This window comes from Pseudoalteromonas maricaloris (genome assembly GCF_024746855.1).
GTDB classification, from domain to species: domain Bacteria; phylum Pseudomonadota; class Gammaproteobacteria; order Enterobacterales; family Alteromonadaceae; genus Pseudoalteromonas; species Pseudoalteromonas maricaloris.
In genome coordinates this window covers 475,172-590,514 of record NZ_CP024625.1, presented here as the reverse complement: position 1 = coordinate 590,514, position 115,343 = coordinate 475,172, and the positions used below count along the sequence as shown (strand labels likewise).

Annotated in this window: 85 protein-coding genes, 6 tRNA genes and 1 riboswitch (2 of these 92 running past the window's edge); of the genes, 30 read left to right on the top strand and 61 right to left on the bottom strand. The window is 45.0% G+C overall.

Annotated features, from left to right (window positions below):
• The 3 genes from CTT31_RS02375 to CTT31_RS02365 all read left to right on the top strand — a co-directional run.
• Nucleotides 1-517 carry the 3' portion of an HD domain-containing protein gene (locus tag CTT31_RS02375; protein ID WP_260491898.1) on the top strand. It extends 32 nt beyond the left edge of the window, so 517 of the gene's 549 nt are visible here — the last part of the coding sequence; its start codon lies beyond the left edge, outside the window; it ends in the stop codon at nt 515-517.
• A gap of 92 nt (nt 518-609) precedes the next feature.
• Nucleotides 610-1,302, top strand: a complete 693-nt coding sequence (locus CTT31_RS02370; protein ID WP_260491896.1) for a GntR family transcriptional regulator — start codon at nt 610-612, stop codon at nt 1,300-1,302.
• Between the two features lie 284 nt (nt 1,303-1,586).
• Nucleotides 1,587-2,075 (top strand): hypothetical protein, encoded by a 489-nt coding sequence (locus CTT31_RS02365; RefSeq protein WP_260491895.1) that lies wholly within the window; start codon nt 1,587-1,589, stop codon nt 2,073-2,075.
• Nucleotides 2,076-2,462: 387 nt separating this feature from the next.
• On the opposite strand, the gene phnW is transcribed toward CTT31_RS02365, so the two are convergent.
• The 3 genes from phnW to CTT31_RS02350 form a co-directional block, all read right to left on the bottom strand.
• Nucleotides 2,463-3,569 carry a 2-aminoethylphosphonate--pyruvate transaminase gene (gene phnW, locus CTT31_RS02360; protein WP_260491893.1) on the bottom strand — a complete coding sequence of 369 codons (1,107 nt, stop codon included), beginning with the start codon at nt 3,567-3,569 and terminating at the stop codon, nt 2,463-2,465.
• Nucleotides 3,570-3,761: 192 nt separating this feature from the next.
• Nucleotides 3,762-4,778, bottom strand: a complete 1,017-nt coding sequence (gene galE, locus CTT31_RS02355) for a UDP-glucose 4-epimerase GalE (RefSeq protein WP_260491892.1) — start codon at nt 4,776-4,778, stop codon at nt 3,762-3,764.
• Nucleotides 4,779-4,838: 60 nt separating this feature from the next.
• On the bottom strand, nt 4,839-5,723 hold the full coding sequence (locus CTT31_RS02350) for a TolB-like translocation protein (protein ID WP_260491891.1): 885 nt from the start codon (nt 5,721-5,723) through the stop codon (nt 4,839-4,841).
• Nucleotides 5,724-5,858: 135 nt separating this feature from the next.
• On the opposite strand from CTT31_RS02350, the gene CTT31_RS02345 reads away from it, so the two are divergent.
• The 3 genes from CTT31_RS02345 to yjjG all read left to right on the top strand — a co-directional run bounded on the left by CTT31_RS02345 (nt 5,859) and on the right by yjjG (nt 8,066).
• Nucleotides 5,859-6,758 (top strand): phosphoribulokinase, encoded by a 900-nt coding sequence (locus CTT31_RS02345; RefSeq protein WP_010368692.1) that lies wholly within the window; start codon nt 5,859-5,861, stop codon nt 6,756-6,758.
• A gap of 97 nt (nt 6,759-6,855) precedes the next feature.
• Nucleotides 6,856-7,389 carry an inosine/xanthosine triphosphatase gene (gene yjjX, locus CTT31_RS02340; protein WP_010605825.1) on the top strand — a complete coding sequence of 178 codons (534 nt, stop codon included), beginning with the start codon at nt 6,856-6,858 and terminating at the stop codon, nt 7,387-7,389.
• A complete protein-coding gene (gene yjjG, locus CTT31_RS02335) occupies nt 7,389-8,066 on the top strand; it encodes a pyrimidine 5'-nucleotidase (protein WP_260491890.1) in 678 nt (225 codons plus the stop codon). The genes yjjX and yjjG overlap by 1 nt, the downstream gene beginning before the upstream one ends.
• Before the next feature lie 335 nt (nt 8,067-8,401).
• On the opposite strand, the gene rlmB is transcribed toward yjjG, so the two are convergent.
• The 5 genes from rlmB to CTT31_RS02310 form a co-directional block, all read right to left on the bottom strand.
• On the bottom strand, nt 8,402-9,142 hold the full coding sequence (gene rlmB / locus CTT31_RS02330; protein ID WP_010368698.1) for a 23S rRNA (guanosine(2251)-2'-O)-methyltransferase RlmB: 741 nt from the start codon (nt 9,140-9,142) through the stop codon (nt 8,402-8,404).
• A 22-nt stretch (nt 9,143-9,164) separates the two neighbouring features.
• The gene (gene rnr, locus CTT31_RS02325) at nt 9,165-11,654 is read right to left on the bottom strand and encodes a ribonuclease R (RefSeq protein WP_260491889.1); all 2,490 of its coding nucleotides are present in this window, start codon (nt 11,652-11,654) and stop codon (nt 9,165-9,167) included.
• A 79-nt stretch (nt 11,655-11,733) separates the two neighbouring features.
• Nucleotides 11,734-13,920: an ATP-binding protein gene (locus tag CTT31_RS02320; protein WP_260491888.1), complete on the bottom strand. Its 2,187-nt coding sequence runs from the start codon at nt 13,918-13,920 to the stop codon at nt 11,734-11,736.
• A 106-nt stretch (nt 13,921-14,026) separates the two neighbouring features.
• Nucleotides 14,027-14,629, bottom strand: a complete 603-nt coding sequence (locus CTT31_RS02315; RefSeq protein ID WP_010605828.1) for a response regulator transcription factor — start codon at nt 14,627-14,629, stop codon at nt 14,027-14,029.
• Nucleotides 14,626-15,606, bottom strand: a complete 981-nt coding sequence (locus CTT31_RS02310) for a sensor histidine kinase (RefSeq protein WP_260491887.1) — start codon at nt 15,604-15,606, stop codon at nt 14,626-14,628. The genes CTT31_RS02315 and CTT31_RS02310 overlap by 4 nt, the downstream gene beginning before the upstream one ends.
• A gap of 246 nt (nt 15,607-15,852) precedes the next feature.
• Between CTT31_RS02310 and CTT31_RS02305 the strand changes: the two genes are divergently transcribed.
• The 3 genes from CTT31_RS02305 to CTT31_RS02295 all read left to right on the top strand — a co-directional run bounded on the left by CTT31_RS02305 (nt 15,853) and on the right by CTT31_RS02295 (nt 18,743).
• The gene (locus tag CTT31_RS02305; RefSeq protein WP_045987952.1) at nt 15,853-16,716 is read left to right on the top strand and encodes a DMT family transporter; all 864 of its coding nucleotides are present in this window, start codon (nt 15,853-15,855) and stop codon (nt 16,714-16,716) included.
• Nucleotides 16,713-17,435 (top strand): glycerophosphodiester phosphodiesterase, encoded by a 723-nt coding sequence (locus tag CTT31_RS02300; RefSeq protein WP_260491886.1) that lies wholly within the window; start codon nt 16,713-16,715, stop codon nt 17,433-17,435. Before CTT31_RS02305 ends, CTT31_RS02300 begins: the two co-directional genes overlap by 4 nt.
• 93 nt (nt 17,436-17,528) lie before the next feature.
• On the top strand, nt 17,529-18,743 hold the full coding sequence (locus CTT31_RS02295) for a methyl-accepting chemotaxis protein (RefSeq protein ID WP_260491885.1): 1,215 nt from the start codon (nt 17,529-17,531) through the stop codon (nt 18,741-18,743).
• Here the strand turns inward: CTT31_RS02295 and epmA are convergent.
• Together epmA and efp are read right to left on the bottom strand one after the other, a co-directional pair.
• Nucleotides 18,740-19,714 (bottom strand): elongation factor P--(R)-beta-lysine ligase, encoded by a 975-nt coding sequence (gene epmA / locus CTT31_RS02290; RefSeq protein ID WP_260491884.1) that lies wholly within the window; start codon nt 19,712-19,714, stop codon nt 18,740-18,742. The genes CTT31_RS02295 and epmA overlap by 4 nt on opposite strands.
• 67 nt (nt 19,715-19,781) lie before the next feature.
• The gene (gene efp, locus CTT31_RS02285) at nt 19,782-20,348 is read right to left on the bottom strand and encodes an elongation factor P (RefSeq protein WP_017217199.1); all 567 of its coding nucleotides are present in this window, start codon (nt 20,346-20,348) and stop codon (nt 19,782-19,784) included.
• Between the two features lie 42 nt (nt 20,349-20,390).
• Here efp and epmB point away from each other — a divergent pair, with 42 nt between their 5' ends.
• Nucleotides 20,391-21,407, top strand: a complete 1,017-nt coding sequence (gene epmB / locus CTT31_RS02280; RefSeq protein ID WP_211859144.1) for an EF-P beta-lysylation protein EpmB — start codon at nt 20,391-20,393, stop codon at nt 21,405-21,407.
• Nucleotides 21,408-21,500: 93 nt separating this feature from the next.
• Here the strand turns inward: epmB and CTT31_RS02275 are convergent, their stop codons facing one another.
• Nucleotides 21,501-21,710 carry a hypothetical protein gene (locus CTT31_RS02275; protein WP_010368721.1) on the bottom strand — a complete coding sequence of 70 codons (210 nt, stop codon included), beginning with the start codon at nt 21,708-21,710 and terminating at the stop codon, nt 21,501-21,503.
• A 185-nt stretch (nt 21,711-21,895) separates the two neighbouring features.
• Here CTT31_RS02275 and CTT31_RS02270 point away from each other — a divergent pair, with 185 nt between their 5' ends.
• Nucleotides 21,896-22,189: a hypothetical protein gene (locus CTT31_RS02270; protein ID WP_010605837.1), complete on the top strand. Its 294-nt coding sequence runs from the start codon at nt 21,896-21,898 to the stop codon at nt 22,187-22,189.
• Between the two features lie 69 nt (nt 22,190-22,258).
• On the opposite strand, the gene CTT31_RS02265 is transcribed toward CTT31_RS02270, so the two are convergent.
• The 5 genes from CTT31_RS02265 to CTT31_RS02245 form a co-directional block, all read right to left on the bottom strand.
• Nucleotides 22,259-22,768 (bottom strand): DUF3016 domain-containing protein, encoded by a 510-nt coding sequence (locus tag CTT31_RS02265; RefSeq protein ID WP_260491883.1) that lies wholly within the window; start codon nt 22,766-22,768, stop codon nt 22,259-22,261.
• A 243-nt stretch (nt 22,769-23,011) separates the two neighbouring features.
• The gene (locus CTT31_RS02260; protein WP_260491882.1) at nt 23,012-23,290 is read right to left on the bottom strand and encodes a hypothetical protein; all 279 of its coding nucleotides are present in this window, start codon (nt 23,288-23,290) and stop codon (nt 23,012-23,014) included.
• Nucleotides 23,291-23,446: 156 nt separating this feature from the next.
• A complete protein-coding gene (groL, locus tag CTT31_RS02255; RefSeq protein ID WP_017217202.1) occupies nt 23,447-25,093 on the bottom strand; it encodes a chaperonin GroEL in 1,647 nt (548 codons plus the stop codon).
• Nucleotides 25,094-25,143: 50 nt separating this feature from the next.
• A complete protein-coding gene (locus tag CTT31_RS02250; RefSeq protein ID WP_010368755.1) occupies nt 25,144-25,431 on the bottom strand; it encodes a co-chaperone GroES in 288 nt (95 codons plus the stop codon).
• Nucleotides 25,432-25,587: 156 nt separating this feature from the next.
• Nucleotides 25,588-26,100 (bottom strand): FxsA family protein, encoded by a 513-nt coding sequence (locus CTT31_RS02245; RefSeq protein WP_211859142.1) that lies wholly within the window; start codon nt 26,098-26,100, stop codon nt 25,588-25,590.
• A 129-nt stretch (nt 26,101-26,229) separates the two neighbouring features.
• Here CTT31_RS02245 and cutA point away from each other — a divergent pair, with 129 nt between their 5' ends.
• From cutA to CTT31_RS02215, 6 genes are all read left to right on the top strand, one after another.
• Nucleotides 26,230-26,550 (top strand): divalent-cation tolerance protein CutA, encoded by a 321-nt coding sequence (cutA, locus tag CTT31_RS02240; protein WP_039494127.1) that lies wholly within the window; start codon nt 26,230-26,232, stop codon nt 26,548-26,550.
• A complete protein-coding gene (locus CTT31_RS02235) occupies nt 26,550-28,499 on the top strand; it encodes a protein-disulfide reductase DsbD (protein WP_260491880.1) in 1,950 nt (649 codons plus the stop codon). Before cutA ends, CTT31_RS02235 begins: the two co-directional genes overlap by 1 nt.
• A 195-nt stretch (nt 28,500-28,694) precedes the next feature.
• On the top strand, nt 28,695-29,156 hold the full coding sequence (aroQ, locus tag CTT31_RS02230; protein WP_010368763.1) for a type II 3-dehydroquinate dehydratase: 462 nt from the start codon (nt 28,695-28,697) through the stop codon (nt 29,154-29,156).
• Nucleotides 29,157-29,175: 19 nt separating this feature from the next.
• Nucleotides 29,176-29,637 (top strand): acetyl-CoA carboxylase biotin carboxyl carrier protein, encoded by a 462-nt coding sequence (accB, locus tag CTT31_RS02225; protein ID WP_130126957.1) that lies wholly within the window; start codon nt 29,176-29,178, stop codon nt 29,635-29,637.
• 20 nt (nt 29,638-29,657) lie between these two features.
• Complete coding sequence (gene accC / locus CTT31_RS02220) at nt 29,658-31,004, top strand: acetyl-CoA carboxylase biotin carboxylase subunit (protein ID WP_045987969.1); 1,347 nt, start codon at nt 29,658-29,660, stop codon at nt 31,002-31,004.
• 638 nt (nt 31,005-31,642) lie between these two features.
• Nucleotides 31,643-31,719, top strand: a tRNA-Ile gene (locus CTT31_RS02215).
• A gap of 88 nt (nt 31,720-31,807) precedes the next feature.
• Here the strand turns inward: CTT31_RS02215 and CTT31_RS02210 are convergent.
• The 3 genes from CTT31_RS02210 to CTT31_RS02200 all read right to left on the bottom strand — a co-directional run bounded on the left by CTT31_RS02210 (nt 31,808) and on the right by CTT31_RS02200 (nt 34,934).
• Nucleotides 31,808-33,343 (bottom strand): hypothetical protein, encoded by a 1,536-nt coding sequence (locus CTT31_RS02210; RefSeq protein WP_260491879.1) that lies wholly within the window; start codon nt 33,341-33,343, stop codon nt 31,808-31,810.
• Between the two features lie 269 nt (nt 33,344-33,612).
• Complete coding sequence (mobV, locus tag CTT31_RS02205; protein ID WP_260491878.1) at nt 33,613-34,464, bottom strand: MobV family relaxase; 852 nt, start codon at nt 34,462-34,464, stop codon at nt 33,613-33,615.
• On the bottom strand, nt 34,452-34,934 hold the full coding sequence (locus tag CTT31_RS02200; RefSeq protein ID WP_260491877.1) for a hypothetical protein: 483 nt from the start codon (nt 34,932-34,934) through the stop codon (nt 34,452-34,454). Before CTT31_RS02200 ends, mobV begins: the two co-directional genes overlap by 13 nt.
• A gap of 463 nt (nt 34,935-35,397) precedes the next feature.
• Here CTT31_RS02200 and CTT31_RS02195 point away from each other — a divergent pair, with 463 nt between their 5' ends.
• The 4 genes from CTT31_RS02195 (at nt 35,398) to CTT31_RS02180 (ending at nt 40,130) form a co-directional block, all read left to right on the top strand.
• Nucleotides 35,398-36,504, top strand: a complete 1,107-nt coding sequence (locus CTT31_RS02195) for an SAVED domain-containing protein (protein WP_260491876.1) — start codon at nt 35,398-35,400, stop codon at nt 36,502-36,504.
• Nucleotides 36,505-36,701: 197 nt separating this feature from the next.
• Nucleotides 36,702-37,940 carry a nucleotidyltransferase domain-containing protein gene (locus CTT31_RS02190; protein WP_260491875.1) on the top strand — a complete coding sequence of 413 codons (1,239 nt, stop codon included), beginning with the start codon at nt 36,702-36,704 and terminating at the stop codon, nt 37,938-37,940.
• Entirely contained in the window at nt 37,940-39,688 is a 1,749-nt protein-coding gene (locus CTT31_RS02185) for a ThiF family adenylyltransferase (protein WP_260491874.1), read from the top strand. Before CTT31_RS02190 ends, CTT31_RS02185 begins: the two co-directional genes overlap by 1 nt.
• A complete protein-coding gene (locus tag CTT31_RS02180; RefSeq protein ID WP_260491873.1) occupies nt 39,666-40,130 on the top strand; it encodes a Mov34/MPN/PAD-1 family protein in 465 nt (154 codons plus the stop codon). Before CTT31_RS02185 ends, CTT31_RS02180 begins: the two co-directional genes overlap by 23 nt.
• 420 nt (nt 40,131-40,550) lie before the next feature.
• Here the strand turns inward: CTT31_RS02180 and CTT31_RS02175 are convergent, their stop codons facing one another.
• Nucleotides 40,551-40,985: a replication/maintenance protein RepL gene (locus CTT31_RS02175; RefSeq protein ID WP_260491872.1), complete on the bottom strand. Its 435-nt coding sequence runs from the start codon at nt 40,983-40,985 to the stop codon at nt 40,551-40,553.
• Nucleotides 40,986-41,222: 237 nt separating this feature from the next.
• Nucleotides 41,223-42,389: a tyrosine-type recombinase/integrase gene (locus CTT31_RS02170; RefSeq protein WP_260491871.1), complete on the bottom strand. Its 1,167-nt coding sequence runs from the start codon at nt 42,387-42,389 to the stop codon at nt 41,223-41,225.
• A 534-nt stretch (nt 42,390-42,923) separates the two neighbouring features.
• Here CTT31_RS02170 and CTT31_RS02165 point away from each other — a divergent pair.
• The gene (locus tag CTT31_RS02165; RefSeq protein WP_260491870.1) at nt 42,924-43,670 is read left to right on the top strand and encodes a hypothetical protein; all 747 of its coding nucleotides are present in this window, start codon (nt 42,924-42,926) and stop codon (nt 43,668-43,670) included.
• A 43-nt stretch (nt 43,671-43,713) separates the two neighbouring features.
• Here the strand turns inward: CTT31_RS02165 and CTT31_RS02160 are convergent, their stop codons facing one another.
• The 12 genes from CTT31_RS02160 to ggt all read right to left on the bottom strand — a co-directional run bounded on the left by CTT31_RS02160 (nt 43,714) and on the right by ggt (nt 87,648).
• A complete protein-coding gene (locus CTT31_RS02160) occupies nt 43,714-44,775 on the bottom strand; it encodes a DUF6765 family protein (RefSeq protein ID WP_260491869.1) in 1,062 nt (353 codons plus the stop codon).
• Between the two features lie 69 nt (nt 44,776-44,844).
• Nucleotides 44,845-45,924, bottom strand: coding sequence for a prohibitin family protein (locus CTT31_RS02155; protein WP_260491868.1), 1,080 nt, complete (start codon nt 45,922-45,924; stop codon nt 44,845-44,847).
• On the bottom strand, nt 45,921-47,582 hold the full coding sequence (locus tag CTT31_RS02150; protein WP_260491867.1) for a cyclic peptide export ABC transporter: 1,662 nt from the start codon (nt 47,580-47,582) through the stop codon (nt 45,921-45,923). Before CTT31_RS02150 ends, CTT31_RS02155 begins: the two co-directional genes overlap by 4 nt.
• Nucleotides 47,583-47,737: 155 nt before the next feature.
• On the bottom strand, nt 47,738-47,914 hold the full coding sequence (locus CTT31_RS02145) for a hypothetical protein (protein ID WP_017217212.1): 177 nt from the start codon (nt 47,912-47,914) through the stop codon (nt 47,738-47,740).
• A gap of 80 nt (nt 47,915-47,994) precedes the next feature.
• Complete coding sequence (locus CTT31_RS02140) at nt 47,995-48,555, bottom strand: YcjF family protein (RefSeq protein ID WP_010607109.1); 561 nt, start codon at nt 48,553-48,555, stop codon at nt 47,995-47,997.
• A 266-nt stretch (nt 48,556-48,821) separates the two neighbouring features.
• Nucleotides 48,822-50,198: a serine hydrolase domain-containing protein gene (locus tag CTT31_RS02135; RefSeq protein ID WP_260491866.1), complete on the bottom strand. Its 1,377-nt coding sequence runs from the start codon at nt 50,196-50,198 to the stop codon at nt 48,822-48,824.
• A gap of 81 nt (nt 50,199-50,279) precedes the next feature.
• A complete protein-coding gene (locus CTT31_RS02130; RefSeq protein WP_211859136.1) occupies nt 50,280-51,248 on the bottom strand; it encodes a TauD/TfdA family dioxygenase in 969 nt (322 codons plus the stop codon).
• Between the two features lie 32 nt (nt 51,249-51,280).
• The gene (locus CTT31_RS02125; RefSeq protein WP_260492393.1) at nt 51,281-63,349 is read right to left on the bottom strand and encodes a non-ribosomal peptide synthetase; all 12,069 of its coding nucleotides are present in this window, start codon (nt 63,347-63,349) and stop codon (nt 51,281-51,283) included.
• Entirely contained in the window at nt 63,349-73,176 is a 9,828-nt protein-coding gene (locus CTT31_RS02120) for a non-ribosomal peptide synthetase (RefSeq protein WP_260491865.1), read from the bottom strand. The genes CTT31_RS02125 and CTT31_RS02120 overlap by 1 nt, the downstream gene beginning before the upstream one ends.
• Entirely contained in the window at nt 73,176-83,102 is a 9,927-nt protein-coding gene (locus CTT31_RS02115; protein ID WP_260491864.1) for a non-ribosomal peptide synthetase/type I polyketide synthase, read from the bottom strand. The genes CTT31_RS02120 and CTT31_RS02115 overlap by 1 nt, the downstream gene beginning before the upstream one ends.
• 723 nt (nt 83,103-83,825) lie before the next feature.
• Entirely contained in the window at nt 83,826-85,841 is a 2,016-nt protein-coding gene (locus CTT31_RS02110) for an amidohydrolase family protein (RefSeq protein WP_130126961.1), read from the bottom strand.
• Nucleotides 85,842-85,953: 112 nt separating this feature from the next.
• Nucleotides 85,954-87,648, bottom strand: coding sequence for a gamma-glutamyltransferase (gene ggt / locus CTT31_RS02105; protein ID WP_260491863.1), 1,695 nt, complete (start codon nt 87,646-87,648; stop codon nt 85,954-85,956).
• Between the two features lie 310 nt (nt 87,649-87,958).
• Between ggt and CTT31_RS02100 the strand changes: the two genes are divergently transcribed.
• The 5 genes from CTT31_RS02100 (at nt 87,959) to CTT31_RS02080 (ending at nt 91,987) form a co-directional block, all read left to right on the top strand.
• Nucleotides 87,959-89,614: a diguanylate cyclase domain-containing protein gene (locus CTT31_RS02100; protein ID WP_260491862.1), complete on the top strand. Its 1,656-nt coding sequence runs from the start codon at nt 87,959-87,961 to the stop codon at nt 89,612-89,614.
• Nucleotides 89,611-90,420 (top strand): putative bifunctional diguanylate cyclase/phosphodiesterase, encoded by an 810-nt coding sequence (locus CTT31_RS02095; RefSeq protein WP_260491860.1) that lies wholly within the window; start codon nt 89,611-89,613, stop codon nt 90,418-90,420. The genes CTT31_RS02100 and CTT31_RS02095 overlap by 4 nt, the downstream gene beginning before the upstream one ends.
• A gap of 126 nt (nt 90,421-90,546) precedes the next feature.
• On the top strand, nt 90,547-90,981 hold the full coding sequence (zur, locus tag CTT31_RS02090) for a zinc uptake transcriptional repressor Zur (RefSeq protein WP_039494096.1): 435 nt from the start codon (nt 90,547-90,549) through the stop codon (nt 90,979-90,981).
• An 80-nt stretch (nt 90,982-91,061) separates the two neighbouring features.
• Entirely contained in the window at nt 91,062-91,532 is a 471-nt protein-coding gene (locus CTT31_RS02085) for a chemotaxis protein CheX (protein ID WP_010607100.1), read from the top strand.
• A 23-nt stretch (nt 91,533-91,555) separates the two neighbouring features.
• The gene (locus tag CTT31_RS02080) at nt 91,556-91,987 is read left to right on the top strand and encodes a secondary thiamine-phosphate synthase enzyme YjbQ (RefSeq protein ID WP_211859132.1); all 432 of its coding nucleotides are present in this window, start codon (nt 91,556-91,558) and stop codon (nt 91,985-91,987) included.
• Nucleotides 91,988-91,998: 11 nt separating this feature from the next.
• Here the strand turns inward: CTT31_RS02080 and alr are convergent, their stop codons facing one another.
• The 20 genes from alr to orn all read right to left on the bottom strand — a co-directional run bounded on the left by alr (nt 91,999) and on the right by orn (nt 104,222).
• On the bottom strand, nt 91,999-93,081 hold the full coding sequence (gene alr / locus CTT31_RS02075) for an alanine racemase (RefSeq protein WP_045987983.1): 1,083 nt from the start codon (nt 93,079-93,081) through the stop codon (nt 91,999-92,001).
• Between the two features lie 19 nt (nt 93,082-93,100).
• Entirely contained in the window at nt 93,101-94,480 is a 1,380-nt protein-coding gene (gene dnaB, locus CTT31_RS02070) for a replicative DNA helicase (RefSeq protein WP_017217222.1), read from the bottom strand.
• Between the two features lie 124 nt (nt 94,481-94,604).
• On the bottom strand, nt 94,605-95,543 hold the full coding sequence (locus CTT31_RS02065; RefSeq protein WP_260491859.1) for a DUF4097 family beta strand repeat-containing protein: 939 nt from the start codon (nt 95,541-95,543) through the stop codon (nt 94,605-94,607).
• A 10-nt stretch (nt 95,544-95,553) separates the two neighbouring features.
• Entirely contained in the window at nt 95,554-96,033 is a 480-nt protein-coding gene (locus CTT31_RS02060) for a hypothetical protein (RefSeq protein WP_045987985.1), read from the bottom strand.
• Entirely contained in the window at nt 96,026-96,577 is a 552-nt protein-coding gene (locus tag CTT31_RS02055) for an RNA polymerase sigma factor (RefSeq protein ID WP_010368802.1), read from the bottom strand. The genes CTT31_RS02060 and CTT31_RS02055 overlap by 8 nt, the downstream gene beginning before the upstream one ends.
• Before the next feature lie 208 nt (nt 96,578-96,785).
• On the bottom strand, nt 96,786-98,528 hold the full coding sequence (locus CTT31_RS02050) for a polymer-forming cytoskeletal protein (protein ID WP_260491858.1): 1,743 nt from the start codon (nt 98,526-98,528) through the stop codon (nt 96,786-96,788).
• A gap of 4 nt (nt 98,529-98,532) precedes the next feature.
• Nucleotides 98,533-99,021 (bottom strand): PilW family protein, encoded by a 489-nt coding sequence (locus tag CTT31_RS02045; protein WP_211859129.1) that lies wholly within the window; start codon nt 99,019-99,021, stop codon nt 98,533-98,535.
• Nucleotides 99,018-99,440: a type IV pilus modification PilV family protein gene (locus CTT31_RS02040; protein ID WP_211859128.1), complete on the bottom strand. Its 423-nt coding sequence runs from the start codon at nt 99,438-99,440 to the stop codon at nt 99,018-99,020. Before CTT31_RS02040 ends, CTT31_RS02045 begins: the two co-directional genes overlap by 4 nt.
• Nucleotides 99,431-99,889 carry a GspH/FimT family pseudopilin gene (locus CTT31_RS02035; RefSeq protein WP_260491857.1) on the bottom strand — a complete coding sequence of 153 codons (459 nt, stop codon included), beginning with the start codon at nt 99,887-99,889 and terminating at the stop codon, nt 99,431-99,433. The genes CTT31_RS02040 and CTT31_RS02035 overlap by 10 nt, the downstream gene beginning before the upstream one ends.
• The gene (locus CTT31_RS02030; protein ID WP_211859126.1) at nt 99,873-100,286 is read right to left on the bottom strand and encodes a type IV pilin protein; all 414 of its coding nucleotides are present in this window, start codon (nt 100,284-100,286) and stop codon (nt 99,873-99,875) included. The genes CTT31_RS02035 and CTT31_RS02030 overlap by 17 nt, the downstream gene beginning before the upstream one ends.
• A gap of 414 nt (nt 100,287-100,700) precedes the next feature.
• Complete coding sequence (gene rplI, locus CTT31_RS02025; protein WP_010368808.1) at nt 100,701-101,153, bottom strand: 50S ribosomal protein L9; 453 nt, start codon at nt 101,151-101,153, stop codon at nt 100,701-100,703.
• A gap of 35 nt (nt 101,154-101,188) precedes the next feature.
• Complete coding sequence (rpsR, locus tag CTT31_RS02020; protein WP_002962753.1) at nt 101,189-101,416, bottom strand: 30S ribosomal protein S18; 228 nt, start codon at nt 101,414-101,416, stop codon at nt 101,189-101,191.
• Between the two features lie 11 nt (nt 101,417-101,427).
• The gene (gene priB, locus CTT31_RS02015; RefSeq protein ID WP_010368809.1) at nt 101,428-101,757 is read right to left on the bottom strand and encodes a primosomal replication protein N; all 330 of its coding nucleotides are present in this window, start codon (nt 101,755-101,757) and stop codon (nt 101,428-101,430) included.
• A gap of 38 nt (nt 101,758-101,795) precedes the next feature.
• Nucleotides 101,796-102,137, bottom strand: coding sequence for a 30S ribosomal protein S6 (rpsF, locus tag CTT31_RS02010; RefSeq protein ID WP_010368810.1), 342 nt, complete (start codon nt 102,135-102,137; stop codon nt 101,796-101,798).
• Nucleotides 102,138-102,343: 206 nt separating this feature from the next.
• Nucleotides 102,344-102,419: transfer RNA gene (locus CTT31_RS02005), tRNA-Gly, on the bottom strand.
• Nucleotides 102,420-102,612: 193 nt separating this feature from the next.
• A tRNA-Gly gene (locus tag CTT31_RS02000) sits at nt 102,613-102,688 on the bottom strand.
• A 116-nt stretch (nt 102,689-102,804) separates the two neighbouring features.
• Nucleotides 102,805-102,880: transfer RNA gene (locus CTT31_RS01995), tRNA-Gly, on the bottom strand.
• Between the two features lie 206 nt (nt 102,881-103,086).
• A tRNA-Gly gene (locus CTT31_RS01990) sits at nt 103,087-103,162 on the bottom strand.
• Nucleotides 103,163-103,277: 115 nt separating this feature from the next.
• Nucleotides 103,278-103,353: transfer RNA gene (locus tag CTT31_RS01985), tRNA-Gly, on the bottom strand.
• A 323-nt stretch (nt 103,354-103,676) separates the two neighbouring features.
• The gene (orn, locus tag CTT31_RS01980; RefSeq protein WP_010607090.1) at nt 103,677-104,222 is read right to left on the bottom strand and encodes an oligoribonuclease; all 546 of its coding nucleotides are present in this window, start codon (nt 104,220-104,222) and stop codon (nt 103,677-103,679) included.
• 161 nt (nt 104,223-104,383) lie between these two features.
• Here orn and rsgA point away from each other — a divergent pair, with 161 nt between their 5' ends.
• Together rsgA and asd are read left to right on the top strand one after the other, a co-directional pair.
• On the top strand, nt 104,384-105,436 hold the full coding sequence (gene rsgA / locus CTT31_RS01975; RefSeq protein ID WP_010368812.1) for a small ribosomal subunit biogenesis GTPase RsgA: 1,053 nt from the start codon (nt 104,384-104,386) through the stop codon (nt 105,434-105,436).
• A 99-nt stretch (nt 105,437-105,535) separates the two neighbouring features.
• Entirely contained in the window at nt 105,536-106,402 is an 867-nt protein-coding gene (gene asd, locus CTT31_RS01970; protein ID WP_045965938.1) for an archaetidylserine decarboxylase, read from the top strand.
• 23 nt (nt 106,403-106,425) lie between these two features.
• On the opposite strand, the gene CTT31_RS01965 is transcribed toward asd, so the two are convergent.
• From CTT31_RS01965 to CTT31_RS01930, 8 genes are all read right to left on the bottom strand, one after another.
• Nucleotides 106,426-107,175, bottom strand: a complete 750-nt coding sequence (locus tag CTT31_RS01965) for a HesA/MoeB/ThiF family protein (protein WP_260491856.1) — start codon at nt 107,173-107,175, stop codon at nt 106,426-106,428.
• Complete coding sequence (gene thiE / locus CTT31_RS01960; RefSeq protein WP_260491855.1) at nt 107,168-108,691, bottom strand: thiamine phosphate synthase; 1,524 nt, start codon at nt 108,689-108,691, stop codon at nt 107,168-107,170. The genes CTT31_RS01965 and thiE overlap by 8 nt, the downstream gene beginning before the upstream one ends.
• Nucleotides 108,692-108,725: 34 nt before the next feature.
• Entirely contained in the window at nt 108,726-109,523 is a 798-nt protein-coding gene (locus tag CTT31_RS01955) for a thiazole synthase (protein ID WP_069020549.1), read from the bottom strand.
• Nucleotides 109,524-109,525: 2 nt separating this feature from the next.
• Nucleotides 109,526-109,723, bottom strand: coding sequence for a sulfur carrier protein ThiS (thiS, locus tag CTT31_RS01950; RefSeq protein WP_010368823.1), 198 nt, complete (start codon nt 109,721-109,723; stop codon nt 109,526-109,528).
• Nucleotides 109,720-110,733: an FAD-dependent oxidoreductase gene (locus CTT31_RS01945; protein WP_260491854.1), complete on the bottom strand. Its 1,014-nt coding sequence runs from the start codon at nt 110,731-110,733 to the stop codon at nt 109,720-109,722. The genes thiS and CTT31_RS01945 overlap by 4 nt, the downstream gene beginning before the upstream one ends.
• Nucleotides 110,734-110,954: 221 nt before the next feature.
• The gene (thiC, locus tag CTT31_RS01940; protein ID WP_260491853.1) at nt 110,955-112,907 is read right to left on the bottom strand and encodes a phosphomethylpyrimidine synthase ThiC; all 1,953 of its coding nucleotides are present in this window, start codon (nt 112,905-112,907) and stop codon (nt 110,955-110,957) included.
• Nucleotides 112,908-113,025: 118 nt separating this feature from the next.
• Nucleotides 113,026-113,155, bottom strand: a riboswitch (TPP riboswitch).
• A 68-nt stretch (nt 113,156-113,223) separates the two neighbouring features.
• Complete coding sequence (locus CTT31_RS01935) at nt 113,224-113,643, bottom strand: META domain-containing protein (RefSeq protein ID WP_211859121.1); 420 nt, start codon at nt 113,641-113,643, stop codon at nt 113,224-113,226.
• A 104-nt stretch (nt 113,644-113,747) separates the two neighbouring features.
• Nucleotides 113,748-114,155: an acyl-CoA thioesterase gene (locus CTT31_RS01930; protein WP_211859120.1), complete on the bottom strand. Its 408-nt coding sequence runs from the start codon at nt 114,153-114,155 to the stop codon at nt 113,748-113,750.
• 111 nt (nt 114,156-114,266) lie between these two features.
• Between CTT31_RS01930 and CTT31_RS01925 the strand changes: the two genes are divergently transcribed.
• Nucleotides 114,267-115,343, top strand: the 5' portion of a protein-coding gene (locus CTT31_RS01925; RefSeq protein WP_260491852.1) for a TonB-dependent receptor. 1,002 nt of this gene lie beyond the right edge of the window; the window shows 1,077 of its 2,079 coding nt (coding positions 1-1,077); its start codon is at nt 114,267-114,269; the stop codon falls past the right edge of the window.

Genomic DNA, 115,343 nt, shown 5'->3' with positions numbered 1-115,343 from the left:
CGAGCAATATGGTCACGCCACCTATGACGAGGCATGTAGCCAAATTTACCATGCCGAGCAATGCGCTACCCTCGCGAAAGAAAATGGTTATGATCAAGCGACCCAAATCGCTGCATTTTTACATGATATTGGCCATTTTGTTGCTCAGTCTCAGCATAACCCTGACTTTACCCCGCAGGGATATAGCAATCATGGCGATTTAGGGGCGGATCATTTAACCCAGCTTGGCTTTGACCGCGCGGTGACAATACTGGTGCGCAAACACGTAGATGCGAAACGCTATCTGGTCAGTATGGATGAGAAGTATTACCAAACGCTCTCTCCTGCCAGCCAATTAACGCTAACAAGACAAGGCGGAAAGATGAGCAGCGAAGAACTTGCGGCATTCTCCAAGCTGCCTGAATTGGACGCCATTATCGCGCTGCGTCGCTTTGATGATTTAGGGAAAGATCCGAGTTTAGCCGTTTTGCCGAGTAGCTATTGGTTTAGCCAAATAGAAGCCTACTTGGCGAATTAGGCCAATCTGAGTTTACAAGTCTCAAATTATAAATATTTATCCTGTCATAAAACGATAGTAAGCTTGTCACAAAAGGTTTTATCGACTCAATTATGCTGCTTTATCAACGTATTCGAAACCATATCCAAACGCTGCTAGCCGCTGGCAGCATGACGCCCGGTGCCAAATTGCCTTCAGAGCGTGCGCTGCAAGAAACATTTAGCTCAACACGGATCACCGTCCGTGAAGCCCTAGCACGACTAGAAGCCGAAGGGCTTATCTTTAGCCAAAAGCGTCGCGGCTGGTTTGTCACCCCGGAAAAGCTCAAATGGCATCCAGCTAAAAAAGTGAACTTTAACCACCTTGCCATTGAACAAGGCTTTACACCAACAACTCAAGTAGTGGCAATTAATGCCCCTTCCACAGAGCCTGAGTTTAGCCACTCTCATTTTAACGGCCAGCCTGTATATGAACTAACTCGAGTACGCGCGTTAGATGGTCGCGCAATAATGATGGAACAGATCTATTGTGCAGCCGAACGTTTTGCCGACTTGCACAACCAACCGCTGGATGGCTCTATCACGGAAGTGATGTCGACTCACTACCAAGTTGACGTCAGCTTTGAACAGTGTGTAATAAGCGTCACCGTACTACCCGATGATGTTGCCGACAAATTAGAAAAGAACAGCGGCGCACCTTGCTTAAAGGTACTGCGCGCCCGCTATGACGCCGAGCAAGCATTAGTGGATTACAATATTGAATATTGGCTCCATGACGCCATAGAAATGATTGTTGAAGGCGTGTAACCCTTATACCCGTAGGTCGTGCTTTAGCACGACAACCTGTCCTATTACTGCGGTTGTCCTATTTTAGAAATAGCGCTAAGTTTAAATTTGGTACTCCCACATTTGACAACTGCAAGGAACATCAAGATGGCTAATTTTAATGAGCGACTTAAAGGCCTAGATCTAAGTCGAATAACACAGTTACACTTTCGCCACAATGATGTTTAAATGTGGGGGTTTGATTGATAAAGTCAGTTGCGAATAACCCTCAATAGAAGACAAAATTGGAAATACGGAATTAGCTAATGAAAAAAGTGCATGAATGGATCATGGCTCCTCACATGATAGAAACGTCCTATGCATACCTCTTATCGTCCAAATTGATGTGGCAACACAATATAACTGTTTCAATTGTTCACGCAGCACTATCGTTAGAAATATTGTTTAAAAGCTTTCATGCTGAAGTATCCGGTAATGAAGGGCAAATAAACGAAAAATATAAATTAAAAACTGATGGCACCCTAAAAGGTAAAGACAAACATGATTTATTGAGCCTCTATGATTCACTACCAACAGATATCAAGCGCTTGTTTGAAAGTGACTTTACTAGAGATATGCTTACAAAATACCGCAAAGTTTTTGTGGATAGTAGATATGTTTATGAGAGGGATGCTATTTCTGGGGGGTCAGATGCACTGGCATCAATTGCTGATATGTTGATCAGGAAAACTGTTGAAATATATAGACAGCGTGGGTGCGATGATATATGGATAACTCAATACCCTAATGTTTAATTTATATTGGAATACGTACCATTGCTTACGCAGTATTTACTACGTACACCAGAGACTTTCCAGCTTCTGTTAGCACAGCGATGATTTGTGATTTGGTAAAACGTGATTTTTCTTAGTTTGCCTCCAGCTTTAATGAGTGCAGAATCACTTTATGGGGAGGTGACAGTCCAGATTAGGCCATCGTTAACACAATTGAAGATTTGCTACTCATTTATTTAGTTAAAGGGGTATAACCCCCCTTAACCCATCGCCGCGTAAAGCGGCCCCTACTCTGATGGTTTACCAGTATTTTGCTTTCGCGATTGAAGATTCGCTACTCATTTATTTAGCTAAGGGGTGTAACCCCCTTAACCCATCGCCGCGTAAAGCGTCTTCTACTCTGACGGTTTACCAGTATTTTGCTTGTGCGATAGCTTTAAGTAGTCCGCTAATGTCTGCGGCATACACTTCGCCAATATTACCAATTCGAAAGCAATCTGCGTTTGATACTTTGCCGGGGTAAATCACATATCCTTTTTGCTTCAATGCTTCATAAAAGCGCTTAAACTCATAGCTTTCGTCACTTGGTGAATAAAAAGAAGTGATAATAGGTGAATGCATGACTTCTGGTAGCAAGGCTTCAAAACCAAGGGCTTTCATGCCGCTAACGAGCTGTTTTTGATTTTCGCTGTAACGCTTAAATCGCGCAGAAGCGCCCCCCTCTTGCGCCAATTCTTCCAGTGCTTTGGCAAAAGCCCTGACAACATGCGTTGGCGAGGTAAAACGCCATTTACCATGGTGGTTTTCCATGGTTTTCCACTGGGCGTGAAGATCCAGCGAGAGTGAACGTGCTTGTCCTTCAGAGGCAACCAGCAGCGCCGTTTTCGCGATCACAAAGCCAAAACCTGGAACACCTTGAATACACTTATTTGCTGAGCTAATGAGGATATCAATTTGCCACTCGTGCATATCCATCTCAATGCCGCCAAAACTGCTCATGGCATCAAGGATCATTACTTTATTGTGATGTTTCGCAAGCTCAGCTACGCGCTTAACCGGATTCAGCATCCCCGTTGTGGTTTCGCAGTGTACCATTGCTACGTGGGTGATCTCAGGGTGTTGCTCAAGCGCTTGTGAGATCTGCTCCAGTTGCGGCAGTTCGGTTTCAACAAAGTTGAGCGCTATTACATTAATATTTAGATAATTGGCTATCTCAATAATACGCGCACCATAAGCACCATTATTGATAACCAGTAAAGTGCCAGACTTAGGAATAAAAGTCCCAATAGCCGCCTCTACACTTGCTGTACCACTGCCCTGCATTAAGGTTGCACTGTAGTCACTGCGATACTGCGGATCTGCAACCGCTATTTCACAAAGTTGCTTGCGAATAACTTGCACTACACCTTGGTTATATTCATCATCCCAAGTGCACCAGTCTTTCAACATGGCTTCTTTCACGGTGTGGGAGGTGCTAAGTGGGCCTGGCGTCAGGAGTAAATAATCGTTGTTCATAACTTGCCTCTAAACTGGTCTATACCAGATCATTTAACCGAGTTTAGGTGACAACGGCATGACAGTTTTATGAAACTAAGATTGATGTGGTAATGATGTTCAATGAAACCTCGCCTTTACCCTAAATGGCAAAGGCGAAGAGAAGTAACAGATGTTCAGGTTATTTAACCTGAACTCAGGATAAGAAGTTAGTTAATATTTATAGCCGTTTGGATTATTGCTTTGCCAGCGCCATGTATCTTGCATCATGGCATCCAGACCACGCTCTGCATGCCAGCCTAATTCAGATTTGGCTTTTTCAGGCGCAGCGTAACAAGCGGCAATGTCGCCATCGCGACGCGGTTTAATGTCATACGGTATAGCTTTGCCCGCTGCCTTCTCAAACGCGGTAACCATCTCAAGTACCGAGTAGCCATTGCCAGTACCTAAGTTATAGATATGTGTGCCTGCTGCTACTGCGATTTTCTCAAGTGCTTTTAAATGGCCAATAGCAAGGTCAACCACGTGAATGTAATCTCTCACGCCCGTACCATCTTTAGTGTCATAGTCGTCGCCAAAGACGCCTAGACTCGCCAGTTTACCAACAGCAACCTGTGAGATGTAAGGCAGTAAGTTATTGGGAATACCATTTGGGTCTTCACCAATTAGCCCCGACTCGTGTGCACCAACCGGATTAAAGTAACGCAAAATAGCAAAGGCCCAACGCGGGTCTGATTTAGCAACATCCTGCAGCACCATTTCAACCATCAGCTTTGACGTACCATAAGGATTGGTTGTGCCACCAACAGGGAAATCTTCACGAATAGGAAGACTGGCAGGATCTCCATATACCGTAGCTGACGAGCTAAAAACTAGCTTAAAGACATTAGCATCACGCATTGCATCAAGGAGCGTCAACGTACCTTGGACGTTGTTTTGATAATACTCGATTGGCTTTTGAACCGACTCTCCTACGGCTTTTAAACCGGCAAAGTGGATCACTTCTTCAATATCATATTGCGCAAATACACTATCAAGAAATGCCTTATCAAGAATATCACCTTGATGGAATGTCGCTTCCTTTCCTACTATCTCAGCGACTCTATGTAATGAAGTCTGCTGAGAATTGCTTAGATTATCTACGACCACTACCTTTTTGCCTTGCTGTAGCAGCTCTAATACAGTGTGAGAGCCGATATAGCCTGCACCACCTGTTACGAGAATCGTCATATCTATTCCTATGGTTGTTGTCTATGCACTGCGTTTAACATGCAATTTAATATATCGCTATCAGTCTTCGCTGTGGCATACAAATGCCAGCTTGTTATCAAAAAAGCTCAAACGAGAGATTGAAGTCTGACAGTAACTTCTTAAGTTTCTTAATAAGTGAACTTTTTTAGGCGCATTTAAATCTCGGTAATAAATTTTATTATCTAGTGCATACGCCACTTTATTATCATCCAACCAGGTATAATCTTGCACTTGACTGGGAAGAGCAAAAAATCGCTGAATATGATCGCTCTCTCTGTTGTAGGTTGCGAACCACATCAAGCCATTGACTTGATAAGTAAAAGCAAACACGTCACGCGCACGGTTGTAAGACAAAGTTCGGCCAATATCTTCGGCAAGAATTTGTGGTAAATGACCGTTAATATCTGTGTACTGTAAGGTATGCGGAGCACTTTCAGTCGCACCTAAAATAAACATAATCAGATCTTGATTGCTCCCCCAAGCATGATACCCCACAGGCTCAATATGCTCAAAAACACGGCTTGGTTTTGTCGCCTGATCAAACGGATAAAACCACAATTTTTGCTTACCGGATCCCTCAACCACAATCGTCGTTAACCCTTCCCCATTCGGATGCAGTGTGGGTGAATATTCGGAGACAGGGGATTGCGTGAGGTTGGTTGTGTTTTGGCTTTGAAAGTCGTAAAAAAACAGATCCGTTTGGCTATTGCCATCAGCGCTTACTTCCGCGGTATAGTAAACCCCAGAGTCAGTCACTAGCGGTTGATTAAAATACGCGGTGTTTTCGGTAATTGGTTTAGCACTGAAATGTTCACCTAATTCAGCTAGCCAAATTTGGCTTTTGGGCATGGCTGAATAAGCCGGTAAACAGGACGCGAAAGCGAATAGACAAACTGCGAGCTTCACACGCATTGAAATGGACATGGACGTTCCTTTGATTTTTCATTGTAGTTATATCACCCCGCTATGATACCCAACACTTGCCCTCAAGCAAAGCTTGCCAAAAACTTTGCTTCGCGTAACATCGAATTAACGGATGATGAAAGCTAAGGCAGATTTATGTCAGACAAACACCCTATTATCGCCATTACTGGTAGTTCAGGCGCAGGCACTACAACAACGACAAGCGCGATAAAACACATATTCCGCAGTCTTAATACCAAAGCCGCCTATGTCGAAGGCGATAGCTTTCATCGCTACACTCGCCCTGAAATGGATAAATTGCGTCGCGAAGCGCTGCAAGAAGGTAAGCACATTAGCTACTTTGGTGAAGAAGCCAATGACTTCGGCGCATTAGAAAGCCTGTTCAAAAGCTATGGCGAAACCGGCAATGGCAAAGTCCGTCGCTACCTTCACACGTTTGACGATGCCGTGCCATTCAATCAGCTACCGGGCACTTTTACTCCTTATCAAGAACTGGAACAAAACACCGATATGCTGTTTTATGAGGGGCTGCACGGCGGTGTCGTGACCCCCGAATATGATGTGGCCAGCAACGTTGATTTATTGATTGGCATGGTGCCTATCATCAACCTTGAATGGATCCAAAAGCTCATTCGCGATACCAATGAGCGCGGCCACTCCAAAGAAGCGGTCATGACGTCAATTGTGCGCTCAATGGATGACTACATTAATCACATTACTCCCCAGTTTTCTCGCACGCATATTAACTTTCAACGTGTGCCCACCGTGGATACTTCTAACCCATTTAGTGCTAAAGACATACCATCATTAGACGAAAGCTTTGTAGTTATCCGCTTTCGTGGCATCGAAGATGTTAATTTCCCTTACTACTTACAAATGATCGAAGGCAGCTTTATGTCTCGTGTAAACACGTTAGTTGTACCGGGCGGGAAAATGGGGCTGGCAATGGAGTTAGTACTGACTCCACTTATCAAAGAATTATTAGTAAAGAAACGCGCCCTTGAGAATATGGCGCCAGTCGATTTACCGATTTAACACGCCTTATGTTTTGATTAGGAATAATAGCTTCCTTGCATCGCTCCATATCACACTTTACACTGACGCCTTTTAAAGCATCACGAGTAGTTGTTATATGGACGTGCTTACCATTTTAGTGGGGTCTAAAAACCCAGTAAAAATCAATGCTGCAAAAACCATCTTTGCGCAGTACTTTCCCAATGCAAAAATTGACTGTCAGGGTATCTCAGCGCCGAGTCTCGTTGCGGATCAGCCTTTAGGTGAACAAGCCACCCGCGAAGGCGCAGAGAATCGTGTTACTTACTTACAGCAACATCATCAAGCCGATTTTTATTGTGCCATGGAAGGAGGCGCTGCCAAATTTGAATACGGTGCAGCTACTTTCGCTTATGTCGTCATTGCGGATAACCGTCGTACGAGTGTCGGCCGTAGTTGTAATTTGCCGCTACCGGCATCGGTCTACGCGCGTCTTGAACAAGGTGAAGAGCTAGGGCATGTAATGGATGACCTGTTCAATACCACTAATATCAAGCAACAAGGCGGTGCTATCGGTTTACTAACCAACCACCTTGCCACCAGAGAAAGTAGCTACACGCAAGCCTTATTGCTCGCAATGGCGCCCTTTAATCACCCAGAGATGTATTTATAATGCCGAACTATACACATATTTTATTTGATGCGGATGAAACCTTATTTAGCTTTAATGCCAAACTTGGATTACAAACGCTGTTTACTCAATATGACGTTGTGTTCACTGACGAGGACTACGAGGAATATAACAGCTTAAATGCGCCACTTTGGGTGCAGTATCAAAATGGTGAGATTGACGCAAAAACACTTCAGGTAACGCGCTTTAGTCGCTGGGCTGAAAAACTCGATATCGCGCCTGAAACACTCAATGCGGGATTCTTGGCAGCGATGGCTGAAATTTGCCAACCGTTACCGGGAGCTAAAGCCTTGCTCGACAGCCTGAAAGGTCAATGTACTTTGGCTATTATTACCAACGGATTTGCCGCGCTTCAGCAAAAAAGATTGGAACATACAGGCCTTGTGGATCGTTTTTCTGAAGTGGTGATCTCTGAGTTGGTAGGTAAAGCCAAGCCAGACCCGAGTATTTTTGCGCATACGTTAGCGCTGTTGGGGAATCCCGACAAATCCAAAGTATTAATGGTTGGCGACACACCAGCGAGTGACATTTTAGGCGCAAACCGCTTTGGGATTGACAGCTGTTGGTTAAAGCATGATGGCAAAGTCTGCCCCGACCATATCAAGCCAACCTATACCGTAGAGTCTCTTAAAGAGTTGCAAGCGATTTTAATGGGGTAATACCCTGTACAATTGTGTGGGAGTAAACTGACCTTGCGGGTTATAAAAGCTCGCCGAATAAATCGGCTCCTACCAAAGATAGACCTGAGTGGAAGCAAGTTTACCTTGCGAGCTCTTTACGTTGATAAAGCTGCGCCGAGTAAATCGGCTCCTACCAAAAGTAGAGCTGAGTAGGAGCAAGTTTACCTTGCGAGCTCTTTACGTTGATAAAGCTGCGCCGAGTAAATCGGCTCCTACCAAAAGTAGAGCTGAGTAGGAGCAAGTTTACCTTGCGAGCTCTTTACGTTGATAAAGCTGCTGAAGATGCGCCGCAAAAGCCGGCGCTTATCAAGTGATTAAAGTGCTGAGCGCTGTCTTAACACTTCAAATAAACAAACACCAGTCGCAACCGATACATTTAAGCTAGACACGCTACCTACCATCGGGATCTTAACCAGTTCATCGCAATGCTCCCGAGTTAAACGGCGCATGCCATCGCCTTCGGCGCCCATCACAATGGCCATAGGCCCAGTCAGGTTTGCATCAAAAACAGCTGTATCGGTTTCACCTGCCGTACCCACAACCCACACACCGGCTTCTTTAATATCACGCAACGTGCGAGCAAGATTGGTTACTTGGATAAGCGGAACCGTTTCTGCAGCACCACACGCTACTTTTCTTGCAGTGCCGTTTAGCTTTGCAGACTTATCTTTTGGTACAATAACACCATGTACACCTGCTGCATCAGCACTACGTAGACATGCACCTAAGTTATGAGGATCCGTTACCCCATCAAGTACCAAGAAAAATGGTGTGGTTTCTCTTTGAATGATCTCATCAAGATCTTTTTCATTGTATGCGCGCGCCGCTTTAACATTGGCAATAATGCCCTGATGTTGCTCACCATTCGCTTTGTTATCAAGCGCTTTGCGCTGCATAAACTGCACTGAAATACCAAACTTACGGGCATCGTTTACGACTTGATTTAAACGCTGATCTTCACGTCCCTTTAGTGCATAAATTTCTAAAAAGCGCTCCGGCGCGTTATTCAAAATGGCTTCGATTGAATGAAAGCCAAAAATTAATTCGTTACTCACGTTAAAGCTCCCGCTTTATAATCTATTGCGCTTTTTTGCTACGATTTCTTTCGTTTTTACCTGGGCGTTTTGCTTTGCCCTTTGCCGCTTTGGCTTTTTTACTCGTCGATTTTTTCTTCGACTTCAGCGTGCCTGCCTTTTTCGCCTGTTTGAGCTCACCCTTAGGGGTCGTTCTTTTGCGCTTTTTGGCTTTGTCATCGCCTTTATTATCTTTATCGCGACCAGACGTTTCACCGTCACGGCGCTTAGCTCCCGGGATTTTACCCGTTTTTAGCTGCTCACGAACACTACTTGCAGTGCTTTTTGGAGATTTTCGACGCCTTGCATACCTGTCTTGCTGACCTTCTTCAGCTAAAGCTAAGTTGATGCGACGATCGTCCAAGCTAACTGAAGCAACCACAACGGTAAGTTTATCGCCAAGTCTAAACACCGTACGACTATGCTCGCCAATCAAACATTGCTTTGCACCATCAAAATGGAAGTACTCATGCCCTAAATTGCTAACATGGATCATCCCGTCAATCTGTAGGTCGTCCAACCTCACAAATAATCCAAAGTTGGTGACCGATGAGATCACACCGGTAAATTCATCGCCAACATGATCTTGCATAAATTCACATTTTAACCAATCAGCGACTTCACGAGTGGCGTCATCAGCGCGGCGCTCTGTCATCGAGCACTGCTCACCCAGTTGTTTCACTTCATCTTCATTGTAGATGTAAGCGCCACTTACTGGCTGTTGTTGCTGCTGTAAAATGCCTTTGATTGCGCGGTGTACCACCAGATCCGGATAACGGCGAATAGGTGAGGTAAAGTGTGCATAGGCTTTTAATGCCAAACCAAAGTGGCCAATATTTTCTGGCTGATATACCGCTTGCTTCATTGAGCGCAGTAACATAGTTTGGATCAATTCTTTTTCAGGGCGATCTCCCAATGACTCAAGCGCTTGGGTCAACTCCTCTGGCGACGGATCGTTAGGTAATTGGCTTTCAATACCCAAGTCTTGCAAGAATTGCCTAAATTGGCTCAATCTTTCAGGGTCTGGCTCATCATGAACACGGTACAAGCTATGGGCTTCGTGTTTTTCCAACAGCTTTGCTGCTGACACATTAGCCAAGATCATGCACTCTTCAATCAGCTTGTGGGCGTCGTTACGAACCACAGGCACGATAGAGTCAATCTTCCGATGAGCATTAAACACAAAGCGCGTTTCTAGGGTTTCAAACTCAATCGCGCCACGCTCCTGCCTTGCAGCCTTCAGCGCCATATACATGTTATGGAGCTCAGTTAGATGAGGCACAAGAGGCTGATAATCCGCTCTGAGCTTTTCGTCACCTTGTAAAATCGCATGGACTTTGGTGTAAGTAAGACGAGCATGAGAGTTCATCACGGCTTCGTAAAAACGGTAGCCAGACAAACGACCCGCTTCGGACACGGTCATTTCCGCAACCATACACAAGCGGTCTACCTTTGGATTTAATGAACATAAGCCGTTGGAGAGTACCTTAGGTAGCATTGGCACAACTTGCTCAGGAAAATACACTGAGTTACCACGCTCAATCGCTTCTTTGTCAAGCGCAGTGCCTTTACCTACATAATGAGATACATCCGCAATAGCAACCCATAAACGCCAACCTCCTGACTTTTTACGCTCGCAATATACGGCGTCATCAAAGTCACGTGCGTCTTCACCGTCAATGGTCAGTAACGGTAAATCGCGCAGGTCAACTCGGCCTTGTTTGGCTGACTCTTCAACAAACTCACCAAGATTTGCAACTTGTGCTTCTACTTCACTTGGCCACTCATGAGGAATGTCATGATTACGAAGTGCCACCTCAATTTCCATACCCGGTGCCATATGATCGCCGAGCACCTCAAGTACTTTACCCATTGCATTCATTTGTTTGCTAGGGCTTTGAGTGATCTCTACCTGCACCATTTGATTATGGCGAGCACCATTTTCTTGGCCAGGTACGATGATGATATCTTGAGTAATGCGCGGGTCTTCTGGCACCACGACTGCCATGCCAAACTCAACAAAATAACGACCGACGACTGGTGCACGCTCTTTTTCAAGTACCCGCACAATGCGCGCTTCCACCTTACCACCTGAGCCTCGGCTGCCAGCCTTCGCTAACACCCAATCGCCATGCAGCACGCGCTCCATTTGATACTTAGTGATAAACCAATCTTTGGGTTCGCCTTCGACTTCTAAAAAGCCAAAGCCGTCACGGTGTCCAACAACGCGGCCTTTAACTAGACCATCATCACTTGGAATGGTGTAACACTTAAATTTATTGAAGTGCAGTTGACCGTCTCGCTCCATTGCGCGCAAGCGGCGTTTAAGCGCAATTTGACGTTCTTCGTCTTGCACTTTTAAATCGTTACACAATTGAGAGAAAGAAGGTGGTTTGGCCGCGCTTTTAATGTGTTCTAAGATAAATTCGCGACTAGGTACTGGATTGTCGTATTTTTGCTGTTCTCTATCGAGATAGGGATCCTGTTTTGGCATTACTGTCTTGTTAAATAAGCTATGCTGTTATTTTAACCCAAAATAGCCTAATGACCTAGGCCAAGATCGATGAATCTTTTTATGCAGATAGATTAACCACTGAATTTGATACCGACTCCAGTGTTGCAATTTGGGCATGAAGTTCTAATAAACGCTCAACTGAGCGTCTAGCAACCATAGCAAGACCGTCCCAATCAACTTGCTCTTCCGAGTAACTTAGCTGCGCAGTTGCTGCTTGAACAAGCTCGGCAAAATTCACCATGCCAAGCTCCAGTGCTTCGTTTTCAATGTAGGCAAGTTTATCAACGGCTAAGTCAGTTACATTCAACTCAGTAAGCCCTTTAATTTGCGCAATTTCGTACTCAAATCGATCGGCTAAATACATCAATTTCGTCGCCAGCACACCTGAACTTTCACGGTTTGCGAGATCCATAAATCTTGATTGATCAATCAGAGTCTTACATTCCAAGCGAGACGTTGTTTTTACAGTCGCACATTCCAGTGCCGCATATAAACGGCTTGGCATGATAGGCTTAGTTAAACAGTCCTGCATGCCAGCTCGGAGGCATCGCCTTTTCAATTCAGGATCGCCATCACCCGTTAACGCGATAACCTTAACGCTGGAGGTGAAGCCAATTTCGTTGAAGCCTTCTTTAAACCACTCAAGACCATTACCATCAGGCAGTCGCATGTCTAACAGAATAATATCGAAATTGTGTTCTAATAACGCGACTTCAGCTTCTGCAAGGCACTTAGCAATAGAAAACTCACTCACCATATCGTTTAAATAGGTGCTGATCACATCAATATTCATGAGGTTATCTTCAACAACAAGCACATTGAGTGCTAGCTTCTCTGTATTAAATTCCGTGCTCTGTAACGGTGAATCACTACACTGGCAATCTAACTCAAAGCTAAACACAGTGCCATTGCCAAGCTTGCTGTCGACGTTAAGCTCAGAGTCTAGCCCTTGCAGCAGTTGCTTGCATAACGCCAATCCAAACCCCGCACTTTGCGAGATGGATTGCTCGGTATTTAATGTGACAAAGGGCTCGAAGATCTTTTCCATTTGTACTTCAGTCAGTCCTTTGCCCGTATCTTTAATTGCAAAACGGATAGTTTGCTTATCCTCAGCGCGACTTGTGCCTTCAAGGATCAACGTAATAATGCCTTTATCTGTGTACTTAATCGCGTTCGAGAGCAGATTTCTAAGTACCAGGGACAATGTATCTTGCTCGACAACATGAACGTCCTGTGGATACAGGCCTTTAACCTCGACCCTCAAGCTCAACCCTTTAGCCAATGCCAGCGGCTGTAAGAGGCGAACTAACTCTTGCGAAAGACTATAAAGCGAGACAGGCACGCGATTTTGCGCCGCATATTCCCCTTTCGCTTGCAATAATACTTGATTGGCTAAGTCTGACATCGACATCGCGGCGTGGACGATAACATCGCATAATTGAGCATGGCGATTGGGCTCACGCGGCACTTTTTTAAGTGATTCTGCATGACCAACAATGGCGTTTAGTGGTGTTCTCAGTTCATGACTTAATAACGTTAAAAACTGTCCTTTTACTTGCGCTGAGTGCTCAGCAGCAGTTTTTAACAGGCAGAGTTCTTTTTCACGACGGCTGCTACATAACAGGCATAAAGAAAAACACAACAGCAGCGGCATCGTGCTCACAGAGACAGCAAAAAACTGATTAACCCAATTTGCCGAGACAAGGCTATCTGTCACCGAGTAGCCACCAAGCATGACCAACCTAAAAGTAAACACGGCTAGTAAGCTCAAGCACGACAGGCCAAACGCCCAATGTGCTGCACTAAACTCCTTCGATAATAACTTTTGTCCTTTATTCAAAGCCCGTAGGCAATAAATCATCGCCATCGCCCAGACTAAGTAGTTGATCCCGACGCGAGCGATAAAATTAAAATCCACGTACAAAAAGTAAGTAAAACTGGGAATACCCAATGCGGCTAATACATACCAAGGCATATAGTTACTTTTCACACTAAAAAACGCATCAACACCACGAGCCAGATAAAAAAGCCCAAATGCGATAGTGAGATTGGGAATAAAAATTGAGAACGTAATAGGAAGTGTATAGGCAGCTAACAAGCCACATCCAATTGCGGTAAGCGCAATGAAAATAAGCCAATCTCGAGTGCCTGGTAGGCCTTTATTAATAAACCAGTTTACGGCCATAAAAACTGTACAGACCACAGTCGTTATTGCGGTAACTTGAATAAGTAATTTAGGATCCATTATTGCACTCAAAATTAATACATTATTATTACTTAGCGAATAGTGCAGTATATTACCGCACAGCATTATTTTGAAGTATTAACTGGATATATGCTATTACACCGAGTTACAGCCATCCTTTTTGCTTAGCAATTCTTGCTGCATCTACCCGGTTTGTCGCATGTAATTTTGCGATAGCGTCGGATAAATAATTTCTCACTGTTCCCTCACTCAAAAATAGCTGTCCTGCGATTTCAGCGGTTTTTAATCCTTCACTAGCTAAACGTAACGCTTTGCGTTCCTTATCGGTAAGTGGATCAGCATCTTCCAAAGCGTACAACGCAAGCTCTGGGTCAATAACCTTATACCCGTTCATGACCTTTTTCAGCGTTGATAGCAAGTACTCACTTGGGGCTTCTTTTAATACAAAACCATTTACCCCTAAAGTGATCGCGCGACGAATATAACCCGCCTTAGAAAAGGTCGTCATGATAACCACTTTTGTGTCTGGCATTTTTTGTTGTAAGTGCTGAGCAAGCTCAAGTCCAGTGACTTGTGGCATTTCAATATCCGTTAGCACGATATCAGGCGTTAACTTTGCTAACTTTTCCTTTGCAACTTGACCATTTTCAGCCTCGCCAACCACTTCTATCTCTCTATCTAAGCTCAATAATGCCGCGATAGCCCCTCTTACTAATGCTTGATCTTCAACAATAAAAACTTTGATCATCCTACTTCCCCTAATACTGCCTTAAAGTATCCGCCCTGTTCGGTGTGATAAAATAATTGGCCACCACATTCTTTCAATCGGGTACGGATCCCCATTAAACCATTTCCTTCTTTTATGGACTTTATAGAACCATTATCTTTAATTTCTACAAAGACATTATTGTCAGTTTGCCGCAGTATGAAACAAACCTTATCTGCATCGCTGTGGCGAATAATGTTGGTGCATATTTCTTTAGCAAAAAAGCACAAACAGGCTTCGCTTACTTTATCTAAAGTGACCGCCTGCAATTCTAGCGTTACGGCAATGCCCTTATCTTTTAGCCTTGAAGCCAAAATGTGCAGCTGAGCATCAAGCGCTAGCTGATGATAGCCGGTGACGGCTTGGCGCACTTCGCTTAGTGCTTCTCTCGCTAAGTCTGCAACCTGCTGCGCTTCTGATTGCGCTTGCTCTAATGCATTTGCAGCAGCAAATTTACTCGCCAACTCCGCTTTTAATGCTATCGAGCTGAGTGAATGGCCGAGTAAATCATGTAGGTCGCGCGCAATACGCTCTCGTTCAGCCACGGCGCCTAATCGCTTAATCTCCTCTTCACTTTGCCTCTGCAACTCTTTGTGTACTCGCTCTCGGTGTGACATCCAACCAAAAATAAAGAGTCCACATGCCACACACAGTGCAGGCATCAAGAAATAAACCGTTTGCTGGGTCGCGATAAATTTAGCCGTTAGCAATACCAACGCTATGATGACCAGCATCGCAATGATTTTATAGCGAGGCAGAAAATTAAAACCGCAGAAAAAAGCAATAAAGCCAAATAACGAACTCGTCCCGGTCGTCACCCAACTACCTGCGACACAAAGCCCTGCCATCAGCACTAAATTCATCACCAACGCATTGCCCGTTTTTGCAATACTCTGCCAATAGAGCACGACAAAACTAAGGTACACAACAACTTGCAACGCAATATTAACTGCACTCAATTGCGCCCAGTTAAATATCAATGGGAAAAAATAAAAGGTTGAAAATATAAGGGGCCCGGCATTCCAAAATGAGCGCCGCTTCTCAACTAGGGTAAATTCTGTGGTAATGGACACAAGCTTCTCTGATTCACTCTTTTTATTATTATTTACGTTTAAGCGCAGAATGTTGAGTGACAAGTGTCAACAATCTTGTCATCTCAAAGCGATTAAATGATAGACTGCTAAAAAACAGTTCTAATATTCAATATGCGCCCACAACAGTCCGCTTTACTCTCGCTTCATAGTGCCGTTTTATTATTTGGTGGAACAGCATTATTTTCAAAATTAATTTCACTCTCAGCACTGGATATCACCGTTTACCGTACCGCCGTTGCTTTCGTTGTGCTATTGCTGTTACTCAAAATACAACGGCAGCCGATAAAATTAATACACAAAAAAGATTATCTAACAGCTTTAGTTCTTGGTGTCATCGTGGGACTTCATTGGGTGACTTACTTTGCAGGCATGCAAATGGCAGGAATTGCAGTTGGGATCATTGCCTTTTTCACTTACCCCGTGATCACCGTTTTTTTAGAGCCTCTTTTCACTCGCAGCCGTGTACAGCTAAAAGATTTTATCAGTGCGAGCGCGGTGTTATTTGGTATCTATCTGTTAGTACCAGAAGCGAATCTTGGCAACCAAGTTACCTTGGGGATTATTACGGGCGTATTCTCGGGCGCACTCTTTGCGCTACGCAACTTGCTCCAAAAGCGCTTCTTTTCTCACTATAGCGGCCCACACACAATGCTTTATCAAACGCTTGTTGCATGTCTCATGCTGTTAGCATTTGTGGAGGTGCCAATTCAGCAAGTATCCACAGAAAATCTCTGGTTAATCTTGCTTGCAGGAGCAATATTTACGGCAATTCCACACGCCTTATTTGCCTCTAGCCTACGTTATTTATCTGCCACCACTGCAGGGTTAATTTCTTGTTTACAACCATTGTATGGAACGCTATTAGCTTATATTCTGTTACACGAGACGTTGACACTTACAACATTACTTGGCGGGTTGTTGGTAGTTAGTGCAGCCTGTTTTGAAACTTGGTCTATTACAAGGAAAAAAGCATGATTCAAGTCTTAGCGCACCGTGGAGCCAGTGGCAGCTATCCAGAAAATACACTTGCTGCAATAGAAGCGGCTCTCCATATTGGCGTTGATGGTATTGAGTTGGATGTGCAAAGTTGCGCGGATGATTACGCCATTATCCACGACACTTGGCTAGACAGAACCACCAACGGCGTGGGTAGAGTTAATGAACAAACTCAAGCCTACCTTGCCACGCTTGATGCCGGTAAAGGGCAATCAATTCCCACCTTGCAGCAAGTGTTCGCCACGATAGGCAAACAGACAGATATCAATTTAGAACTAAAGCATACCTTTGGCCTAGATAAATTCGTTACCTATATTGAAGAACATATCCAGCAAGGCGTGATCACCAGAGAACAGCTACTCATCTCCTCTTTTGACCATCATCAACTATTGTGGCTGAAGCAGAAATTACCTTGGGTAAGAATTGGCGCGTTAACCGCTTCTATTCCAATTCGTTATGCGCAATTTGCCGAATCGCTCCATGCCTACAGCATTCATATGGACAAAAACTTTATTAATCATGAATATGTGTTGGACGCAAAATCTCGCGGATTAAAGGTATTTGCTTATACGGTCGATAAACAACAAGATATAGATATCATGCTAGATTTCGGGGTGGATGGTATTTTCACCAACTTTCCATGCCAAACCAAAATGTATTTACAAGGCATTGGCGCCTACGCCACCCCAATTGAGTAACTGCTTGATCGCTTTAGCATTGTTATTCCATTTAGCTCATCTATACTGAGACAAATAAAGTGGCACAATGATGAGCCCAATATGAGTTTATATATGCGCATTTATAATTTTGTAGAACAGACGTTTTTCTATACCCTTTCTCGTAAAATTGTTGGCAATTTAGGCTTTTTATTCCTATTTCAGGTTATTAGCTTGGTTTGGCTATATTCTGAACTTGCTCACTCCGGTGCGAGTATGGGACTGTTCTGGCTTATCACTATTGTGATCTTTGCTGCATATGCATTTACCGTCTTCTATATGCGCTTTTTAATAGTACGACCTGTACAAGCGATGAAAGAGTCATTGGAGCGTGTTAATCGCCAAGACGGTAACCTAGATGCTAAGCTGCCACAATTCACTTATGACGAATTTAGAGATTTAAGCGAGCAGTACAACACCTTTACCACCCACCTTAGTGTCCTTTTGGAAAAAACATACGAAAGTGCCGCTGCGGCGACACAAAGCAACCGCGATATCACCAATTCCATGCAAAGTACCGCAAAGTATGGACAGCAGCAGCTGAGCCAAGGTGACACAATTATTGCAGCTTCCGATCAGGTCAGCCACAGTTTACAAAGTATTGTGCACAATACCGATCAGGTTTATCAGGCCAATACCGAAAGCTTGCATTTTGTTCGCGGTTCATCACAGTCGTTAACTAAGCTTGTCGCTGAAGTAAAACAAATCACCACGCTACTAGGTAACTTTTCATCGACGGTTTCAGGCCTGAAAGAAAATAGTGAGAATATTCGCAACATTCTAAAAATGGTTGAAGAGTTTTCCGACCAAACCAACTTGCTTGCGCTCAATGCGGCAATTGAAGCAGCTCGAGCAGGTGAAGCCGGGCGTGGCTTTGCAGTGGTTGCCGATGAAGTTCGTGCGCTGTCGGTCAAGGTCAATGCTGCCACCCGCCAGATCAGCGATTTTATCAATCAAATGAACGTGCTGGTCGGTGAAACCAATCAAGAATCAGAACAATTGATTTCTCATTCAAGCTCAGCAGAGAAAGCCATCAGTGATACCTCTCAAGGCTTTATTTCGATGAGTGATGACTTTGAACGCAATCAAGCCCAATTAGAAGAAATCGTTAGTGCGGTACACCAACTTGAAGAAACGCAAAAACATACCCATCAAGCAGTGCAACAAATTGTTGAACTGGGTCAGCAATCTAAATCACAAATTGATGGCGCGTTAGCCGAATGCCAAAGTGCTCAAAAGCTCACAGAAACCACTCAAAAAGAACTTACTCGCTTTGTTTCGCGGCGCTAAGCCCGCGAAACATCAAATGTGAGCACTTCGCTGATGCTAGCTTTGTTTAGCGCCAGCATGACTAGCCTATCTATTCCTAGTGCAACACCAGCACAATCGGGGATCCCCGCGTCAAGTGCAGCCAATAACCGCTCATCGGCCGGCACTGGGTGTAATCCCATCTCAGCTCTGAGCTGGTTATCTTGCTCAAAACGCGCTCTTTGCTCTGCTGCATCCGTCAATTCGTTAAATCCGTTGGCCAGCTCCATATTGCGATAATAGAGCTCAAAACGCCCTGCAACGCGATTGTCTTTCGGGTTAAGTTTTGCCAGCGCCGCTTGGGATGCCGGAAAGTGATAAACAAAACAAGGTTGCTGCTGACCAATTTTAGGCTCTATTTCCATGCAAAATAGCAATTGTAGTAAAGTATCTGGATTATTCTCGATAGCTGCAATATCACCATAACCGTATTTATTGGCGTGCGCTTTCAATTCCGTCAGCGACACGCTTAAAGGGTCAAATCCAAGATGGGCCTCAAAGGCTTGCTGGTAAGACATCGAATCACTAGCTGGACAGTCCAATAACATCTGCATCAACTCATCGATTTCCGCCATTAAGTCAAATTCGTCAAAGCCCGGACGATACCACTCTAACATCGTAAATTCTGGATTGTGATGACGCCCTGACTCTTCGTTACGAAAAGCCTTACATAATTGAAAAATCGCACCACTGCCTGCGGCAAGTAGTCTTTTCATCGCATACTCGGGTGACGTTTGTAAAAATAAAGGCAAACCTTGGCTGTGATTTGGGCCAACAAATCGAGTATGGAAAGTATCTAAGTGAGGGTCGGTCACTGAGGCTTGAGAAAGGCTCGGCGTGTCGACTTCCATCACATCACGAGCAGCAAAAAAGTGCCGTATCTTCGCTAAAATTGCAGCCCTTTGCCTAAGCGTGTCTATCGTTGCACTTGGCTGCCAATTGTTCACCGTCATTGTTTACTCCAAAAAAATCCCAGCAACATGCTGGGATTTATTAAACATCGTAAATTGCTTTACGCTATTATTTTACGCGGCTTACGTATTCGCCACTACGTGTATCAACTTTGATCACTTCACCAATTTGAACGAACAAAGGAACACGAACAACAGCACCTGTGCTTAGAGTTGCAGGCTTACCACCAGTACCCGCAGTGTCGCCTTTCAGGCCTGGATCTGTTTCTGTGATCTCAAGCTCAACAAAGTTAGGTGGTGTTACTGCGATTGGGTTACCATTCCACAGTGTGATAGTACAAACGTCATTTTCAACCAACCATTTTACGCTATCGCCAAGTGCTTTTTCATCAGCTGCGATCTGCTCAAATGTTTCGTTGTTCATGAAATGCCAGAACTCACCATCAGTGTATAAATACGCTAGATCAGTATCCATTACGTCTGCGCCTTCCACTGAGTCGCCAGACTTAAATGTTTTCTCTAGTACTTTACCTGAGATAAGCTTACGGATTTTAACGCGGTTAAACGCTTGTCCTTTACCAGGCTTGACCATTTCATTTTCTAAGATAGAACAAGGCTCGCCGTCCATCATAATTTTTAGGCCGCCCTTGAACTCGTTGGTGCTATAATTCGCCATCGTATCCTCTAATCTACGTATATTCGAGTAATTAACCTGCTAATGATACAAATAAATGAAGTAAATTTGCAGACTAACTGGCAAAAAGAATTAGCAAATGTTGTCACTGACCCACAAGAGCTACTCAACATCTTGGGGTTGCATGACCAATTTGATGCACGAGACTTTGCAGCTAAGCGCTTGTTTCCTATGCGAGTACCTCGCCCATTTATCGCTAAAATGCGCCAAGGAGATCGTCATGATCCCTTGCTATTACAAGTGTTACCTGTACATCAGGAATATTTAACTGAAGCGGGATTTAGTAAAGATCCACTCGAAGAACAAGACGCGCCTGTACCTGGTTTGTTACATAAGTACCGCTCTAGGGTATTACTCATGCTCAAAACTGGTTGTGCGGTCAACTGCCGCTACTGTTTTCGACGCCACTTCCCTTATCAGGATAATCAGGTCAACAAACGCACCTTAGAGCCTGTATTTGATTATTTGCGCACCCATCCTGAAATCAATGAGGTGATCTTAAGTGGCGGTGATCCGCTGATGGCCAAAGATGACATGATTGCTTGGGTGCTAGAACAATTAGAGGCTATACCACAAATCAAACGTTTGCGTATTCACAGTCGCTTACCGGTAGTGATCCCAGCGAGAATAACCGAGGAATTGTGCCTACGTTTAACAAAGAGTCATTTAAAGGTGATTTTGGTAAATCACATTAATCATGCAAATGAAATCGATGATACCTTTAAAGCCGCAATGCAAAGGCTTAAACAAGCCAATGTGACTTTGCTAAACCAAGCTGTGCTACTTAAAGGAATTAATAACGATGTTGCGGCTCAAGCTCAACTGAGTGAAGCCCTATTCGATGCAGATATACTGCCTTATTATTTGCATTTACTCGATAAGGTAGAAGGCGCTAGCCATTTTGATGTAGAAGAGCGTGAAGCCAAGGCGATAATGGCTGAGCTTTTAGAAGTGCTACCGGGATTCTTGGTCCCTAAATTGGTAAGAGAAATTGGTGGTCAGCCAAGTAAAACGCCGATTGACTTAAATTTACTAGACTAAAATAGCAAAAAATCGGTGCTAATGACCCTAGCACCGATTGCTTTGCACATATCTATCGGACATGCCGAAGACAACGTGCCATCAGACATAAGCTTACGCGTATGTATTGATGTTGTTGCCCAGCGTTGCTGTCACTGATTTAGCTGGCGTTTGTGCTGCTGCACTGCTGCCCGCAGATTCAATTAAAGCAAGCGCGGCTTGTCCATCTGCTTTCTGTTGCTTTTTTGCCAAAACGGCGCTGTATACTTCACCGCTTTGACCAGCTCCAGACATAGCAGGTAGGTTACTTCCGGAAATATTCATAAGTGATTACCTGACTTTTTGATGGATCAAATTGGTTATCGGCGTATAAATTTAAACCTTTAGGATAAATTACGAGATAAATTTCCAATTCCTTTGTACTACTTATAAAAGGGTAGATTTACACCTGACATTTGTAAATGAAACCCTTAAAATAAGCGCTTTTAGTAGGGCGATTAGGACTGACCATGCAAGCCGTTATCGAAAAACTCAATGAAAATCTCAAGATCATATACCGCCAAGCACTAGATGCGGATAAAAAACTCGATGAATTGCAGCAGCAAGGTCATGGTAAGTTTAAAGCGCTATTTACAGAAGAAGCGGGGTTTACGTTTGAAGCAAAACGCTTTAAACCTTATGTTTTAGATGTTGCAGCCGACGTTGAAGGCCTATCGACAACTGAAGAAATTGACGAGCAAAAACTCGCACTTGTTGTGAAAAAGTTACAATCCTTACTACAGCTACTGGCTACATTTAAATAGCCTACTAGTTAACCAAACACGCAGCTTAGCCGCTGCGTGTAAGCTTATCTCAAGGCTAATACCGGTTAATTAACTAACTTTTTTCATCAAGTCATCTTCAAACCAATCAGTTAAAAGACGCTTTTCATAATAAAAAGATTCGTCCATGCCTCTTTTTATTCTATCCATGAACGACATATCTTTTAAGGTCACGCTATTTTCCTCTACGATGGTTGTACCAGACTTACCTGTTAACTTGTAGCTAATTTCAAAACGGGGGAAATGGATTGGTTTAATCACCCGAATATCAGTGGTACCGTAATGAACATCACCAGCAAGGTCTATCTCATCAAAGGTAATTGCGAGCTTGTAGCCCTCGGGTAATTTAGTCGCTAATTCTTCTAGGTGTTTCTGCAGTTGCTTTTCAACCCGTTTATGAAATGAACCTCGCGTTTCATTACCAGGTCTAACATCGCGATACTCTTTAAAGTCCTTCCAAGTCACAGCGACCTCACCTGCATTGACAAACAAGGGAGTCATAAATAAAGCAAGTATTGCAATTTGTGTTTTCATCTTTGGATCTCCTTCAAACTCTACCATCACCTTACTCCTTCATTGTGCGAAGTAAAGCAAGATCACACCCTTTTACGCAGTGTGACATTTGACTACATTTACATAACCAACCTAAAGCTGTACACAAAAGTTAGTTAGCTAACTGAATGAAAAACTAAGTTCACTAATACTATTCCACCCTAGAGCAGTGCTTTCTCAAAAGCAATGTAGATTTTCGGGGCTATTAAAAACAAAGTTAAAGCACTCTTAAGGAATCACAATTGCTAGCGTTCAAGTTAGTTTATAGTTAGTAAGACCGAAATTAGGGCAAATCGTTCTCAAACGGATGTAATCAAAGCCCTCAGGATTAAGTAGAGCGCTGTATGGTGACCTGCTCGGTGCATCACCTGTAAATGCAGCAATAGACACAGACTCGTCAGATACTTGTTTCTCTTTGGTATCTTTAACCTGATTAGGTTCTGGCTTCTTTTTTACGGACGCAGCAAGCAGTTGTGTAGGTGTTGATGTATTCGTTGTTGACGTCGAATGGATATTAAAAAGAATAGTCATAAAAGCACATTTTTTACAACACATGGGCGTTTAATCAATACCCCATTTTATACCCCAAAAATGATGAAGCTTTAGCAAATTAAAGACATAAAAAAACCCTAACATCAAGATGCTAGGGTTTTTCTAAAGCGTGTTGTGCTTAGGAGATGATGTTTATCACATCATGCCGCCCATGCCACCCATTCCGCCCATGCCGCCCATATCTGGACCAGCAGCTTCTTCTTTCGGAATTTCAGCAACCATCGCTTCAGTGGTGATCATTAGACCAGCAACTGATGCTGCGAACTGAAGTGCAGAACGCGTTACTTTAGTTGGGTCTAGGATACCCATTTCGATCATGTCGCTGTATTCGCCAGTTGCAGCGTTGTAACCGTAGTTCCCTTCGCCAGCTTTAACTGCGTTAACCACAACTGATGCTTCGTCACCTGCGTTTGAAACGATTTGACGAAGTGGTGCTTCCATCGCACGAAGTGCCACTTTAATACCGTGGTTTTGGTCTTCGTTGTCACCAGTTAGCGATTCAAGCTTGCTCGCTACGCGAACTAGCGCAACACCACCACCAGGTACTACACCTTCTTCAACCGCTGCGCGAGTTGCGTGTAGTGCATCTTCTACGCGGTCTTTTTTCTCTTTCATTTCAACTTCAGTTGCTGCGCCAACTTTGATTACTGCAACACCGCCTGCAAGTTTTGCCATGCGCTCTTGTAGTTTCTCTTTGTCGTAGTCAGAAGTTGCTTCTTCGATTTGTGCTTTGATCTGAGATACGCGACCATCGATTGCTTCTTGCTCGCCAGCACCGTCGATGATAGTTGTATCATCTTTAGTGATAACCACGCGCTTAGCTGTACCTAAGTCTTCAACCGTAGCTTTCTCAAGCTCAAGGCCAATTTCTTCAGAGATAACCGTACCACCAGTTAGTGTCGCGATATCTTGTAGCATCGCTTTACGACGGTCACCAAAGCCAGGAGCTTTAACCGCAGCCACTTTCACAATACCACGCATGTTGTTTACAACCAGAGTCGCCAGCGCTTCACCTTCAAGGTCTTCAGCAATGATTAGTAGCGGCTTGCTTGTTTTAGCAACAGCTTCTAGTGTAGGAAGAAGTTCACGAATGTTAGAGATCTTCTTGTCTACAAGAAGGATATGTGGGTTATCTAGCTCAACTTGGCCTTTTTCAGCGTTGTTGATGAAGTAAGGTGATAGGTAACCACGGTCAAACTGCATACCTTCAACTACATCTAGTTCGTTCTGTAGTGATTGGCCTTCTTCTACAGTGATAACACCAGATTCGCGACCTACTTTTTCCATTGCTTCTGCAATGATGTCACCAATCTCTTTGTCAGAGTTAGCTGAAATCGTACCAACTTGTGCAATCGCTTTTGCGTCTGAACAAGGCACTGAAAGCGTTTTTAACTCTTCAACAGCAGCGATAACTGCTTTGTCGATACCACGCTTAAGGTCCATTGGGTTCATACCCGCAGCAACTGACTTAAGACCTTCGTTCACGATAGCTTGCGCAAGAACAGTTGCAGTGGTAGTACCATCACCCGCTGCGTCATTTGCTTTAGACGCAACTTCTTTAACCATTTGTGCGCCCATGTTCTCGAACTTATCTTCAAGCTCGATCTCTTTCGCAACAGATACACCGTCTTTAGTGATAGTTGGTGCACCGAATGACTTTTCTAAAACGACGTTACGGCCTTTAGGACCTAGTGTTACTTTTACTGCGTCTGCTAGTACGTTTACGCCTTTTAGCATTTTTGTACGAGCGTCACCTGCAAAACGAACTTCTTTAGCTGCCATGTTATAAATTCCTCTTAAATTCTGTTGTCGATTAAACTAAAAAGTATTAATTATTCTACGATGCCTAAGATGTTATCTTCGCGCATGATCAGGTACTCTTGACCTTCGATCTTTTCAGTTTTTTCGATGTAAGAGCCGAACAACACTGTGTCGCCAGCTTTTACTTGTAGTGCTTTAGTTTCACCATTGTCCAACACGCGGCCGTTGCCTACTGCAACTACTTCACCACGTGAAGACTTTTCAGCTGCAGAACCAGTTAACACAATGCCGCCAGCTGACTTTGTTTCTTCTTCAAGACGCTTAACAATGACGCGATCATGTAAAGGACGAATGTTCATTTATATAGTTCTCCTAACAGTTTCTGAACAATGACAGAAATAATGCTTTTTTAAGGCGGTGTTACATCCACAGGTTGTGGTTAACACACGCAATTTTAATTGCTTTCATTTATGGGGATGGGCAAATTAAAACCCAAGAGAAAAAACCAAAAAAATTTAGTCTTTTCTTTCGTATTCACCTTCAATCGTTGTTGAAGAATTTCTACCCGATTGATTTTTAAATGGATCTCTAATTTCTTCCTGCGGTTCCGCACGCTCGTCGCGTGATTGATTAGCAAACGGTGACTGACCTGAGTGCATGCCTGTTTGCACTCTTACGGTGGCATGGGCTAAAAGCGACTGCGCCAGCTTTTTTCTAACGGCTGGGGTTAACAGTAAAAAACCTAATACATCGGTCATGATCCCAGGCGTCATCAATAGCACACCGGCAATGATCACACACAAACCGGTAAATAAATCTTGTGCAGGCAATTGCCCACGAGACATCTGTTGCTGTACGTTGACATAAGCGCCAAGACCCTGCTGTTTAACCAGTCTTGCCCCTAAAATGGCGGTACCAATTACAAGCGCAATGGTAGCAAAACCGCCTATCACCTCGCTGACTTGGATCAGCAAAGCAATTTCAATAATCGGAATAGCGATAAATAAAATAAATAAGAATCTAAACATACTTTCTCCAAATCTACGAAAGATAAATATGGGTGCAAAGGTCTTAATTCAAGCGATACAAGTAAGATGCTTTAGAAAAGAGGAGCTATCCGCTAAGATGCCATTACTAACCCTAAAATGGAAATGGCAATGGGCGTAAGATATAAACTCGTCTTATCTACATGCGATTCGGTTGCAGAAGCGCGTAAGATTGCAACGCAACTTGTAACGCAAAAACTTGCAGCTTGTGTGAACCTAATCCCGGCAGTGGAATCTATTTATGTTTGGGAAGGTCAGGTTGAACATGCACAAGAGACCAAGCTGTTAATCAAGACAAAATCCGAAAAACTAGAGCAAGTGATGGCCGCTATTCGCGACTTACACAGTTATGATGTCCCAGAAATTCAAGTCGTGGACGTCACCAGCGGCAACTTAGCTTATTTCAAATGGATGGACGAGGTATTATTGTAATGCGACTCTTAGTAGTTCTTTTCTCATTGCTGATGTGGTTTCCCGCGCAAGCAAACAATGCGGTGCTAGACAGCTTACTGGCTCCTAAACAACAGACTTTTTTACCAGTAAAAGAAGCATTCAAGTTCGATTTTGACCAGCAAGGCAACACTTTGTTTGTGGGTTGGGACATCGCCGACGGCTATTACTTATATAAGAAGAATCTTCAAATTATCGCCAAACAAGCCGACATCCAAGTGCCACAGCTTGAAAAAGGGGAGATGATTGAAGATGAGTTTTTTGGTCGCACTGAAGTCTACTTTAATAACTTATCTGTTATCTCTAAGCTCAGTAATATCGAGCAAGGTGCAATCGTAAAAATACGCTATCAGGGCTGCGCCGAAGCTGGACTTTGCTACCCGCCAGAAATTGTAGAAGTGCCGTTAAGCACGATTGCGGGAGAAAAGCCAAAGACCACGCCAACCAAAGCTCCTGAAACAAAAGCACCTGAGACAAAAACAGAAGCTCAAAGCGAAAGCGCGCCTGTGGATGACGATAATTTGTCTTTCACTGAGCAGCTAATGCAGCGCAGCTTAGTTGCGAATATTTTGACGTTCTTTGGCCTTGGTATTGGCCTTGCGTTTACCCCTTGTGTATTCCCGATGTTCCCAATTTTGTCGAGCCTCATCGCCGGTCAACAAGGCCTTTCGACTAAAAAAGCCTTCAGTTTGTCTTTTGTTTATGTGCAAGGTATGGCGGTCACTTACGCTGCACTTGGGTTAGTCGTTGCGTATTTCGGTGGCCAAATTCAAGGCTACTTGCAGCATCCCGCGGTACTTATCAGCTTTAGTATATTGTTCGTCGCACTCGCGCTATCTATGTTTGGGGTTTACGAAATTCGTTTGCCTAGCGGCATGATGGATAAACTCACTCAGCTCAGTAACAAGCAAAAAGGCGGCAATTACTGGGGCGTATTCATTATGGGTGTACTATCTGGACTTATTGCATCGCCCTGCACCACGGCTCCACTTTCCGGCGCGCTATTATTTGTCGCGCAAAGCGGTGATTATGTGGTGGGCGCGGTAACACTATATGCACTTAGCTTGGGCATGGGTCTACCGCTATTACTGCTAGGTACCTCAGGTGGAAAATTACTGCCAAAAGCAGGAGGCTGGATGGATCAGGTAAAAACGCTATTTGGTTTTGTAATGCTCTTCGTACCGCTTATCCTTTTAGAGCGCATTGTAGACTTTGACATCATAGTACTAATGGCAAGTATTTTGGCTATTGCAACAGCTCTATATTTACACTTCTGGCAAAGCCAGCTTCAAGCAAGTAAAGGAAAGACGTTACTATGGACAATGGCGCTTATGTTACTGATACCGGGTTTATTTGGTGTTAAAGACGCGATTATGCCTAAACAAGAGCCAAGTTTAGAAGCCAGTCTAATACAAACTCAATTACACGTGGACGAGTTAGCCGCTGAGTTGACCGCAGTAAAACAACAGTTAGCAGAAAAGACGGCTGGGCTATCAGCAAAAGACCAACCAAAAGCTACTGAGTTACCAGCCATAAAGCAACCAAGAGTAAGTGGACTGCAAAAGTTTAGATTGATCCCTGATTTAGCTGCACTGCGAGAGGAAGTGATCAAGGCCAATGCCAAAGGCAAAGTGCCTATCGTTGATTTATACGCAGAGTGGTGTGTCGCGTGTAAAGAGTTTGAGAAATACACTTTCCCGAAACCTGAAGTACAAGCACAGTTCAAAGATTATGAGCTATTAAAGCTCGACTTGACCAAAGCCAATGACAACACCCAAGAGATCATGGAAGCATTTACGGTGTTTGGTTTACCGACTATTTTAATCTTTGATAGCCAAGGTAATGAGATGCCAGCACACCGCATCACAGGCTTCTTAGACGCAAAAGACTTTGCTGCCCACCTAGAAAAGGCCAAGCAGGACGCAAAGTAAACATTTTAGGGGCAAGCTTGTTTGTCCCTCTTCCCTTCTGATTAGACCAGTATTTTGCTGCTATTTACCTCGAACTCTCTATAATACTCCACGAAATGGAGAAATATTTGCTATTTGCTGGAATTCGGCTTAAGTTAACAAGCCATACAGTCTAAATTTTTGGCTAATGCTTTAGTTAAAGGAAGTTCGCGTAATATGTCTGCAAAATTAAAGATTTTATTAGTAAACGGCCCTAATTTAAATATGCTAGGTCGCCGTGAGCCGCACAAGTACGGCACGCAGACTCTCAACGAAATTGTTGACGCATTAACTGAATATGCAGAAGCACAGCAAGTCAGCTTGTCACACATTCAAAGTAATAGTGAAGCGCAGCTAATCGAGGCTATTCACGCTCAATATGAACAATGCGATGCGATTATCATTAATCCTGCCGCATTTACCCATACGAGCATTGCCCTTCGAGACGCTTTACTCAGTGTGGACATCCCTTTTTATGAAGTACACATCACCAATGTGTACGCCAGAGAGCCATTTCGTCACAAGTCTTATTTTTCTGATGTGGCGGAAGGCGTGATATGTGGATTAGGCGCGTTGGGCTATCGTGCTGCATTTGATGCAGCGTTAGCGCAATTGCGAAAACAAAATAACTCAAATTAACTAACAGGCGGGTCATTGTATGGATATTCGCAAGATCAAAAAACTTATCGAGCTAGTAGAAGAATCAGGTATTGCAGAGCTAGAAATCACTGAAGGTGAAGAGTCAGTACGTATCAATCGCCACAGCAGTGCACCAGTTTATGCGCAACCTCAACAATACATGGCAGCTCCAGCGGCACCTGCACCAGCAGCACCTACGGCGGCTCCTGCAGTAGAAGCAGCACCAGCAGAAAGCAGCGCACCAGCAGGTCACCAAGTTAAGTCTCCTATGGTTGGTACTTTCTACACAGCTTCTTCTCCAACAGCAGCGGCATACGTTGAAGTAGGTTCAAAAGTAAATGTTGGCGACACACTTTGTATCGTTGAAGCCATGAAGATGATGAACCAGATCGAATCAGACAAAGCTGGTGTAGTGAAAGCAATCCTAGTTGAAAACGGTGAGCCAGTAGAATTCGACCAACCGCTATTCATCATCGAATAATTACGCAGAAGGTCAACGTTATGTTAGATAAAGTAGTCATTGCAAACCGAGGTGAAATTGCACTTCGCGTATTGCGTGCCTGCAAGGAGCTAGGTATTAAGACGGTTGCTGTGCACTCAACAGCTGACCGCGACCTAAAACACGTTCTTCTTGCAGATGAAACCATTTGTATCGGAAAACCTGCGGCAAGCGAAAGTTACCTTGATATTCCTCGTATTATCGCAGCGGCAGAAGTCACTGACGCGGTTGCTATTCACCCAGGTTACGGTTTCCTTTCTGAAAATGCCGACTTTGCTGACCAAGTTGAGCAAAGTGGCTTTATCTTTATCGGTCCAAAGGGCGACACTATTCGCCTAATGGGTGATAAGGTATCGGCAATTGAAGCGATGAGAAAAGCAGGCGTACCTTGTGTGCCAGGTTCTGATGGTCCATTGACCGATGACAACGACCGCAATACGCAGATCGCTAAGCGTATTGGCTACCCAGTTATCATCAAAGCGGCAGGCGGCGGCGGTGGTCGTGGTATGCGTGTCGTTCGCAACGAAAAAGAACTTGCAAACTCTATCGCCTTAACACAACAAGAAGCGAAGCAGTTCTTCGGTAACGGCATGGTTTACATGGAAAAATTCCTAGAAAACCCACGCCACATCGAAGTACAAGTACTCGCTGACGGTCAAGGCAATGCAATCCACCTAGGTGAGCGCGACTGTTCAATGCAGCGTCGTCACCAAAAAGTAGTGGAAGAAGCACCTGCACCAGGTATCACAGCAGAAATGCGTAAGTACATTGGTGATCGCTGTACTCGTGCGTGTATCGAGATTGGTTATCGCGGCGCAGGTACGTTTGAATTCTTATACGAAAACGGCGAGTTCTACTTCATTGAAATGAACACCCGTATTCAGGTTGAGCACCCAGTAACCGAAATGGTCACTGGCGTAGACTTAATCAAAGAGCAACTTAAGATTGCTGCTGGCCAACCGCTTTCTATCACACAAGAAGACGTGGTGATCCGTGGTCACGCAATCGAGTGCCGTATTAACGCAGAAGATCCAGAGAGCTTTATCCCTTCACCGGGTAAAATCACGCGCTTCCACCCAGCTGGTGGCCTTGGGATCCGTTGGGACAGCCATATTTACGCTGATTACACAGTACCGCCACATTACGACTCAATGATCGGTAAGTTAATCACTTATGGTGAGAACCGTGATGTTGCGATCGCTCGTGCTAAAAATGCACTGAATGAACTCGTGATTGACGGGATTAAAACCAATACCCCGCTTCACAAGAAGATCTTGTCTGACGAGAACTTCCAAAACGGTGGTACGAATATCCACTACCTAGAGAAAAAACTAGGCATGCACCAATAACCTAATTCGTTCTCCTAAAAGAGGCCGGCCAAATGCCGGCTTCTTTTATCTCTGCCCTACTTCCACCAAATACTACTAAATTCAACTTATCATAAGCCAACCTTACAGCTTGCTCATCTCGTGTTTGCAGCAAAAATCCAACCCGGCTCCTAAGTGGCTCGATTTTTTTCACCGTAAAACCAGACTAATACTTACCTCGCCATTTTAATGATCCGCACAACGCAACACCCTAACCGCTACAACATTGGCTTATTATTGAGCGATCAATCCATTCGCCCCGACTTTTTCACGTTTTAATAGTGACAAGCCTGTTAAAAATTTTTATACTGCCTGCGCTTTCAGTGATTTACCTTTAAACCACTACAGCAAATAGCCCAATAGCTCAGTTGGGTAAACTTTCAAAGAAAGTTTACGTTAAGGAAGCGAAGGGATATTAGCGCAGCGACCCTGAGCGTTGAATCCGAGACCGGAACCAAGCTTCATGGACGAATATAACGCGCAAAAACACAAAATGGCCCTATAGCTCAGTTGGGCGAATCAAGACCGAAGCACCGCTTCGCAGCTTGATGAGATGGAGGCAGGACGCCGACAGGATATTGCTTCATGGATGAATTTAATGAGCACTTACAACACAAAATGGCCCTATAGCTCAGTTGGTTAGAGCGCACGACTCATAATCGTTAGGTCCCTGGTTCGAGTCCAGGTGGGGCCACCATTTTCTCCCCGCAAACCCCTTAAAATCAAGGTTTACAGCAAGATTAAGAAATTTTTTACACCTTTTTTTACACCCTGATACGTTACCATCAGCAAATTCTCTTGTCTATAAGACACTGAAACAGCGCTTTTAACTCTGGGTGTTCAGCTTCAATGTGTTCGATCATTTTATCTTTCAATTCACAAAGCGCTTCAATAGATAGTTCATCATACGCATATCCAACATCATCTGGCTGTCGCCCTAAACATTTCTCTTTCTGAGATAAAGTCGCACCCACTTTCAACACAAGTTTTTGAACAATGTCTCTAATTCGATACTGAGTAAATGCACGGATAGCATTCAGCTCTTTTTCAGATGCACCTGTAGCCTTTGCTTTGTTCAATAAATTTGCTCGAACTTGATTAAACTCTTTATCGAGCGTTCGAGCGGGTCTATTAGCATGAGTTTTACTCTCAAATAGCCAGTTTGGTTGGGAGTCTTTGCCAGCACTTAGCTGTGTACTTTGCAAACTCAACACGATATCTCGAAATCTAGCTGGGAATGGGTACCTAACAAACTTGGTTTTACTCTCGTGACTTGGAACTTCAACGTAACATTCATCGATGTTTACTCTGTGCCATTGGAGGAAGTTAGTTCGTGTTTTTCTAGTAGAGACCATCAATTGAGTTATCAGTGACAAAACTAACTGTTTCTCACCCATATCGTATGACTCTTTCAAGAACGCAGCTAACGTCGAAAGTTTTGGCGGAACTTTATCTGTGTTGTCTGCTCTTGAACGCTCACCTTTTCGTACCAGTTGCTGCACATCGATTTTCACTTTCATGTCAGCTTTTGCTTTGCTAATTGCTGCATTAATGATTTTAATGACTTCATTTCTGTCGGAGGGTTGGCGCGTGGGTACGGTTCTGTCTAAGTAATCGACTTTAAAATTTCCAGCACTATAAAGAGCAATTTTTTTAACTCCCCATTGTTCGTTAAAATAACGCTGTTGAATGCGATTAATAGCTACAATGCGCTTGCTAGATGCACTTTCCTTGTAGTATTCAAATAGATCCTTGAACGTGACTATTTGTCGATAGCTTCCATTAAGCAAATACCCCAACTCCCTCCAAGGCATTCCAGCTTCTCGCCTTTGCATAAATCGACTATGAGCGGCGATCAATAAATCAGCGTCGTCATTTGTAAACTGATGGGAAATTGGATATGAAATCAGTCGAAAATACTGACTCTTATTACTGTCCCGCAATTGTATCGTTTTCTCTTTACGTGAAATTGTCACAGACATGCCCCTATATCCGTCCAACACTTTAGGCTTCCCTGAAAAAGACTGGAGAAATTCTTTTAGCACTTCTGTGCGAGTTTTTTGAGGAACATCAGAAACTGTATCGGTGACCAAATAGCTATGCTGTCTGGAGGCAATATCAACAACATTACTTTCTGGTTTTGTTAAAACGCGCTCACTAAACTGAGCTGGAGTGACAGCCAAAATTGCTAATTCAGCAACCAGCTGATCTAGCTCCTCTTGAGTGAAACTTAAACTGAAAACGAGCTTTTTGACCGCTCTAATCTTTTGTATATCGGAAAACTCAAAATCCATGAGTCCCGATTTTCTTTCCGCGTCCATTCGCAACAATCCTTCTACAACACCTCCTTCCGTAGAGGTGATAGGGATGTTAGCGGATAATTAGAAGTTGAACGCTGGAATTGAAAAATATTTTCAATACAATCAATGTACTATATTTGTTTTTAGCTTGGCTATATTGGAGGAGTTTTTTAATCTAAAAGCAACTTTCACTGAGAAAGCTTACACAAACCCTACGCAGGATTTGTGTAACTCACTACACAATTTTGCTTCGCGAAATTATTCGTTCGGCAATTGCGTACACAATCGGCTTAGGTATTTCTGCGCCGCGAGGTGGTGGCATTACGTAGTTTTTCGTTAGTAGCAACCAGCTCCTGAATGATCCCTTTGAGCTTATTGATTTCTGAGTCGTGGATAGAATCCAGGCTATCGGAAAGCCGGTTTACGATGGCCTGCCATGAATTAAAACTGGAAGGTGCCGCCTCTGGCGCAGGTAAGGCGGCTTTAGCGCAAATTCGCTTCGATTCGTTCACTGCGCTGTAAAACTGCTTCAGCGTTGTATGAGTGGCCCTAGACCCCCTTTGACCGCGTTTGATGCCAAGCGGGGCTAGTGCGCTAGCATAACTGTCCTGCAAACGTGACAACTTGTCTCTGCCGCCGAGAATGCCCCTCGCATTTAGCCGATGAACCACTTCTCCTTTCTTATTAAATGACTTAGAAACAGGCACACATATTGCGTGAAGGTGAGCCGTTTGTTCGTCCTGATGCAGTATTGCCGTCAGGCAATTGGTTCCAAATTCCTGCAATAGCCAACCACGCGATGACCTGACCCAAGCTTTAAGGCGCTCATTCGCATTAGGCCAGTAGGTTCCATCCGCCCGCTTGAAAAAACTGGGGGAGACAGACAAAACAAACTCAATCATCAAAACCCCATTTTTACGCAGTTTAGTAATGCCGTGATGTTCTAAGTGCTTTCTAATGTCGTCACAAATCTGCTCACTGCCGATTATGACACGATTTAGATGGCTGTAACGTTTGTTCACATTTGGGCTCTCTATTGCGCGCGTCACGTGCTTCTCTATCCAAGCAGCTTGAGTAAACGTGTGGTATTTTTTTGCTCGCAAAACGGTCACATTGTTACCTTCCTCTATTAGGGTTTCCAATTTGTCCCCTCCACATTTAGGACGCGGCGAGCACGTGAGAGTAAATCATCTACAGCAGACGGGACTGTTGTGGATATTTCAGCCTCTGATGGTTCGTATCTCAGTTTGAGTGCAGCTTTTACAGAAAACCAAGCGCCAGAGCCATCAAGCCGAGTAAGTAGTGTGGCCCTGATTTCTGGTTGATGGCGCATAGCAATCAACAGCATATCCTGTGAATCTTGCAGTCGTGTTAAATCACGGCTCTCATTGCTAGTCTCTGCAACGAACGATTTTTCATTGCTCGCTGAATTTTGCTTATTTCCAAACTCCGCAATAAAGCCGTGTAGCGCTTTTAGCTGTACTGGCATCTCGTCCACTGCTTGCAAATAGATAGTTTCACCTTCGCAGATATGCAGAGCTGTATCAGAGTGTTGGGTAATTCCGGTGACGGTGATCACCACGTTGTACAGAGGTTTCGTTCCCGTTTTCATGTTTTTCATTCCATTGTTATTGCTACCTCAATGATGATATCAGTAATTATGAAATTGGATTCTTAAAACCCTAAAAAATAGGGTTGGGGATATAAAAGTCGATATTTTTAATGAAATTAAATAATATTCTCCTGAAAAATATTTCAATATATGACATAAGAACCTTAATCCTTAGAGAGCTATGTGCCAATAGCGGATTTTCATCCGTAACTCGTTTCTGCCCCAAAGTTGCTTAGACCTTTTACACATTCACACCCTGTTCATGAGCTTTTGCAATACTAAAAGTCATCCCTTCTTCTCATGCTGTTGGCTGTTAATCCCCGAGATGTAATACGGGGTGAAAGTCTGTACAAACGAATAGATAACCAAATATAAATATGCATTTATATACACACATATCAATGCGCAATAGGTACCTTATAGGTTAGAATCAATTACTTTCTAGATATAAAGGGCTTGAAGTTTGAAGTGGATAGATCAACTACTTGATTTTGGTTATGTAATTTTTCAGCGCCGACTTTCAGGTTCGCGCTATCTTATGGGCTTAGGCATAAAGCTCTTTACTCTTACGGCTATTGGCTCACTTGCATTTCAGTTTAGCAATGGTGAATACTCATTCTTCATTGATACAGCGTCTGACTCAACATATGAAATTGCGACGTTGGTAGGTGTTTATGTCTCAATAGTAATGATCGTCGTAGGATTCTTCTTTGAAGTTTACTCAATGCTATTTGGTGAGTCAGCCTCAAAGAACAGAGCAAAGAGTATCGATTTAAGAAGCTTAGATGGGGCTGCCGCTCCAACCCTGTGCAGCAGTTTTAGTTCCACAATCGAACCAGCCGGGTTACATGATAACCTTTTCATGTGGAAGTCTAGAAAGCAGACTCTTGAGGACTGGTTAAAAGAATCATGCACCAAACTTCAGAAGTTTTACGACGAATCACTTCAAAAATTAAATGGCTTTGAACCAAACAAGCCACTCGCTTTAGGAGCTATAGCGCATGTTCCGCATTGCTTTACTTTAGGTTACTTGGTTGGAAATAAGCGTTTGGTAAATTACTACTGCTGGAACCGTGACAACAAGAAGCAACACAAGGAACGATGGTTAGACTGTCGAGATGCTAGAAGTAGAGGTCAAAAATTAGAGTGCTCAGAAATTATGGAAAAGCCAGAGGTCCTAGATTCTCAGGTAACAAAGCTAGGCATTTCGATAGAAGTCTCTTTTGATAATGACTTAAAGACCTTTTTTGAAGATCTAGAGTTAGATCGCGCTATTGCTTATAGAGTTGAAAGTAGAAACGTTGGAAATATGTTCTCAGATGTAGAGCAATCAAACTTTGTTGCCTCCCTTAGAACCGAAATAAATAACACCCTTCTCAAGAAGTACCCCTACGTTACTGAAGTTCATTTGACCCTTATGGCTCAAGCCTCGCTAATCATGCGCATAGGGGCGGAGTTTAATCAAAATCATCTTAGTCAACAGATAAACGTACACCACTTCGATGGTGCTGGTTACCCTTGGTCATTACAAATAAACAAAGACCAAGAAATTAGTTATTTAATTAAGTAAGGAAACCATGTAAGACATCAAAAAATATTTACAAATTTTAAATATGGCGTTGTCAAAATGGCGGTTGAAAATTGTACATGGTTGACTCTGAGGAGTATTCTAGGTACGCAACTTTTGGCATTTACACAACATCAGCGTTCAAAAGCTGCATTATTGAAGTAACGGAATAATGTTCTTATAAAGCAGGAGAAGGTTGTATGTCTGTATCAGTTACAAAGCAAGCGGATACTTATCTAGAGGCTTTGGCCAAAGCATTAGAGATCCCACAGTCTAGATATGAACAGGCCGAGAAAAGCTATAAGTCTGTAGGGGAATGGCTTCATAGAGAGGAGTCAACGGTAAAAGATTACTCTCCTGACGTGTATGTACAAGGCTCTTTTCGTCTAGGATTAGTCATTAAACCTTTGTCAGCACAGGAAGAATACGATATTGATTGCGCGTGCTCTTTGACTTATCTCGATAAGTCGTCTCTCTCGCAACAAGATTTAAAAGTGCTCATGGGGGATGAACTAGAGTTATATCGCAAAAGCAAGGGTATCAAAAAGCCAGTCGCTGAGCAGAGGCGCTGTTGGAGGCTAGAATATGCTGACGGCGCGCAATTCCACATGGATGTCGTTCCCTGTATACCAAACGCTGAGCAACAACGCCTTTTACTAGAACAGAAGAACTTTGATACTAAATTTGCTGAGACAGCAATAGCTATAACAGATAATGAAGTACTACCTCAGTACTATCAAATTACATCAGACTGGCCGAGATCGAACCCTCGTGGATATGCTGAATGGTTTAAATTTCGAATGGGTGAGAACTTTGAAAGAAAACGCCGCGAAATACTCAAAGAAATGGAAACTAAAGGTATACAAGCCAGTATTGAAGACATCCCGAGTTATCGCGTCAGAACACCCTTGCAATCAGCGATAATGATACTTAAACGTCATCGTGACATGATGTTTGAAGATAATTCAAAAGATAAACCCATATCAATAATTCTTACAACGCTATCTGCTCATGCATATCAAGGTGAAGATAGTATAGGTTCGGCACTGCTCTCCATATTATTCAGGATGGAGGAAGGAATACATTATGATGGACATAAGTATGTAATCAACAATCCGACAGATGCCATGGAGAATTTTGCCGACAAATGGGAAACACATCCTGAACGCGCTGAAGCCTTTTTCTCCTGGCTGAGTCAGGCTCGAGAAGATTTTTATTCAGTAGGACAACAAGCTGAACACCGCCGAATGTCGGGTATCCTGGAAAGCAGAATCGGTCAGAATGTAACGAATCAAGTTTACCAAGATCTATTAAGTTTAACAAAATCTGGAGCCTCTAGTTTGTTGTCCGCTGCGACGGCAGCATCAACCGTAGCAACCCCAAGCATTGCATTTGGTGATGTTGCAAGAAAACCTAAGAAGCCGGATGGATTTGCGTGATGTGGTGGATTTTTCAAAAAGATAAGTTTTCTTTAGAAAGAGCGGCTGTATCGGAGCTTGAGTCTAAAGTAGGCTGGTTAGAGGTAGGCAAGTGGCAGGCTGATCCAGATAATGAATTGGCAATGTGTTTGACATTTCAAGTATTGCATCTAAATAGAACTTTTCACTTTAAGATGGTGTACCCGAGCGTATTCCCTGATTCACCACCAATGATCTATACAGAAGATAAAACGAGGGTCTCTTTGCATCAGTACGGGGCGAGCGGTGAACTATGTTTAGAGCATAGACCTGATAATTGGCAATCGTCAATAAGTGGCTCAGATATGATTGAAAGTGTTTACCGACTACTTTTAGAAGAGCAAGGAGAAGAAGGATATATGGCGCATGCACAATCAGCACATATACCTTCCTTAGGACGTGATACGCGCATCAAAACTTGTCGTTTTTTGCTTACTGAAGGAGACCTAAATGCGCTCAAAGCCCTCACAGAGAGAAAAACAATAAGAGCTTGGATCAGAGAGCATAAGGTGGGCGGGGTCTTCATTAGTTCTCTTTTAAAGGTGGGAGACAAAGAGAATCCTATTTGGACAAGCAATCTCAACTTACCTGACGGTAATAGAGAAGAACAAGCCTTCGTAGTACGTTTTTCTGGTGCAGAAATATCAGAACAACCAGAAGTATCTGATTTAAAAAAATTACTTGAAACATCAGAAATGCTAGAGCTGTATCATGAAGTTCTGCAAACAGATTCAATTGCAAACTTGATTATGGGGGATAAAGATAATTGGGTTTTATTGACTCTCTTTGGTTCTATCGATGAACGAAAATTAATACGTTACACGACGATTAAAATACCGGAGCACAAAAATAGATTACCTGATCAATTTTTATCATTGAGCGATAAAAAAGTAGGACTAGTTGGGTGTGGCTCTGTCGGTTCCAAAGTTGCCGCAAGTTTGTGTAGATCTGGGGTAGGAAATTTTTTGCTCATTGATGAAGACATTTTTTTTCCTGACAACATTGTTAGAAATGACTTAGATCTCAACTATGTTGGAGCTCATAAAGCACCTGCATTACAACAGCGATTACAAAACATTAACCCTAGCGTTGACACACAGATCCTTAGATTATCGTTAGGTGGACAAGAAAGCTCTAGCTCAATGTCTGGGGCGTTAGAATCACTCGGTAATTGCGATCTCATTATAGATGCTACAGCAGAGCCTTTAGCATTCAACTTGATTGCGTCTGTTTCAGTGCGCAAGAAAAAACCAATGATCTGGGTAGAAGTTTTTGGTGGTGGGATTGGCGGTCTTGTGGCAAGGTCAAGACCTGAGCTAGACCCTGTCCCGCTATCTGCGAGAGCTCAAATATATAATTGGTGTGAGGGGCAAGGTGTAGAGTTCTTGCACAGCACAAAAGCAAATGACTATAGTGCTCAAGTGGATGACGATACACCGTTAATAGCAAATGATGCTGAAGTCTCCATTATGAGTGCTCATGCTACTCAGTTCGCAACCGATATCCTAGCTCGACCTGAAGCTAGTATATTCCCTTATTCTGCGTATATCGTTGGCATGTCGTCAGAATGGCTTTTTCAACAGCCTTTTGATACTCGCCCTATCGACCTGCTACCAGAAGGCCAGTGGGGAGAAACTGCTGAACATATTGATTCAGAAGAGATTATCCAACTATTGCAAGCTTACCTTCCACCTAAGGACCAATTAGATGCAAATAGTTCTTCCGAATAGTGTTTTGAAAAAGCTTCGGCTCCATATGTTAAAGGCTGGCAAGCGTGAAATAGGTGGAATGCTTATGGGGGAAGACTTAGGCGAACAGGCCTTCCGGATCGTTGATTTTTCTGTCGATGTGAAAAGAGGGACGACTTCTAGCTTTTTCAGAGATTCTGATGAACACGATTTGGCATTGCAGAAGTTTTATGAAGAAACAGGCTCTGATTACAAACGCTTCAATTATTTAGGAGAGTGGCACACACACCCAAGTTTCTCAGTTGATCCTAGTATCAATGACATCAATGCTATGCAAGGTATAGTTAATGGCGATGAAAACGTAGATTTTGCGTTTTTATTTATTTCTAGGTTACGTTGGTTTTGGCAGTTCGAGTGTAGTGCTTACCTGTTTATTCGAGGCCATCAACCAATTCAAGTAGGGATTATTGTTGAGAAAAAATAAAGACCTATTACTTTGGTGGTTGTCGAGCTTTTATACTATTTATCACTATTAGCAAGATAGAGTTAATTTTCAGTATGTAGTGAGTAAGGGAATTTGGCCTGACACATGTAGGCTGGTCGCTTGGTTACAATACTAGAAGTAATCCGAAAAATCAGGGCTCTGTAAAGTTTATAACTCAGAAATGTCCAAAAACGAGACTGAGCTATAGACCACTTTTCGCTCTTTTATGGCAATTTGCTCTTGGATTGAAGCTAAATATGGTGAATAAATGACATTTGTTCACTTACTTGCAGACCGACTGTCATACATACAATGACATAGAAACAATCAATTTAACTTAAAAACCAATAACTTAATCCATAACGCCTTTATTAATATATTTAGGGAAGGAGGAGCGTCAGCACTCCCTCCAAAGACTTTTTAAGCTGCCTTCTTTAAATACAGTTCACGTTGCGCATCTAACTGTTTTAGCTTCCCGCGATAAAACAGAAATGGCGACATTTGGTAGACTCCTGAGTCTAATTTCCGAATAAAGTCGAGTTTTGTAAGTTGGCTGATGATGTTACGAAGTGTCCCCTCAGAAATGTCTAAATCAGTAGCAAGCTTTTTACGGCGCGCCGTCGAAATATCAATCTCACCAGTTTCAAACTCAATTTCAAGGGACAGCGCAAACAATAGCAACATTTGGTTAGATGTCAGCCCTTTGATAGCGCTTAATTGCCCCATCCACATCGAATATTGGGTGGCCTGTTTGCCGCCAACCACCCTTTCCTGCTTTTCAATTGACTCGATTAACTCGCCGGTATCTCGATCAACCCGCGTTGTAACCACTCTACTCTGAATAGTTCTAGCCATCTCAAACTCCTTTTTTAATACATGGCTCCATGCCACACCAAGATCATATCACATAATTTTTCATCATATTTTCAATGAGTTAAAATATATCACAACAAAACAAAGCCACTGTTGTGTGAATTTTTTAACTCTTTGTTTGTCAATAAATTTTATTTTTAAAATTTTTTCCATTTGCTTGCTTTATAAACAAAAGGGGGTGGTTCAGCCATTCCCCCCTACCAAAAACGTACAGGACTGTTAATCCATGAATTCAAAGGCACTCTCAATTGAATTGCGGACCTGATCCAAATTGGTTTGGGCATAAATCATCGTATTTTTTAGTGACGTATGGCACAGCGCCCGAGAAACAACACTGATATCTGCTCCAGATTGAATTTGCCAGGTGGCAAAGGTTCTGCGTAGGTCATGCGGGCGCGGTCTGATATTAGGGTTTTCGTGATACAGCTTCGCTCGAATGATGGCACTTTTCCAGATTGGATCACCACCAGTGATATATCCATATTTAGAGCTGGATGATGCAAAGACGAATTTTGAATGGCTACTAACCTGCTTTCGCCGTTCTAACAGCTCTATCACGTATTGATGTAGTGGGATTTGGTAAGTTTTGCTGGATTTTGTATTAGTCGCTGGGATCAGCCACTGACGACTGGAGAAGTCGATTTCATTCCAGCGCATGGTTTTCACATTGGACAGTCTGGCACCTGTAAATAGGGCAACTCTGTATATATCTGCAACGTCCCGATTTGATTCTGCATCTAACGCCAAAAGCAACCGCTTGGCCTCTTCTTTTGTTAAGTATCGATTCCGCTGCACCTCTGTCATTTTTTTAATGCCAACAAACGGATTGACGGTAACAGGGAGCTCTTCTTCAAACTCGATAGCATAACTAAAAGCGCTTTTTATTGCCGTTAGACATCGATTGTGAACTGAATAACCTCGGTTCTCCAATTCAAAAAAGACGGTCCGAGCAAACTTTTTTGTGAGCGTCTCAATGTACAGTTTTCCGATAATCGGCTTTAGATGCAGGTTGTAGGAAACCTCAAGCGCGTGCGTCCTCCCAGCAATAGTTCGCCGAGCTGATAATTCATTGTCCCGATATAAGTTGAATACGTCATTCACAGTCAGCCCAGATTGGCACTGGACCTGCTGAGCCGTTCTGAAATTAATATAAGCCACCGCTCGACTTCGAGCCTCATCGACACTGAGCGCATCAGCATTGCCCAATTTATGATTAATTGGCTGACCGTTTGTTTTGAATCTGACATAAAACGTTTTGGTTCCCGACGGCGTAACCACGAGTTTCAGATTGTTCAGTACAAGATCAGAAAAAGTCCTCGTTTTGTCATGCGACAACAAGCTAACTAGACGACGGTCAGTAAATTTAAATTTGGTTGAGAATTTCATTTTTTACACCTTTTTTTACATTGAAAAAAGTGTAAAAAAAGGCGAAAAAACCTTTAAAAACAGACCTCAAATCGTCCCAAAAGCCGCATTCCTGCGTACTTTAGATAACAGGTGGGGCCACCATTTTTCATACCTTACGTCTTTTGTACTCTTTTTTAACGTACTACTGAAATCAATATTCAAAAGCTTATTTGATTGCAAGCTATAAAGATATTGGCTCCTTAGCCCTAAATTTTAAAGTTGTATAGCTTCAATCCAAAAAAACGGTACAAACACAACTGTCAATCCACATAATAAAATACTGAAACCTAGTAACTAGAGCTTCAGATGACCTGCATCTCCACCCACTTGAACTCCATTCACCTAGTGCTGGCAAAACTCTAAGTATTTATATCCTTATCACGTACCACTCCAGATAGCGGTTGCAGTAATTAGATAGTTGCCAAAACCAGAAAAATCAAAAAGTTGCATGAAGTTACATTTACCTTATATTGAGACTGAATAAAAAACAAACACAACTGTAAAGGAAAGACTATGGTTACATTCAACACTCGACTGCTTGCTATGGCATTGGCTTGTAGTTCCACTTCTGTTTTGGCTACACAGGTATTTTATGATCAGGATGGTGCGGGAGATCATTCGCAGTATCAGGGCGCACCTGTTGATTTTATCTCAGCTCGTGCAGGCACAACTGAGTACTTTAATGCGCTCACGGGCGGCTTAGCGGCGGATGAGTGCCATCAATTTGAAATGGTTAATACACAAACCGGCGATTTGATTGCTCCTCTCACATTCAACGCACCCTTTATTTCTGGCCCACTGCCTGCGGAGCATAAACTGACAGAAAAGTCGGTTAAACTCAGCTGCACGTTACCCTCAGGTGAAGAGGCGATTGTTTATCACAAGATACCCAAGGCTCCCGCCGTTGTATGGCACAGTGAAATCACAGTGGCTGATTGGCAAACGCCGAGCAATGGCCCAGGGTATTTTGCGGATGTTCAATATACCGGCTTGATTAATATTAATAACAACTCGCACCAAGGCCAGTGCCGTAAAACCAACTACGTCAGTGGTAACCCAGAATTTTTCAATGAAAGACATCAAGGTGGATTTTATAGTGATGTCTTGAATGTTGTCGGTGAGGCTAAATACAGTGGTTTTTATAAAGTGCTGGTGACGGAATTAATTTGTAAAAACTCGGGTGGTACGACTCGCCTTGTCGAAACTTGGCATATAAACCAAAACTCACAATCCCGTGAGCTTTCTTCCGAGCTATTTTAAACACAAGAATAGTGCAGCCTAGCTGCACTTACTTTACTGAAGTTTAGCTCACACAAATTCCGTATTTGGGCAGAATATCATCAATGACACAGAGGCGATGCTTTTTAGCTGCATCGTGAAAATACTTCCAGTTAGAAGTTAAGAATTCACTGCGAAATGAATAGCTATCGTCGTCACCTTTAGCACGGGTTGTTCCTAGCGCTTGGTGCTTCCACGACCCCTCACCTTTGGCAATGTAAGTTAGGGTATAACTTCCAAGCCCAAATCGGTTAGCTTCGATGGCATCAAGCCACAGTTGATGACGTTCTTCACCATCATCCATATCAAATTCAGCAAAGCACTGCGCTATTTCTTGCTTTAATGACTCACTCAAGCCACTTGTAGCCTCGCCTCGATAGTCTTGATAGACCTTGCAAAGCTCATCGGCTGCGATTAGAAAATCGCTTGAATTATCTCGCACTACTTTTTCGCCCAATCCGTTGAAGTAACTCCACTGCTGATGAGGCTGATCAGGGTGAGAAAGCGCCTGCCCATGTCCTAAACTTGGAATATCATCTTGAAAAACATCAGAAAAGTATTCGCTTATTCGCTCGCGCCAAGTCTCTTCTGCTTCACCATTCAAGTCCATTATTTCAGTCACTTCATTGACTTTATGCTGTATGCCAGCAAATCCCTGGTGGCCCCAAGTATCAATAAAGACATGAGAGGTGATACCAAGGCGGTGCAGTCCATAAGGCCTATGCTTATCTGCAATACACTCAGCGACCATATCTTTTGCTACATGGGAATGTGGCTTACACACTAGCTTTTGAATAAAGGTGCCCGACGGATTTTGCCCAGCAGGTAAACCGCCATTACCCGGTAAGAAATGAAAAGGTACCCACACTTTCATGTTCTTTAAGCTGTCTAGGTTTTTATAATCGAGCATTTTATGAGCGGTTGCGATGCGCTCATAAGCTGCACCGTTATCAAACTTAATGTGACCATAGTTTGTTGCATCATCTACGTATTGTGCCGAGTGAGCAATAATTTCAGCCTCTTGGTCGGTGAATCCCGCCGCGCGTGCGACCACCCATGTCATGCCATGATGTAAATCAATTTGCATTTTTCGTTATCCTTCTCTTTTCCTTTACCGTCACAGTGTAGTCCGTGATACTGAAAATGTAACTATTCCTTACTGTGATTTAGTTGCATTAGGCGTTTGCGGCTCTTGGCTTTGTGGATCCGTAGCATTTGGGTTAACCGAGGCTGGCAAAGCAGATGTGCTGCCCTCCGTATTTAAGATCAATGGTAGGCCATCTTTACCACTGCCTATTACCACCACTTTTGCGTTATTAGATTTCGCCAGCTCTATGGTTGCTTCTATGCCGCGCCACCTTAGGTAGGTTTCAGATATCCCACCACTCACCGTTTCTTGAAAGTCGGCTATCCCCTGCGCTTCGGTTTTTTTCCGTTCTGCTTCTTTTTTGGCTACTTCTAAACGCATTTCATACTCTTGATTTAAGTACATCTGATTCACTTTGGAAATAATTGCGTTATGTACTTTATCTGGCACATCCACCTGCCGAATAAGCATATCGTCAAGGTTCACTAAGTTATGCCCTTGCATCGTACTATTCTCTTGCTCAAGAATTGTTTTTTCTTGCAGCTGTAGCTCCTTTAACACCGTGTTCAATAGCCGAGCCTGAACTTCTAGACGCTGATGACCATAGACTTGCTCCGCGGTATAGTCAGATACAATCATGCGCACCGCAGAGGCAACCTCAGGGATCACCATTTCATCTAAATAATCCTCTCCAACTAATTTATGTAGGTAGGGAATATGCTCCACTACAGGACGGTAACGTACTGTGATATCTAACTGGATCCGCAGACCCTCAGAGGTGATCGCATGTACCTGAGTAGTCGCGGTTTGGAATCGGCTCGAATAAATCGTCAATGTATCCCAAGGATAAACTAGCACCGTACCCTCATAAAATGGATGTTCTACGAACGTACCACCGCCAATGCGCTTCCACAGTACTCCAACTTGACCTGAGTCGACCTTGATAAAAATGATTTTGACCAATGCAACGGCAATAAACAGTAGAATAAGTAACGTCACACCTGCGCGAAAACGCCAAGACAAAATACGCTTATGCCACTTTGGCTTATAACGCTTTAACACCCGCATGAGCAAATTAGATAGGATCAGTGCCAGTATTAAGCCACCGGCGACGAGTAAGGCAAAATCCCCTGAAATATTAATGTTCATGATGGTACTCCATTACTTTCACTGTCGTGGTGTGCTAACAACTGACCTTCCTCCATTTTTAAGTGCACATCGGCCAAATGGAAGTAGGCGTCGTCATGGGTGATGGCAATAATGGTGTTACCGCGCGCTTTTAAGCGAGGTAGCACTTGTTCATAGAATTTTCGCCTAAAGATAGGATCTTGATCTGCCGCCCACTCATCAAAGATGTAAATGGGACGATTTTCTAAAATAGTACTCAAAAGCGCTAAGCGCTTGCGCTGACCTGACGATAGATCTATGGTGCTAAACGCCCCATTTTGAATACCCACTTTGGCACGCATCTCTAAAAAGTCCAACCATTCGTCGATTTCTTCAGTACTCAAATCACGAATACCATAGAGCTGCTGGAACAAATGAAAATCCGCAAAAACGGCTGTGAATAGGCTTCGATAAGCAAGGCGATTATCTTCCGTAACCGCTTTGCCATTCAAAAGGATTTGTCCGCTCTGTAATTCATAAAGGCCAGTCAACATCCGGATAAACGTTGTTTTACCGCTACCATTACCACCGGTAATAAAAGTGGTTTTTCCTTGCTCAAAGGTGATATCCACCGGCCCCACAGCAAACGGACGATCGCTCGATTTTTTCTGATGTTGATAAAACGCCCCCGCTAAGGTGATGGCATTGAATGAGGTTAGGCTTTCACTCGGTTCAGGTCGTTTAACCTCTTGCTCATCTTGGACATTTTTTAAATCGCGCTCCAATGCTAAGACGTTTTGCGCCGCCTCTGTTGCGGTGGTGAAAACGGGGATCCCACCAACAATACTGGTAATAGGGCCGATTAAAAATAGCGATGCGGTGGTGACTTTAATGACCACATCGGTATACACGTCAGAGAGCATAGGGACGATAAACACCATCGCGCCTGTCGCTGCGAAAAAGGTGATTTGCGACAGAATAAAGTCGGTCGCAAACAAGGTTTGGGTTTTGGTTTTTGCACGCCTTGCACGATTCGAATCACGGCGGTACTCATGTTCTAAATCTTCCGCTCTTGGCTCACTGAGCTTGACTTCTTTAAAGCCATCGAGCAAATCAGATAAGCGTTGAATAAGCTGATTTTCGCTTTCAAAAGAAATGCGCATGTTGCGCTGGATTTCATTGGCGCGTAAACGGTGAATACTGGCGCCGACCAAAATCAGTGTCGATATAACCATAAACGCCACAAAAGAGTGCCAGGCAATATAAAGAGATGTGAAAAACACCAAACTGATGGATTGACCAATGATCACAAACAGCTGCGCCGACTGAGATATGGTCTGTAACTCTTTGCTGATGGTATTAAAGATCCGCTCTTTGCCAATTATCTCTAGCGTTGACAGCTCGGTATGACGAATGCTTTCAAACAGATCAACTCTCAATTTGTCTATGGCACGCTCCACCATTTGCGCGGCTTTAGTCATCAATCTTTGCTGAGTGAAACCATATATTGCAATCGTCAGTGTAAATAGCACCAAGTAGTAAAGAATATGATTTTCTTTATTAATATCAGAGATATTAGCTGCTACGTTGTTGATAAGCGCAAGCACCAACGCGTTGGCCAAACCAGAAATGCACCCCAGTGCAATAAAGGTCCTTTTCTTTATCTGAATATGTCGGCGAATTAATTCGTACAATACCATTGTTATTATCTTTTATTGTTATTGGGCTACCGCCCGCGCATGCTACTTAGCATAGTCCCTAAAAATCAAAACTGCCTGTTGGATTTAAATAAATATTGCATTAAAACATTAAGTTATATTTATAAATCGCCCAGTTTTACCGGCAATGTAAGATCTCATTCCTCGTCATTCACCTCTGTGGGCTTGCGCTTTTGCCCAACTAGTAAAATGATCAAGCCAACAATAGGCGTAAACATCAACGAAATTAAAAAGAAGCCCACAGGTCCGGCAAAGGTGTTTCGTCCCCAATAACCAGTTAAAATGCATAACACTAAATATAAAGCGATAAGCATAATTTTCTCCAAGTTGTTGATAAATTTGGTGCGAAGAATAAACCAGCAGTTGCCTGCCGGTTTATGTCAGCCAGTATCGGTTATACTGTGGCTTTTTCCGCTGTAGCTGTTGCGTCCGCATTCCCTTTATTTGCACGATACTTAGCTGCGATGTCTGCGATATCCCCTTTCATACTTGCTAGATTCAGGTCTATCAGCGTGCCGCCATTTTCAAAGTGTCGAACAAAAGTTGCGCCTACTGCGTGTGTTGATGCCGCAGACACAACTGGCATAAATGCGATTGCGCTTAACGTGCCAAGTACAGGAACCGCCTTCAAAAAGCTGCTTAGTCCCGCGCCCCCTAAGGTTTGTGGAAAAGAGCCGCCGATCAATGCGCTTACTGTGCCACGCAGCTTGTTGTCACCATATGATTGACCATAGACTTTTGCTACTTCGCCTATCATCTTCATTTGGATCCCTGTCAACGCCACTAAATCAACCGCAGGAACGGGAATAAACCCAGAGCCAAACGACCATTTTGTGTATTTGTCGACAATCAGCTGAGCAACGGCTGCTCTGTCTTCATCAGCAACAAGTTGTGATTCCTGTTGTTCTGGAGCGTCGCTCGCCTTGTCATCCTTCGCTGTTTTTGTCACTGCCATAATTCATCCTCTATGATTTATTTAAACAGTTGTCGAACTCATCAAGCACCATATTGGCACTTGCCCTAGTACCCAAAATCAAACAAGCTGCACTTATTCAACTCTGAGCTTTACCGCCTTCATCCATGATGAAGAAGTAAACCTAAGAACAACCAAGGATTTGCACAGTGTCACAAATACAACTGAGCGAAACGTTGCCACCTACTGCAGGCGTTCTATTAATTTGTTTAACCGAGCGCGAAAGCTCGGTACTTTTCCCTACCGCGTTATGCCTGATTCAAATCTTGCTGGCATTGCTCGGTACGGTGTTTATCACTATAGAAGATAATGTTGCGGATCTCCTTGGCGATACAATCTGACTCAATCCCCTCTTTCACATAGTTGCTAAACACCATGATGCTTTGATCTCGTTCCAGTAGACGGGTAAAACTGGTCACCCATGAATAGGGGTAACTACCAGAGTACTGTAAAAATTTTTCATACATTCTGAGATTTGTATCGGCTGGGTTTTCGGGGCAATTTGCCACTTTGCCGTACTGGTTTGGGTCAACATAAGTCACAAACCAGCCATAACCATAATATTCACATTCTGTGCTACTGCCGGTATTGGAATATGGTGCAAAGGCTGCGAGCTTTTGTGCATCATTTAAAATCTGAGTGCCATACAAGCCCTGATCCCATTTGTGCATATCTTCTACGGTCGAATACAAATCTCCGGCTGAGTAAAGCACCAGCGGGTTACTGTAAGGGTTGACCAAAATGTCTTCATAGGGTGCAGGCCCGCCAGTTGCTGGTGGACGACCATTAGCAAGGGATAAATACTGGTTTTGGTTGTAGATGTAACCTGTGGTCATATTTGAATAGACACCAATCGCACTGTAAGAGCCGCTGTCCGTCATGCTAAGCGGATTTAGAATTTGCTCTTGAACGATATTGGCAAACCAATACTCACGACCGATATTGCCTTGTTTGCCAGCCGCTAACTGCTCGATGATATTACCGATAAGATAGTAGTTACAGTTGCTGTATTCATACTTACTGCCGGGCGTAAATGACGGTGTGCCACTTTGCCCCGCTTCGGCACCACAGGTGCAAAAGCGATTACTAAAATCTTCCGGACCGTTAAGGTCTAGACTCGAATTATATAAATAAGGCCGCCAACCGTAATTATCGTATACGGCTTCGTTGTCGCTGTAGTTATTGATCCCAGACGACATGGTAAGCAAATGATGTAGCGAAACATCCGCACATTGGTTATCTGGGTACCAAGGCAAGTGATCGCCAATGGTTTCCTGCCGCAAGTCCTTACCATCTAACATCTTCATTAAAATAGCGGCCGAAAACGCTTTGGTATTGGAGCCAATGCGATACTTGGACTTAACGCTGTTATCAACATCATATTGCATGTTCTGTGGTCCGCAGTTGGACTGGTACACCACTTTATCAACCGAGGTGATATAAACCGTGCCAAAGAATAGGTTGGCATCGCAATATTCTTTCACCACCGCCTCTATCATTTCTAATTGATTAGGCATAATGGTGTGATTATCTGCGACGCTCTTTTTCTGCAAACAAGAAGCCAGTGCTAAGGTGATGCAAAATAGCATCATCATTCTTAGCCGTAGTTGTATTAGCCATTTCATTTTTTCATTCCTTACATTGCCAACCACGTAACCACTAACAAATGTTGTTGCCCGACTTTCATCGGAATGAGTACCAACTAGTTATGCTGACGCGATATTTGCCATGCCAACTAGTACTTTACGAGTGCCTGTATAGGCCTCTCTGCCATGAGTAAACAGCATATTATCCAGCAGCAAAATATCGTTTCTTTGCCACGGGTAAGCGAAAGTGAGGTCTTGATAAACCTGATTGATAAGCTTGATGTCTTGGTCACTTATTTCGCTACCATCACCAAAAAAGGCGTTACGAGGTAAAAATTCGCTGCCGATACTGTCACGCATTTGTGCACTGAGTTGATTATCTAGACTCGAGCAGTGGAACAAGTGAGCTTGATTAAACCAAACCTTTTCACCACTTTTTGGATGACGCATGACCGCCGGACGCCATTGCTTGGTTTGTAGCCTTTTATCATCAAGCCAAGTAAATTCGATTTCATTTTTTCGGCAGTATTGCTCAACCTCGGCTTTACTCTCGGTCTGAAAAACCTCTTGCCAAGGTAGGTCGATATCACCGTAGTTACGCACGTACTGCACACCTAAACGCTCAAACTTGTCTCTTAATTCACCGGGAATACGACGATATACTTCACGACTGTCGGCAAGTGGTGTGCACCCACCCGTGGTTGCTGGGATCACACAAAAAAAGCCCATTCGCATCGGCCAAACATTGGAGTAAGCATTTTCGTTATGCTGCAGGATCACTTGATCGGCATGATATTCCGTGGTGGTGTAAATATTGTTGTTCAGTGCCGTTCGTGGCGAAGAGCGATAAACATACTGGCTTAAACGCTCACCAAACAAGGTCTCAAGTATGGCGCTAAACTGATTCGTGCTCACAATATTTAAGCCACGAAGCAATGCAAAACCATCTCGCTCAACCCAGTTATTCACCTCTTGAACGTGGTTTTTCACCCATGCCATGCCGCTTTGTTTAACCTCAGATAAGTCATGTATCCGAGAGTCTGCTGCAATCGTTGTCGGATCCAATTCCAAAGAAAGTGCGTGATCCATTGTTTTCCCATCCTTAAAAGTAAGTACTTTTGCTAGTGCAACACATAGTTGCGCTCAATTATGTTAACCAACTGCCCTACTTGCTCGGCTTGCAGGCAGGACAAATGATCTCCTTTGACTTCATAACAAGAGAGAGAGTGACTAAATGGTTTCCACCCCATGTCTTTATTCACAGGACGGCCTTCAAATTCTTGTGTTTGCTGTGTTTTTACAACGCAAATTGGGGTGTCGCTAAGCATAGCCGGCATCTCAATATTTGCTCGCAGTTGGGCACTAAAAGCTTGCTGAAAGTGGCGTAGATGCGCATCACTAAAATTAAATCCAGCTTGGTGTATCCAACGATTGAGATAGGCAATGCGTGCTGAAGGATCACCTTGCTTATAGGCACTGATTTCAGTATCAGAGACACTAAGGCGAAAAAACGCTATCAGATTATCCAGCATCATTTGTGCGATTTGCGCTTCCCCTAAGTTAAGCACTGGGCTGCTTGGTACAGGCGTATCAATCACAGTTACCGAGCAGCCAATTCGACCTTGTTGCTCAAGTAAAGTGGCAAGTTGATAGGCAATAAAGCTACCAAAAGAATGTCCGACCAAATGCACTTGTTCACCAAGTTCAGCGTCTACTAATACACTCAAGTAATATTCTGCGGTGCGGCCAATAGAAATTAGCGTCTCGAGTTCCTCGGCTAGCGCCTCTGGCTGCAAGCCATAAACGGGTATACGGCTATCAAGCCCATTCACCAAAGCATGAAACGCCATTAGCCAACCTCCCGCCCCCGCAATCAATACCACAGGTGTAAAACCAAGCTCGCCCTCTTGCAAACACACTAAGGTTTTACGCGATTGAGGTTTACCATCGCATTCGCCAAGACCATCTCTCAATGCTTGAACATACTGACTGAGCCCACGCACAGTCGGATGCTCAAAAAGTGCCGACAGCGGCAAATTGAGCTGTAGGTGCTGATTAATATCACCCACTAAACGCATCGCTAATAGCGAATGACCACCTAAATTAAAGAAGTTATCGTCAAGGCACACTCCATCTACCAGCAAACGACTAGTAAACTGCTGCGCTAATTGAGTTTGTAGTGGTGTGAGCCTCTCCCGCTTAGTCTCTTGCCGCTGGGATTGAAGCGGAGTGTATAATCCGGCCAGCGCTAAGAGCTGTTTGCGGTCTACTTTGCCGTTCGTTGTCAGCGGAAGTAGACTAACTGATTGAAACAACTCAGGGACCATGTAAGTGGGTAGTACTGCGCGTAATTGCGCTCGCAGAGCAGCATCACTCACTTCCGTATGCTGCGCTGGCTGCACAAATGCCACCAATTGCGCGTTGTTACTGCTATCTTCACGCACCACCACAGCGCAAGCAGCAACTTCGTCTAGCTGCTGAAGTTGCCGTTCAATCTCACCCAATTCGATGCGGTAACCGCGCACTTTAACTTGGTCATCACCACGGCCTAGATACAGCAATTCATTTGAGGCTAAGCAGCAAGCGCGATCGCCAGTTTTATAAAGTCGCTGGCCGCTATTTGGCTCAATGATAAACGCCTGCTGCGTCTTTTCTTCGTCATTCAGGTAACCTCTGGCAAGGCCAATACCCGCAATGTATAAATCCCCTTCCACACCGGTGGCCACCGCTCGAAGCTGCTCATCAAGTAAATATAAAGACAAACCAGCGACGGGCTGACCGATTGGCACGCGTGCGCCGCTGAAGTGTGTGACATCATTAAGGGTTGCAGAAATGGTTGCTTCGGTCGGGCCATAGGCGTTAATAATTCGAATACGGTCGCCATAGCGCTGCTGCCAATCGGTGAGCGCGGCAATCTGCATCTGCTCGCCACCTATGGTGATGATCCTCAGCGAGCTTGGCAAGGTGACTGAAGTCGCTGCAAGTTGATGCCAATACGCTGTTGGCAAACTCATCAATGTTAACTCGGCATCTTGGCTTAATTGCGCCAACTTGTTGGGGTCCAACATGTCGTCTGTCGGTGCCATCACCAAGGTTGCGCCACGAATTAAAGTACAAAAGACTTCTTCCGCAAACACATCAAAGCTCATGCTAGCAAATTGCAGGTAATTGTCGCTGGGCGTAATCGCATATTGCGCGGCTAATGCCTGCACATAATTAACGACACTGGCATGCTCCACCATCACCCCTTTTGGCATGCCCGTGGTGCCCGAGGTATAAATCACATAACAGAGGTCGTCAACCTGGCATGGCGCAGTAAAGCAACGACTAGGCTGCTCAGCCAAAGCGCCCTGAATACTATCTAAATCGACTTGAGGCACCACCTGCTCCGAGCTACCCTGCCAATATTCTGTTTTGGTAACCAGCATGGCTGCATTGGCATTTTGCAACAGCAAACGACGTCGAGACTCGGGTAGTGTTGGTGCAATTGGTAGATAAGCTGCGCCCAATTTGAGCACCGCAAGCATAGCCACAATAAGCTGGTAATTCGCCTCTAGACACAGGCCAATAATAACGGGGGCTGTACTCGGCTCTAGTCGTGAAGCAAGGTAATAGGCGAGCTGATTGGCGTCTTTATCCAGCTGTGAATAGCGATAACAGCGTGCCTCCCCAGAGGCGGTACTATATTCACGAATAGCAATATGCTCAGGAAATTCAGCAGCAACTTGAGCAAATAATTGCTGAATAGGTAAATTTGGCGTTTGATATTTCGCCGCTTGCGTCAGTGCAAAAGTAGGCAGAGGCAATGCCTTGCTGTACGGCGCGTGTTGGGGCTGCCAAGACAATTTCCCGAGTGTTTGCTCTGGCTGTTGTGTCGCAGCTAACATCAGCTGCTGCATCGCCGCAAGGCTTTGCTCGATAAACACTTCATCAAAGCATTGCTGCTGATAGCTCAGCGTGAGCGATAAACCGGCCCCTACGCCGACCACAAAGGTCAATGGATAGTGCGTGTTGTCAACTTCACTTAAGGTTGTTGCGATAAATGGCAGCGCAGCGCTATTTTGTAACGGATCTTGCGGATAATTTTCAAAAACATACAAGCAATCAAACAATGGACTGTCGTTTTCAATACCCGACCACTGATGAACTTGTGTCAGTGGTGTATGCGGGTGCTGCGCCAATGCCGTAAGCTGCGATTTCACCGCTTGCAGGTAATCTTTCACACGCGCATTTTGATCTATCGCGACATGGACCGCTTGCGTATTGATATACAAGCCAACGCGCTGCGCCATTCTACTAAGCGCAGGAGGTCTGCCCGCGATGGTTTGACCAAATAAGGCATACGGTTCGTTGCAGCAATTTGCCACCCAATACGCCCAGAGCCCTTGGATAAACTGATTGACGGTAAGTCCTTGTTCGCCTGTAAAGCGAGTCACGGCATCTTGCAGCGATTGCGGTAAAGTCACACTAAGTTCTTTAACACCAGCCGCTTTATTTTCAGTGTAATTTTCAGTGTGAAGTACCTTTTCGCTGAGTAATGTGGGCGCGGTAACTCCACCCAAATACTCCCGCCAAAACGCTTCGTCGCGGTCAACATGCGTAAGCAAATATTCGATATGATCGCGGAAATTATCTACCACAATGGGCCGTAACTCACCTTGGCAACGGGCTTGATAAAATGCCAATAATTCAGCAAATAATACCGGCAGCGACCAACCATCCATGATGAGATGATGATAAGTCCAAACCACCCCAACATTGCCATCTTCAAAAGCAATTAACTTCAATCGCATACAAGGCGCTTGTGAAAGCCTAAGCGGCTCGGCAAGTTCCACCGCAGCCTGTGATTTCACTATTTGCGATTGCTCTTCTGCAATGACACTGCTGTGCAGCAGTTTGAGTGGCACATCGGCATGTTTACAGACCACTTGCAGCGGCTCGCCAGCAACATCTATAAAGGCCGAGCGTAATATGCTGTGCTGTCTAATCAGTTGCTGCCAAGCGTAACTCAACGCCTCAATATCCACACAACCTTGTAGCAATAAGCTGGTTTGCTCGACATAAGGTAGCGTGCTTTGAGCGTGCGCCTCACGTGCCGTTTGACTGTGGAACCACATGCCTTGTTGCAAACCAGTTAGAGGGTAAATATCCTCAACTTCCCCTTCAACCTGCCCAAGTATGCGCTGTAACTGCCGTTCAGAAACGCCGCTGAGAAGTGCAAAGTCACTGACTGTGTAATGACGTTGAGGCTGGGATTGGCAATGCTCGATGACCTGAATTAGACTTTCGAGTATCTCTTTACTTAATCGCTCTGCTTCTTTAGATGTTAAGCGCTGGCTGTCAAACTCTAACGTTAACGCCAGTTTACCATCCACGACCGCCGCTGTTAGTTGTGCTCCAAAGTAACTGAGATTTGACTCTGCAACCAAAGTGCCCGTCAACTCCCGAGCATCTCCCAGCAAACCTTGTTGCTCAATGACTGTATCTAGCTGGCCTAAATAGTTGAAAAACAGTAAGCCTCGGGTATCAATCTCAAGCGATGAGCGAACGTTTGGCTCTGGGTGTAAATACCGCGCGGCACCATAACTACTGGCAACTTTAGCACTCCTTTCAAGCTCTGCCTTGATACTGCAAATCACATCATGCAAGCAGCTGCCATTACTAAATAACTGCATTGGATAGAGCGCCGTTAACCAGCCAATGGTTCGGCTGCTGTCCAATGCCTCCGTCAGTAACTCGCGACCATGCCCTTCTAGCATGATCACTTCACTGCCTGCACCACGCTTTTGCGCACACCAGGCAAGCGCACTGAGCAGCAATGCTTGCGCCGTTGTACCATAACTGGTGTTGGCGGATCCCAGTAGCGCACGGGTGTACGCTGCTGACAATGTGTGGCGAACTTTCGCTATGGTTGGGGTCGCGTTTGTATCCTTAAGACTCAAGAAGTGTGAGGTTTCAGCCAGTGCAGCCACCTTCTGCCATTTGCGCAAATCGCGCTTATTGGTTGCAAGTTCACGATAAAAATCGGCAAGTTCAGCCAAGTTCGCGCTTGCGGCAGGAAGCTCCAACGGCACATTGTTTATTTGCTGCTGTAGTAGCTGGCTCACATCTTCAAGTAACACACGCCAAGAGACGCCATCCACTAGCAAGTGATGTGCGCTAAACAGCAAGCGATTATTGGCTTCGCTGTCAGGCGTAACAAATAACACCGCTTTAAACAGTGGCGTGCCAGTAAACACAAAACCTTGCTGCACTTGTTCACTGAACTCACGCAGCTCAGTTTGCCAGACGTCACGCTCAAGTGTATGCGCCGTAAATACCTTTTGAATATCAATGCTATCACGTATAAATAGGGTATTTTCATCTGCAACCACCAAACGTAGCGCATCATGCTGGGCTATCAAGTACTCTATCACTTGCATGAGCTGCACTGGTGTGACGGATTTATCTACACTCACCAGCACGCTTTGATCCCAATGACAGGGTTTGGCAAATTGTTGAGCAAAGAACCAATGCTGAATTGGTAATTTATCGAGTTGACCAACTAATGGCTGCCTTGCTTTACTCATAGGCAGGTGAATATCTTGCTGGGCAAATCTTGCTGCAAGCGCCGAAACACTGGGATAGGTAAACACGTCGGTAGCACTAACTGGTAACTTGAGTGCTTTGGCTTTACTTGCGATTTGAATACTCAAAATAGAGTCGCCGCCCAAAGCAAAATAGTCATCTTCAGCGGTCATCGATGATGTATTTAATACCTGCCGATAAATCGCCAGTAACTGGGCCACGATGCTGTTAGCCTGTGGTGTGACCGCGCTTTGCTCGATTACTGTGATAGTCTGTTGAGTTTTACCAAGTGCTGCCAAGTCACGATGGTCAACCTTGCCATGCGGTGTCAAAGGTAGCCTTGCGAGCATGACAAAATGCTCTGGCACCATATAACTTGGTAGTCTTTCCTTTAGCTGGGCTTGAAGCACTTGAGGCTCAGTGTTTGCCACCACAAATGCCTGCAACTGTGGCTGCCCTGACGCGCTTGTGGTTATCTGAACCGCACATTCTTGTACGCTCGATAGCAGCCCAATTTGCTGTTCAATTTCCGCCAACTCAATACGATAACCTCGCAGTTTTACTTGTCCATCGTTACGACCCATATAGGCGATACGGCCGTTGCTAAGCTGGCGCACTAAATCTCCCGTTTTATAGGCTCGCACCGTGTGCGATGGAGAGACTTGTAGCTCAATAAAACGCTCAGCACTAAGCTGTGGTTGATGTAAATATCCTCTGGCAAGCCCCGCCCCTGTTACGTATAACTCACCGATCATCCCCGGAGGCACAGCTCGCAGTTGTGGGTCTAAAATAAATAGCTGACTATTGTCGACGGGCAAGCCGATATCTGGCACCTTTCCGTCAAACTCAACCACACCTGAAGTCGCGACCACCGAGGCTTCGGTGGGTCCATAGTTATTGACTAGGGTAAATCCGTACTCTTTTGCTTGCAGCGCACCAAGTTTATCGCCGCCAACCAATAAATAGCGCAAGCTTTGTGGATTAAACAAAGGCTCAGTGAGCAGCGTTTGAGCGATTGGCGTTGCAATAAAACTATGCGAGACTTGGTGTGTATTGAAGCAGGCTGTTAATTCTGCTGGTGACTGTAGCACCGCTTTTGTCACACACACGAGGCTCGCACCGGCACATAAATAAGGCCAAATCTCCCACGTTGCCGCGTCAAAGGCGGGGTTGGCGGTTTGACTCGCTACGCTATGATTATCCACCGCAAAAACTCGTCGGTGCCAACCACATAAATTCGCTAACCCTTGGTGGGCTATCATCACGCCTTTAGGATTACCTGTTGTGCCTGAGGTATAAATAACATAGGCCAGCTGCTCCACTTTAACTTTTGGAAACTGCTGAGGTAGTGGTATTGTCGCAAGGCGCGCTTGCACGTTGGCGTCATCAACACAAATGACATGTGAGGAGCGATATTCAGCCTCAAGGTGATTATCATCTAACTCTGCTACCTCAAAGCGAGCGGCAAACTCACACTTTGTTAAAACCAGCGCAGCGCTGCTGTCTTTAGCGATGTAATTGACTCGCGCTTGAGGGTAATGAGGGTCAACAGGTACATAACATCCACCCGCTTTTAACACAGCCAACATCGCCACAATGAGATCTGCGCTACCCGTCATCGCAACAAGCACAGGTTGTTCAGGTTGTAACCCCTCACTTAATAACAGCGCCGCCAATGCCTTGGCTCTTTCATTAAGCTCACCATAACTCAAGGTTTGATTTGAGTTTGTGTCAATTACCGCAACTCGCTCGGCCTGCGCAGGCTCTGCCATATGTCGCTCAATTTGCTCAAGCACTGACTGCTCGAAATGTTCCGGCGCTGATTTGCCTGAAATCGCATGATTCTCTAGCGGCTGCTCCTTGCAAAGTTTTATATCCGCAAGCGGGCACTCAGGTTGCGCGAGTAATTGCACTATCACGGCATTAAAACACTCTGCAATGCTAGCCACAGTTTCTCTTTCAAATAGTCCACTGTTGTATAGCCAGTGCAGTCTCAACCCTTGCCCACTTTCTGTTGCACTGAGCTCGAGATCAAACTTGGCACGCGCGTTTTCCGACGCTAAAACTTCCGTGCTGAGCCCCACAAACTCTGGCGTTTGCTGTGGCTCGGGATTAAATGCAAAACTCAACTGGAAAACACTTTGGTGACTTAGCTCTCTGCTAACACCAAGGTGGTCAATGAGCTGCTCAAAGGGAAGTGATTGGTGTTGATGTACTTGTTCTATTTGCTCTTTTTGTATATCGAGTAGTTGGCTGAAACTCTGCTGCCAATCGACCTTCACGCGAATAGGCAAGGCATTGACGAAAAAGCCAATCAACTGCTCCACTTGTGGGTGATGCCGCCCTGAAAATGGCGCACCAATCACAATATCATCCACTTGGCTAAACTTAGCGAGCACCACCGCATATGCGCTATGCAACCAAATAAACGGGGTTATTCCCAAACGCTGACAATACTGTTGCAGCCGTTGCCATGTCTCTGCGCTTAGCTGCTCAGTAAATGCTTGCGCGCTATTGTTCACAACTTGCCCACGCGGCGTATCGAGCGGTAATTGATGTAGTGGCGGCGCATCGTCAAGGTGCGCAGACCAAAATGCCATGTCTGCACTTTGCTGCGCGCCTTGGCACTGTGCTCGATGCCAATGGGCATAATCCGCGTATTGCACCTCAGGTGGCGCAATCAAGTCATGGGCAAGTTCACAGCCTTGGGTGTAATGGGCATAAAACTGTGTGAGCTCTCGCATTAATACTTCAATAGACTGAGCATCACTAGCAATATGGTGCATATTGACGATAAGACGATGATAGCCTGATGAGAATCGAACCAGAGTTGCGCGGATCATTAGATCTTTACTAAGATCAAAACCCTGCGCTTGATCGTCCCGTACCGCGCGCTGCCAAACCACATTTTGCCACAGCGGTGATGGTGTGGAGACGTCAATGAGCGTAACAAAATGCTCAGGCAAAGCCACAAGGTGCTGTTTAGGCCCATCATTAGTATTGGTGATAGCCGAATGCAACACCTGATGCCGTGACAGCACCTTTTGCCAACTTTGCTCGAATGCGCTCAGATCAAGCTTTCCTGAAAACGCCAATAACGCTTGAATTTGATATTGCTGGCTGCCCTGCTGCATTTGATCTAATGTCCACAAACGCTGCTGAGCAAAAGACAACACTACGCCATTGGTTTTATCCACCACAGCAATAGTACTTAGCTGCGCGTCTTGCTTTTCAAGTGCAGCCGCTAAACCTTGTACTGTAGGGTGCGTAAAAATCGCTTGCAGCGGTAACTCAATGTGCAGCGTCTTGCGAATATGATTTGCCAGTTTTGCAGCAAGTAGCGAGTGCCCGCCGAGTCTAAAAAAGTCGTCATAGCGACCAACTGACTCGCGCTGCAGTATCTCGGAAAAATAGCTTTCAAGTTGGGTTTCAAGCTCGCCAACTGGTGCTTCATAAGTGTTTTCGTTAAAGCTTGTATCAAGTTGCTGCAGTAGTGCTTTTTTATCTACTTTGCCATTGCTGGTCAGTGGCATGGCTGCTACCGCTTGCACTTTGGCAGGCAACATATGGTCAGGTAAATTTTGTTTTAAAAACTGCTGCATGACTAAAGTGATGTCGTCGAACTCGACCTGTTTGTGTAACACCACAAAGGCGCAGATCCAGACATTTTCTGGGTCTTGCCGATTTAACAGCACAGTGACCTCAGCCACTTCGGGATGATGGCGCAACTGGTTTTCAATTTCACCTAATTCAATGCGATAACCCCGAACCTTTACTTGGTCGTCAATTCGGCCAACATAGCTCAACTCTCCGCTGGCCATTAAGCGCACGAGATCGCCTGAGCGATATAATCGCTGCTCGGACGCTTCACTAAGTGGGTTTTGAATAAAGCGGGTCGCGTTTAATTCGTCACGTTGCCAATACCCCCGACAAACCCCCTCGCCACCTACGTACAACTCGCCCACGGCACCTTGCGGCAAGAGCCTTTGCTTGTCATCAAGCACATAGCAGCTGGTGGTCGGAATAGCACGACCTATATTACTGATGCCAAGCGTCAGATCCGCAGGCTCCAGCGCCTTAAACGTAACATGTACCGTGGTTTCGGTAATGCCATACATATTGATTAACTGACAATTTGGTAAGTGCTGTGCCCAAGGTTGTAGCTTACTTGGCTGCAACGCTTCACCACCGAAAATGACGTACCGCACTGCACATTGGCTCGCCAGCTGACTGTCATTGAGTAGCGTGGCTTGTAGCGCGTAAAACGCACTTGGCGTTTGATTTAAGACCGTAACCTGGGCATCAACCAACAACTGAGCAAAAGCTTGTGTGTCTTGCGTAGTCGCTTTATCCACAACCACAAGATGACCACCAAAGAGTAACGCGCCATACATTTCCCACACAGAGAAATCAAAGCAGAAGGAATGAAACAAGGTCCAAACATCTTGCTCATTAAAATCGAATAAGTTGGGCTCTACATGAAGTAAGCGCACCACATGACGATGCTCAATTTGTACGCCTTTTGGTCGCCCAGTGGTGCCAGAGGTATAGATCATATACGCCAAGTCTTGCGGCTCAATCTGAATAGCATCAAGCTGCTTGAGGGCTTCGCGGCTAGCCTGATGTTCTGCCTGTGACACATTAATTAGCTGATATGAAAGTTGACTAAACAGTGCCTGGGTAGCGTTGTCACAAAGTAGCCATGGGCTTTGCACATCTCCCAAAATATACTCAATGCGTTCTTGCGGGTAGTCGGGATCTACTGGCACGTAGGCAGCACCCACTCTAAGCACTGCCAGCAAGGTCACTATCATCTCAACGCTGCGTGATACACTCACCACCAACATGGTCCGTGGCGTGACGCCTTTCTGTAACAGCATTACCGCCAGCGCATTGACTCGATCGTTAAGCTCACGATAATTCAGCATAGTCGTGCTATCTTGCACGGCAGTGCGTGTGGCAAAGCGCTCGACGTAGCGCGTAAATAAACTGGTGATGGTGTCTTGCTTAGGCCAAGTTGCCGCTTGGCATTGAGCGCCCGTTATTAATGCTTGTTGCTGTTTTTGACTCAGTAACGCAAGTTCACCAACGGCGGTATGAGGGGCTGTAACACAAGCTTGAAGCAGCGTATGGAAACAATCCGCCCAATGTTTGATGGTCTCTGCTGTGTAAAGGTTGCTATCAAACTTCCAATGTAAATAAAGTGCCTGCTCATCAACTACGGCATTGAGTTCTAAGTCGCATTTTACTGCTATGCTATCCGCCTGTTGTTTTTGCACTTCTTGAACCGATAATCCCGGAAGTGTAAAAGCGCGCTCATTACGGGTTTCCAGTGTAAATAATATTTGTACTAGCGGATGGTGGCTTAAATCTCGTGGAGCGCCAACCGCTTCAACCACTTTATCAAAAGGAATATCGCGGTATTCAAACGCCGCTAGGTTGAGGGCTTTTTGTTGCTGCAACCATTGGCTAAATGGCATATCACTTTCGAGCTTTGCATGCATCACTAAGGTATTAACAAACAAACCGATTAGTGGCGTTAATTCGGGGTGATGACGGCCAAGCTCTGGCGTTCCTACAACCACCTGCTGCAATTGCGTAAGCCTTGCGATAAACAACATAAAGGTATTGAGCAGCCACATAAAGGGTGTCAGCTGGAGCGACTTCGCTTGTGTCGAGATCGCCGCAAATAACGATGCATCAAGCGCTTGGCGATATACTTTCCCCGTTAACGACTGCACAGCAGGACGGACAAAATCACAAGGCAATGACTGCAACGGCGCTAGTTCGCTAAATTGCTGTTTTAGTTGCGCCAGTGGTGCCTCGATGCGCTCTGGCGTTAGCTGTGCTCGCTGCCACAGGCTAAAATCACTATATTGTACCTGCATCGCTGCAAGTGCTGTATAAGGTGCGCCTATGTGTTTGCAATAGCCAGCTTCTATCTCTTGTGCAAGTAGCGCCATTGACGCCCCATCAGAGACAATATGGTGCATATTAAAAGCAAGGTGATGCTCATCGCCATTACTTACCACCAGCACGCGAAGCAAACAATCATGAGCCAAATCAAAAGGCTTGTTTTGGTGAGCCTCAAGGTGTGAAGTAATATAGGCTTGCCTTGTTTCCTCAGGTGCTACACTGGCATCAAGCCACTCGAACGGCGCACCAATATCATCCGTTATTTGCAGCTGGGGTTGGCCATCTTGTTCATTTTTTACAAACCTAGCGCGCAGTATTTCGTGGCGCTGCAGCACATCTTGTACAGCGCTGCGCATTGCTTGAATATTAAGCTTGCCGCGTAACAAAAACTCGGCGGGCATATAATACTGCTTGCTACCTTGCAGTTGCTCAATAAACCACAGTCCTTCCTGCGCAAAGCTCAGCGGTAAGATTTTCCCCGAGCTTGGCTGCGCGACTATTTTCGGCGATGAGTTCGCCACATCACGGCTTTGTTGCTGAAAATAGGCAATGATCTCTGATTTATATTCAACCACCTGCTGTTTTAACTGTGGAGGAAACCCAGCGGTTTGCTTAAATGCCAAGCCACCGTTTTTTTCATACAAGGTCACACCAGCTGCTAATGCTTCTGCGATTAAAGCCTCTATCTGTCTTTGTTGTTCATTCATCACAAAAACATCTCCTCAGACTGACCGTTTTCGTCTGCCGCTTTGACTGCACGATGGATCTCACACCAAGTTGCAAGTGCGCTTACGCTTGGCCGCTCGAACAATATTTTTAAGGTGATGGGCACCTCAAGCGCCTGCTCAATTAAGGCAACCGCTTGGCTTGCTGATAAAGAGTGCCCCCCTAACTCAAAGAAGTTACTGTTAATATCTCGAACTTGAGTATTGAGCACTTGAGCAAAAATTTCTGCCAGCAGCGTTTGTAGCTCAGTCATAGGAGCTAAAGGTGCTGTAAGCGCTTGCGCCTGTTGCGATTGCACCAGTTGTGCAAGCGCTCCTGTGTCTACTTTGCCGTTATTGGTGAGCGGCATAGCAGCAAGTGCATACAGCTTGTAAGGCAACATGTAACTTGGTAGGACCTCTGCTAACGAGGCTAATATCTGAGTGTGTAGCGTCTGTTCAAGCTCACAGATGCCCCCACTGTGCGATGGTGTAGTTAGCACCACACAGCCCAGTAAGTTATCTTTACTATCGTTGAGTAACACATGTGCTTGTTGCACTGCATCTAGTTGCTCAAGCTGAGCCGCAATTTCTTCAAGCTCGATGCGATAGCCACGCAGTTTAACTTGGTTGTCTCGACGACCAATAAACTGAAGCGCACTAGGGCAGCCCTGTTCATCTAGCAGCCAGCGCACTTGATCGCCCGTCTGATAATAACGCTGCGAGTTATTCATCAATGTCAATGACACAAATTTACTGGCGCTGAGCTCAGGCAGCCCAAAATACGCCTGAGCCACATTATCGCCTGCAATGTATAGCTCACCGGGCATGCCCATCGGCACAAGCTGTTGATGCTGATCCAGTACCACCAAATGAATGCCTTGAATGGCGCTGCCGATTGGCACAAAGCGCTGCGATTGCTGTGCAAAGGAAACCGCATCTTGGCCGTTACAGCGATACACACAGCACCCGACCGTTGCTTCTGTTGGGCCATATTCGTTATAAAAATGAGCCTGTGGCATCAGTGCCCCAACTTGAGCAACCACGCTGCTAGATAAGGCTTCTCCCCCTACTACAATTTGGTGCGCAGCATTGCTCGGTTGTAATCGTGCCAGCACACCTCGCAAGTGGGCTGGTGTCAGCTTAAACAGCAGCGCCTCATCACGCGCTAAACACGCACTAAGCTCTGTGATTAATTGCTCGCCATCATTCAACAATACAACTCCAAGGCCATTAACCAGCGCGCCCCATAAGCTCGTTACTGTCGCATCAAACGCTAAAGGCGTGCTGACAACACTCTCGTGTATATCGCCTTGGAGATAACTGTGACTAACGTGCTCAAGATAAAGGTGTAGATTACGATGGCTGATCACCACACCTTTGGGTCGCCCTGTGGTGCCTGAGGTATAAATTATATAAGCTGGTGCATCAATATCACTTAATGGCGCTAGCGCCTCTACAGGCTTGTTCTGCCAATGCTGTGCGGTGTCCATTAGCACCAAACGGCAGCTGAGCTCTGCGCTGCTTGGAAGTAGTGCTGAGGTGGTGATAAGGCAAGTCGCTTTACTGTCACGCAATATATAGTGCTGACGCTGACTCGGTGCATTTGGGTCAAGCGGCACATACACGGCCCCAACTTTTAAGGTTGCCAAAAGTGCCACAACTTGCTCACAGCTTGGCGCTAAGTTTATTGCGACCTGCGACCTTGCCGTTACGCCTTGTTCAATCAAGTAACGCGCTAGCTTGTTACTTTGTGACTCCAATTCGCCAAAACTTAACCGCTTGCCAACCATATCTCGGACTGCATTATGGTGCGCGCGGTGCTGAGCAAAATGCCGTATTTTATCGCTGATAAACCAAGGCGATTGGGGCTGCGCTTGCGTGATAGCCGCTAACTCGCTGAGTGCTTTAGTCTCAACTAATGGTAAGGTATTCACGCTTTGCTCAGGGCTTGTGAGCGCAGCATCAATTAAGGTTTCAAAAGCATCACTCATCGCCTGTACGCTAGTGTGCTTAAACAAGGCTTTGGCATAATTCCACTGCACTGAGATCTCACTGCCGGATTCTTGTGCATTGACTTCTAAGTCGAACTTCATTGCAGGCTTAAGATCAAGCTGTTGCTCGATTTTAAGATGAGGTAACTTGAAGTCACTTTGTTCGTTATTTTGTAGTGCAAAGAGTATTTGTAACAAAGGCGAATGCGCTAAGCTGCGCGATGGATTAATGGCGTCAACAAGCTGCTCAAAGGGTAGATTCTGATGAGCAAAAGCCGATAAGATCACCTGTTTTTGTTCATTTAGCCAGTCGTTAAATGAAGGCGACCCCACTTTGCGAGCGCGAATAGCCAAGGTATTCACAAAGCAGCCCAGTAACCCCTCTAACTCTCTCACCTCACGTCCGGCAATAGGCGAGCCAATGACAATATCCTGCGTTTGACTAAGACGAAGCATCAACAGCGAAAAGGCACTTTGCAACCACATATACAAGGTCACCCCTTGTGCTTGGCAATGCGCTTTTATCGCCTCAACTTGCGACGTTGTAAGAGTATGACGAATGCATTCACCATCAAGGGACTGAACTTGTGGTCGCTCAAAGTCCAGCGGTAATTCATGAACAACAGGACACTGCTGTAACTGAGTTTGCCAATAAGAAAGATCTGCCTGATAGCTATCTTGCTGTTGCTGCTGCCAGTAGGCAAAGTCTGCATACTGCACCGCTAGCGGTTTAGCGTATTGCTCTGGCAACGGATACGCTGGCGCTTCACTAAAGTGCCGATAAAACGCCACAAATTCTTTGGCAAGCAGCGCCATCGACCAACCATCGCTGGCAATGTGATGCATGTTAAACAAGAGTCCAAATCGGTTGTGACTAAACTGTACACAGATAACGCGCAGCATAGTGTCTTGGCATAAATCAAAAGGCTTGCTGAGCGATTGTTGCTGCAATGTTTGCCAACGTTGCTGTTGCTCTGCGTTATTCAGTCCAGACAAATCTACTAATTCCACAGGACAGGCTATTTGATCACGAACCTGTTGCACTGCACCGTGCTCACCATTTGCAGGAACGATGACCGTACGGAGTACTTCATGACGTGCAATAATTGCGCTTAACGCTTGTGTTAAAGCGTCAATATCTAAGGCACCTTCACACCAATAGCTCGCTGGCATATGGTATTGCAGACTTTGCTCGTGTAACTGATCGATTAACCACAAACGCTGCTGAGCAAAAGACAGAGGTAACGCTTGGGCTCTTGATACCGGCTCAATGGTATTGCTGTGCGCAATCATCGAACTTGCGGTTATCACTTCAGCAAACGCTACAATACTTGGCGCATCAAAGAGTTGTGGCAAGGTGATATCTCGCCGCTGCTCACTGCGCACTCGGCTGATCACTTTTATGGCAAGCAGTGAATGCCCGCCTAAGTCAAAGAAACTGTCGTTAATACTCTGTACTGGGCTCGGCAGTAGCTCACGATATAACTCAAGTAAATAACGCTGTATGTCTGTGAGCTTAGATCCATCAATTACCTCGGCGACCTCTTGGCTTTTCGCCTGTGCCTGATAGGCAAGCTGTAATGCTTGCTTGTCTACTTTTCCGCTTGCAGTCAGTGGAAGATCAGCAACGATATCCAGTGCGGCAGGTAACATGTAACTGGGCAGCAACTGCGATAAAGCTTGGCGCAACTGCACAAGTGTGAGCTTAGCATCACCATTTAAAACCACATGAGCCACTAGGCTTTCTTGTGCTTCATCAACACTTACAGCGCAGCTTTTTACTTGCACCAACGCGTCGATTTGATGGGCGATTGCCACAAGAGAAATACGGTAGCCTCGCAGTTTTACTTGTTCGTCTAACCGCCCCAAATAACAAAGGTAGTCAGCCTCTCCGCGCGCGTTCGCCTGCCACTTTGCCTTGTCGCCACTGCGATACCAACGCAAGCTTGAAGTACCAGACGCAGGCACTGCTTGCTCAACAAAGCGTGTTTGCGTCACACTCGCGAGATTAATATAGCCTTCACACACCCCATCTCCCGCGAGCCAAAGCTCTCCGGGCATGTTAGGTAAAGCCAGTTCGCCAAACTCATCAACCACCGCAAGGGTCATATTACCGATAGCATGACCAATCGGCACTTCCTCATGGCCCGCTAACAAGTGGCGCGACTCACGGCTTACAGCATAGATACTACAGCCGACTGTTGCCTCTGTTGGGCCATATTCGTTTATCCACTGGGCGTTAGGGAGCTTATCCATCAGCTTCTCAACCAAAGCTGCGCTCAGCCCCTCACCGCCAACCACAAATCGGTGGGCAATATCACTGCGAGTTTGTGCGTCACTTAATGCAAATACCGCGCGTAGGTGCGCCGGTGTTAACTTGAATAACTTGGCTTCCTTGGCTGCAAAAATCTGCGCTTGTAAGGCAGGCAACAATTCGACGCCAATGGGGAGCAATTCAAGTTCACCGCCTCGCATTAAGATAGGCACTAAGGCGGTCACCGTCGCATCAAATGCCAGCGGTGTACTGAGCACTGCCTTGGTTATGCCTCCGGATTGGGGCAGGTAGCGCTGACACGCAAAGCGCAGATAATTATTGAGGTTGCCATGACTAATCGGCACCCCTTTTGGCTGCCCCGTTGAACCTGAGGTATAAATAACATAGGCAAGTTCGGCCTCGTTATATGCTGCTGCGTCTTCATCTAGCATCAAACTGGTATCGTAAAACGCAAAGTTCCCTTCGGCTTCGAACAAATCATCAAGCAACAAAAAGTCACTCCCGGCTTCAATCAAGCGCTCGGCATCTTCACTTAGCGCCAGCGTCAATACGATGTCTGCATCATTCATGATGTAGGCTAAGGTATCGGTTGGCGTGTCATGATGAATGGGCACATAGGTATGGCGCGCTTTTAATACTGCCAGCACCGCGGCCACCATGTAACTCGAAGACGGCAGTAAAATAGCAATGCGACTTTGCTCGGCAAATGCCATTTCTAATAAGCTATTAGCAAGTTGGTTCGCGCATTTTTCTAAGGTGAGATAACTACAAGTGAACTCTTCCATGCGCACCGCAGTCTGTAGTGGAGTCTGAAGAGCCGCCTGACTAAACTGAGTCACCCATGGCTGTTGCTCTGTCACTTCTACCGCAACACTTTGCTGCTGTTTTAATAGCGCTAACTGCTGCTCAGCGGGCCACAATGACAATGCCGACAACGGGGTATTTGGCTCTGCAAGACACTGCGATAACACATAACAAAACTGCTGATGGAAACTAACCACACTCGCTGCTTGCCACAAATTGCTGTCATAAAGCCATTCAACGGTGAGTACATCCCCCTCGTCTATCACTGCAACTTCCAAATCTAGTTTGGCACCGCGTACTTTACTTTGGCACGGCGTCACTTCTAATTGTTCTAGCGTAAGGTTTTCATTTACCTGGTTATTTACCCGAAACACGATTTGATGCAGCGGGTGCTGGGCGCTTGAGCGTTCAACGTCTAGCTCATCCACTAACACATCGAAGGGAATATGTTGATGTTGCAACGCATCGTTGAGTAAGCCTTGAGTTTGCTGTAGCGCCTGCGTGAAGCTGGTGTCTTCACTCCATTCGCTCCTAAGCACTAAGGTGTTGATAAAGTTACCAATCATACTCTCAAATGCTTTAAGGTGACGTCCTGATACCGGCGTACCAACAACCACATCGCGCTGTTGAGAAAAGCGGCTTAACCACAATGAAAATAGCGTTTGCAGTAACACAAATAAGGTTTGCCCTGAACGAGTTTGATACGCTCGAAGCGCACTAACCAGCGCTGCAGGTATAGGCTCAATCACTAAGGCGCCACGCAAAGAGGTTTTTGCTTCTCTGCTACAATCTAGCGGCAATTCATGAACCTTGGGCAGACCTTGTAATTGCATACGCCAATAGTCGAGCTCCTGTTGCCATAGCGACCCCTGTTCTAGCTGTTGTTGCCACATTACATAATCAACGTAATGCACCTCTTGTAGCGCTAAGGTTTCGCCGCTGAGCGCGGCTTTGTAAGCCTGTCCTAAAGCGTCACTCAAACACGCAATAGACCAACCATCGGCAGCGATATGATGTAAGGTGATCACAAGAGTAGCCTGCATCGCCTCTTGTTGATAAAGACTGGCGCGCAGCATTAAATCACGGCTTAAATCGAAGCTGGTTGCGTAATCTTCTGCGATAGCCTGCTCTAACGCATGTACTTGTTGCTCTGCGGATTTATCTGTCCAGTCGTGCTTAACCAGGGTAAATCGAGCATCAAGGTTAATGCTTTGGAGCGGTTCTCCTTGCTCATTTTGATGGTAATTAAACGCCAAGACTGGATGTTGCTTAATCACAGCAATAAAGGCTTGCTCTAAGTCTTCAGTATTCAGCTTGCCTTGCAATTGGAATATGCCCTGTAGGTTATACTGGTTGCTGTGCCCTTGCAGTTGGTCAACAAACCACAAGCGCCGCTGTGCAAATGACAAAGGATAACTAGGCTGTGATGGCGCAGGTTGTAGACTTGGTAATGAAGATTGAGACTGAGAGTTAGCCAGCATCTCGCTTAGTTCAAATACGCTAGGATTGGCAAACAGCTGCTTTAAGCTCACTTCCACCGAGAGCTGGGCTCTTAGTTCATTGAGTAATTGCATGGCCAATAAAGAGTGACCACCGATGCTGAAAAAGCTATCGTGCAGCCCCACTTCTGGTGCGCCCGTTAAGGTTTGATAGAGTGTGATTAACTGTCGCTGTAACGCACTTGTCACCTCACTACTTTGGCTTTGAGAAGTTAATGCCAAAGACTGTAATTGTTGGCGATCTATCTTGCCATTACTCAGGGTGGGTAAGTGCTGGCAAAGCTCTATCCAGCTTGGGATCATCGGCTCAGGCAAGCGACGCTTCAAGCCTTGGCGGATCACCTCGCGCAGATTAGTTGCCGCGCATAGGCTGCCATCAACACTTACCACAAAAGCAACCAAAGCATCTTGCTTGCCGAGCTTACGCACCACGACTGCTGCCTGCGATACCTCATCAAGCGCTAACAGTGCAGCTTCTATTTCATTAAGGTCAACGCGGTAACCGCGAATTTTCGCTTGTTTGTCAATCCGACCAAGAAATTCAAGCTCACCGCTCGCATTCAGCCTAACGCTATCACCACTGCGGTAAAAACGCGTACGTTGACCGCTATTTTGCAAGACGCTTAGAAACTGAGCAGCGGTCTCTGAAGGCGCATTTATATACCCTTTGGCGAGGCTCGGCCCGCCAATATAGAGCTCTCCGGGCATGCCTGCGGGTGTTGGCTTCCCCTGTTTGTTGAGTACGCAGGTAGTAACATGTGCCAACGGCGTACCGATCGGATAACTGTGGCCGGTTAGCCTGCTGCCTGTCACTTCATGACAAACCACTCCAACACAAGCCTCCGTCGGACCATAATGGTTGAAAATACGCGCCCTTGGTGTCAGCGCACGAATGCTATCAACAAGCTGCTCACCCAATGCTTCTCCACCTAACACCCACTGCGAAATAGCGGGCTTTTGCTCAGCAAACTGAGGCAAAAGCACCGCGGCAAAAGAAGGGGTTAATTTTATCAAGTTAACTTGCTCAGCCACTAACTTGGCTGCGATTTCGGCAGGTTCTGGCGCTTGGTTTGCAAGGGTGAGTACCACAGTGCCGCCATGAGTAAGCACCGGATAGACAGCCGTTAAGCATAAGTCCGTGGCAAGTCCTGTGACCACGCCCGCTCGCGTATCTCGGTTGTAACTCAATCTCGCCGCGATGCTGCTGCAATAGTGGCTCAGCGCGCCATAGCTGATCTCAACCCCTTTGGGCACACCAGTAGAACCAGAAGTAAACAACACATACGCACTATCATCAAAACTTGGTAAATAAGTTTGCTGCGGCGCTCCTTTGTTTTGGCTCAGCTCACTATATGTAAGCACTCTGATGTCAGCTTCTCGTAGCGCTTGGAAAAGTGGCGTTTCGACACTTACCACCACCGTATTACACTCAGCTTGCGCTAGCATTTGTAGCGCTCTGGCCGCAGGCATGTTGCCATCAATAGGTAAATACGCACGGCCACTTTGCATTACGCCAAGCATAGTGACAATGTCACTCATATCGCCCGTTGTTATCAGCGCAATAATTGACGTAGCTGCGTGTAAGTTGTTGGCAATTTGCAAGCTTTGGGCATACAGCTGCTGATAAGTCAGGGTGCGTGATCCTTCAACATTGGTGCTAGGCACCACCACGGCAATCGCCTCGCCTTGGGTTTGCGCGATCTCTCTGATTGCTTGCGGCACCGGCATCGGCTGGCTAATGCTGTGATTGATATCCGCCGCCGTTGTCGGTACGTTCGTTGATTTGAGCACCAAGTCGTCAATTGGCAGCGCCTCTTTAGCACAGTAGCACTGGACGAGTGCCAAATAATCATCGGCAAATTGCTGAATAAGCGCACGGTCATAAAGCCCTGTTGTGTAAACAAAGTCACACACAAGGTATTCATCTGTATCATCAACAGATAGCGTTAAGTCAAATTTCGCAGTGCCATTATCTAGGGCAATTAACTCGGCTTCTAATTGGTTATTTACCGACACTTTACTACTTGCTACACCATTGTAGTTAAATAACACTTGAAACAAGGCGGAATGCGCGGCGGATTTGGGTAGCTCTAGCGCTTCAATGATGTCTTCCACGGCAGCGTTTTGATTACTAAGCCCTTGCAATACTTTGTATTGCAGCGCCTTAATCGCCTCACTCATGGAGTGATGGCCGTTTATCTGCATACGCAGTGGCAAGGTATTAATAAAGCAGCCAAGCATAGCTTCAAACTCGCTTTGCTGACGATTTGCAACCGGCACCCCTAAGGTAATATCGGCTTGCTCACTGTAGCGATAAAGCAAGATGTAAAACACGCCCAGCAAGGCGGTAAAATGTGTTACGCCGTCGCTGTGGCAAGTTTTATCTAGTCGTTGTATTTGTTCTGCGTTAAACGAACAACGAACCGTGTCACCTTGGTACTGCTTTTCTTTTTTTCTTGGATAGCTGGTGGGCAATTCAAACGGTGTAAATGCCTCTAACTGCTCAGTCCAATAAGCCAATTGTTGTTGATAGTCTGGGGATTGTCTTAATTGTTGCTCCCAGTGCACATAATCAACATACTGTAAATCGGGAAGCTCAACACACGCCTCCGATAGCTCATACAGCAGGGCGTTGATAAACACAATCACGCTCCAGCCGTCACTAATAATATGATGCATGTTAACGAGTAACCAGCGGCAAGCGGTGTGAGAGTTGCTTACTAAAGCCGTCACTTGCAGCAGCGACTCGTTGGCAAGATCAAACTGATACCGCACAGCCTGTTTAATCGACTCTGGTAGCTGATTGGGTAGCGCTTCTTCATCCACGGTCATCACGGCAATTTTCATCGCCTCAACAGGTTCAATTTGCTGCACGACCTTCCCTTGCACCGTGATAAATCGTGCTCTCAAAATATCGTACTTAGCTATTAAGCGGTTCAATGCTTGTTCAATGTCCGTGACTAAAAATGGCTGCGATAATTTAACTAGCCCAGCCATGTTGTATGCAGCAGTGCCACCTTCATATTTATCAATAAACCACATTCTTTGCTGTGCTGCCGAGAGCGCAGCAGATTGCTTCTGTTGCCCCTGAAGGTAGGTGATAAGCGCAGCTTTGTGCGCCTTTATCTTATCCAGAATACCCTCAGGCACCTGCCCAAGCGGTGTTCTAAGTTTTAATTTATCCTGCTGTAAATAAACATAAATCTGTTGACGGTCAAGCTCATCTAACCACTGTTTCATTGCAAAGTTTTCCATCATTACAAGTCCACCTCCGTCATAGATTTATCACTTAGCGCAGCACTCAAATCTCGGTCGCTCACGATATCACTGACTTTCTCTACCTTTGGAGTTTGGGTCTCCACCGAAATAGCATCATGAGCTTGTTTTAGCGCTTCTATACACTCGGCAAGCTCTGCAATACAGGCATGTTCAAAGATGTCGCCAATGGTCAATTTAATATTGAAAGCTTGGTTGAGTCTCGATACCAACTGCATACCAATCACCGAATTGCCGCCGCTATCCACAAAACGTGCTGTGACGCCCAACTGCTCAACAGGGAGAAGCGCTATATAATGTTGATGCAGCTGCTTTTCTGTTTCAGTGCGAGGAGCCAACGTGCATATTTCTGATACTTGCTCGGCAGCAGGCATTGGTAGTGCTTTTCGGTCGCGCTTACCATTTGGTGTCATCGGCCATTGACTTAACCAAACAAAATGCTCAGGTACCATGTAACTTGGTAACCATTCACCGAGCGCTTGGCGCAGCCGAGGCGAAGACCACTCGGTTGATAGCTCACCATCATCAATCATATAACCACACAGACATGGGCCAGTTTCTAGTGTTTGTACGCAAACATCGACTTCACTAGTATTGAGTATCCGCCCCAAATGATGGCTAATATCGCCAAGCTCTATACGATGACCATGGAGTTTAATTTGATTATCTAAGCGTCCTTTTACTTCAAAGCGGCCATCAGCTAAATGCCTCGCTTTGTCTCCCGTCTTGTATAAGCGGCGGCTAATGGAAGCTGTAAATTGATGATTGATAAAACGCTGCTCGGTCAGCTCCGCTTGATGTAAATAACCCATAGCAACACCACTGCCACCAATGTATAACTCACCCCATACGCCATCGGGTAAAGGCAACCCTTCACCATGACACTCGGTTGGGAGCACAAATAAGCTGGTATTTTGTATCGCTTTACCAATGGTTACCTCTGCGGCATTGTCGATATGTGCCACCGCCGACCAAATCGTGGTTTCGGTTGGCCCGTATAAGTTATAAACAGCTTTGCTGTGACTAAGTAACTGCGTGGCCAGTGCCTGAGGTAAAGGCTCACCGCCACTCCATACTTTTATGCCAGAAGTGCATGCTGGCGCCGCATTTAACACTAATTGCCATAGCGTTGGCGTTGCCTGCATCACCGTGATCTGCTGCTGTTCAATAAGCGCGCCAAGCACAGCAGGATCGCTAATACTTTCATCACTTGCCAGCACCACAGACGCACCAACTAGTAACGGCCCAAACAACTCTAGCAAGGCAATATCAAACGCTACCGTGGTAATGGCCAATAAGCGGTCATCTGTCACCAGCCCCGGCTCACGACACATAGACGCAAGCAAATTAGCAAATGCCCCGTGATTGACTTCAACGCCTTTGGGTAACCCCGTGGAACCAGAGGTATAAATCACGTATGTACGCTGCTGAGCTTGAATTAGTAAGCTTGGGCTGCGAGTCGAACTTTTGGCAATGTCTTCGGCATCACTATCCATACAGACTCGTTTGAAACGACCGTGATTGAATAACGCAGACTCTGCACTGCTGGCATCACACAGCACAACACTCACTTTGGCATCCTCTAAGATATGCGCGATGCGCTCATCGGGGAACGTTAAATCAAGCGGTAAAAATGCCGCTCCAGCTTTCATCACCGCCATGAGTGCTACCAACAGCTCCGCCCGGCGTGGTAATGCCACCGCCACGATACTATTGGGCGTTACCTGCTGCTTCATCAAGTAGTGAGCGAGCTGGTTAACACGCGCATCTAGCGCCTCATAACTGAGACTCACATCATCCGTTACCAGTGCCGTACGTGCACTGCAACGCGACACATTGTGCTGCCAAGTTTCAACAAAACTCGTCGCGACCTTAACCGATTTCTCTTGCTGTAGCGGTAACTCAACCAATCGATACACATCATCACTACTTTGTATCAACTCATTTTGAGCCCCTATCGGTGTGTTGCCTTGAACCTGCGACAGCAAATGGACAAACTTAGCCACGTACTGGGTCATTAATTCAGTATCAAATTTCGCAGTGTGATATTCCACTAACAGTGACCACTGTCCCGCAACACAGGTCATATTTGTCGTCAGTTCAAATTGGCCAAATTTAGCGACACTTGGCTGCATTTCAACTTCTAGTCCGTTAAAGCTCGGCAAAGTAGTAACTTTATCTAGATTAAACAGAGTACTAGGTAGAATTAGCTGTTCATCGGCAAGGCTTGCATACGGGTGGGTTTGGTGATCAAAAGCATCAAGTAAGGTATTTTGCACCCGCTGTACCAGCTCACCGATAGTACTAAGGCCTGCCATATCCACCACAATGGGTAAGATATTGGTGCAATAGCCCAGTAACGCTTGGTCGAGCAACTCAGGCTCAAACTGCGATGCCAGTCGTTGCCTATCTGATACCGGCACACCGACACTTATCACCGTCTGACCACTTAACTTGTGTAACCACAAGCAATAAAGTGCAAGCATGGTTGCAAATTGCCCACAGCGTAAAAGCTGAGCAAGGGTCTCAGTGTTTCGGATTGCACTCGATGAAATGGGTAATGTGAGCTGATTAACTTGATATGAAGCCACGCTCACCGTCGTTGATTTTGGCAGCGCAAGTGGTGTCGAACTCGCTAAGCACTGATGCCAAAAAGCTTGGTTTTTTGCAGCTTCTGGTGAATGCGAATATGCCTGCAAGCTATCAACGTAGTGACTAAAGGAGACAACTCGGCTTGCCACCTCATTTTGTTTTACATCTTGATTGTAGCGCTCAGCGATTGCTGCCAGCACCATTTGTAGTGAAAGCCCATCGCAGATCACATGATGGGCCACAACACTTAGATAGTGCTGCGCTTTGCCATCACTCAACAGCGTCACTCTACAAAGTGAGTCTTTTGCAAAGTCAAACGGTTGATAACGCAGTGCGGATAGTCGCGCGTGTAATGCTGCTTGGTCTTCTTCGTTCAATGGCTCAACATGCAACTCGGCTTGTTCCACTCGGCAATATTGCATTAAGCGGTCACTATCGACACCAAAACGCAAGATTGGGAAGTCGCGGCAGACCGCGCTAACGGCTTGCTTCAGCCGCACTAAATCGAGCTTACCTGAGAGCTTTAATATCGCTTGTAATTGATATGCACTCGCCCCTTCGCTAGAGGTCAACGCCATCGCTAATAGCTGCTGCTGGCTATGACTAAGTGGAAATGCAGCATCGTCATCACTTGGGCTCACTTCACCAAAATAACCCGCACGTTTTAAGCTAAGTACACTAGCTTCAACTGCGTTTATCACCGCTGCAATGTCTTCATCTGTATGGGCGGCGCTGAAAAAGCAGTTTCGTCCTTCCCAGATAAATACACCGCGCTCTAGCATTTCATAAAAGAACACATCAAGATTTTGCGAAAAGCGAAAACGGAATAATGATGCAAACGCTTCTATTCGAATGGGTACGTCATGGGTTTCAAAAAACGCATTGAGATGTGCTTTAAATGCCGCGGTTTTGTCGTTGATCCCTTGTTGTAACGCTGGACCTTGCGACTTAATAGCTTGCAACACCGCTTTGGCGCTCGCCATGGTCATTGGATGTTTGCAGAAAGTCCCGGCAAAGAAGGTAGTATCGGTCAAAGGGTAGGAATCATCTCCGTATTGCCAATTTCCTCCGTCAATGGCATCGAGATAGGTAGCGGCCCCCGCGACCACACCGATAGGCATACCACCACCGACGATTTTGCCGTAGGTTGCCATATCGGCCTTAACGCCGAGTAATCCTTGAACGCCACCTGGATGCGCTCTAAAGCCAGTGATCATTTCGTCAAAAATAAGGGCAATACCATGTGCTTCAGTGAGCGTACGTAGTTTACGTAAAAACGCCCAAGGCTGATTTTCAGGATGACGGCTTTGCACCGGCTCAACAATCACCGCGGCAATATGTTGTGCCTCTCGGGTAATAACCTCTAGTGCTTCATCATCACCATAAGGTAAAACAAGATTATCGGCGATTGCGCCATAACGCACTCCAGCGCACATTGCCTCTACGCCTTGCTCTGGCGACTCAGTTGCTAAAGTACCATCATAGTGACCATGGTACGCACCTGAGAACTGAACAATTTTATCGCGCTTGGTCACCGTTCTTGCCAAGCGTAGCGCCGTCATGACCGCCTCTGTACCAGAGTTACAAAACGATGCTCGCTCAAGCCCCGTCAGCTCACAGATAAGTGCCGCGACCTCGGGCGCATCAGGACTTGCAAGCCCCAGTTGCATACCCGCCTCAAGCTGTTGTGCCAGCGCAGCTTTGATAAAGCCAGGGTTGTGACCAAATAAGTTAGTACCAAAGTCCATGGTGATATCAATATAGCGATTATCATCGATATCCCAGATATATGCGCCCTCACAGCGCTTAGAGAACACCGGATAAAGTAGCTCTTTGCTCGACAGTCTAAAACCTGCCGATGCTCGGCAATCCGCAAGGCGTGCACGATATTCGCTCACTAGCGCTTTTGAACTGTGCGTTTTCGCAATGTAAGAGTCACTCAATGCAGCAAGATGTTGACGCATGGCTGGGCTGCTATTGGCACGCTGCACTTGTTTTTGCTGTGCGCCTGGTAATACAGATTGAGCTCTGCTTGGCTGGGGTTTTGATACCAAGGTTGCTGTCGAGGTGACAGCACTGCTTTCAACTTTCACGCCCTGTATATGGCGTAACTGCTGCCCCACCACAGCTTCTAACGCGGCTCTCGCTTCAGCGTTAGTCACTGTGCTTGCCGCCTGCAATTGCGCCTGATAGACAGCGATAAGCGTGTGGTTGTCAGCCTCTACTGCACTCCCTTTTGGCGTATCAGTCGTTATCGATAGAGGTGATGGCAAACTGCCAGCTTGCTGAGGACCTTGTGACGCTTTGAGATAGTCGCTATGGCTTTGAATATAGGCCACTAACTTATCGACATCGCTGAGCTCTTGATAAAATTGACGAACACTAAACTCTAAACCGAATTCCCGCTCATATACTCTAACGGCCTGCATGATCATCAACGAATCAACCCCCATTTCTAGCAAAGGGAGGTTGGTTTGGATAGCATCAGCGGGCATCGACAAGAGTCCCGCTAGGGTATTGAGCACAAAGCTGTGAATTTGTGCATCACGGTCACTCGCTTCGACCACTGCCTGTGCTTCGGGCTGTGATTGTTCAGTACCAAAAATCCAGTATGAGCTGCAATCAAATGGATATTGCGGCAAGCTCGCTCTAGCGCTCGGACGATTGCCATACACCTGTTGCCATTCGAGCGCCCCGCCTAAGTCGAGGTATGTGCCCAAACACTCGGCGAACCTCTTGCTGTCATCGCCTTTGGGGTGCAATACATGAGCATAATTGAGCGCTTTGTTATTGCTGTTTTCTTGTAGTAAGCCACTCAAAATAGGTTTGGGACCAAGCTCAATCGCGAAGCCATGCTCTAGTGACTCAAGCGCAGTTACACAGTCAACAAAGCGAACCGGTGCCATAATTTGCTCAACCCAATACTCAGCTGTTGCAATGCGTGCGGTCTCTACTTGCCCCGTCATGGACGAAACAAAAGGCAGCCGAGGCTGTTGAAATCTAACCTGTTCAGCGACTTTCCTAAAGGCGTCTAGCATGGGGTTCATCAGTGGAGAGTGGAAAGCGTTTGCCGTATGCAGAGATTTTACTTTAATTTGCTGTGCTGCAAGCATGTCACTGAGGGCAGTGATTGCTTCATCAGCACCGGAGAATACCACCCCTACCTCACCATGGAAGGCTGAGATAACCACTTGCCCCTGAATCTCGCTCAAGCAATTGCGTGCGACTCTTTCATCACATCTTGCGGCGATCATGCTGCCTTTTATCGGTAATTCATGCATTAGCTGACCACGCGCCGCTATCAACTCAACGCCATCACGAAGCGAGAACACACCCGCAATACAAGCCGCTGCATACTCACCAACGCTATGACTGAGCAGCTGAGATGGTTTTACCCCGTAATGCATCAATAAGTTTGCCACACTGTATTCAACGGCAAACAAGCTCACTTGCGTCCAACGGGTTTGTGCCAGTAGTTCACTATGCTTTTCATCGAATAACACATCCAACAGGCGTGCTCCGAAGCGCTCGCCAATCAGGCTGTCAATTTCATCTAAGTGACTGCGAAACACTGCGTGGTGTTGGTATAAAGAGTGAGCCATCAAGGGGTATTGCGAACCTTGTCCGGTGAACAAAAACGCAACTTCTGGAGCAGCATTTGCCGAAGATTGTTCAACAATAATGGGACTAATCAGTTGCGAAATCAGTGCTTCTCTACTCACACCACTAAACGTTTTATGCACACCTTTAAGCGGCACTTGCTCGGCATTTTGTGCGCAGAAGTCATCAAATGCTTGAGGAGTCAAACTCGAAAATCGTTCACTATAGTGACCAGCAAGTTTCTGCAATGCAGCTTTCGATTTAGCAGCGAGAGGCAATAGATAAAACGAAGGCGGTGTTACTTCAGCTTGCGTGTCGGGTTTAGGCGCAGGCGCTTGTGCGCAGATCACATGCGCATTAGTACCACCAAAACCAAAAGAGCTTAATCCAGCGGCTCTTATTCCCCCATGTTCTGCAGGCCATGTCTGCATGCTTTGCGGCACCATAAACGGGAGCTTTTGCCATGGAATATGTGGATTTAACACCTCACTATAACGCTGCGCAGGAATTTGCCCATGCTGTAAACACAGTAGCGTTTTGATAAGCCCTGCAATACCCGCACCGGACTCAAGGTGACCAATATTCGCTTTTACCGCACCGAGAATAACCGGATCATGGCGACTGTGGTGTTCTCCATACGTGCGGTTTAATGCTGTGATTTCGATAGGATCGCCAAGCTCCGTACCCGTGCCATGGGTTTCCACATAGTGAATATCTCCCGCCAGCATCTTGGCATTACCAAGGGCGGCATTGATCACAGCCTGTTGCGCGGCACTATTCGGCGCGGTAATGCCATTGCTGCGGCCGTCTTGATTAATTGCACTGCCTTTGAGTACACCAACAATCGGGTCGTTGTCTGCCATGGCTTGCTGTAGAGGCTTTAGCATCACCACCCCAACTCCTTCACTTCGCACATAGCCATCCGCTGCCTGTGAAAAGGTTTTGCAATGGCCGTCTGCTGCCAACATTTGTGCGTTTTCACAGGCCTTAGTCACATCATCGCTCAGAATAAGATTAACGCCCGCCACCAACGCCGCGTTCGTTTCTCCATTTCTTAGTGCTTGAATTGCATGATGAAGTGCCACCAGCGATGACGAGCACGCCGTATCAATCGCCACACTCGGGCCGGTAAAATTAAAGCTATAAGAAATACGGTTTGCTGCAATGCTCAGCGCGGTGCCCGTGCCTAAATACGCGGTACTTTTTTGCTGTTGTTGCGACAATAAAAAGTAGTCATTTTGCGATATACCAACATACACGCCAATATCGCTACCAGCGAGCGTGGCGGGTTGGTAGCCAGCGTGCTGTATGGCGTGATAAGCCGTTTGAAGCAATAATCTATGCTGTGGGTCGATATGCTTAGCTTCGAGTGGCGAGATACCGAATAATGCAGCGTCAAACTCATCGACATTCTCTAAATAGCCACCGAGTCGGTCAGCTTCAAGGTTAGGGCAAAGCTGCTGACGCTTAGGATCTGGCGTAGTGATCCCATCGCCCTGCTGGCATAACAGCTGCCAAAATGCATTGAGTCCATTTGCTGAAGGATAACGACAGGCCATGCCAATCACTGCAATATCTGTATCCGCAATATCTTCAGTTCGGCGAGAGGCTTGCGTCTTATTCGCTTGCTCAGTGGCGCCTTTCGACTCGTTAAGCTCTGTCTGCCCTACAGCTTGAGTAAGCGTACTAAACTGACTTAAATACAGGGCTAGTTCGCGAATTGAGGGATATTCGTAAAGTACCGTAGGCTCAAGATCTAGCTCGTGTACTTCCATTAATTCCCCTGAGATCCGTACCGCTTTCATCGAATCCACACCTAATGCCAAGAATGGCGCGTCGATATCCAAACTACGCGCGGGCTTATCTATTTCTTGTGCGACTAAATCTTGTAATAACCGCTGAATTTGCTGTAGTGACGACGAGGACGATGGCGCCTCAGCTTGTTGTGGCGTAGCTTCTTCACGGGCGCGCGCAATGACTTCAAAGTTATCGGCTAAATAACTGCGCTTATTCTCTTGGCGCTGAATTTTACCGCTCGATGTTTTATGAATGCGACCGGGTTTTATCAATACGATGTCATAAGGCGTAATGCCGTGGTGCTCAACGATCGCAGCGGTGATCTGCTGTAATACCTGCTCAGCATTTAACTTTCTTAGTGCAGTACGCTTTACTTGTTGCACGATAACCAAACGCTCTTCATCGCCATTGGAAGCTACCGAAAACGCCGCACCGCCATTTTGCTCTAAGCTATCGCTTGCTTCTGTAACCGTAAGTTCTATATCTTGCGGGTAGTAGTTTTTACCGCGGAAGATAAGCACGTCTTTGGCGCGTCCTGTAACGAACAATTCCCCACGCTGGATAAAGCCTAAATCACCAGTACGGAGATAAGCCCGCTCGTCAGCACCTTTAATTCTGGCATGAAACGTAGCCTCGGTTGCCGCTTGGTTATTCCAATACCCCTTTGCTACACTTGGGCCTGTTACCCAAATTTCTCCGGTTTCACCATCATTGCAGGCTTCAAAAGACTCAGGGTTAACAATCGCAATGCAATGCTCGCCCCAACTCACGCCAGAAGATACGGCGTAATAAGGCTGCTGTTCATCAGCCACATCTAACGCATAAAACGCATCTACTGTATCTTCATCTGCGACTCGTTCGGCTTTACCCTGTTGTAGCTTGGTCGCATCAATACGTAATATCCTTGGCTTTTCTAGAAGACGTCCACCAGTTGCAAATAAGGTGGTTTCTGCCATGCCGTAACAAGGTGCGATACTCTCTCTTTGTAAGCCACACACTTTAAACTTTTGATAAAAACGCTCTAATGTGCTGGCACGCACTGGTTCTGCGCCATTTAATGCCGAGCGCCAATGGGACAAATCTAAGTCTTTAAGATCTTCATCTTTGACGGTGTCCACACACAGGTCATAGGCAAAGTTTGGCGCACTTGACGTTAATGCTTTGGTTTGTGAAAGCAGTTTTAGCCAACGTAGTGGTTTTTGCAGGAAATAAGCCGGATTCATCAGTGCCGCTGTCGCACCGATGTAGATTGGGTGCATAATGCCAAAAATCAGTCCCATATCATGGAAATGAGGCAACCAACTTACAATCGAAGAGTTGCTATCGTGACCAAACGCTTCTTTCATTAACGCCTGATTATCAAGAATATTGTCGTGGGTTACCATTACGCCTTTAGGTGTGCCCGTCGAGCCTGAGGTATATTGCAAAAATGCCAGTTGCTCACCAAGGAGTTGTGCACGAGGCCACTGTTGAGTGGTCGATTTAAGTGCAATGTTATCGGTAGTAAATAGTGCTAACTGCGCTAGACTTGGCTCAGAATCAAGCAATGGCTTGGCGATTTCATTGATCTTTTCACTGGTAAGCGCACCTCTGGCACCTGCGTCTTCGATGATGGCACGCAGACGATCAACATTTTGATTCTTTTTAGGGGGATAAACCGGTACCGCAATTATCCCTGCGTATAAACAAGCAAAAAAAGCTTCAATAAATTCAAATCCAGAGTTGTACAGTAATAATGCTCTGTCACCCGGTTCAAAATATTCACTCAATGTCTCAGCAATAGAGGCTGCACGCTCATGCAGTTCTTGGTAGGTAATGGTTTTACTTGGTAATGCCTCATCGTAAAAATACTGATAGGCAATATCTTGAGATCGAGTACGCGCTAAACCCGCGAGTATAGTAACAATATTTGTATTCATGCCATCCCCATAACTTGGTTGGGATTCCTTTGGCAACAGCGCGAGCAGTATCAATTTGGCTTGCGACAGTTAACCATCAGTAACGTTGTAAAAAACCAATCAATTACTTAACCGCAACAAACACAGTACCCACTTAAGTAGGAGAACGTTTGTAGGGTATATCTATAAAGGTTAACTAACCGCTAAAACCGCGAGCCAAGTTAATCAACAGCACCTTTTGCTATTTGCTTGCAGCATACATACAACATTGCTGTAATCACTCACTGTCACTTTAACGCTTGAATATGGCAACTTTTTTACCATCCTTATACGCGAGGGTGACGACATCAAAGTCTCAAATAGAGTTATAAAAAAGACCATACTGAAGCTGGTAAATCACACACAATTTGTGTGGCTTCACATCAACGACTCATGATCTGTACTGAAAAAGGCTAGCACAAGAAACTGATAAATAAACCGCTTTATTAACAAAAAAGTAAATTTATCCATTACACAAGATTACACCGAACCATTTTTACGAATTTTTTATTAGATAGTAATAGGAAAGTCAGAACGGTTTGTTTATTTATTGAACAAACCTCTGTTTTAGAAACACTTTTGGTAAAACTCAGAAATACAATTTAGTCTGATATCGAGGTAACGAAAATAAAACCAGTGCAAGTTTTATATTTATTTGCACTGGTCTTACAGCATCAAACTATTACTTTTATAACGTACTTAATATTACTTTAGCGAAGGCGAGGTAGTGAACGGCTTCACTCCAATCGCTTGGTAAATTTCAGCAGGCTTAAACGCTTGCTCTCCTTTGATCACCAATGTCGCTTTTTGCAGTGCCGTAATATCCTTAAGTGGATCGCCGTCGATCAATACTAGATCTGCCACTTTACCCTTGGCAATTGAGCCGGTTTGATGTGCAACGCCCATCAATTTGGCACTTTCTAGCGTTGCCATATTCAGCACATCAGCCGCAGGAATGCCCGCATCAACGTAAAGCGCTAGCTCACGGATCAAGGTAAAGCCTGCAATATTATCCGTTCCAGGTACCATTGGAACACCAGCATCATAGAGCTTTTTCAGCATTTTTTGCATCGCTTCACCCGACTCTTGGTAGCTCAGTTTAAATTGTTCATCAACATGCATCTCAGCCCCTTTTAAACCGCGAGCGAATGCAATTGGCATATGCTCTGAAATAGCAGCAAATTCCGGATTGATCTTTTGATCTTCTGCCATCAATAAACTTCTAAATGTAGATACGGTAGGATCTACAACGATGCGCTTATCACTTAGTAGCTTGATGAATGCATTCATCTCTGGACTATCAAGTGATAAGCCTGAGGCTTGCTCTCCCATCAGTGAAAACCGTTTTTGTGTTCTGGTATCCACTTCTTCACCAGCAAGGAAATTAAGGAACAGCATATTAATGTGCTGAATCTCATCGTAGCCATTTGCAATGGCTTGCTCTGCCGTCATAAACGCAGGCACGTGACCGCTAAGTCTCAATCCACGGCTATGCGCACGCTCAGAAATAGGCTTTACCCAGTTCGGATCGATAGAAGAATATAGCTTTACTTGAACATAGCCATTATCAGCAAAGAAATCGACCGTCTCGAGCGCTTCTTCCAATGACTTCACACTTAAGCCCGCTGAGTTTTCGCTGTATTTATCCATAAAGCCAGCACGGTACACTCGAGAGCCCAGCACCTGATTGGTGTTAAAGAGCGCTTCAATTTCCATAATATTGTCGTGCTCGTTACCCATGTCCCTAACGCTGGTAACACCGTTCGCAATATTTAAAATACCGTTCTCTTTTGATAAATGACCGTGCATATCCCAAAGCCCAGGGATCAAGGTTTTCCCTTTTCCATCAAGGCTAACCACGCCATTTTGCTTTTTAATATGTTTAGCGATTTCGACAATCTTGCCATCTTTAATCAATACATCATGGTTTTTCAGCAGTTTTTTCTGCTCACCATCAAAGACAGCAACATTTTCAATAAGTAATGCAGGGACATCATGTGTCAGCTTGCTTGCGAGGTTTTCTAAATGCTGCTGTTCGGCTTGTTTTTGGATAGCCTCAAGTTCTTCGAACTGTGCTTTGGTGTAGCCGTCGCGCAAGACATACATTGGCCCCCAACTTTGTGCGAAGTAGTTACCATCGTCGTCATACCATGCAAAATTAGGAGTAAGACTAAGGCCACTCGTTACTAATAGATGAACGGTTTGCTCCCCTAATTTCATCGTTTTCATTTTTTCGATAAGCATTTTACCTTGAGGGTAAACATCTAATTCGTATTTATTATTTTTTAGAACATAACGCATCGTCGCGTTATCTAGTGCAAGGTGGTTATTAGACGGTACGTAGAAATCGAGTGTCGCATCAGCCTTAATGCCTGATTCATTGACACTTTTCCACTGCGCAATGCCTCTGTTATAGCTAAACGTTTCGTCAATTGTGGAGCCAAAAGCAGAACGTCCTTTAAGACTAAAATTGATGGGTAGTCCTTTTTCATTCAACTTTAAGGTTTCATCAATTAAGATCCGACGATTGTTCCAGCCAAACTCAATTTTGGCTTTATAGTTTTGCTCGTCGATTTTTTCTTGGGTTAGCGTGCCTGCTAAGCCCTTTTCTGAGTAAACATTATTGGTAATGGTGTCAGCAAATACCACCCAACTTTGGGTAGTTAAAAGCGCCGCAACGAGTGTCGACAAGGCACTTCGCTTTGTTATTATTTTTGTCATGTTCTTGTTCCTTACATTTCCGTTTAACAACAATGATATTACATCAAGATAACAAAAAGCGAAGCGCTTTAACTGTTACAATTCGTGTTGATTTCACCACTCAATCAGGCTTTTAGTAACCTGCTGCTTGGCCATCTTTCCTTGTTTCGGATGCACCATAGTACACTCCAGTTTTACCATCTCGCATAATCGCTTGATAACCGCCATAGGGACCAACTGCTTCTTGTAATTTATGACCCTTTTTTATCAGCTCTCTACGGGTTTCCATGGAAAAACCAGACTCGAGACTAACATACCCTCCATCAGTCATGATTTCACCGGTTGGTTGCGATGAACCACTATGCAAAATTCGAGGTGCATCGCCCGCTTCTTGTAGATTCATACCAAAATCAATCATGTTAATGAGGATCTGCGCATGCATTTGTGGTTGAGTCGCGCCTCCCATCACGCCATAACTCATCCATGGTTTACCATCTTTAGTGACAAAGGCAGGAATAATGGTGTGAAAAGGTCTTTTTCCCGGCGCATAACCGTTGTAATGATTTTTATCTAACGCAAACAGCTCGCCTCTATTTTGTAATACAAAGCCAAGCTTAGCTGGAGTCATACCTGAGCCCATACCACGGAAATTACTTTGGATCAGCGACACCATATTCCCTTCTTTATCGGCAGTCGTAAGATAAATGGTATCCCCTTCTACAGGCCCTGCATGATCGCGTTTAGCTGCTTTATTTGGATCAATCAATGCACGCCTTTTGTCAGCATATGCTTGCGAAATAAGCGTCGCGACGGGTATCTCATTAAAGTCTGGATCGGCGTAGTATTTTGCCCTATCTGCAAAGGCAAGTTTTTTTGCTTCAACAAAGGTGTGAATATACTCTGGGCTGTCGAATCCCATTGTCTTGATATCATAGCCCTCTAAAATATTGAGAATTTGCTGGGCGGCAATGCCCTGACCATTAGGAGGTAGTTCCCATAACGTGTAGCCGCGATAATCAGCACTTACGGGGTCAACCCACTCACTGTGGTGCTCAGCCAAGTCTTGGTAACTTAAGTATCCACCATTGGCTTTCATGTAACGGTCAATTTCTTTAGCAATTTCGCCTTTATAAAAGGCATCGCGGCCTTTTTCTGCAAGTAACTCATAGGTATTAGCGAGTGCCGGATTCTTAAATATCTCTCCTTTTTTAGGCATTTCCCCCTCTGGCATAAACACTTCTTTAAATCCGGAATATTGCTCACGGGCCGACACCGAGCGCTGCATATAATAAGCAATCAACTCAGAAACTGGAAAGCCGCTTCTAGCGTAGTCGATACTGGGCTGAAGTAACTGTTTCATTGGCAGTTTGCCAAATTTGTTGTGCAGTTCAAACCAACCATCGACCGCACCGGGTACAGAAACGGGAAGCGGCCCATAGCTTGGAATTGTATCGCCTTGCTGCTGTAATTTTGCTAGCGAAAGGCTTTTTGGTGAGCGCCCAGAAGCATTGAGACCAAATAACTTTTGTTGCTTCGCGTCCCACACAATCGCAAATAAGTCGCCACCAATACCGCAACCTGTAGGCTCAACTAAGCCAAGCATGGCATTGGCTGCAATTGCAGCATCTATGGCGCTTCCGCCTTGCTTCAATACCTCTATTGCGACTTGGGTTGCCAGTGGTTGAGAAGTTGCCGCCATGCCCTGAGTTGCAATCACCTCAGAGCGGCTAGCAAAAGCTTTTCCGGTGATCCTGTCATAAGCGAGAGCCGCTGAGCTTACTGATGCACAAAGCATACTAACCAGCGTGCATTTAACTACCTTATTCATTATTTTCTCTTTTGTTGTTTTCTTTTTAACCAATATAAAAAGCCAAATTGCTTACAGCAATTCATTTGCGGTCAAAGCGAAAGAAAACGAGATTGGACCTAATGCGAAAACTCAACAATCCATTGCCATAGCACTCGCTCTACCACGAGAATATTCGCCCAAATTTGATACAGGTTTTTGCAGCTGGACTACACTAGTGATGGATCACTCTGCAGAAAAAAGTAAACGCGTAAGAGCAAGAACCACAGCCTGGGTAATGGCATTGAAATGAAAATCCTAATCGGGATCGGGGTAATTGAATTGGTTATTTATGAGTAATCGGGTTATTTCTATAAATTTAAAACAAACGCTGACTTGGGGCACGGTACTCTGTGGCTTGGTGATCTCGTCTCTTATTATCTCCATTTCATATGTTAGTCAACGAGACATGCTGCTCGAAAGCTATGAGACTAAACTAAGACAAAATTTAACTCATTTAGGTAAACACCTTTTTACTGAGTTTGTGGAGGGCAACAATAATCAAGTTAGCCTGACTCTCGAGGATTATTATTCTGACAGTAAATATAAAGCACTCTTCCTTATTCAAGGAGAAACGCTCATCAACGAAACCCAACACTCAGCGATTGGACTACAAGTATTTAATCAAGTTATCAGTCAGGCGCAAGCGACAGCAACACTACGCACACTTGACCTCACTGTAGCATTTGACCCAAATCAGCAGCACTTTCTCGCAGCCATTCCCATTTCACCTAAAGTGCCCGTCGCTGAGTCCGCTGATGTAGTTAGGCTGGTTGCTATTTATGACGTAAGCACCGTTTTTCTTTCGTTAAAGCAACAATTGATAACGAAGGCGAGTATTTTAGCGGTGTTTTTGATACTCATCATTATTGCGCTACTAAGCTTTACCCATTACTTCATTCATAAACCAATCAAAAGACTGATCCAAGTAGGCGATGCATTATCCACAAAGTCTTTGAGCAGTAGAGCCGACATCGTGGGACATGGCGAGCTTGGAGTCCTTGCTAAGCAATTCAATGTCATGGCACAAACGTTAGAGAAAAACTGGCAACAACAATTACAAAGCACTCAGGAATTACAGCGCCGTCACGCTCTTATTAATAGTGTTTTTGAGGCTTTACCGGATATTTTCTTTATAATCAATACGGACGGTACCATCTTAGAATGCCATACCGGAAAATCAGACGACTTGTATATGTCGCCAGAGCAATTTATCAACAAGAAAATGGCGGAGGTACTGCCCTCCCACGCAGCTAAACAATTTAGCCAAGCCATCAAGTCTGCCAATCAGCGCCACCAATTAACCCAAATAGAATATCCACTGACAATTGCTGATCAAGCAAAGCTATTCGAAGCTCGGTTATCTCCTATTCCAGGAACAGATCAACTAGTAATCGCAGTGCGCGATATCACCGAGAAAAAGCGTCAAGAAGAAGTCATTTTACATCACGCTTTTTATGATTCATTGACCGATTTACCAAATCGCTTTTTAGCGATGGAGCGGCTAGCACAGCAACTGTTTGATGCGGAACGCAACGATGAGCTTGCGGTAGTGTTTTTTATTGATTTAGATGATTTTAAAAGGATCAATGATTCACTCGGTCACGAAACGGGGGATCAAATTCTCATCGCTTCAGGAGAAAGGCTCAAGCAATCGCTACGTGAGCGAGATACCGTGTCACGGCTTAGTGGTGATGAGTTTATTGTGTTGATGGGAGGGTTTAAGCACACTGCAGACATTACCTCTGTTGCCGATATGCTCATCAAACTTTTTCACCATCCCATTATTGTCGACGATAAAGATTTTAATATTTCAGTCAGTATAGGCGTTGCTATCTATCCTTTAGACGCGAACTCCCCCAAGAATTACTTAGCTGCGCTGATACCGCGATGTACAATGCCAAAAGTAATGGTCGCAACAACTACTGTCTATTTAATCAAAAGATGAGTCAACAGTTATCTCGACGCATTGAAATTGAGGAAGCACTGCGCGTAGCACTGAATGAAAACGAGTTAGAAGTGTTTTACCAACCGCAATTTTATATTGAAGACAGTGATGTATTTGGCGCGGAAGCTTTACTCCGCTGGCACAGTAAAACACTGGGTAATGTCTCTCCTGCGGAGTTCATTCCCGTCGCAGAACAAAGCGGTTTGATCATCGACATCGGATTGTTTGTACTCTCAACTGCTATTAACCAAGCACACCAATGGCAGCAACACTTAGACTTCGACATCCGTATCGCAATCAATTTATCACCTAGGCAGTTTAAAGATCCTAACCTATTGAAACAGATAGAGCTATTAGTAAAAGACATCCCGATTGCCAATCGCTTTATCGAGTTGGAGATCACTGAAGGCGTACTGATCTCAGGACAGGCACAGGTAAAACAGACCTTAACCCAATTACATCAGTTAGGGTTTAAATTATCTTTGGATGATTTTGGTACGGGCTATTCGTCACTGAATTACCTCCGTCATTACCCCTTCGATTTACTCAAAATCGACCGCAGTTTTATCAGCGATATGCTCGCCACTCACGAGTCTAAAGCGTTAGTTAAAACCATTATTGCCATGGCGCATAATTTATCGATGAAGGTAGTCGCCGAAGGCGTGGAGACGCTGGAGCAATTGCATTTATTGCAGCAGCTGGAATGTGATTTTGGTCAAGGATATCTGATCAGCAAGCCGCTTTCTGCTGCACAGTTTGAAACCTTTTTCCATACTAAGATCGAACCAGTTAAGCGCTCTTCTTAGCAAGAAAAATAAAGTGTAAAAGCAACATCGCGCCCGAATATCCACTTGAGATAATAAATCAGGGTAAACACAAGACTAATAAAAATAATATGTTAGTATTGCAAGGCAGTGTAAGGATTTTGAATCATGAATATAGAGTTACTAGTTAGCAAAGCCAAGCAAGTATGTGACAACCGTGGTGCACGATTTACTCCTATTAGAGAAAAAGTATTTAGACTACTCGCCTCTAAACAAGGTGGCGTTGGCGCATACGACTTACTTGAAGAGCTCAAGTTGACGGAAGCGGCTGCAAAACCCGCTACCGTATATCGTGCCTTAGACTTTCTTTCTGAGTTGGGTTTTATCCATAAAATTGAAAGTACGAATGCGTTTATGCTTTGCCACCACTTCGACCACACACATCCAGTGCAGTTACTGATCTGTGATAGTTGCGGTAACGTTCAAGAGTTACACTCAAACACGATTTCGCATGAACTGAACAACCTAGCTGCTGAGACTGGATTTGTAGTTACAGAGCAAACCATCGAGGCTCATGGCCGTTGCGAAAAATGTAAAGATTAAGTGCAGTGAGCAAAAAAGCCCACTACACTTATCACTAAGAGCGACACTAATTTATTAAAAATGCGTAAGGGAAAGTCCATATGAATGTAGAGTTCATCAACCCCTTTTTATCATCTCTAATCAATGTATTGGCTACAATGGCGCAAACTGAATTGACGCCGGGTAAGCCAAAAGTGAAGAAAGACGAAGTCGCACAAGGTGATGTATCGGGTCTGATTGGCATGGTTGGTCCACAGACAAAAGGGTCATTTTCGATCACCTTTGAAGAGAACCTAGCGCTAACCATTATGGAGCGTATGCTTGGAGAGCGCCCAGATTCCATAAATGAAGACGTCACTGATATGGTTGGTGAAATCACCAACATGGTCACTGGCGGTGCTAAAAACCTGCTCGGCGAAAAAGGCTACGAGTTTGATATGGCAACACCGGTTGTTGTTTCAGGCCCTGGCCATACCATCACCCATAAATGTGATGGCCCTAAACTTATTATGCCATTCACCTCTCCTGACGGTAATGCCAATATCGAAGTCAGCTTCGACAAACTCGCCTAACAGCTAAAAACACACGTTACTTTATGAGTTGGACTCAAAAACAAATTACCTTGAAGCCTCGAAAACGAGGCTTTCACTTGGTAGACGACGAGATTATCTCTCAGCTTCCTGAATTACATGACTATCATATAGGGCTGCTGCACCTGTTTATACAACACACCTCAGCCAGCCTAACAATTAACGAAAATGCCGACCCTACGGTACGTATGGATATGGAAAGCCACTTTAATCATTTTGTACCACAGAGGCAAAGCTACTACCGCCATGACTATGAGGGCGATGACGATATGCCAGCACATATCAAATCCAGCACCTTAGGATGTGAAGTAACCATTCCCATTTCTGAGGGCCGCTTACATTTAGGCACTTGGCAAGGTATTTATCTCGGTGAGCATCGTGACCGTGGTGGTGCAAGACGCGTTATCGCAACGCTTCAAGGTGACAGAAAAGGCTAGGCGCTGAGCGCTTAGCCTTCGATGTATTCGTAGCTTACTCTTGGGGTGACGTTACACAGCAACTCATACGGAATAGTATCTGCACATTGTGCTATTTCTTCTACGGGCAGGTTTGGTCCCCACATTTCTACTTCGTCACCAACTTGAATGCCATTAGGATTATCACCAATATTCACACTGATCATATCCATAGACACGGTGCCGACTATGCCATAACGCTGGTTACCAATAACCACAGGTGTGCCAATTTTAGCGTGTCTGGGGTAACCGTCTCCATAGCCAACACCAATAACGGCAAGATAGGTGTCCTGTTCACATTGCCAACGTCCGCCATAACCTACCGCCTGATGCGCTCTCACTCGCTTGATGGCGATAACTTTAGTGGTCAAGCGCATGACAGGCTTTAAACCGTGTTGCTGGCCAACACGCGCAAGCATAGGTGAAACACCATAAAGCATTAGGCCCGGACGGATCCAGTCGCCATGAGATTCTGGCCAACCTATGATCCCCGCGGAGTTTGCCAAACACAATGGTGCGTGACTTTGGCCAACTAAAGACTTAAATAGCACTTGCTGTACTTCGGTTTTATTGTCTTTGATATCATCGGCACAAGCAAAGTGTGTCATTAAGTGGATTTTATCAGCAACATTTTTTGAGCGCTTAAGGCGAGCATAAAACGCTTCAAACTCTTCAGGCTCAACGCCGAGACGATGCATACCGGTATCTACTTTTAGCCACACTGTGAGCGGTGCATCTAAATTAGCACGCTCAATGGCTTCAAGCTGAGAAATGTCATGCACTATAGTTTGCAAATTATTGGCAAGTAAAATGGGTAAATCAGAAGGATGAAAAAAACCTTCTAACAAGACAATTGGTTTAGTGATGCCACCTGTTCTAAGCGCAAGTGCTTCATCAACTCTCGCCACAGCGAATGCATCTGCATCTTGCAAATGCTGAGCTATTTTAACCAAACCATGACCATAAGCATTGGCCTTAAGTACCGCCATAATCTTACTTTTTGGCGCCAGTTTTTGCGTTAGCTGTAGGTTTTCTCTCAGCGCGGTTAAATCGATTTCAGCACTCGCTAGTCGCATTTCACTACTCAATTGACAGTTAATATTCGTCGTCCATTGCTGGACCCGCATAGTTATCGAATCGAGAGTATTGACCTTGGAAGGTTAACCTAACCTTACCGATCGGGCCGTTACGTTGCTTACCTATAATGATTTCGGCCGTGCCTTTGTCTGGACTATCATCGTTGTAAACTTCATCACGATAAATAAACATGATTAAGTCGGCATCCTGCTCGATAGAGCCTGATTCACGTAAGTCAGAGTTTACTGGGCGTTTATCTGCACGTTGTTCTAGCGTACGGTTAAGCTGAGAAAGCGCGATAACTGGACACTGCAGCTCTTTGGCTAGTGCCTTTAATGAACGAGAAATTTCAGCAATCTCAAGCGTACGGTTGTCCGAAAGGCTCGGTACGCGCATGAGCTGCAAGTAGTCCACCATGATCATGCTGATCCCTCCGTGATCGCGCGCAATTCGTCTCGCGCGTGAACGCACATCTGTTGGCGTAAGACCGGATGCATCATCTATGTACATCTTGCCCTTTTCCATCAGTAAGCCCATGGTGGATGACAAACGTGCCCAATCGTCATCATCTAATTGACCGGTACGTACCTTGGTTTGGTTGATACGGCCGAGTGAGGCGAGCATCCTCATCATGATCTGTTCTGAAGGCATCTCTAGCGAGTAGATCAGTACCGGCTTATCTTGCGTCATCGCAGCATGCTCAGCCAAGTTCATCGCAAATGTGGTTTTACCCATCGACGGACGCGCTGCAACAATGATCAAGTCAGAAGGCTGTAGTCCTGCTGTCATCTTGTCTAAGTCGCCGTAGCCTGTACTTACCCCGGTAACACCATCTTGTGGAGATTGGTAAAGTTCTTCAATTTTATCAACGGTTTTCTCTAGGATGCTGTGAATACTTTGCGGACCTTCAGTGCTTTTAGTGCGCTGCTCAGCAATCTTAAATACCTTGCTCTCAGCTAAATCTAACAGCTCATGACTATCTCGTCCCTCAGGATTAAAGCCAGCCTCTGCTATTTCATTCGCCACACCAATCATTTCGCGAACAACCGCACGTTCACGTACGATACTCGCGTATGCATCAATGTTTGCAGCACTTGGCGTGTTTTTAGCAATCTCAGCAAGATAGGAGAAACCACCTATGGTTTCTAACTGATTGTTCTTTTCTAGATTCTCAGAAATCGTGATTAAGTCGATAGGTTGACTAAGCTCTACCAGCTTTTCCATCGCTTCAAAGATCAGCTTATGGGTTCTGGTATAAAAGTCATGAGACACCACCAATTCCGCAACACGGTCGAAGGCTTCATTATCTAGCATCAAGCCACCGAGCACAGATTGCTCAGCTTCAATTGAGTGCGGTGGAACTTTTAAGGTATCGACTTGTATATCTGGTTTAGCCATATCACAACATTGAGAAATTGAGGGCCCTCTATTGTATCTGGTCTACCCATAAGTGCAAATAACAAAAGGCCAGAGTTTGGGGGAAACTCTGGCCTTTTGCTGTTCTTGCAGGTCTATTGCTTCACTAGTTACGCTTTAGCTCAATATTGCCGCTAACGGTATCGATTTCCACATCTGCATTACCACCGTTAAGCACAAACTCAAGTGAACGAGCTGGGCCATATTTGGCTTTTTTAACTTGATCTGAACTTAGCTCATTGGTGATATGGCCGCCTGAATGCGCGTTGATTTCAAACCTTGCCGATACATCTGCAGGGAAATAAAGCTCAATATCGCCACTAACGCTGTCCATATTTATATTGGCGTTGTCCAGTAACTTTGCTGCATATACTGCTATTTCGCCGTTAACGGTAGATAAGCGTAAGTCTTTTAACTCTGCCATCTTCAACTCGACTTCGCCATTGACGTTTTCTAAGCGCAGCTCGGTTGCGGTGGTTTGCGTTTTTATTTCGCCATTAACAGCGTTAAACCTTAGCTTACCGCTCGAAGCGATATCTTCAATGTCCCCATTGACGGTTTCAAACTGAATATTGCCATCTAAGTCACGACTATCAATATCACCATTTACCGTTTCTAATGCAATTTTACCGCTGATTTTACTCGCTTTAATATTACCGTTGACCGTTTTGATACGGGCGCCCGCAGTTAAATCAGCAGCTTCAACATCAACTACTACCCCTTCAAAATTTAATTCACTGCTACGAGGCATGTAAATGGTGAGTTTTGAGCCATCACCACCGCCCCAACTTTTATAGCGTCTTGGCATCTTCACGATAAACTCGGTTACCTCACCAGAGGTTTCTAGTTTATAACCCTCGGCTTTATCGTCTAACTCGCCAGTCACTTTAAAAACGTTTTTATCCCATGTTTTTATCGTTACGTCACCGCGCTGATTCTCGATGACAACTTTACCATTTGCAGGAACCGACAGTTCTTTATCGATAGATTCTCCAGCGAACACCATCGCAGGTAGCGCCGCTAGTCCAATAATTAATGCTTTCATCCTAATTCTCCTAAATTTGTTGCCAACGAGGTTGGTGAACCTTATTGATTAAGTCGAGTTGCTGCTGATAAACCTGAGCTAACATTTTTAACAGCGCAGCGTTCTCAGGATCTTGCTTTAAAGACAACTTAATCGCTTGTTCCGCCTGCTCGAGCTCTTGCAATTGTGTCTGCCAATCAGAAGTCAGCGCTGGCTGCGTTTCATATTGAACCAGTAAAGACTGCTTTTGCTGCTCAAAAAAAGCGCTAATATTAGCCAGTGAGTCTTGCTTGGGCTGATTCATAATGACTTGCCAAGCAAGTAAGCCCGCAATAGTACACGCCGCAATACCAGATAACTTTTGCCAATTATTTTGCTTTGGCGGCTGTATCGGTTGTGCTTGATTGATTGCACGCTCAACGCCTTGCCACAAGTCACGTTGTGGCTTTGGCTGCGACTGTTCGTCATTCAGTGCGGTATGCATAAATTCATCAAAAGATGGTTTAGTCATTGTTGTACCACTCCTGTAATAAGTTACGTGCTCGGTGATATTGCGATTTACTCGACCCTACGGCCATGTTTAACATATTGGCAATTTCCTCGTGGCGATACCCTTCGACAGCATGTAATACGAAGACCAACCTGGCACGTTCCGGCAATCTGACAATGAGTTTATCTAGGCCATTTAGCTCTCCTAGCTGCTCAGCTCCTTGCTCATCCAGTCCGGATTGTTCAAAGCTTACGACCTTTTGTAACCAGTTTTTTTGCTTTCTAAGATAGCTGATAGCAATATTACTGGTCACACTATGAAGCCAAGTCGTAAATTGTGATTGCCCTTTAAATTGGTCTATCTTTTGCCACAGTTGCACAAAAACTTCCTGACATGCATCTTCTGCATGGGCGGGCTCAGCGAGCAATCTAAGACATAATGCGTATACGCGACGGTGATGTTGCTCAAATAGTTCGCGAAATGCACCTTGGTCCCCTTGCTGGCACCTAGCCACTAGCGCATCGGTTTGTTCTTGTGTAAATGCCTCTTTGGCATTAATTATCATGCGTCTGTTCCTTTGGGTTGATTCCTTCATCTTCGCATATCGAATGGAACAAACAAAGTCACCAACGCTCAATTGCCAATTTCTACTTTTTTATAAAGTACTTATTTAGACGCAGGCGAAATCGGAAATGGTTTAAAAGGGTCGGAAAAAATTTTACTTTTTTTATTTAGCGGCAAAAAGTGGAGCGTTGGCGCTCCACTCAGGAAAGTTACTCAGCGCTTTTAGCTTCACTCTCATCGGCAACTTGGTAGGGTTTATAGTGCCAGCCCTTAAAGACCAATGTCGGCTTTTGTCCCGGTGGTTGTACGCCAATACCTGCATTTTTTAATGCTTGATCAAAGTGGATCCCTGTACCACCGGTACCAGTAATCGATGCCCCTCGAACTGTGCCGTACAATTGCCCACTGCCATTCAACAGAATAGAAGTTAACGGTGAATAAATGGCAGCATATAGTGACGATGCGCCGCTAAATACAAAACCATTAGGACCATCAAATGAAGAATACACACTAAATACCGGCAGTTTGCTCTTCTTGGTTAAGCCTTCTTGCTCAGCAATAACCTTAGCACTTGCGCCAATAGAAACTTTGCCAGTGGTGAACACGGTCAGAGAACTTTCTTCTTCTATCCAGATATGGGTATCGCCAGTTAATGTGAGGTCACCATCAATCAACCAGATCACATCGCCACCAGAGATCTTGATTTTGCCATCCGATCCTAACTTCAACCCTTTAAATGGGAATGCAAGCTGCGTTTTTTCTGTCGCTGTGCCGAGATTTTGATCCACCCCTTGGAATAGATAAATGGTGTGCTCTTTTGCAACATACACACTCGAGCCATTACGTTCATACACTGCCTGTTTTGGTTTAAAGTGTAAGATTTGTTGCGCGCCTACATTTAGAGGAGTGAATCGATTACGAGGATCGATAATGCTATCCATATTAAAAGGCAACGCCAAAGGATCACACTCTTTATTAGGCTTTGCAGGGTCGTAGTCGGGAGAATCTGGATCGTACACTTTTACCGGCTCAACCACTAAATCTGCGACTCTAAATTTAGCATCGGAGTAATGCACACCATCTTGAACTTGCAAGCCAGTATCTTTAAATTGACCACTGCCAGTATATTGAATATCGAACGCATCGCCATTTTGGTTGATGATCTCAGCGCCCCACTCCATTTTCGCGTCACCCATGGCGCGCACATAACCTTGGATCTTGCCGCCTCTATGCGTAAAAAAGCCGCGGCTGTAGACATTACCCTCCACTCGAATACCACTTGATGACGGCGAAATATCTACCCCGGTATTTGATCTAACGTCACCCAAAATAGGTGAAGAGCCTTTTAAGTAAATCACACCAGATGCTTCAACATCGCCTTTAATCGGAGAGTGACCTGATAGCACCACATCTGCATCGCCCACCACAGTGTGTACATCACCATCATGGCTTTTTGTTTCTTCATAAGTGCCTTTCGATGAGTCATAGCTATCGACAGAGCCACTACCAGATAGATTCACACCTTTACAGCCAGTCACCGCATTTTGGAATATGGACTCTTTCGCTGCTGGCTGTAACTCGAAGCGCGCAACTAGCCGATGGTTCGCATGCTCACCATGACGCTGACCTAAGCTTTCAATTTCAAACTCATTGCCATTGGCATTAACCGAGATCTGATATTGCGAATCAGTGATCGTTCCACTACCTGTTTTACTAATACCATTTATCAGCTCATTGACATCTTGCGGGTTGCCGCCTAACGCCGCATCCAGCTTTTGACGATATTCCCTGATCCCTTGTTCAGCCACTAATCTTGCATTAATGTCTTTTTGGAAGTTACCACTTAATCTTTCTTGTACAACACCTTCCTTGAGGGAAGCGAATACCACAACGCTAGCCATGCCGCCGAGCAGCATCACTTTAACCAGTGTAAAACCTTGTTGTTGTTTCATTGTATTAGCTACCTAATCCAGCGTAAAAATTCATCTGTATGCCAGCACCGTATTGTGTTGGAAAACTACTACCTTGTATTGTGACTGTAATTAACTGACCACTGGCATCGGTTGCAAACGCGAGTCCAGTTACCCCTTTCAAAAGATTGATATCACCCGTGCCGCGATCGCACACTAAATACCCACCTTGTAAAAAATAGCGTTCAGTATAGTCAGCCGTGGGGACACTGCCATCACAAGCGGGCACCCCAGCCAATTGGCGGATCGTAATATCGGTCGCCGTCACAGTAGGGATTTCCTGAGTTTGCTTGATGCTGCGCATCATCACTCGATTGGTGTAGCGAACAATTTCTTGTGATGTTGCGAGCTGTTGGCTAGTCGTCACCGTTTCTTTTATCGACGTGTATGACGTTGCAATCCCAATCACCAATACTAACCCCACAACCATAGCAACCATGAGCTCCAGTAAGGTATATCCCTTTATTTGTTTCATACGCCTCCTCCTGGTGATGGAGAGCAAGTATCCTCAACATTTGGGTAACTGGTAGTCAAAGAAATTTGGTTTTCAGCAGAGTTTTTTACCCGTTTATCTTCCCAACTCACTGTAAGCTGCATGTTATTGCTATATACCGGAGGCAGCACTAACGTAAAGCGACTATCCGCTGGATGCAGCTGTTGAATAAGTGGATTAGCGAGTGTCATATCATTGTTGTTATGTTGTAATTCACATAACAAGGGCCATATCCTCTCAATTGCATTTTGGCCATGAATTAACGCCATCGTGTATTGAAAGCTATTGGAGGCGAACTGTAATGACTTAAGCTGTGTTGCAGCTAGACCTAGCAGCATTAGCCCAGCCACCAACATCGACACCACGACCTCAATGAGAGAAAATCCCTTACTTAACTGCAATTTTGTTCCGCCTCAGCTAACCAACTTTGACCACTGACCAGCACACATAAACGATAATCCTGGGTATCGGTAATGTTGTCGGTGATCAATATATTGTTTGTCGCCAGCACTTCGCCACTTTCACGTACGACTTGATCGGTAAGTGCCACTTCTATCGAGCCATGTTTAATAGAAAACCGCCCCACTTCGGTCAATTGGCCATTTTCATTGGTTTTCACAACCCAGTCGCTGTCCTCAACGACCAGTGATACCTGTTGCTCACGTCGAACCGCTTCACTTCGGGCCAAGCGATATACCGCCTGCAGTTGATTAGCATGCGTCGTAAGTCTGTCTTGCTGAATTTGCTTTATAAAACTTGGCGCAGCTATCGAAGCTAAAATTGCAAGTATTGCCATGGAAATAAGCAGCTCAAGCAAGGTAAACCCTAAATGCCTATTGCCAGCAATCATTGTTCTTCGGTCCTTGTTCACCAAGATGGTTGATACTTAGCACACCACACCTGTCAGCCGCTTGTGCTTTTCCCGCTATTGGCGTGGCTGTAAATTGATATCCTAAATTACGGTATTGGCCAACAGCCCCATTTGGTTTATCAGTGGGAATATATTTAAACGTGTAGAATTTAGATTCAGGCAAACCTGTAAGTAAACTCGCATCAGGGTAGCCACTATTACGGCTATATATGCGCTCAATTACACCTGCCATTTCCAACATTTGCTGTTGTGCTTGCGAACGACGTCCATCCTGAACGTATTCCACATATGACGGATATGCCACGCTGGCTGTGATCGCCACTATTGCAACCGCAATTAATAGCTCTGTAAGCGTAAAACCTTTATTTACCGACATTTAATTATTCCACCACTAAATTGATAGCGCTGTCATTTTATTCCACTTTATGACAGACAAAAGACAAAGAAAAGGATTAACCTATAATATGTAAACATAACATGGAGCGAAAGTTTCTAAAAAGGAAACTTATTACACCACATTACAACAGTATTACCTTTTGATATAAGGCAAACTTTGAGCGAGAGGGTCATCCATGTCACACCTTAAATTGGTATGAATAAGATTATTATTATGATTTTCTTCGAGGGGTTACTTAATTCAACCTAAGAGTTGGATACCAACAAAACCAATAGCATTAAGAATATCTGTTAACTAGGTTTTTACTGTCCGAAACTCGGGATCATTTAGGTAAATTAAGTGAATAAAAAGCCGTGCATAAAAATACACGGCTTTTTTAAGCTCAATTAAAAATTAAGCTTCAGCAATTACGATTACTTTGATCGTAGCTGTAACGTCAGAGTGTACTTGGATAGCTACATCGAACTCGCCAGTCTCACGGATAGTACCAAGAGGTAGACGAACTTCTGACTTAGATACCTCAACACCTACTGCAGAGATAGCATCAGCAATATCGCGAGTACCGATAGAACCGAATAGCTTACCTTCGTCACCCGCTTTAGAAACTAGAGTTACTTCAGCTAGTGCTTCTAGTTTTTCAGCGCGTGCCTGTGCAGCAACTAGCTCTTCAGCGATTTTCGCTTCAAGCTCAGCGCGACGTGCTTCGAAAGTTTCAATGTTAGATTTAGTTGCAGGAACTGCTTTACCCTTAGGGAATAAGAAGTTACGTGCGAAGCCAGATTTAACATTAACCTGATCACCTAGGCTACCTAGGTTTGCAATTTTGTCTAGTAGAATAACTTGCATGTCTCTACACCTTTTAAAAACTAGTAATCAGCTGCTTACTTGTGTAAGTCAGTGTATGGAAGAAGGGCTAGGTAGCGAGCACGCTTGATAGCAGTTGCTAGCTGACGCTGGTATTTAGCGCTAGTACCTGTGATACGGCTAGGTACGATTTTGCCACTTTCTGTTACGTAGTTTCTAAGAGTAGCCAGATCTTTGTAATCAATTTGTTGTACGCCTTCCGCTTTAAAACGGCAGAACTTACGACGTCTGAAATAACGTGCCATGAGTAATTTCCTCAATTAATTCTTTCAATATGTTGTGCGTGCAATACCAGCTGACTCAAGCCATTTCGGCTCTCGTGGCGATTTATAAAACCGCGAACTTGTAATGCTTGCCCAACGTATAAATGCTCAGTTTGGTTTCGGAACTGTTCTCCACTGGCAACCACTTGAATACGCACGTAGGCATTTCGAGTAAGGTCAGCCTCTAATTGCATTGATTTGTGCTCAAGTACAAATATGCAATGTGGGATCCCAGCTGGGCTTTGACTAAATTTAGGTGTTTTACAAATCACGCCCGAAAGCAGATATTGATTGGTATACAGGTCAACCTGATTACTCACCATTACCTCGAAAGGTTAGTCAAATCCGAAATCAACAACGATTAAGCAGAAGCTGCTTCTTTTTTCTCTTCTTTTGCAAGAGGAGACGCTTCAGTTACCGCGTTTTTAGTACGCATAACTAGGTTACGAAGCACTGCATCGTTGTAGCGGAAAGAAGTTTCAAGCTCGTTGATTACTTCAGTTGGTGCTTCAACGTTCAATAGAACATAGTGTGCTTTGTGAAGCTTTTCGATTGGGTAAGCCAGTTGACGACGACCCCAGTCTTCTAGACGGTGAATAGTACCGCCAGCTTCAGTGATAGCACCAGTATAACGCTCGATCATACCAGGTACTTGCTCACTTTGGTCTGGGTGAACCATGAATACGATTTCGTAATGACGCATGGATATTCCTTACGGTTAGTATAGCCTTGTCCCGTTTCGGCCAGTCGGGGTAAGGCAAGGAACGATAATAGTAAGGCCGAAAGAGCGCGTATTTTACGCGTAGCATTAAAATTAAGCAATCAGTTTGTTATGAAAAATTGGTGTAATAAGACTATATCTGCAAGGTTTTTTTAGAGTGATTGAAAAACAAGGATATTTAGGAGAGTTGGAGCGGCACACGAGGTTCGAACTCGTGACCTCGACCTTGGCAAGGTCGCGCTCTACCAGCTGAGCTAGTGCCGCATTCCATAGTTAGCTCATTATATTGTTGGTAATTACGCAAGGTCGCGTTGATTACCTACTGCAGCTGAGCTAGTGCCGCATCACATATTTAGCTCTGGATTTGTCGGTAACTACGCTAGGTCGCGTCTTCACCTGTAGCAGCTGAGCCTGTGCTGCATCACATTTTTTAGTTTATACACCTAAAGTAAGTGTTTGGAGCGGCACACGAGGTTCGAACTCGTGACCTCGACCTTGGCAAGGTCGCGCTCTACCAGCTGAGCTAGTGCCGCATTCCATAGTTAGCTCATTATATTGTCGGTAACTACGCAAGGTCGCGTTGATTACCTACTGCAGCTGAGCTAGTGCCGCATCACATTTTTTAGTTTATACACCTAAAGTAAGTGTTTGGAGCGGCACACGAGGTTCGAACTCGTGACCTCGACCTTGGCAAGGTCGCGCTCTACCAGCTGAGCTAGTGCCGCATTCCATAGTTAGCTCATTATGTTGTCGGTAATTACGCAAGGTCGCGTTGATTACCTACTGCAGCTGAGCTAGTGCCGCATTCCATAGTTAGCTCATTATGTTGTCGGTAATTACGCAAGGTCGCGTTGATTACCTACTGCAGCTGAGCTAGTGCCGCATCACATCATATTCTTTATTTTTCCAGTCGAATATAAACTGAGAAGTTTGGAGCGGCACACGAGGTTCGAACTCGTGACCTCGACCTTGGCAAGGTCGCGCTCTACCAGCTGAGCTAGTGCCGCATTCCATAGTTAGCTCATTATATTGTTGGTAATTACGCTAGGTCGCGTCTTTACCTGTAGCAGCTGAGCTAGTGCTGCATCACATTTTTTAGTTTATACACCTAAAACAAGTGTTTGGAGCGGCACACGAGGTTCGAACTCGTGACCTCGACCTTGGCAAGGTCGCGCTCTACCAGCTGAGCTAGTGCCGCATTCCATAGTTAGCTCATTATATTGTCGGTAATTACGCAAGGTCGCGTTTATTACCTACTGCAGCTGAGCTAGTGCCGCATTCCGATATAGCTCTTAGTTTTCCGCTGGGCGCAACCTTGAGGTCGCGTCTAACGTTTTAGCAGCTGAGCTAGTGCCGCATCACATAGTTAGCTCATTATGTTGTCGGTAACTACGCTAGGTCGCGTTTTTCCTATAACAGCTGAGCTTATACTGCTTTAATAATGCTCAAGAAACCCCGCAAGGCTTGTCATCTCAAGCGGGGCAGGATTCTACAAGATAAAATTTGCTTTGCAAGTGTTTTTTAAACTTTGAAGAATTTTTCTTGGTAAACTTTCAGCTCCATGATGGAGTCTTTGATATCATCCAGTGCTAAGTGAGAGCTTTTTTTCTTTATCTCACCCAATAGTTCAGGCTTCCAGCGTCTCGCAAGTTCTTTTATCGTACTGACGTCCAAATTGCGATAGTGGAAATAAGCTTCTAGCTCTGGCATGTATTTGTTGAGGAATCTACGGTCTTGACCAATAGAGTTACCACACATTGGTGAAGCACCTGGCGGCACCCACTCTTTAAGGAAATCTAGTGTTTGCTTAACTGCATCTGCTTCCGTGAACTTACTCGCTTTACAGCGAGCAGTCAGACCTGAGCGACCATGTTGATTGGTGCACCACTCATCCATATTGTCCAACAGCTCATCACTTTGATGAATTGCCACTACTGGACCTTCAGCTAAAACATTGAGATCACCGTCTGTGATCACCGTCGCGATTTCTAAGATTTTATCTGTTTTCGGTTCTAGCCCCGTCATCTCTAGATCGAGCCAGATCAAGTTTGATTCATGAAAAGTCATACTTTACCTTAGCGGTACTTTCCTTTAGATCCAATGCAATTAGATATATCATATTAGTTTAAACACTCGACCTAAAGCTTTTTTTACCATGCGCGGCGTTTTATTGATTTATAGCCTAAATTTGAACGCTCTGCACGTCTAAGCTTAAACAGATTATAAACATGGCAAAGAAAAAGAAACTCAGTAAGGGCCAATCCCGTCGGATTAAAGCCAATCATCAGAAGCGAATCGATAAAGCGAAAGAGACAGAAGTATCTGATGTTTCATGGCAAAACGACAACTTAGGGCCAACAGAAGCCGCAGTGGTGATCAGCCGCTTCGGCCAACATGCGGATATAGAAACCACAGACCAAGAGGTTTTGCGTTGCAATATCCGTCGTACCGTAACAAGCTTAGTTTGCGGTGATGAAGTCATTTTTCGTCGTGCCAAGGTCAGTGATGGTGACTTAGCCGGCGTAATTGAGGCTGTACATGAAAGGCGCACACAACTCACTCGTCCGGATTTTTATGACGGTGTAAAAGTTGTCGCTGCGAATATTGACCAAATATTGATGGTGTCGGCCGTTGTGCCCGAATTTACCCCTCAAATCATCGATCGCTATTTAGTCGCTTGTGAGGATATGGGGATAGAGCCAATTTTATTACTCAATAAAATTGATTTGCTTGACCAAGAAAGCCTCGAATATATTGATGAAGTCTTAGATATATATCGTGAGCTTGGTTATCGCGTACTGTTAGTCAGTACAAAATCAGGCGAAGGCATTGACGAGCTAAAACACATGCTTGAGGACAAAAATAACATTTTTGTTGGTCAATCAGGGGTTGGCAAATCAACGTTGGTCAATACCGTACTGCCCAATGCAGATATTCTCACCAAAGAAGTCTCCGAAAATAGTGGCTTAGGGCAACATACAACCACAGTATCGCGCTTACACCACTTGCCGTCCGGTGGAAACCTGATCGACAGCCCTGGGATCCGTGAGTTCGGCCTATGGCACTTAGACGTGGAACGCGTCACTTGGTGCTTTAAAGAATTTAGGGAGTTTATTGGCGGCTGCCGCTTTAGAGACTGTAAACACCTGAACGATCCGGGATGCTTACTTCGTGAAGCCGTAGATGAAGGTAAAATCAGCGAATTACGTTTTGAAAGTTACCATCGTATTTTAGAATCTATGGCCGATGGCCGCGCAGGTGCGCGCGCGCCTAGAGTCTGATAATATTTGCTAAATTGGCTCAATGACTTGAGCCCGATAGCCACTTCGCAATACAAAAAAAGCGAAAGTGACAAGACTAATAATTAGGAACTGTTAAAAGTGAATTTGGATAAACTAAAAATTGCCATGCAATATGCATTACCTAAACATGCGGTTTCTCGTTTGGTTGGTAAGCTTGCCGCAGCAGAAGCTGGCGCCTTAACCACAAAGCTAATTAAGCTGTTTATCAAACAATATAAAATCGACATGAGCGAGGCATTGCACGAAGATCCAGCTCACTACAAAACCTTTAACGAGTTTTTTACCCGTCCATTGAAGCCGGGGATCCGTCCTTTGGCAGAAGATAGCGATATCCTTGCCCACCCAGTTGATGGTGCAATCAGCCAACTTGGTGATGTCGTCGATGGTCAGATTATCCAAGCTAAGGGTCACAACTACAGCTTACAGACGCTGCTAGGCGGTAAAGAAGAAGACGTTGCGCCTTATGTTGGTGGTAAGTTTGCAACGATTTATCTAGCACCGAAGGATTATCACCGTATCCACATGCCGGTTGATGGCACACTTCGTAAAATGATTTATGTACCGGGCGATTTGTTCTCAGTAAATCCACTTACTGCGCAAAATGTGCCTAATTTATTTGCTCGTAACGAGCGAGTTGTTGCTATTTTTGACACTGAGATTGGTCCGCTTTCCATGGTACTGGTTGGTGCAACTATCGTTGCTAGCATTGAGACGATTTGGGCCGGTACAGTGACACCACCCGCTGGAAGAGATGTCTTTACTTGGACATATCCAGCAGAAGGTGACAACGCGATAACGCTGAAAAAAGGCGAAGAGATGGGTCGCTTTAAACTTGGCTCTACCGTGATCTTAGCGTGGGGGGCAAATAAGGCTGAGTTCTTAGATGGTCAAAACCCAGAGACCGTCACACGCATGGGTACGCCTTTCGCAAAAATAGCAGAGTAGACTACTGTATTAGTGGCTTGAAACTATCTCAAGCCACAACATTCACACTCGGGGTTTTTACTGAGCCCATACTGCTTTTGCTGCAAACTCATAGCATCTAGCGTACAAAATACGCTTCCTTGGTGATGTCCAAGTAGCACGTTTATGGTCAATAAAGCTTGCTGCGCACCGATCACCCCCAGTAATGGACTAATGACGCCAAAGTTGTCACAATTCTCCACTGGTGTTTGCGAACCTTCAGGGAAAACGCAAGCATAACAAGGTGACTCAGCCCTAAAATCAAAGCACATGAGTTGGCCTTGTGTAGCGATAGCAGCGCCAGCGATCAACAGCTTGCTCGCTTGATGACAATACCTATTGAGTAAATAACGGGTAGTAAAGTTATCGCTGCAATCCAAGACAATATCGGCATCACGGAGTAACTCGGCGACGTTCTTATCGGTCAACCTCGCTTTAATTGGTACTAGTGTGATCTCGTTATTGAGACTTGCCAGCACCTTTCCTGCTGCTTTGGCTTTTTGCTGACCAAGGTGGTTCACCTTATACAGAATTTGCCTTTGTAAGTTAGACAATTCCACGTCGTCATCATCAACAAAAGTAAGCTTACCAATGCCACTCGCCGCTAAGTAAAACAACGCTGGACTTCCCAGCCCACCGCAGCCAACCACAGCCACATGCGCCTGTTTCAATGCGAGTTGGCCTTGCTCACCAACCTCTTTTAACAGCAAATGGCGACTATACCTTAGCCGCTCTTTGTCATTGAGTTCAGTCATGCCGCGCCATAGCTTGCTTTAATTCTAGTACGGCCTGTTGTGGGTCTTGGGCCTCAGTGATAGCTCTTACAACCGCGATACTAGATACGCCAGTTGCAGCCACTTCTGGCACGCGACTAAGATCAATGCCTCCAATAGCGACGGTTGGATAGCTACTCTGCATCAAAGGTACAAAATGTGTCAGCTTTTCCAGCCCTTGGATTTGGCCGGTCATGTCTTTAGTCGTGGTTGGGTAGATAGCACCAAAAGCCAAATAACTTGGGCGATAGTTATGCGCCCGGAGCATTTCATAAAAACCATGGGTTGAAATACCTAAGCGCAGCCCTGCCTCTTGGATGACAACAAGATTGGCTTTATCGATATCCTCTTGGCCTAAATGAATTCCATAAGCGCCGTGTTTAATCGCTAACTGCCAGTAGTCGTTAATAAACACCTTCGCATCGTATTTTTGCCCAAGTGCAATGGCGGTTTGTATTTCCGCTTCAAGATTAGCTTGCTCTGGATCTTTAATTCTCAGCTGCACCGTATCGACACCTAAAGCGAGACATTTTTCCACCCAATCAGCGCTGTCTACCACGGCATAAAGGCCAATAGGATCGTCAATACTGGCAAAGCCTGCGGCAAAATTAAATTCCTCAGGTAATGCAAACTCTAGTTCATCAGCAAGCCAAGAGCCCGATTCTATCACTTGCGGATAATCATTAAGATCAACTGGAAAACTCGTATGCGCAACAGGGCCCACGCCTTCACCATAACGTATCGCCGCTTTTAGCCCTGCATTGATGTATGCCTTAGCGAGAATAAAAGCATCTTTAAATGGGTACTCCTTGGCCATACATGCCGCGATCACTGACGATAAACTACACCCTGTACCATGGCTATGCGGTGTTTGAATTTTCTCATTGCCAAGCCAATACTCGGTATCACCCGCTAAGCCATAATCAATGCAGTAGCCTTTTGGGTAATCCCAATGACCGCCTTTAATGATCACCGACTTTGCACCGAATTCACGCAATTTGGCAGCAGCCTCTTTTACCGCATCAGGACCTATCAAATACACACCTGTCAGCAGCTGAGTTTCGTGTGTATTGGGTGTAATGATATCCACCAGCGGTAATAAATGGGTTTTTAACGCATCTACCGTGTCTTCTTCGGTTAATGGATCCCCGCTGGTCGCGATAGCTACTGGATCATAAACCACAAGCGGCGGCTTTTCCCATGTTGCTTTGTAATGCACGAGGTGTTCAGCAATCAGTTGGATCTGCTGAACATTGGCGAGCATGCCAATCTTTATCACCGTTGCAGGCATATCTTGCGAAAGCGCCGTTAGCTGAGATTCGATAACTGTGGTCGATACCGGGTTTAACGCTTCCACCCCTAAACTATTTTGCGCCGTCAACGCAGTTACTACGGTACAACAATGAACATTAAAGCTCTGCGTTGCTTTGATATCCGCTTGAATACCAGCGCCACCGCCAGAATCAGAACCCGCAATACTCCAAACGATATGTGACAAAGAGAACTCCTTATATAGTTATCCGCAATTCAAGTTAGTTTGCGTGCCAAAAAGGCATGCCTAAGGTTGGCGTAGAAGGTGATGCTACCTCTTTTTGTGGCATTGCTTTTGCCAAATAAGACAGGCGCCCTGCAACCGTGCTGGCTTCAAACGCTTTTGCCATGGTGATAGGACAACCCGCCCCTGCCACTGCCGAATTTAATAGTACGGCATCATAACCCAGCTCTAGAGCTTGGCAAGCGTGAGACGGCAAGCCGAGTCCCGCATCGACAATCAAGGTTTGATGGGGCAAACGTGTGCGAATGGTTTGCAGGTTATATGGATTTAACAGCCCTTTTCCCGTACCAATTGGTGCGCCCCAAGGCATTAAAACTTCACAACCAAGCGCATCTAAACGCTGACACAGCACCAAATCATCAGTGCAATAAGGCAATACCTTAAACCCGTCTTTTAGCAAAATTTCGGTGGCTTCGAGCAATGCAATTGGGTCTGGCTGTAAGTTATATTCATCACCAATGAGTTCAAGTTTAATCCAATCCGTGGCAAACACTTCCCGACACATCTGCGCCAAAGTCACCGCTTCTTTTACGCTATGGCAGCCTGCCGTATTTGGTAAGACTCGTAGTCCCATCTCTTTAATAAGCGACCAAAAGTCATCACCCGCCTGCTTAGTTTGCTGGCGTCTCAGCGACACAGTAACAATTTCAGCACCTGAGGTGGCGATAGCTGCCTGCATTACCTCCGGAGAAGGATAAAGTGCCGAGCCAATTAACATGCGGCTAGTAAATTGTTCACCATAAATAGTGAGCTTAGTATCAGTCAAAGACTGCATATTTATCCCCCTTGAATTGGCGATAAAAGCTCAATCTTATCACCGTCGCTCAATGTCACGCTTGGCAGCTCCGTGCGGGAAACAAAAGTACCATTAAGCGCGACGGCAAAAGGCGGCTTGGCACCTCTGGCTTCAATAAATTCCTGAATATTTTGCTCGCGGTTGATATTAATCGTTTCGCCATTAAATTCGACTTTCATAATAACTCCTTAGATAGTGCTTGTTTCACGATAAGCGGTGCCAGCAGATAACCGTGTCTATATAGGCCATTGATACTGATCACATTACCTTGTTGTTCAATTTTGGGGTGATTATCTTTAAACGCAGGTCTAAGTCCTGCTAATAAAGACAATACTCGCGCTTCGGCAAACCCACGATGAACTGAATAAGCAGCAGAGAGTAATTCGAGTGTAGAACGTACCGTTATCTCACCATTATCTTGCGACTCAATTTCCGTCGCACCAATAACAAACTGATGGTCTGGCTTTGGCGCAATGTAAATGGGGTATCTTGGGTGCATCAAGCGCACAGGTCGAGTCAAGGTCACTTCTGGGGCATAAATTCTCGCCACTTCGCCGCGTACGCCACGAAGCCCATTACACGAGGCTTTCGCACCAAGACCACGACAATCAATTACCCAGTCATACGCTTGACTAAGCTGCGCCTTTTGCCCTTCATCACAATAGACACCGTAGTTAATCTCTACCCCTTGTTTCGTCAATGTTGCCGCACTACTTTGATAAAACGCCTGATTATCAAGCTGGCCTTCGCAAGGTAAATACAAGCCTTGATGGAAGACACCACCAAGCTCTGGTTCAAATTGTGCGATCTGAGTACCATTTACCACTTCCGCGCTATGATCTCTTAACGGTTTTAAGCGCTGCTGAAAACTCACTAAATCACCACGGTCTTGACCATGTGCCACAATAAGAGAGCCTTGCTGCTGGAAAAATACCGGGCTTTCCAGCTTCGCCAGTAATTGTGGCCACAATTTCATGGACTCCAGCCCTTGCAGCGCCAACGCTTCATCGCATATCACAGACTCAGCCAACGGCGCTAACATGGCCGCCGCGACACTACCTGCTGAGATCTCCGTACCTTGCTTTGCTTGTTCAAATACGCTGATTTGATAGCGCTCAGCGAGCATCAATGCAGCAATGCGCCCAGTTAAGCCAAAACCCAAGATAGCGACACGTGCTTGAGTAGACATAGCTACACTCCTAAAATTAGCCACCCGACGGGCATCAAGGTGGCTATGATGGGATGAGTTATACCAATTTGCTTTATTAAGTGATCTATTTTGAGGCAAGAAAATCTTGTCGATAACAAGGCAAAAGTTTTGCTATTTAGTTGTTCTAAATAAGAAACTTTTAACGCAGTTAGCGTCAGATTTACTCCCTCAAATTGAGCAAGTATTAAGACAAAGTGGTATCATAAGGCTTTGTGGTAAAGCTCAGAGCCTGATTGCTTAAACTCTTCTGACTTTGCTTTCATCTCGGCTTCAACATCCACCATTTTAATGCTGATCTCTTCGCCAACATTATTAGGATCAATGCCTCGTGCCTCTAACGCTTTTGCATAGTCACGCACATCCTGAGTGATCTTCATCGAGCAGAATTTAGGGCCACACATAGAGCAGAAGTGAGCGACTTTGCCCGATTCTTGCGGCAAGGTCTCATCGTGATACTCACGAGCACGCTGCGGATCTAGACCGAGATTAAACTGATCGTGCCAGCGGAACTCAAAGCGTGCTTTAGACAGCGCATTGTCACGAACTTGAGCACCCGGATGGCCTTTCGCCAGATCCGCTGCATGCGCCGCGATTTTATAGGTGATCAGGCCTTCTTTTACATCTTCTTTATTCGGTAAGCCTAAGTGTTCTTTTGGTGTCACATAGCACAGCATCGCACAGCCATACCAAGCAATTTGCGCCGCACCAATCCCTGAAGTGAAGTGATCATAACCCGGAGCGATATCAGTTGTGAGTGGACCAAGCGTGTAAAATGGAGCTTCATCACAGTGTTTAAGCTGCTCTTCCATATTCTCTTTGATCATATGCATCGGCACGTGTCCAGGGCCTTCAATAAAGACCTGAACATCGTGTTTCCACGCAAGCTTAGTTAACTCACCAAGGGTACGCAGTTCGCTAAATTGCGCTTCGTCATTGGCATCGGCAATAGAACCCGGACGCAAACCATCACCTAACGAGAAACAAACATCGTATTGCTTTAAGATTTCACAGATGTCTTCAAAGTGCGTGTAGAGGAAGTTTTCTTTGTGATGCGCTAAACACCACTTCGCCATAATTGAACCACCGCGAGACACTATACCGGTCACGCGTTTTGCCGTCATCGGCACGTAACGCAGTAGTACTCCCGCGTGGATAGTAAAGTAATCCACGCCTTGCTCAGCTTGCTCAATCAAGGTATCGCGGAAGATCTCCCACGTTAGATCTTCGGCAACGCCATTCACTTTTTCTAGTGCCTGATAGATTGGTACCGTACCGATAGGCACTGGAGAGTTACGTACCACCCACTCGCGGGTTTCATGAATGTAACGCCCTGTAGACAGATCCATTACGGTATCTGCACCCCAACGGGTCGACCATACCATTTTTTCTACTTCTTCTTCGATAGAAGAAGTCACTGATGAGTTACCAATATTGGCGTTAACTTTGACTAAGAAGTTACGTCCGATAATCATCGGCTCAGTCTCAGGGTGATTAATATTGTTTGGTAGTACAGCACGACCACGGGCGATTTCATCACGCACAAATTCAGGCGTAATAAACTCAGGAATACTGGCGCCAAACGATTGGCCTTTGTGTTGCTGCGCCAGCAATTCTTCACGCAACTTAGCGCGTCCCATATTTTCACGGATCGCCACATATTCCATTTCAGGCGTCACTATGCCTTGACGGGCGTAGTGCATTTGCGTGACATTTTTACCCGCCTTGGCACGGCGAATTTTAGGTAAATGTTCAAAGCGAATATGGTCAAGCCCTTCATCCGCCATACGCTGCTGAGAAAACTGTGACGTCACCGACTCTAGCATTTCGGTATCATCGCGCTCAACTATCCACTGCTCTCTAAATTTAGGAAGACCAGCACGAACGTCAACCGGCAATTCAGGATCTGTGTATGGACCTGAAGTATCATAAACACGAATGGGATCGTTTGATTCAAATACCGGATTTTCTTCGGTGCCACCAACAAACGAATCACTTAGCGTAATTTCACGCATACCAACGCGTACGCCTGCTTGCTCGCCCTCCACATAAACTTTATGTGAGTTTGGAAAAGGTTGGCCTTTAAGGTTATGGATAAATTCTGCCGCGGCTGCTCGCGCTTCACGACGACTTAGCTTGCTACTATTGTTTGACATGACGTCCCTCTTATTTTCATACAAAGGTGTCTTGTCAGATCTCCAAAAGGAGAGAGACGAGGATAGTCCTCGGGTAAGGTGGATAGCAATAAACCACTATTGCTACAGACAAACGCAGCGCGTTTGCTGTCTTGTTCCCTACGCAGGCATTAACCTGATCAGGTCCACGGATCCCGCAAAATGCGATCTCAGCCCGACTATCTGCAACAAATTTGCTGCAAAAATTCAAGGCACTCCGACAAGTAACGAATTAGCGCCAGTCTACTTGCTAACACGAAAGCTCGCAAGCACTGACACTGGAATTCTTATTTTCAGCTTATTGTTTAATAAAACTAAACTGAGGTTTTCCTTTTAAGGTCAAGTTATTAGCATTTACTTCAAGCAAGACACCAATTTGTAATTGGTTAATAAGCTGCGATTCAACCTGAGCGATTTCTTCACCACAGTACTTACGCGTCATGCCTAAGTTTTTAACTTTTAACTGCCCTTCGACAATTTCGCCTTCGCCAAAAAAGCGATTACAACCCGCAAAACCATTGACTTGCAGTGCATCGATAAAACGAATATCAATAGGCTTTTCACCAAGTCCAGCGTCTGATTGTAATTGCGTAATATTTTGGCCATTAATACTCTGTAACTGCCAAGCGGAATACTTAAGCGCTTCCGTGTCTACCTTCCCTGTTGATATACATCCACTAAGCGCCATTATTGCGCCGATTATGCTGATGAATTTCATGGTAAACCATCTATTTTATGCCCTGAGTTTATTATAACGTTTCAAGACACAAAAATAGCAGTAAAATTCTGTAAAATTGTCTTTCCTGAATGTTTTAACACCAACTATTTCACAAATTGCTGCTCTTCAAATAAATGTGTAATAGCGTCTGGTAAAAACGGTCTACCGCGCTCATTCACCGAAGTTCCAGTGACCACAGCATCAAGCATGAGTTTATTGTCATGCGCTCTTATCACTTTTTGCTTAAATGCAAACTTTACTCTGCTTTCACGCTCAAGTGCGACTTCAACATAAAACGCATCGCCTGGACGTAACGAGTCTTTGTAATTCATTTCGCTACGAATAACGACTAAGTTCACTTTTTGCTCTGCAAGCGCTGCAAAATCAACGTTATTCGCCAATAAAAACTCATGTCTTGCATGCTCTAAATAATTAAAATACACGCTGTTATTAACTATTCCCTGTAAGTCACACTCATAGTCTCGGACTTTAAAATCAACTTTAAAACTCATATCTGGCCTATTTGTTTAACATTTGCGGGCTAACATATAACACAATTTCACTGTCAACTGGTCTGGCTTTTGTTAAACTGTGCCCAATTAAAAATGGGACAAAGATTAAGCATGAAGTTAAAACTCTCTACGATCACCTTGGCACTGCTGCCATTTTTCTCTCATCAGGTACTTGCCGACGATAACCTAGAAACCATTGTCGTCACTGGCGATTTTCAGAATGAAACTATCCAGACATTAAGTGCAAGCGCTTCGGTGGTTGACGAACTCTCTATCGCTAAGCGTGGTGCGCAATATTTAGATGAGATACTAGGTGCCACCGCTAACGTTAACTTTACGGCAGGTGCGTCTCGTGGTCGCTTTATGCAAATCCGTGGTATCGGCTTACGTTCACAGTTTGTTGATCCTATTTATCCCAGCGTTGGCTTATTAATTGACGGTATTAATTACTCAGGATTAGGCGCAAGTGCGCTGCTTTTTGATACTGAGTCAGTGGTGGTGTATCGCGGCCCTCAAGGCACTAAATTCGGTTCTGATGCTTTAGCAGGAATCGTTGAAGTAAATACCCAAGCCGCTACCACAGCGCCCTCATTAAAAGTGAAGTTAGGCGCAGGTAATTATGGTAGCTACGAAGCAGGCCTTGCGGCTGGCACTGGGTTAAGCGACGACACCGCTGTGCGCGTCAGCCTCTATCAACGAGAGTCTGACGGTTACGTAGATAACCTCTACCTAAACAAACCCACTCAGCAACAAGACGAGCAAGTAGCAAGAGTGAAACTTAACTCTCAAGTGAGCGATAATCTCGCACTAGAGTTTGCTTATCACCATATTGATACTGAAAACGGGTACGACGGTTTCACCCTGGATAATTCACGTAACAGTGTTGCTGATGACCCGGGCCAAGACAACCTCAGCTCCGATGCGTTTTCACTACGTGGAGTTTATACTCGCTCAGACTTATTCAATGTCGAATTTAAAGTATCTGGGCTAGATGCTGATACTTTATATAGCTACGACGAAGATTGGGTATGTCATGACGCAGCTCAACCAGCGCTATGCGCAGCAGGATTACACCCTGAAGGATATAGCTCAACCGATGCCTACGAGCGTAACCATGAAAATGGCAACATAGAGTTTTTAATCAAAGATAAACAAAATGACTGGGTGGTAGGTGTTTTCGCAAAGCGT

Bases quoted from the DNA above. Each gene is read 5' to 3' on its own strand.
- CTT31_RS02190 (WP_260491875.1), top strand. From the start codon at position 36,702: ATGTCTGTATCAGTTACAAAGCAAGCGGATACTTATCTAGAGGCTTTG.
- CTT31_RS02305 (WP_045987952.1), top strand. From the start codon at position 15,853: ATGCGCCCACAACAGTCCGCTTTACTCTCGCTTCATAGTGCCGTTTTA.
- CTT31_RS02270 (WP_010605837.1), top strand. From the start codon at position 21,896: ATGCAAGCCGTTATCGAAAAACTCAATGAAAATCTCAAGATCATATAC.
- CTT31_RS02045 (WP_211859129.1), bottom strand. From the start codon at position 99,021: ATGAAACAAATAAAGGGATATACCTTACTGGAGCTCATGGTTGCTATG.
- thiS (WP_010368823.1), bottom strand. From the start codon at position 109,723: ATGAAAGTCGAATTTAATGGCGAAACGATTAATATCAACCGCGAGCAA.
- rsgA (WP_010368812.1), top strand. From the start codon at position 104,384: ATGGCAAAGAAAAAGAAACTCAGTAAGGGCCAATCCCGTCGGATTAAA.
- alr (WP_045987983.1), bottom strand. From the start codon at position 93,081: ATGCGACTAGCGAGTGCTGAAATCGATTTAACCGCGCTGAGAGAAAAC.
- CTT31_RS02050 (WP_260491858.1), bottom strand. From the start codon at position 98,528: ATGAAACAACAACAAGGTTTTACACTGGTTAAAGTGATGCTGCTCGGC.
- CTT31_RS02030 (WP_211859126.1), bottom strand. From the start codon at position 100,286: ATGTCGGTAAATAAAGGTTTTACGCTTACAGAGCTATTAATTGCGGTT.
- CTT31_RS02130 (WP_211859136.1), bottom strand. From the start codon at position 51,248: ATGGATCACGCACTTTCTTTGGAATTGGATCCGACAACGATTGCAGCA.
- CTT31_RS02080 (WP_211859132.1), top strand. From the start codon at position 91,556: ATGAGTTGGACTCAAAAACAAATTACCTTGAAGCCTCGAAAACGAGGC.
- CTT31_RS02170 (WP_260491871.1), bottom strand. From the start codon at position 42,389: ATGAAATTCTCAACCAAATTTAAATTTACTGACCGTCGTCTAGTTAGC.
- CTT31_RS02035 (WP_260491857.1), bottom strand. From the start codon at position 99,889: ATGATTGCTGGCAATAGGCATTTAGGGTTTACCTTGCTTGAGCTGCTT.
- CTT31_RS02135 (WP_260491866.1), bottom strand. From the start codon at position 50,198: ATGAAATGGCTAATACAACTACGGCTAAGAATGATGATGCTATTTTGC.
- CTT31_RS02235 (WP_260491880.1), top strand. From the start codon at position 26,550: ATGCGACTCTTAGTAGTTCTTTTCTCATTGCTGATGTGGTTTCCCGCG.
- CTT31_RS02055 (WP_010368802.1), bottom strand. From the start codon at position 96,577: ATGATAATTAATGCCAAAGAGGCATTTACACAAGAACAAACCGATGCG.
- cutA (WP_039494127.1), top strand. From the start codon at position 26,230: ATGGGCGTAAGATATAAACTCGTCTTATCTACATGCGATTCGGTTGCA.
- epmA (WP_260491884.1), bottom strand. From the start codon at position 19,714: ATGACGGTGAACAATTGGCAGCCAAGTGCAACGATAGACACGCTTAGG.
- aroQ (WP_010368763.1), top strand. From the start codon at position 28,695: ATGTCTGCAAAATTAAAGATTTTATTAGTAAACGGCCCTAATTTAAAT.
- CTT31_RS02150 (WP_260491867.1), bottom strand. From the start codon at position 47,582: ATGGTATTGTACGAATTAATTCGCCGACATATTCAGATAAAGAAAAGG.
- epmB (WP_211859144.1), top strand. From the start codon at position 20,391: ATGATACAAATAAATGAAGTAAATTTGCAGACTAACTGGCAAAAAGAA.
- CTT31_RS02110 (WP_130126961.1), bottom strand. From the start codon at position 85,841: ATGACAAAAATAATAACAAAGCGAAGTGCCTTGTCGACACTCGTTGCG.
- CTT31_RS02350 (WP_260491891.1), bottom strand. From the start codon at position 5,723: ATGTCCATTTCAATGCGTGTGAAGCTCGCAGTTTGTCTATTCGCTTTC.
- CTT31_RS02320 (WP_260491888.1), bottom strand. From the start codon at position 13,920: ATGGATCCTAAATTACTTATTCAAGTTACCGCAATAACGACTGTGGTC.
- CTT31_RS02200 (WP_260491877.1), bottom strand. From the start codon at position 34,934: ATGAAAACGGGAACGAAACCTCTGTACAACGTGGTGATCACCGTCACC.
- yjjG (WP_260491890.1), top strand. From the start codon at position 7,389: ATGCCGAACTATACACATATTTTATTTGATGCGGATGAAACCTTATTT.
- efp (WP_017217199.1), bottom strand. From the start codon at position 20,348: ATGGCGAATTATAGCACCAACGAGTTCAAGGGCGGCCTAAAAATTATG.
- CTT31_RS02060 (WP_045987985.1), bottom strand. From the start codon at position 96,033: ATGACTAAACCATCTTTTGATGAATTTATGCATACCGCACTGAATGAC.
- dnaB (WP_017217222.1), bottom strand. From the start codon at position 94,480: ATGGCTAAACCAGATATACAAGTCGATACCTTAAAAGTTCCACCGCAC.
- ggt (WP_260491863.1), bottom strand. From the start codon at position 87,648: ATGAATAAGGTAGTTAAATGCACGCTGGTTAGTATGCTTTGTGCATCA.
- rpsR (WP_002962753.1), bottom strand. From the start codon at position 101,416: ATGGCACGTTATTTCAGACGTCGTAAGTTCTGCCGTTTTAAAGCGGAA.
- CTT31_RS02210 (WP_260491879.1), bottom strand. From the start codon at position 33,343: ATGGACGCGGAAAGAAAATCGGGACTCATGGATTTTGAGTTTTCCGAT.
- CTT31_RS02180 (WP_260491873.1), top strand. From the start codon at position 39,666: ATGCAAATAGTTCTTCCGAATAGTGTTTTGAAAAAGCTTCGGCTCCAT.
- CTT31_RS01935 (WP_211859121.1), bottom strand. From the start codon at position 113,643: ATGAAATTCATCAGCATAATCGGCGCAATAATGGCGCTTAGTGGATGT.
- CTT31_RS02145 (WP_017217212.1), bottom strand. From the start codon at position 47,914: ATGCTTATCGCTTTATATTTAGTGTTATGCATTTTAACTGGTTATTGG.
- yjjX (WP_010605825.1), top strand. From the start codon at position 6,856: ATGGACGTGCTTACCATTTTAGTGGGGTCTAAAAACCCAGTAAAAATC.
- CTT31_RS02315 (WP_010605828.1), bottom strand. From the start codon at position 14,629: ATGATCAAAGTTTTTATTGTTGAAGATCAAGCATTAGTAAGAGGGGCT.
- CTT31_RS02300 (WP_260491886.1), top strand. From the start codon at position 16,713: ATGATTCAAGTCTTAGCGCACCGTGGAGCCAGTGGCAGCTATCCAGAA.
- CTT31_RS02345 (WP_010368692.1), top strand. From the start codon at position 5,859: ATGTCAGACAAACACCCTATTATCGCCATTACTGGTAGTTCAGGCGCA.
- CTT31_RS02140 (WP_010607109.1), bottom strand. From the start codon at position 48,555: ATGGCAGTGACAAAAACAGCGAAGGATGACAAGGCGAGCGACGCTCCA.
- CTT31_RS02370 (WP_260491896.1), top strand. From the start codon at position 610: ATGCTGCTTTATCAACGTATTCGAAACCATATCCAAACGCTGCTAGCC.
- CTT31_RS02165 (WP_260491870.1), top strand. From the start codon at position 42,924: ATGGTTACATTCAACACTCGACTGCTTGCTATGGCATTGGCTTGTAGT.
- CTT31_RS02125 (WP_260492393.1), bottom strand. From the start codon at position 63,349: ATGAATGAACAACAAAGACAGATAGAGGCTTTAATCGCAGAAGCATTA.
- CTT31_RS02295 (WP_260491885.1), top strand. From the start codon at position 17,529: ATGCGCATTTATAATTTTGTAGAACAGACGTTTTTCTATACCCTTTCT.
- CTT31_RS02115 (WP_260491864.1), bottom strand. From the start codon at position 83,102: ATGAATACAAATATTGTTACTATACTCGCGGGTTTAGCGCGTACTCGA.
- CTT31_RS02120 (WP_260491865.1), bottom strand. From the start codon at position 73,176: ATGATGGAAAACTTTGCAATGAAACAGTGGTTAGATGAGCTTGACCGT.
- CTT31_RS02160 (WP_260491869.1), bottom strand. From the start codon at position 44,775: ATGCAAATTGATTTACATCATGGCATGACATGGGTGGTCGCACGCGCG.
- CTT31_RS02155 (WP_260491868.1), bottom strand. From the start codon at position 45,924: ATGAACATTAATATTTCAGGGGATTTTGCCTTACTCGTCGCCGGTGGC.
- galE (WP_260491892.1), bottom strand. From the start codon at position 4,778: ATGACGATTCTCGTAACAGGTGGTGCAGGCTATATCGGCTCTCACACT.
- CTT31_RS02095 (WP_260491860.1), top strand. From the start codon at position 89,611: ATGAGTCAACAGTTATCTCGACGCATTGAAATTGAGGAAGCACTGCGC.
- CTT31_RS02365 (WP_260491895.1), top strand. From the start codon at position 1,587: ATGAAAAAAGTGCATGAATGGATCATGGCTCCTCACATGATAGAAACG.
- CTT31_RS01955 (WP_069020549.1), bottom strand. From the start codon at position 109,523: ATGCAGTCTTTGACTGATACTAAGCTCACTATTTATGGTGAACAATTT.
- zur (WP_039494096.1), top strand. From the start codon at position 90,547: ATGAATATAGAGTTACTAGTTAGCAAAGCCAAGCAAGTATGTGACAAC.
- CTT31_RS02260 (WP_260491882.1), bottom strand. From the start codon at position 23,290: ATGACTATTCTTTTTAATATCCATTCGACGTCAACAACGAATACATCA.
- CTT31_RS02175 (WP_260491872.1), bottom strand. From the start codon at position 40,985: ATGGCTAGAACTATTCAGAGTAGAGTGGTTACAACGCGGGTTGATCGA.
- rpsF (WP_010368810.1), bottom strand. From the start codon at position 102,137: ATGCGTCATTACGAAATCGTATTCATGGTTCACCCAGACCAAAGTGAG.
- CTT31_RS02065 (WP_260491859.1), bottom strand. From the start codon at position 95,543: ATGAAAGCATTAATTATTGGACTAGCGGCGCTACCTGCGATGGTGTTC.
- CTT31_RS01930 (WP_211859120.1), bottom strand. From the start codon at position 114,155: ATGAGTTTTAAAGTTGATTTTAAAGTCCGAGACTATGAGTGTGACTTA.
- priB (WP_010368809.1), bottom strand. From the start codon at position 101,757: ATGGTGAGTAATCAGGTTGACCTGTATACCAATCAATATCTGCTTTCG.
- CTT31_RS02185 (WP_260491874.1), top strand. From the start codon at position 37,940: ATGTGGTGGATTTTTCAAAAAGATAAGTTTTCTTTAGAAAGAGCGGCT.
- CTT31_RS02250 (WP_010368755.1), bottom strand. From the start codon at position 25,431: ATGAACATTCGTCCTTTACATGATCGCGTCATTGTTAAGCGTCTTGAA.
- CTT31_RS02245 (WP_211859142.1), bottom strand. From the start codon at position 26,100: ATGTTTAGATTCTTATTTATTTTATTTATCGCTATTCCGATTATTGAA.
- thiC (WP_260491853.1), bottom strand. From the start codon at position 112,907: ATGTCAAACAATAGTAGCAAGCTAAGTCGTCGTGAAGCGCGAGCAGCC.
- rnr (WP_260491889.1), bottom strand. From the start codon at position 11,654: ATGCCAAAACAGGATCCCTATCTCGATAGAGAACAGCAAAAATACGAC.
- CTT31_RS02085 (WP_010607100.1), top strand. From the start codon at position 91,062: ATGAATGTAGAGTTCATCAACCCCTTTTTATCATCTCTAATCAATGTA.
- rplI (WP_010368808.1), bottom strand. From the start codon at position 101,153: ATGCAAGTTATTCTACTAGACAAAATTGCAAACCTAGGTAGCCTAGGT.
- CTT31_RS01945 (WP_260491854.1), bottom strand. From the start codon at position 110,733: ATGTCTACTCAAGCACGTGTCGCTATCTTGGGTTTTGGCTTAACTGGG.
- groL (WP_017217202.1), bottom strand. From the start codon at position 25,093: ATGGCAGCTAAAGAAGTTCGTTTTGCAGGTGACGCTCGTACAAAAATG.
- CTT31_RS02265 (WP_260491883.1), bottom strand. From the start codon at position 22,768: ATGGTAGAGTTTGAAGGAGATCCAAAGATGAAAACACAAATTGCAATA.
- orn (WP_010607090.1), bottom strand. From the start codon at position 104,222: ATGACTTTTCATGAATCAAACTTGATCTGGCTCGATCTAGAGATGACG.
- CTT31_RS02100 (WP_260491862.1), top strand. From the start codon at position 87,959: ATGAGTAATCGGGTTATTTCTATAAATTTAAAACAAACGCTGACTTGG.
- accC (WP_045987969.1), top strand. From the start codon at position 29,658: ATGTTAGATAAAGTAGTCATTGCAAACCGAGGTGAAATTGCACTTCGC.
- phnW (WP_260491893.1), bottom strand. From the start codon at position 3,569: ATGAACAACGATTATTTACTCCTGACGCCAGGCCCACTTAGCACCTCC.
- CTT31_RS02275 (WP_010368721.1), bottom strand. From the start codon at position 21,710: ATGAATATTTCCGGAAGTAACCTACCTGCTATGTCTGGAGCTGGTCAA.
- CTT31_RS01965 (WP_260491856.1), bottom strand. From the start codon at position 107,175: ATGACTGAACTCAATGACAAAGAGCGGCTAAGGTATAGTCGCCATTTG.
- accB (WP_130126957.1), top strand. From the start codon at position 29,176: ATGGATATTCGCAAGATCAAAAAACTTATCGAGCTAGTAGAAGAATCA.